Origin of the sequence: Aquibium carbonis (genome assembly GCF_003970795.1) — a bacterium.
In the GTDB taxonomy this organism is placed as follows: domain Bacteria; phylum Pseudomonadota; class Alphaproteobacteria; order Rhizobiales; family Rhizobiaceae; genus Aquibium; species Aquibium carbonis.
Window position 1 is genome coordinate 1 of record NZ_RWKW01000031.1, and the last position, 111,345, is coordinate 111,345.

111 protein-coding genes and 1 tRNA gene (1 of these 112 only partly in view) are annotated in these 111,345 nt (G+C 67.2%); 53 read left to right on the top strand and 59 right to left on the bottom strand.

The features are described 5' to 3' along the window. Positions 1 to 167 precede the first annotated feature (167 nt). Together EJC49_RS08470 and EJC49_RS08475 are read left to right on the top strand one after the other, a co-directional pair. Positions 168 to 458: a sulfurtransferase TusA family protein gene (locus EJC49_RS08470; RefSeq protein ID WP_126699236.1), complete on the top strand. Its 291-nt coding sequence runs from the start codon at positions 168 to 170 to the stop codon at positions 456 to 458. An 82-nt stretch (positions 459 to 540) separates the two neighbouring features. Continuing rightward, on the top strand, positions 541 to 1,998 hold the full coding sequence (locus tag EJC49_RS08475; protein WP_170314660.1) for a glycosyltransferase family 39 protein: 1,458 nt from the start codon (positions 541 to 543) through the stop codon (positions 1,996 to 1,998). Positions 1,999 to 2,055: 57 nt separating this feature from the next. On the opposite strand, the gene EJC49_RS08480 is transcribed toward EJC49_RS08475, so the two are convergent. After that, a complete protein-coding gene (locus tag EJC49_RS08480) occupies positions 2,056 to 3,168 on the bottom strand; it encodes a CobW family GTP-binding protein (RefSeq protein ID WP_126699240.1) in 1,113 nt (370 codons plus the stop codon). Positions 3,169 to 3,286: 118 nt separating this feature from the next. Beyond that, complete coding sequence (locus EJC49_RS08485) at positions 3,287 to 4,408, bottom strand: D-alanyl-D-alanine carboxypeptidase family protein (RefSeq protein WP_245453318.1); 1,122 nt, start codon at positions 4,406 to 4,408, stop codon at positions 3,287 to 3,289. A gap of 179 nt (positions 4,409 to 4,587) precedes the next feature. Here EJC49_RS08485 and EJC49_RS08490 point away from each other — a divergent pair, with 179 nt between their 5' ends. Continuing rightward, positions 4,588 to 5,751: a M20 aminoacylase family protein gene (locus EJC49_RS08490; RefSeq protein WP_126699242.1), complete on the top strand. Its 1,164-nt coding sequence runs from the start codon at positions 4,588 to 4,590 to the stop codon at positions 5,749 to 5,751. Positions 5,752 to 5,826: 75 nt separating this feature from the next. Beyond that, positions 5,827 to 5,903: transfer RNA gene (locus EJC49_RS08495), tRNA-Arg, on the top strand. A 284-nt stretch (positions 5,904 to 6,187) separates the two neighbouring features. On the opposite strand, the gene EJC49_RS08500 is transcribed toward EJC49_RS08495, so the two are convergent. The 10 genes from EJC49_RS08500 to EJC49_RS08545 are packed head-to-tail and all read right to left on the bottom strand — an operon-like array spanning position 6,188 to position 15,967. Continuing rightward, positions 6,188 to 7,642 (bottom strand): aldehyde dehydrogenase family protein, encoded by a 1,455-nt coding sequence (locus EJC49_RS08500; protein ID WP_126699244.1) that lies wholly within the window; start codon positions 7,640 to 7,642, stop codon positions 6,188 to 6,190. Positions 7,643 to 7,647: 5 nt separating this feature from the next. Further along, on the bottom strand, positions 7,648 to 8,415 hold the full coding sequence (locus EJC49_RS08505; RefSeq protein WP_126699246.1) for a sugar isomerase domain-containing protein: 768 nt from the start codon (positions 8,413 to 8,415) through the stop codon (positions 7,648 to 7,650). Between the two features lie 45 nt (positions 8,416 to 8,460). After that, complete coding sequence (locus tag EJC49_RS08510) at positions 8,461 to 9,219, bottom strand: nucleoside phosphorylase (protein WP_126699248.1); 759 nt, start codon at positions 9,217 to 9,219, stop codon at positions 8,461 to 8,463. A 3-nt stretch (positions 9,220 to 9,222) separates the two neighbouring features. Then, positions 9,223 to 10,101, bottom strand: coding sequence for a carbohydrate kinase family protein (locus EJC49_RS08515; RefSeq protein WP_126699250.1), 879 nt, complete (start codon positions 10,099 to 10,101; stop codon positions 9,223 to 9,225). Next, positions 10,098 to 10,658, bottom strand: a complete 561-nt coding sequence (locus EJC49_RS08520) for a cysteine hydrolase family protein (protein ID WP_126699252.1) — start codon at positions 10,656 to 10,658, stop codon at positions 10,098 to 10,100. Before EJC49_RS08520 ends, EJC49_RS08515 begins: the two co-directional genes overlap by 4 nt. 2 nt (positions 10,659 to 10,660) lie before the next feature. Continuing rightward, entirely contained in the window at positions 10,661 to 11,560 is a 900-nt protein-coding gene (locus EJC49_RS08525; protein WP_245453319.1) for an ABC transporter permease, read from the bottom strand. Next, positions 11,557 to 12,618 carry an ABC transporter permease gene (locus EJC49_RS08530; protein ID WP_126699254.1) on the bottom strand — a complete coding sequence of 354 codons (1,062 nt, stop codon included), beginning with the start codon at positions 12,616 to 12,618 and terminating at the stop codon, positions 11,557 to 11,559. The genes EJC49_RS08525 and EJC49_RS08530 overlap by 4 nt, the downstream gene beginning before the upstream one ends. Next, positions 12,615 to 14,153, bottom strand: a complete 1,539-nt coding sequence (locus tag EJC49_RS08535; RefSeq protein WP_126699256.1) for an ABC transporter ATP-binding protein — start codon at positions 14,151 to 14,153, stop codon at positions 12,615 to 12,617. The genes EJC49_RS08530 and EJC49_RS08535 overlap by 4 nt, the downstream gene beginning before the upstream one ends. 19 nt (positions 14,154 to 14,172) lie before the next feature. Then, positions 14,173 to 15,207 (bottom strand): BMP family lipoprotein, encoded by a 1,035-nt coding sequence (locus EJC49_RS08540; RefSeq protein ID WP_126699258.1) that lies wholly within the window; start codon positions 15,205 to 15,207, stop codon positions 14,173 to 14,175. Beyond that, positions 15,143 to 15,967, bottom strand: a complete 825-nt coding sequence (locus EJC49_RS08545) for a GntR family transcriptional regulator (protein WP_126699260.1) — start codon at positions 15,965 to 15,967, stop codon at positions 15,143 to 15,145. Before EJC49_RS08545 ends, EJC49_RS08540 begins: the two co-directional genes overlap by 65 nt. A 209-nt stretch (positions 15,968 to 16,176) precedes the next feature. Between EJC49_RS08545 and EJC49_RS08550 the strand changes: the two genes are divergently transcribed. Then, the gene (locus EJC49_RS08550) at positions 16,177 to 16,986 is read left to right on the top strand and encodes an IclR family transcriptional regulator (RefSeq protein WP_126699262.1); all 810 of its coding nucleotides are present in this window, start codon (positions 16,177 to 16,179) and stop codon (positions 16,984 to 16,986) included. Here EJC49_RS08550 and EJC49_RS08555 read toward each other — a convergent pair. Genes EJC49_RS08555 through EJC49_RS08565 form a run of 3 tightly spaced genes read right to left on the bottom strand, consistent with a single transcriptional unit; the run spans position 16,970 to position 20,353 of the window. Continuing rightward, positions 16,970 to 17,866, bottom strand: a complete 897-nt coding sequence (locus EJC49_RS08555; protein WP_126699264.1) for a DMT family transporter — start codon at positions 17,864 to 17,866, stop codon at positions 16,970 to 16,972. The two genes, EJC49_RS08550 and EJC49_RS08555, sit on opposite strands and share 17 nt — an antisense overlap. Beyond that, on the bottom strand, positions 17,863 to 19,563 hold the full coding sequence (locus EJC49_RS08560) for an FAD-dependent oxidoreductase (RefSeq protein WP_126699266.1): 1,701 nt from the start codon (positions 19,561 to 19,563) through the stop codon (positions 17,863 to 17,865). Before EJC49_RS08560 ends, EJC49_RS08555 begins: the two co-directional genes overlap by 4 nt. A gap of 37 nt (positions 19,564 to 19,600) precedes the next feature. Further along, positions 19,601 to 20,353, bottom strand: a complete 753-nt coding sequence (locus EJC49_RS08565; protein ID WP_126699268.1) for an SDR family NAD(P)-dependent oxidoreductase — start codon at positions 20,351 to 20,353, stop codon at positions 19,601 to 19,603. 175 nt (positions 20,354 to 20,528) lie between these two features. Here EJC49_RS08565 and EJC49_RS08570 point away from each other — a divergent pair, with 175 nt between their 5' ends. From EJC49_RS08570 to EJC49_RS08590, 5 genes are all read left to right on the top strand, one after another. Next, positions 20,529 to 21,560 (top strand): TRAP transporter substrate-binding protein, encoded by a 1,032-nt coding sequence (locus EJC49_RS08570; protein WP_126699270.1) that lies wholly within the window; start codon positions 20,529 to 20,531, stop codon positions 21,558 to 21,560. Between the two features lie 95 nt (positions 21,561 to 21,655). After that, complete coding sequence (locus EJC49_RS08575) at positions 21,656 to 22,228, top strand: TRAP transporter small permease subunit (RefSeq protein WP_126699272.1); 573 nt, start codon at positions 21,656 to 21,658, stop codon at positions 22,226 to 22,228. Beyond that, positions 22,225 to 23,550, top strand: coding sequence for a TRAP transporter large permease (locus EJC49_RS08580; protein WP_126699274.1), 1,326 nt, complete (start codon positions 22,225 to 22,227; stop codon positions 23,548 to 23,550). Before EJC49_RS08575 ends, EJC49_RS08580 begins: the two co-directional genes overlap by 4 nt. Before the next feature lie 301 nt (positions 23,551 to 23,851). After that, a complete protein-coding gene (locus EJC49_RS08585; RefSeq protein WP_245453320.1) occupies positions 23,852 to 25,183 on the top strand; it encodes an NAD(P)/FAD-dependent oxidoreductase in 1,332 nt (443 codons plus the stop codon). A gap of 10 nt (positions 25,184 to 25,193) precedes the next feature. Next, entirely contained in the window at positions 25,194 to 25,550 is a 357-nt protein-coding gene (locus EJC49_RS08590; RefSeq protein ID WP_126699278.1) for a DUF5368 domain-containing protein, read from the top strand. A gap of 21 nt (positions 25,551 to 25,571) precedes the next feature. On the opposite strand, the gene EJC49_RS08595 is transcribed toward EJC49_RS08590, so the two are convergent. Further along, a complete protein-coding gene (locus EJC49_RS08595; RefSeq protein ID WP_126699280.1) occupies positions 25,572 to 25,961 on the bottom strand; it encodes a hypothetical protein in 390 nt (129 codons plus the stop codon). A 209-nt stretch (positions 25,962 to 26,170) separates the two neighbouring features. Between EJC49_RS08595 and EJC49_RS08600 the strand changes: the two genes are divergently transcribed. Beyond that, positions 26,171 to 26,881, top strand: coding sequence for an SDR family NAD(P)-dependent oxidoreductase (locus EJC49_RS08600; RefSeq protein WP_245453321.1), 711 nt, complete (start codon positions 26,171 to 26,173; stop codon positions 26,879 to 26,881). Between the two features lie 94 nt (positions 26,882 to 26,975). Here EJC49_RS08600 and guaD read toward each other — a convergent pair whose 3' ends face one another. Genes guaD through add form a run of 8 tightly spaced genes read right to left on the bottom strand, consistent with a single transcriptional unit; the run spans position 26,976 to position 36,470 of the window. Further along, a complete protein-coding gene (guaD, locus tag EJC49_RS08605; protein ID WP_126699282.1) occupies positions 26,976 to 28,355 on the bottom strand; it encodes a guanine deaminase in 1,380 nt (459 codons plus the stop codon). 51 nt (positions 28,356 to 28,406) lie between these two features. Beyond that, positions 28,407 to 29,267 (bottom strand): aromatic ring-hydroxylating oxygenase subunit alpha, encoded by an 861-nt coding sequence (locus EJC49_RS08610; RefSeq protein WP_126699284.1) that lies wholly within the window; start codon positions 29,265 to 29,267, stop codon positions 28,407 to 28,409. Between the two features lie 16 nt (positions 29,268 to 29,283). Beyond that, complete coding sequence (locus EJC49_RS08615) at positions 29,284 to 30,684, bottom strand: 8-oxoguanine deaminase (RefSeq protein ID WP_126699286.1); 1,401 nt, start codon at positions 30,682 to 30,684, stop codon at positions 29,284 to 29,286. 9 nt (positions 30,685 to 30,693) lie between these two features. Continuing rightward, positions 30,694 to 31,629 carry an ABC transporter permease gene (locus EJC49_RS08620; RefSeq protein ID WP_126699288.1) on the bottom strand — a complete coding sequence of 312 codons (936 nt, stop codon included), beginning with the start codon at positions 31,627 to 31,629 and terminating at the stop codon, positions 30,694 to 30,696. Positions 31,630 to 31,634: 5 nt separating this feature from the next. Continuing rightward, complete coding sequence (locus EJC49_RS08625) at positions 31,635 to 32,672, bottom strand: ABC transporter permease (protein ID WP_126699290.1); 1,038 nt, start codon at positions 32,670 to 32,672, stop codon at positions 31,635 to 31,637. Positions 32,673 to 32,674: 2 nt separating this feature from the next. Next, on the bottom strand, positions 32,675 to 34,276 hold the full coding sequence (locus tag EJC49_RS08630; RefSeq protein WP_126699292.1) for an ABC transporter ATP-binding protein: 1,602 nt from the start codon (positions 34,274 to 34,276) through the stop codon (positions 32,675 to 32,677). Between the two features lie 13 nt (positions 34,277 to 34,289). Next, positions 34,290 to 35,405, bottom strand: a complete 1,116-nt coding sequence (locus tag EJC49_RS08635) for a BMP family ABC transporter substrate-binding protein (RefSeq protein WP_126699294.1) — start codon at positions 35,403 to 35,405, stop codon at positions 34,290 to 34,292. A 27-nt stretch (positions 35,406 to 35,432) separates the two neighbouring features. Next, positions 35,433 to 36,470 (bottom strand): adenosine deaminase, encoded by a 1,038-nt coding sequence (gene add, locus EJC49_RS08640; protein WP_170314661.1) that lies wholly within the window; start codon positions 36,468 to 36,470, stop codon positions 35,433 to 35,435. A gap of 258 nt (positions 36,471 to 36,728) precedes the next feature. Here add and EJC49_RS08645 point away from each other — a divergent pair, with 258 nt between their 5' ends. Genes EJC49_RS08645 through EJC49_RS08665 form a run of 5 tightly spaced genes read left to right on the top strand, consistent with a single transcriptional unit; the run spans position 36,729 to position 41,111 of the window. Continuing rightward, a complete protein-coding gene (locus EJC49_RS08645) occupies positions 36,729 to 36,995 on the top strand; it encodes a hypothetical protein (RefSeq protein ID WP_126699298.1) in 267 nt (88 codons plus the stop codon). Continuing rightward, on the top strand, positions 36,992 to 37,717 hold the full coding sequence (locus EJC49_RS08650; protein ID WP_126699300.1) for a Rieske (2Fe-2S) protein: 726 nt from the start codon (positions 36,992 to 36,994) through the stop codon (positions 37,715 to 37,717). The genes EJC49_RS08645 and EJC49_RS08650 overlap by 4 nt, the downstream gene beginning before the upstream one ends. Beyond that, positions 37,717 to 38,346, top strand: a complete 630-nt coding sequence (locus tag EJC49_RS08655; protein WP_126699302.1) for a glutathione S-transferase family protein — start codon at positions 37,717 to 37,719, stop codon at positions 38,344 to 38,346. Before EJC49_RS08650 ends, EJC49_RS08655 begins: the two co-directional genes overlap by 1 nt. A 42-nt stretch (positions 38,347 to 38,388) precedes the next feature. After that, positions 38,389 to 40,188, top strand: a complete 1,800-nt coding sequence (locus tag EJC49_RS08660) for an adenine deaminase C-terminal domain-containing protein (protein WP_126699304.1) — start codon at positions 38,389 to 38,391, stop codon at positions 40,186 to 40,188. Then, positions 40,188 to 41,111, top strand: coding sequence for a LysR family transcriptional regulator (locus tag EJC49_RS08665; protein WP_126699306.1), 924 nt, complete (start codon positions 40,188 to 40,190; stop codon positions 41,109 to 41,111). The genes EJC49_RS08660 and EJC49_RS08665 overlap by 1 nt, the downstream gene beginning before the upstream one ends. Before the next feature lie 15 nt (positions 41,112 to 41,126). On the opposite strand, the gene EJC49_RS08670 is transcribed toward EJC49_RS08665, so the two are convergent. Next, a complete protein-coding gene (locus EJC49_RS08670) occupies positions 41,127 to 41,351 on the bottom strand; it encodes a DUF2798 domain-containing protein (RefSeq protein WP_245453322.1) in 225 nt (74 codons plus the stop codon). A gap of 313 nt (positions 41,352 to 41,664) precedes the next feature. Here EJC49_RS08670 and EJC49_RS08675 point away from each other — a divergent pair, with 313 nt between their 5' ends. Genes EJC49_RS08675 through EJC49_RS08710 form a run of 8 tightly spaced genes read left to right on the top strand, consistent with a single transcriptional unit; the run spans position 41,665 to position 51,835 of the window. Further along, positions 41,665 to 42,165 carry a thiamine pyrophosphate-binding protein gene (locus EJC49_RS08675; RefSeq protein WP_126699310.1) on the top strand — a complete coding sequence of 167 codons (501 nt, stop codon included), beginning with the start codon at positions 41,665 to 41,667 and terminating at the stop codon, positions 42,163 to 42,165. Next, a complete protein-coding gene (locus EJC49_RS08680; RefSeq protein WP_126699312.1) occupies positions 42,162 to 42,770 on the top strand; it encodes a thiamine pyrophosphate-dependent enzyme in 609 nt (202 codons plus the stop codon). The genes EJC49_RS08675 and EJC49_RS08680 overlap by 4 nt, the downstream gene beginning before the upstream one ends. Before the next feature lie 15 nt (positions 42,771 to 42,785). Then, complete coding sequence (locus tag EJC49_RS08685) at positions 42,786 to 44,348, top strand: GMC family oxidoreductase (protein ID WP_126699314.1); 1,563 nt, start codon at positions 42,786 to 42,788, stop codon at positions 44,346 to 44,348. Between the two features lie 58 nt (positions 44,349 to 44,406). Further along, positions 44,407 to 45,786: an amidohydrolase family protein gene (locus EJC49_RS08690; protein WP_126699316.1), complete on the top strand. Its 1,380-nt coding sequence runs from the start codon at positions 44,407 to 44,409 to the stop codon at positions 45,784 to 45,786. A 16-nt stretch (positions 45,787 to 45,802) separates the two neighbouring features. Continuing rightward, positions 45,803 to 46,669, top strand: a complete 867-nt coding sequence (locus EJC49_RS08695) for an aromatic ring-hydroxylating oxygenase subunit alpha (protein ID WP_126699318.1) — start codon at positions 45,803 to 45,805, stop codon at positions 46,667 to 46,669. Continuing rightward, complete coding sequence (locus EJC49_RS08700) at positions 46,666 to 49,827, top strand: molybdopterin cofactor-binding domain-containing protein (RefSeq protein ID WP_126699320.1); 3,162 nt, start codon at positions 46,666 to 46,668, stop codon at positions 49,825 to 49,827. Before EJC49_RS08695 ends, EJC49_RS08700 begins: the two co-directional genes overlap by 4 nt. Further along, complete coding sequence (locus EJC49_RS08705) at positions 49,824 to 50,336, top strand: (2Fe-2S)-binding protein (RefSeq protein ID WP_126699322.1); 513 nt, start codon at positions 49,824 to 49,826, stop codon at positions 50,334 to 50,336. The genes EJC49_RS08700 and EJC49_RS08705 overlap by 4 nt, the downstream gene beginning before the upstream one ends. Beyond that, entirely contained in the window at positions 50,333 to 51,835 is a 1,503-nt protein-coding gene (locus EJC49_RS08710; RefSeq protein ID WP_126699324.1) for an aldehyde dehydrogenase family protein, read from the top strand. The genes EJC49_RS08705 and EJC49_RS08710 overlap by 4 nt, the downstream gene beginning before the upstream one ends. A gap of 31 nt (positions 51,836 to 51,866) precedes the next feature. Here EJC49_RS08710 and EJC49_RS08715 read toward each other — a convergent pair whose 3' ends face one another. Beyond that, positions 51,867 to 52,688: a universal stress protein gene (locus EJC49_RS08715; protein ID WP_126699326.1), complete on the bottom strand. Its 822-nt coding sequence runs from the start codon at positions 52,686 to 52,688 to the stop codon at positions 51,867 to 51,869. Between the two features lie 132 nt (positions 52,689 to 52,820). Between EJC49_RS08715 and EJC49_RS08720 the strand changes: the two genes are divergently transcribed. Continuing rightward, a complete protein-coding gene (locus tag EJC49_RS08720; RefSeq protein ID WP_126699328.1) occupies positions 52,821 to 53,555 on the top strand; it encodes a GntR family transcriptional regulator in 735 nt (244 codons plus the stop codon). A 13-nt stretch (positions 53,556 to 53,568) separates the two neighbouring features. Here the strand turns inward: EJC49_RS08720 and EJC49_RS08725 are convergent, their stop codons facing one another. The 3 genes from EJC49_RS08725 to EJC49_RS08735 form a co-directional block, all read right to left on the bottom strand. Continuing rightward, on the bottom strand, positions 53,569 to 55,158 hold the full coding sequence (locus tag EJC49_RS08725) for a peptide chain release factor 3 (RefSeq protein ID WP_126699330.1): 1,590 nt from the start codon (positions 55,156 to 55,158) through the stop codon (positions 53,569 to 53,571). Positions 55,159 to 55,270: 112 nt separating this feature from the next. Continuing rightward, positions 55,271 to 55,699, bottom strand: a complete 429-nt coding sequence (locus EJC49_RS08730; protein ID WP_126699332.1) for an SRPBCC family protein — start codon at positions 55,697 to 55,699, stop codon at positions 55,271 to 55,273. Continuing rightward, positions 55,696 to 56,028, bottom strand: a complete 333-nt coding sequence (locus tag EJC49_RS08735; RefSeq protein ID WP_126699335.1) for an ArsR/SmtB family transcription factor — start codon at positions 56,026 to 56,028, stop codon at positions 55,696 to 55,698. Before EJC49_RS08735 ends, EJC49_RS08730 begins: the two co-directional genes overlap by 4 nt. Before the next feature lie 214 nt (positions 56,029 to 56,242). Here EJC49_RS08735 and EJC49_RS08740 point away from each other — a divergent pair, with 214 nt between their 5' ends. Then, positions 56,243 to 57,121, top strand: a complete 879-nt coding sequence (locus EJC49_RS08740; protein WP_126699337.1) for an alpha/beta hydrolase family protein — start codon at positions 56,243 to 56,245, stop codon at positions 57,119 to 57,121. Positions 57,122 to 57,135: 14 nt separating this feature from the next. On the opposite strand, the gene EJC49_RS08745 is transcribed toward EJC49_RS08740, so the two are convergent. From EJC49_RS08745 to EJC49_RS08755, 3 genes are all read right to left on the bottom strand, one after another. Then, the gene (locus tag EJC49_RS08745) at positions 57,136 to 58,446 is read right to left on the bottom strand and encodes an adenylate/guanylate cyclase domain-containing protein (protein WP_126699339.1); all 1,311 of its coding nucleotides are present in this window, start codon (positions 58,444 to 58,446) and stop codon (positions 57,136 to 57,138) included. A 6-nt stretch (positions 58,447 to 58,452) separates the two neighbouring features. Next, positions 58,453 to 59,112, bottom strand: coding sequence for a pentapeptide repeat-containing protein (locus tag EJC49_RS08750; protein ID WP_245453325.1), 660 nt, complete (start codon positions 59,110 to 59,112; stop codon positions 58,453 to 58,455). Between the two features lie 155 nt (positions 59,113 to 59,267). After that, positions 59,268 to 60,086, bottom strand: a complete 819-nt coding sequence (locus EJC49_RS08755; protein ID WP_126699341.1) for a class II glutamine amidotransferase — start codon at positions 60,084 to 60,086, stop codon at positions 59,268 to 59,270. 161 nt (positions 60,087 to 60,247) lie between these two features. Between EJC49_RS08755 and dut the strand changes: the two genes are divergently transcribed. From dut to EJC49_RS08770, 3 genes are read left to right on the top strand one after another with little or no spacing between them, the layout of a single operon-like run. Next, on the top strand, positions 60,248 to 60,703 hold the full coding sequence (gene dut, locus EJC49_RS08760) for a dUTP diphosphatase (protein WP_126699343.1): 456 nt from the start codon (positions 60,248 to 60,250) through the stop codon (positions 60,701 to 60,703). A gap of 2 nt (positions 60,704 to 60,705) precedes the next feature. Further along, entirely contained in the window at positions 60,706 to 61,395 is a 690-nt protein-coding gene (locus EJC49_RS08765; protein WP_126699345.1) for an HAD family hydrolase, read from the top strand. Positions 61,396 to 61,429: 34 nt separating this feature from the next. After that, a complete protein-coding gene (locus EJC49_RS08770; RefSeq protein WP_126699347.1) occupies positions 61,430 to 62,239 on the top strand; it encodes an isocitrate lyase/PEP mutase family protein in 810 nt (269 codons plus the stop codon). A 16-nt stretch (positions 62,240 to 62,255) separates the two neighbouring features. Here the strand turns inward: EJC49_RS08770 and EJC49_RS08775 are convergent, their stop codons facing one another. Continuing rightward, positions 62,256 to 62,783: an META domain-containing protein gene (locus tag EJC49_RS08775; RefSeq protein WP_170314662.1), complete on the bottom strand. Its 528-nt coding sequence runs from the start codon at positions 62,781 to 62,783 to the stop codon at positions 62,256 to 62,258. A 158-nt stretch (positions 62,784 to 62,941) separates the two neighbouring features. Here EJC49_RS08775 and EJC49_RS08780 point away from each other — a divergent pair, with 158 nt between their 5' ends. The 3 genes from EJC49_RS08780 to cysK all read left to right on the top strand — a co-directional run bounded on the left by EJC49_RS08780 (position 62,942) and on the right by cysK (position 65,659). Then, positions 62,942 to 63,505 carry a type 1 glutamine amidotransferase domain-containing protein gene (locus EJC49_RS08780; RefSeq protein WP_126699352.1) on the top strand — a complete coding sequence of 188 codons (564 nt, stop codon included), beginning with the start codon at positions 62,942 to 62,944 and terminating at the stop codon, positions 63,503 to 63,505. A 103-nt stretch (positions 63,506 to 63,608) separates the two neighbouring features. Next, positions 63,609 to 64,610, top strand: a complete 1,002-nt coding sequence (locus EJC49_RS08785) for a proline racemase family protein (protein WP_126699354.1) — start codon at positions 63,609 to 63,611, stop codon at positions 64,608 to 64,610. An 86-nt stretch (positions 64,611 to 64,696) separates the two neighbouring features. Further along, positions 64,697 to 65,659 carry a cysteine synthase A gene (gene cysK, locus EJC49_RS08790; RefSeq protein ID WP_126699355.1) on the top strand — a complete coding sequence of 321 codons (963 nt, stop codon included), beginning with the start codon at positions 64,697 to 64,699 and terminating at the stop codon, positions 65,657 to 65,659. A 12-nt stretch (positions 65,660 to 65,671) separates the two neighbouring features. On the opposite strand, the gene EJC49_RS25595 is transcribed toward cysK, so the two are convergent. After that, the gene (locus EJC49_RS25595) at positions 65,672 to 65,830 is read right to left on the bottom strand and encodes a hypothetical protein (protein WP_170314663.1); all 159 of its coding nucleotides are present in this window, start codon (positions 65,828 to 65,830) and stop codon (positions 65,672 to 65,674) included. 231 nt (positions 65,831 to 66,061) lie between these two features. Here EJC49_RS25595 and EJC49_RS08795 point away from each other — a divergent pair, with 231 nt between their 5' ends. The 7 genes from EJC49_RS08795 to EJC49_RS08825 all read left to right on the top strand — a co-directional run bounded on the left by EJC49_RS08795 (position 66,062) and on the right by EJC49_RS08825 (position 72,649). After that, positions 66,062 to 66,529 (top strand): MaoC family dehydratase, encoded by a 468-nt coding sequence (locus EJC49_RS08795; RefSeq protein ID WP_126699357.1) that lies wholly within the window; start codon positions 66,062 to 66,064, stop codon positions 66,527 to 66,529. A 294-nt stretch (positions 66,530 to 66,823) separates the two neighbouring features. After that, a complete protein-coding gene (locus EJC49_RS08800) occupies positions 66,824 to 68,071 on the top strand; it encodes an imelysin family protein (protein ID WP_425358803.1) in 1,248 nt (415 codons plus the stop codon). A gap of 62 nt (positions 68,072 to 68,133) precedes the next feature. Continuing rightward, complete coding sequence (locus EJC49_RS08805) at positions 68,134 to 68,445, top strand: (2Fe-2S)-binding protein (protein WP_126699361.1); 312 nt, start codon at positions 68,134 to 68,136, stop codon at positions 68,443 to 68,445. Continuing rightward, the gene (bfr, locus tag EJC49_RS08810; RefSeq protein WP_126699364.1) at positions 68,411 to 68,896 is read left to right on the top strand and encodes a bacterioferritin; all 486 of its coding nucleotides are present in this window, start codon (positions 68,411 to 68,413) and stop codon (positions 68,894 to 68,896) included. The genes EJC49_RS08805 and bfr overlap by 35 nt, the downstream gene beginning before the upstream one ends. 6 nt (positions 68,897 to 68,902) lie before the next feature. Then, on the top strand, positions 68,903 to 70,456 hold the full coding sequence (locus tag EJC49_RS08815; protein ID WP_126699366.1) for a di-heme oxidoreductase family protein: 1,554 nt from the start codon (positions 68,903 to 68,905) through the stop codon (positions 70,454 to 70,456). Then, complete coding sequence (locus EJC49_RS08820) at positions 70,456 to 71,538, top strand: imelysin family protein (protein WP_126699368.1); 1,083 nt, start codon at positions 70,456 to 70,458, stop codon at positions 71,536 to 71,538. The genes EJC49_RS08815 and EJC49_RS08820 overlap by 1 nt, the downstream gene beginning before the upstream one ends. 1 nt (position 71,539) lies before the next feature. Continuing rightward, positions 71,540 to 72,649: a DUF1513 domain-containing protein gene (locus tag EJC49_RS08825; protein ID WP_126699370.1), complete on the top strand. Its 1,110-nt coding sequence runs from the start codon at positions 71,540 to 71,542 to the stop codon at positions 72,647 to 72,649. 24 nt (positions 72,650 to 72,673) lie between these two features. Here EJC49_RS08825 and phnN read toward each other — a convergent pair whose 3' ends face one another. The 11 genes from phnN to EJC49_RS08880 form a co-directional block, all read right to left on the bottom strand. Then, positions 72,674 to 73,306: a phosphonate metabolism protein/1,5-bisphosphokinase (PRPP-forming) PhnN gene (gene phnN, locus EJC49_RS08830; protein WP_126699372.1), complete on the bottom strand. Its 633-nt coding sequence runs from the start codon at positions 73,304 to 73,306 to the stop codon at positions 72,674 to 72,676. Continuing rightward, a complete protein-coding gene (locus EJC49_RS08835) occupies positions 73,306 to 74,445 on the bottom strand; it encodes an alpha-D-ribose 1-methylphosphonate 5-triphosphate diphosphatase (protein ID WP_126699374.1) in 1,140 nt (379 codons plus the stop codon). Before EJC49_RS08835 ends, phnN begins: the two co-directional genes overlap by 1 nt. Before the next feature lies 1 nt (position 74,446). Beyond that, complete coding sequence (locus EJC49_RS08840; protein ID WP_126699376.1) at positions 74,447 to 75,154, bottom strand: DUF1045 domain-containing protein; 708 nt, start codon at positions 75,152 to 75,154, stop codon at positions 74,447 to 74,449. A 163-nt stretch (positions 75,155 to 75,317) separates the two neighbouring features. Continuing rightward, complete coding sequence (gene phnE, locus EJC49_RS08845; protein ID WP_126699378.1) at positions 75,318 to 76,673, bottom strand: phosphonate ABC transporter, permease protein PhnE; 1,356 nt, start codon at positions 76,671 to 76,673, stop codon at positions 75,318 to 75,320. Further along, on the bottom strand, positions 76,673 to 77,533 hold the full coding sequence (gene phnE, locus EJC49_RS08850) for a phosphonate ABC transporter, permease protein PhnE (RefSeq protein ID WP_126699380.1): 861 nt from the start codon (positions 77,531 to 77,533) through the stop codon (positions 76,673 to 76,675). Before phnE (EJC49_RS08850) ends, phnE (EJC49_RS08845) begins: the two co-directional genes overlap by 1 nt. Positions 77,534 to 77,597: 64 nt before the next feature. After that, positions 77,598 to 78,503, bottom strand: coding sequence for a phosphonate ABC transporter substrate-binding protein (gene phnD / locus EJC49_RS08855; RefSeq protein WP_126699382.1), 906 nt, complete (start codon positions 78,501 to 78,503; stop codon positions 77,598 to 77,600). 55 nt (positions 78,504 to 78,558) lie between these two features. After that, entirely contained in the window at positions 78,559 to 79,377 is an 819-nt protein-coding gene (phnC, locus tag EJC49_RS08860) for a phosphonate ABC transporter ATP-binding protein (protein ID WP_126699384.1), read from the bottom strand. A gap of 179 nt (positions 79,378 to 79,556) precedes the next feature. Continuing rightward, complete coding sequence (locus tag EJC49_RS08865; RefSeq protein ID WP_126699385.1) at positions 79,557 to 80,171, bottom strand: DapH/DapD/GlmU-related protein; 615 nt, start codon at positions 80,169 to 80,171, stop codon at positions 79,557 to 79,559. Further along, positions 80,168 to 80,875 carry a phosphonate C-P lyase system protein PhnL gene (gene phnL / locus EJC49_RS08870; protein WP_126699468.1) on the bottom strand — a complete coding sequence of 236 codons (708 nt, stop codon included), beginning with the start codon at positions 80,873 to 80,875 and terminating at the stop codon, positions 80,168 to 80,170. Before phnL ends, EJC49_RS08865 begins: the two co-directional genes overlap by 4 nt. A 2-nt stretch (positions 80,876 to 80,877) precedes the next feature. Continuing rightward, entirely contained in the window at positions 80,878 to 81,678 is an 801-nt protein-coding gene (phnK, locus tag EJC49_RS08875; RefSeq protein WP_126699387.1) for a phosphonate C-P lyase system protein PhnK, read from the bottom strand. Then, complete coding sequence (locus EJC49_RS08880; protein ID WP_126699389.1) at positions 81,675 to 82,562, bottom strand: alpha-D-ribose 1-methylphosphonate 5-phosphate C-P-lyase PhnJ; 888 nt, start codon at positions 82,560 to 82,562, stop codon at positions 81,675 to 81,677. The genes phnK and EJC49_RS08880 overlap by 4 nt, the downstream gene beginning before the upstream one ends. 76 nt (positions 82,563 to 82,638) lie before the next feature. On the opposite strand from EJC49_RS08880, the gene EJC49_RS08885 reads away from it, so the two are divergent. Then, positions 82,639 to 82,836, top strand: a complete 198-nt coding sequence (locus EJC49_RS08885) for a hypothetical protein (RefSeq protein WP_126699391.1) — start codon at positions 82,639 to 82,641, stop codon at positions 82,834 to 82,836. A 2-nt stretch (positions 82,837 to 82,838) separates the two neighbouring features. On the opposite strand, the gene EJC49_RS08890 is transcribed toward EJC49_RS08885, so the two are convergent. From EJC49_RS08890 to phnG, 3 genes are read right to left on the bottom strand one after another with little or no spacing between them, the layout of a single operon-like run. Further along, positions 82,839 to 83,945 (bottom strand): carbon-phosphorus lyase complex subunit, encoded by a 1,107-nt coding sequence (locus EJC49_RS08890; RefSeq protein WP_126699393.1) that lies wholly within the window; start codon positions 83,943 to 83,945, stop codon positions 82,839 to 82,841. A gap of 3 nt (positions 83,946 to 83,948) precedes the next feature. After that, complete coding sequence (gene phnH, locus EJC49_RS08895) at positions 83,949 to 84,566, bottom strand: phosphonate C-P lyase system protein PhnH (RefSeq protein ID WP_126699395.1); 618 nt, start codon at positions 84,564 to 84,566, stop codon at positions 83,949 to 83,951. 1 nt (position 84,567) lies between these two features. Next, positions 84,568 to 85,047, bottom strand: coding sequence for a phosphonate C-P lyase system protein PhnG (gene phnG, locus EJC49_RS08900; RefSeq protein WP_126699397.1), 480 nt, complete (start codon positions 85,045 to 85,047; stop codon positions 84,568 to 84,570). 110 nt (positions 85,048 to 85,157) lie between these two features. On the opposite strand from phnG, the gene phnF reads away from it, so the two are divergent. Further along, positions 85,158 to 85,901: a phosphonate metabolism transcriptional regulator PhnF gene (phnF, locus tag EJC49_RS08905; protein WP_126699399.1), complete on the top strand. Its 744-nt coding sequence runs from the start codon at positions 85,158 to 85,160 to the stop codon at positions 85,899 to 85,901. A 4-nt stretch (positions 85,902 to 85,905) separates the two neighbouring features. Here the strand turns inward: phnF and EJC49_RS08910 are convergent, their stop codons facing one another. Further along, entirely contained in the window at positions 85,906 to 86,109 is a 204-nt protein-coding gene (locus EJC49_RS08910) for a DUF3329 domain-containing protein (RefSeq protein WP_126699401.1), read from the bottom strand. A 189-nt stretch (positions 86,110 to 86,298) separates the two neighbouring features. Here EJC49_RS08910 and EJC49_RS08915 point away from each other — a divergent pair, with 189 nt between their 5' ends. The 7 genes from EJC49_RS08915 (at position 86,299) to purD (ending at position 95,719) form a co-directional block, all read left to right on the top strand. Beyond that, positions 86,299 to 87,516 carry an ABC transporter substrate-binding protein gene (locus EJC49_RS08915; protein WP_126699403.1) on the top strand — a complete coding sequence of 406 codons (1,218 nt, stop codon included), beginning with the start codon at positions 86,299 to 86,301 and terminating at the stop codon, positions 87,514 to 87,516. A gap of 28 nt (positions 87,517 to 87,544) precedes the next feature. Continuing rightward, complete coding sequence (locus EJC49_RS08920) at positions 87,545 to 89,221, top strand: ABC transporter permease (RefSeq protein WP_126699405.1); 1,677 nt, start codon at positions 87,545 to 87,547, stop codon at positions 89,219 to 89,221. Positions 89,222 to 89,231: 10 nt separating this feature from the next. After that, positions 89,232 to 89,873 carry an ATP-binding cassette domain-containing protein gene (locus EJC49_RS08925; RefSeq protein ID WP_126699407.1) on the top strand — a complete coding sequence of 214 codons (642 nt, stop codon included), beginning with the start codon at positions 89,232 to 89,234 and terminating at the stop codon, positions 89,871 to 89,873. Next, complete coding sequence (gene hrpB, locus EJC49_RS08930) at positions 89,870 to 92,353, top strand: ATP-dependent helicase HrpB (RefSeq protein WP_126699409.1); 2,484 nt, start codon at positions 89,870 to 89,872, stop codon at positions 92,351 to 92,353. The genes EJC49_RS08925 and hrpB overlap by 4 nt, the downstream gene beginning before the upstream one ends. A 49-nt stretch (positions 92,354 to 92,402) precedes the next feature. Further along, positions 92,403 to 93,722, top strand: a complete 1,320-nt coding sequence (locus tag EJC49_RS08935) for an ActS/PrrB/RegB family redox-sensitive histidine kinase (protein WP_126699470.1) — start codon at positions 92,403 to 92,405, stop codon at positions 93,720 to 93,722. Positions 93,723 to 93,793: 71 nt separating this feature from the next. Next, positions 93,794 to 94,348, top strand: coding sequence for an ActR/PrrA/RegA family redox response regulator transcription factor (locus EJC49_RS08940; protein ID WP_126699411.1), 555 nt, complete (start codon positions 93,794 to 93,796; stop codon positions 94,346 to 94,348). A 93-nt stretch (positions 94,349 to 94,441) separates the two neighbouring features. Then, on the top strand, positions 94,442 to 95,719 hold the full coding sequence (purD, locus tag EJC49_RS08945; protein WP_126699413.1) for a phosphoribosylamine--glycine ligase: 1,278 nt from the start codon (positions 94,442 to 94,444) through the stop codon (positions 95,717 to 95,719). A gap of 261 nt (positions 95,720 to 95,980) precedes the next feature. On the opposite strand, the gene EJC49_RS08955 is transcribed toward purD, so the two are convergent. Beyond that, positions 95,981 to 97,492 carry a malonate--CoA ligase gene (locus tag EJC49_RS08955; RefSeq protein WP_126699416.1) on the bottom strand — a complete coding sequence of 504 codons (1,512 nt, stop codon included), beginning with the start codon at positions 97,490 to 97,492 and terminating at the stop codon, positions 95,981 to 95,983. A 228-nt stretch (positions 97,493 to 97,720) separates the two neighbouring features. On the opposite strand from EJC49_RS08955, the gene EJC49_RS08960 reads away from it, so the two are divergent. The 3 genes from EJC49_RS08960 (at position 97,721) to EJC49_RS08970 (ending at position 99,232) form a co-directional block, all read left to right on the top strand. Continuing rightward, positions 97,721 to 98,155, top strand: coding sequence for a curlin (locus tag EJC49_RS08960; RefSeq protein WP_126699418.1), 435 nt, complete (start codon positions 97,721 to 97,723; stop codon positions 98,153 to 98,155). A gap of 77 nt (positions 98,156 to 98,232) precedes the next feature. Then, positions 98,233 to 98,616 carry a curli-like amyloid fiber formation chaperone CsgH gene (gene csgH / locus EJC49_RS08965; protein WP_126699420.1) on the top strand — a complete coding sequence of 128 codons (384 nt, stop codon included), beginning with the start codon at positions 98,233 to 98,235 and terminating at the stop codon, positions 98,614 to 98,616. A gap of 208 nt (positions 98,617 to 98,824) precedes the next feature. Then, positions 98,825 to 99,232, top strand: coding sequence for a curlin (locus tag EJC49_RS08970; RefSeq protein WP_126699422.1), 408 nt, complete (start codon positions 98,825 to 98,827; stop codon positions 99,230 to 99,232). Between the two features lie 127 nt (positions 99,233 to 99,359). Here the strand turns inward: EJC49_RS08970 and EJC49_RS08975 are convergent, their stop codons facing one another. From EJC49_RS08975 to EJC49_RS09015, 9 genes are all read right to left on the bottom strand, one after another. Beyond that, positions 99,360 to 100,310 carry a 2-hydroxyacid dehydrogenase gene (locus tag EJC49_RS08975; protein ID WP_425358804.1) on the bottom strand — a complete coding sequence of 317 codons (951 nt, stop codon included), beginning with the start codon at positions 100,308 to 100,310 and terminating at the stop codon, positions 99,360 to 99,362. Between the two features lie 29 nt (positions 100,311 to 100,339). Continuing rightward, positions 100,340 to 101,971: an ABC transporter ATP-binding protein gene (locus EJC49_RS08980; protein ID WP_126699426.1), complete on the bottom strand. Its 1,632-nt coding sequence runs from the start codon at positions 101,969 to 101,971 to the stop codon at positions 100,340 to 100,342. Continuing rightward, the gene (locus EJC49_RS08985) at positions 101,964 to 102,470 is read right to left on the bottom strand and encodes a type II toxin-antitoxin system VapC family toxin (protein WP_126699428.1); all 507 of its coding nucleotides are present in this window, start codon (positions 102,468 to 102,470) and stop codon (positions 101,964 to 101,966) included. Before EJC49_RS08985 ends, EJC49_RS08980 begins: the two co-directional genes overlap by 8 nt. Then, positions 102,470 to 102,703 carry a hypothetical protein gene (locus EJC49_RS08990; protein WP_126699430.1) on the bottom strand — a complete coding sequence of 78 codons (234 nt, stop codon included), beginning with the start codon at positions 102,701 to 102,703 and terminating at the stop codon, positions 102,470 to 102,472. Before EJC49_RS08990 ends, EJC49_RS08985 begins: the two co-directional genes overlap by 1 nt. A gap of 70 nt (positions 102,704 to 102,773) precedes the next feature. Then, positions 102,774 to 103,925, bottom strand: a complete 1,152-nt coding sequence (locus tag EJC49_RS08995; protein WP_126699432.1) for an ABC transporter permease — start codon at positions 103,923 to 103,925, stop codon at positions 102,774 to 102,776. 1 nt (position 103,926) lies between these two features. After that, positions 103,927 to 105,027, bottom strand: a complete 1,101-nt coding sequence (locus tag EJC49_RS09000) for a microcin C ABC transporter permease YejB (protein ID WP_126699434.1) — start codon at positions 105,025 to 105,027, stop codon at positions 103,927 to 103,929. Between the two features lie 68 nt (positions 105,028 to 105,095). After that, positions 105,096 to 106,997, bottom strand: a complete 1,902-nt coding sequence (locus tag EJC49_RS09005; RefSeq protein WP_126699472.1) for an ABC transporter substrate-binding protein — start codon at positions 106,995 to 106,997, stop codon at positions 105,096 to 105,098. A 15-nt stretch (positions 106,998 to 107,012) separates the two neighbouring features. Further along, entirely contained in the window at positions 107,013 to 108,893 is a 1,881-nt protein-coding gene (locus EJC49_RS09010; RefSeq protein WP_126699436.1) for an extracellular solute-binding protein, read from the bottom strand. Between the two features lie 151 nt (positions 108,894 to 109,044). Beyond that, complete coding sequence (locus EJC49_RS09015) at positions 109,045 to 109,923, bottom strand: c-type cytochrome (protein ID WP_126699438.1); 879 nt, start codon at positions 109,921 to 109,923, stop codon at positions 109,045 to 109,047. 172 nt (positions 109,924 to 110,095) lie between these two features. Between EJC49_RS09015 and EJC49_RS09020 the strand changes: the two genes are divergently transcribed. Beyond that, positions 110,096 to 110,830, top strand: coding sequence for a 3-deoxy-manno-octulosonate cytidylyltransferase (locus EJC49_RS09020; RefSeq protein ID WP_126699440.1), 735 nt, complete (start codon positions 110,096 to 110,098; stop codon positions 110,828 to 110,830). Positions 110,831 to 110,832: 2 nt separating this feature from the next. Next, on the top strand, positions 110,833 to 111,345 hold the 5' portion of the coding sequence (locus EJC49_RS09025; RefSeq protein ID WP_126699442.1) for a prephenate dehydratase. It continues 363 nt past the right edge of the window; only the first 513 of its 876 coding nucleotides appear in the window; its start codon is at positions 110,833 to 110,835; the stop codon falls past the right edge of the window.

The following is a 111,345-nucleotide window of genomic DNA, read 5'->3' on the forward strand; positions in this document are numbered from 1 at the left end:
CGCGCCGAAAAGGAGGCCGAGCGGCTCGCCGCCGCGCAGGCTGCCGCCCAGCCGGTCGAAGCCGCGCCGACCGTCACCGTCGAGGAAGCGAAGTCGAGCGGCGGGCTGTTCGGCTCGGTGCGCAAGCGCGTCGGGCTCGGCAACCTGTTCGGCGGCTGACCGCCGCCGTGGACGCCGCCGATGCGTCCGGGACACAGGTCCCGGCCGAGACCTACGATCTCCGCGGCCTGAATTGCCCCTTGCCTGTGCTGAAGACGCGTCGTCGCATCGCCGGCCTGCCTGCGGGCGCCCGGCTCTGGGTCGAGACCACCGATCCGCTCGCCGTCATCGACATCCCAGCATTCTGCCACGATGACGGCCACCGGCTGGTGACCAGCGAGAGCATGGCCGGCGGGCATCGCTTCCTCATCGAGCGGGGCGGGACGACGGCCGGCCGCATCGTTCCGAAAAGCCCCTGACAACGCGACCCGGATCGGCTACCCACCCCTGCGGACGACGCCACGGCAGGGTGGGCGCCGCCGGACGGGACGGATGCCGGGGATGAACACGGACGACAGGGACGAGACGGGATCGTGGAACCGCTACACCGGGTTCCTGCTGCTGCTCTTCGTCGGACAGGCGATCGCGCTCAGCCTCGTGCGCTCGGGAACCAGCTACGACGGCGCCGAACAGCTCCTCTACACGCAGTATCTCGACTGGGGCTACGGCCGTTCGCAGCCGCCTCTCTACACCTGGATGCTGATCGCTTTGCACCGGGTCTTCGGCGTCGGCATGCTGGCCGAGAACCTGCTCAAGTTCGGCCTGCTGTTTCTCGGCTTCTGGTCCGTCGCCGAGATCACGCGGCGCCTCGGCTTTGGCCGGGCCGTCGCGGCGGCCGCCCTGGCCGCGCCGTTCCTCATCGTCGAGATCGGCTGGGAATCGCAGCGCAACTATGCGCACACCGTGCTCACCTTCGCGCTGACGGGTGGCCTGGGCGTCGCCTACCTCGCCGCGCGCGAGACGCCGGGCGCGACGCGGCATCTGGCGATCGGCGTCATGATGGGGCTTCTGGTCCTGAGCAAGTACAACGGCGCGCTGGTGATCGCCGCCCTCGTCGCGGCCGACCTCGCGGTCGGCAAGCCGCGCGTCTTCGCGCGGCCGTCGAGCGTGGTCGCCTGGCTCGCTGCCGCCGTCATCGCCATTCCGCATCTCGTGTGGGTGGCGGGCAACACCGGCCATGCCCTGGTGCTGGCCGACAATTTCCGCGCCGCGGAGGGGGCCGGCCTTCTCGCGACAGCCTTGAAGGGAATCGGCCAGTACCTGCTGGCGACGGCCGGCCTTCTGGCGCTGCTCGCCGTCGCGCTCGCCGTCTACACGATCCGGTCGCCGCGCGCATCGCCACCGCCGCGCCACGCGCCCGCGGTCTCGGTCATCGCGCTCTGGGGCCTGGCGTTCTGGCTGGTCGGCCTGGTGGTGACGCTCGCCACCGGCGCCACGGTGGTGCGCATGCGGTGGCTGGCGCCCGTCGTGGTGATGGCGGTTCCCGTCCTGGTGGGCTGGGCCTTCTCGCGCCGGCCCGGTCGCGAAACCTGGTTCGCGCTCGGCGGCATGGCGCTGGGTGTCGGCCTGGTCGCCGGCCAGTGGTACGAGAGCACGCGGATGAACGCCCGGACCGACTACGACTACCGTCGCCTGGCCGAAGAGCTGGCGCAGTCGGGACCGACCGACGCGATCGTGACGGCCGAATACGAGGTCTTCGCCAACCTGCGCCTGCACGACCATCCGATCCTGGCGCCGCAGATGCCGCGGGTCGACCGGGGTGCTGCCGAAGGCGCCACCGCGCTCTGGTTCGCCGACGGCCGCGCCGGGGACCGGGTGGAAGGCTTTGCGCGGTCGATCGGCCTGTGTCCCGTTCAGTCCGAGCCGGTGCGCGAGATCGCGCTGCACCGGCGCCATGGAGACGCCGCGCCGCGCCGCGTCTCCGCGATGGCGCTGTCGGCCGAGGCCTGCGGCGGGTAGGGAGAAACCCGGGCCGGGGATCGTCGACGGCCTTGCGGCCCGCCTGACGGCCGTTCCCTACACCTTCCACCCGCCGGCAATGGCCAGCGGGTTGTCTTCGAGCGCCGCGCGGTCGGGCATGTCGATGCGCGGCTGGCCGGCGAAGGCGGCGAACAGCCGCTCGACATAATCGGCCGGCATGTCGAAGGTGATCATGACGATGCGCACGCCGCGCGGGCCGGCCGGCCATTGCGCCAGCCGAATCGGCGGATGCAGCACCTTCTGCACGCCATGGATCACCAGCGGGCGCTCGCGGTCCTCCAGCGTCTCGACGATCCCCTTCATGCGCAGGAGTTGCTCGCCATGGGTGGAGCGCAGGAGGTCGAGGAAATTTTCGACCGTCGACAGCGGCAGCGGCCGGTCGAGCACCAGTGACACGCTGCGGATGCGCCCGTCATGGCCGTGGTGGTGGTGATGATGATGATGGTCATGGTCAGGACCATGGTCATGGTTGTGGTGGTCATGGCCGTGCGCCTCGTCACGCAGCCACCGGGCGACGTCGACGCTCTTGGTTGCCGGGTCGTACAGCCCGCAGTCGAGCAGAACGGGAGCCGACGCGGTGGCGGCGTCCAGCAGCGGCGCGCCGGGGTTCAGAGAGCCAAGCCGGGCCTCGATCGCACGCAGGTCCGCGTCCGAGGCGAGGTCGCGCTTGGCCAGCACCAGCCGGTCGGCCATGGCGACCTGCTTCACCGCTTCCTCGTGCGCGTCGAGCGTGGCCGAGCCGTTGACGGCATCGACCAGCGTCACCACGCCGTCGAGCCGGTAGGCGGCCACGATCGCCGGATGCGCCATCAGCGACTGCAGCACCGGCGCCGGATCTGCCAGGCCCGTCGTCTCCACCACGACTCGCTTCAGGGGCGGGATACGGCCGGTCTGCATGCGATCGGCCAGGTCGGCCAGCGTGTCGATCAGTTCGCCCCGCACCGTGCAGCACAGGCAGCCATCCGAGAGCTGGATGATCCCGTCCGACGATTGCTCGACCAGCAGGTGGTCGATCGCCACGTCGCCGAACTCGTTGATGATGACGGCGGTGTCGGTCAGCGCCGGATCCTTCAGGAGCCGGTTGAGCAGGGTGGTCTTGCCGGCGCCGAGAAAGCCGGTGAGGACCGTGACCGGAACGGGTGGCTGCATCGTCAGTTCTCTCGCTTGCGGAGCACGTCGGCCGGAACCCGTGTCCACTAGGGACACCGGGCCTGCGACGACCTAGTCCTACGGCGCGCGGCGCGGTATGGGAAGCGCGCGACGCGCCTTATCGCACCGCGCTCGCCTCGACCGGGCGATAGTCGGGCCGCGGCGTGGGGATCGGCACCCGGGCATACTCCACGTCGGCGGCCGCGTGCGGCGAACGGGGGCCTGTCGCGCCGCCGAGACCCACCGCCACGAGCACGCGCTCGCGCGACGGCTTGTCGGCCAGATGCGGCGAGCTGACGATCACCTTGCCGTTCTTGTCGATCTCGCCGGCATCGAGCCGCGCCTTGTAGGCGGCCGGGGTGCAGATGCGCGAGCGCATGTTCGGCGCCTGGTCGATTCCGGCGCGGGCGGGCGGCGTCATCGACGCGAGCGTCGGCGCGCCGGCCGCGCTCCTGCCGAAGCCGGCGGCCAGCAGGTCGGCAGCCTTGACTGCGCGCTCCTCCGACGATCGTTCGCCGATGACCACGGCCAGGAGCGTGCGCCCCTGCCGCGTGGCCGACGCGATCAGGTTGAAGCCGGATGGACAAGTATAGCCGGTCTTCATCCCATCGGCGCCCTCGAACCGTCCGATCAGATCATTGTGGTTGATCATCTTCGTCTGGCCGTCGGCAAGGCCTTCCATCCTGAAATAGTCGGCATATTGCGGAAAATCGCGGCGTATGGCGGTCGCCAGGACCGCCAGGTCGTGGGCGGTCGTGTACTGGCCGTCATGGTGCAGGCCGTGCGCGTTCATCCATCGCGAACCGGTCATGCCGAGCCGGATCGATTCGGCGTTCATGCGTGCAGCGAAGGCCGATTCGGAGCCGGCGATGCTCTCGCCGATCGCCGTGGCGACGTCGTTGGCCGATTTCACCATGATGATCTTGAGCGCGTTGTCGAGCGCCAGGACCGATCCGGCTGGATAGCCCATCTTGCTGGGCGGCTCCTTGGCGGCGTTCTTGGAGATGCGGACCGGCGATTTCAGCGTCACCTCGCCCGCGGCCACGGCGCGGAAGGCGACATAGGCGGTAAGAAGCTTGGTGAGCGAGGCTGGGTACCAACGCTGCATCGCGTCTTCCTGGGACAGCACCCGTCCGCCGTCGAGATCGACGACGAGCGAAGGGCCGGCTGCGGCCGGGTTGGCGGACAGGACCAGCGCGCCGAGGGCGCAAGCGGCCAGCATCCGGAAGGGACGTCTCAAATTCACTTTCGCCTCACGCGGTAATTGCGCTACGGTTGCGGGGAAGGCCTTTCGGCCCGTTCCCTGTTCCTGATCGCTGCTACTTACCGCATGTGGCGCGGGGATGGCAAAACCGCGCCGATCACGATCGCGCGGGGTGGGACGGGTCAGGCCGCCGAACAGGAGCAGGGTTCCCCCACATGCCGATCCTCAATCGTGCCGCCGAGATGCAGCCGGAAGTCGCCGCCTGGCGCCGTCACCTCCACACCGTGCCGGAAATCGGCTTCGATCTCCACGAGACCTCGGCCTTCGTGGCCGAGAGGCTGCGGGCATTCGGCGTCGACGAGGTCGTGACCGGCATCGCCCGGACGGGCGTCGTGGGCATCATTGCCGGCCGGCTGGGCGACGGTCCGACCATCGGCCTTCGGGCCGACATGGACGCCTTGCCGATCACCGAGGCGACGGGGGTGGCGCATGCTTCCGTAAATCCCGGCAAAATGCACGCCTGCGGCCATGACGGGCACACTTCGATGCTGCTGGGTGCGGCGAAATACCTCGCCGAGACGCGCAACTTCGCGGGCCGCGTCGCGGTGATCTTCCAGCCCGCCGAGGAGGGCGGCGGCGGCGGCCACGTCATGGTCAAGGAGGGCATGATGGAGCGCTTCGGCATCAGCCGCGTCTTCGGCATGCATAATGCGCCCGGCCTGCCGGTCGGCCAGTTCGCCACCCGTCCGGGTCCGATCATGGCGGCGACGGCCGAATTCACCATCACGATCCGGGGCAAGGGCGGGCATGCGGCGTTCCCGCACCAGAACGTCGACCCCATCGTCATCGCCAGCCAGATCGTCGGCGCGCTGCAGACCATCGTGTCGCGCAATGCCGATCCGCTGGAGGCGCTGGTCGTCTCCGTCACCAAGTTCCATGCCGGCGAGGCCTACAACATCATCCCCGAGACCGCGCAGATCGCCGGCACCGTGCGCACGCTGCGCAAGGAGGTGGCCGCGCTCGCCGAAACGCGCATGAAGGCGATCGTGCAGGGCATCGCCGAGGCGGGTGGCGCGACGGCCGTGATCGACTACGATGCGAACTATCCGGTGACGTTCAACCACCCGGAGGAAACAGAGTTCGCCGTGCAGGTGGCGACCGAGGTGGCCGGGTCCCAGAACGTGGAGCCGAACATTCCGGCCATGATGGGTGGCGAGGATTTTTCCTACATGCTAGAGGCGCGGCCGGGCTCGTTCGTGTTCATCGGCAATGGCGACACCGCCAGCCTCCACCATCCGGGCTACGACTTCAACGACGAGGCGATCCCGCACGGCATTTCCTACTGGGTGCGGCTGACGGAAAAGGCGCTTGCCGCCTGACCGATCGCCTTCGGTCGTTCCGCGACGCTGAAACCCTTGGCCTCGGCGCCCGAACCCGTTATATCGTGCGCGCGTGGTCCCGTAGCTCAGTAGGATAGAGCATCAGATTCCTAATCTGAGGGTCACTGGTTCGAATCCAGTCGGGATCACCATGAAATCAAAGTCTTAGACAGAATGACGGGCTGCCTTAGCGCTCGGGGGTAACGGGCGATGCGGACTGGAGAGACCCGGACCTCGCCCGGAGATCGCCGCCGCGGGAAGAGCCGCAGGACGTGCGACGAGCCGTCTGCAGTCCTTCCTGTGCGGCGGGAGGCCGAACCCACGCCACGGAGACCGCTAAGCACAGGTTCGTGCCCCGTCTGGATCGTCATGACGGGCAGGACTTTTCAACGGTCTCCAGTCTTGTCTGCCGGATGCCGGGCGACGGACGGCGGGTTCAGGCGCCGAGCCGATCGCGGACGCGCATCTTGATGTGCTTGGACTCGCGAAACGCCTCGATGCCTTCCCGGCCCAGTTCACGACCGATGCCGCTCATCTTCCAGCCGCCGAAGGGCGCGTGCAGTTCGCTCGTGTCGTTGACGTTCACGCCGACCGCGCCCGCCTCGATCCGTTCCGCGAGGCTCCAGGCGCGCTCGAGGTCGCCAGAATAGACGTAGGCGGCAAGGCCGAACGGCAGCGCGTTGGCCACCGCCAGGGCTTCCCGGTCGTTTTCCACCGGGCGGATGGCCGCCAGCGGTCCGAAGGTCTCCTCGGTCAAGGCCAGCGCGCCGTCGGGGACGTCGTCGACGACGGTGGGTTCGAAGAAGAAGCCCCGGTCATACGTATCGCCGCCGGGCCGCTTGCCACCGGCAATCAGCCTTGCTCCGCGTTGCAAGGCGTCTTCCAGGTGACGGCCGGTCCGCGTTCGCACGCTCTCGTTCAGCACGGGCCCGTAGAGAACGCCCGGTTCGATGCCATGGCCGAGCCGGATCTTGCGCGTCTCGGCCGCCAGCGCCTCGACGAAGCGGGCATGGATGCCGCGCGACACCAGGATGCGGTTCACGGAGATGCAGATCTGGCCCATGTTGGAGAAGGACCGCCGCGCGGCGGCGGCGGCCGCTTCTTCCGGATCGGCGTCGTCGAGCACGATGAAGGGACACTGGCCGCCGAGTTCGAGCGAGAGCCGCTTCAGCGTGCCTGCGGCGGCGCGCATGATCGACTGGCCAGCCGGAACCGAGGCCGTCGCGGTCACCATGGCGATGCCGGGATGCTCGGCCAGCGCCGCGCCGACCTCCGGTCCGGTGCCCGGAACGTCATTGAGCACGCCGGCCGGCAAGCCGGCTTCCACGAAGCATTCGACCACCTGGCCGATGGCGAGCGGCGTTTCGTGCGGCGGCTTCACCACCAGCGTGCAGCCGGCGGCGAGCACCGGCGCGACCTTCCAGGCATAGAGGTCGACGGGATAGTTCCACGGCACGATGCCGCCGACGACGCCCACGGGGGAGGTGGTGACGAGGCTGCGGATGTCGGCCCGCGAGGAGGGACGGATCGAGCCGCCGAGGCGGCGTCCCTCCTCGGCGTAGAAGCGGATCACCTCGACGCCGAACAGGATCTCCTTGAGCGAGTCCGGCACCGGCTTGCCCTGTTCGCGCGTCAGCGTGTCGGCGATCGCGGGCGCGCGTGCGGCGATCAGGTCGGCCGCTTGATGCAGCACCCGGGCGCGCTGGTCGGCATGCGTCGCGGCCCATCCCGGCAACGCTGTGGCCGCGGCCTCGACCGCGTGGTCGACGTCGGCACGGGTCGCGATGGCGCTGGTGCCGACGAGATCGCCGGTCGCCGGGTCGCGGATGTCGGCGCGGGTGCCCTCCGCGCCCTCGCTCCAGGCGCCGTCGATGAAGAGTTTCCTGTCCATGGCGGTCACCGCGCCTTCAGCCGGCGCCAGAGTTCCTCGTAATTCTCGTCGTTCTGCCGGTTGGCCGCCTCCTTGCTCGTCGTGTTGGGGCTGACCATGACATGCGGTGTGATGCCCTCGGCGACGAGCTTTTCGGCCGTCAGCGCCACGATGGCGTGGGCGATGGCGATGGTGACACTGGTCGAGGATGCGCCGACGGGCGAATTCAGCCCGTCGATGTAGAGGGCGGCGTCCGCCTTCGGGATGCCGGTGTCGATGACCACGTCTGCCACCTCGTAGAGCCGCTTGCCGCAGGAATGGCGGGAGGGCGTCGAGGAGGAGTGCGGGATGGAGGTGACGCCCACGAGCTTGATCCCGCGCTCCTTGCACTCCATGGCGATGTCCATGATCACGGCATTGATGCCGGAATGCGAGAACAGGATCATCGTGTCCTGGGGGTCGATCTGGTGCGAGCGCAGGATCGCCTTGCCGTAGCCCTCCTGGGCATGGATGAACCGGTATTGCCGCGCGCCCATGTCGCCCCAGACATGGTGGAAGGAGATCATGGTGCTCTCGACGATCGGGCGGAAGCCGACGATCGTGCCGGTGCGCGGGAAGCTTTCCAGGGCCGGCAGCGCGCCGTGGCCGGTGCCGAAAGTGAAGGCGAGCTTGCCGGCGCCGATGCTGGCCGCGCACAGGCCGGCGGCTTCCTCGATGGCGGCGGCCTGCGTGGTCCGTACCGTCTCCAGCCGTTCGGCGAGCGACCCGAAATAGCGGTCTAGAAGCGTGCTCATGGCGGATGTCCTTCCTGTGTCAGTCGTCGTCAGGGCGGCCTGCGGTCAGGCCGGCAGCGCGGTGATGGCGTCGAGCGCGGTCTCGAAAAGCTCCACCTCGGCCCTGGCCATCGCGTCCTCGGAGATCTTCTCCTGCGTGTGCGCATCGACGGTGGCGACGCAGAGCGTCGAGGCCCTGGCGCCGAGAATGCGGGCGGCGACGAGCAGCGCCGACGTCTCCATGTCGGTGCCGATGAGCCCCATGCGCTCGATGTCCTGCTTCAGGCTGCCGATCATCTCGCGGCGGGCGCCCGACAGGCCGAACATCTCGGTGTAGAAGCCGTCCCAGGTGCCGAAGATGCCGGCGTGCCAGGTCCGGCTTCCGGCCGCGAGACGCTGGCGCAGCGCGGCATTCAGGTCGAAGTCGGCGATGGCGGGGTAGCCCAGCGGAGCATAGCTGTTCGAGGTGCCGTCGGCACGCAGGGCGCCGTCTGCCAGCACGAAATCGCCGATCCTGGCCGGGGGGATCGCCATCGCGGTGCCGATGCGCAGGAAGGTGCGGATGCCTAGCGCGTAGAGTTCGTGCAGCACGATGCTGGCGATGGGCGCGCCCATCCCGAAGGCGGCGGCGGTGATGCGGTGTCCGGCGCGCACGCCGGTCACGGTGCGCAGGCCACGGCTGACAGGCGGGAACACCGGGTCGTCGAGATGCTCGGCAATCCGGTCGATCCGCGCCGGATCGCCGATCAGGATCGCGGCGTCGCCGACCTCCTGGCGCGACACGCCGATGTACCAGGCGCGGTCGGAGCGTTCTTCTTGGGTCATGGGTCAGGCACTTTCGTCAGTTGAAACAAGGCGGCTGCGCAACAGGGCGGCGGCGGCATGATGCCCGGCCTCGACCACCGCTTGCAGATCGGTTTCGCCGGCCGCGAGAGCGGCGATGACGCCGCCTGCGAAGGTGTCGCCGGCCCCGGTCGGGTCGGGCGTCTCGAAGGGAATGGTCACGACCGAAAGCGATGTGCCGCCCCGCGAGACGGTCGCGCCTTCGCCGCCCAGCGTTTCGATGACGATACGCTCCGGGCGCGACGCGGGGGCGGCCCTGAATGCCGCCTCGACGAAGCCGCGCTCGGCCCGGCTGTGGCAGATCAGGTCCGCGCGCCCGGCGAGCTTTGCTGCGAGGTCGGGCGTCAAGGCCCGCGGATCATCCTTTACCACCCAGGCAAGGCGAGCCGTCGGGCTCAGCGCTTCGAGAGCGTCCAGCGTGGCGCGTGTGGGTCCGATCGTGACGCAGAGCCAGTCAGCATCGGCGATCACGGCGCGCTGCTGCGGGGTCAGCGCGAGATGCTTCGGCATGCCGGGATCGTAGAGGCAGCAGCAGCCGCCGTCCGGATCATAGGCCAGCACCGCCATTGGCGTTCGTGCGTCCGGCACGCGGGCCATGGCGTCCACCAGAACGCCCTTGTCGCGAAGCTGGGCGAGATAGGCGTCGCCCGCCTCGTCGGCGCCGATCCAGCTCACCGGCCGGGCATCGGTCACGCCCGCCGCCGCCAGCGCGCCCGCCACGTAGGCCGGACTGCCTCCCAGCCGCGGCCAGGCATTGGCCGGTCGGGCGAGGATGGTCGAAGTTCGGCCCGGACGGGGTACGCTGTCCAGCATGGCCGCGTGATCGAGGCTCGCATAGCCGATGATGGCGATGCCGCCGCTCATGACAGCATGTCCACGGCTTCGGCCAGGGGAACCACCCGGCCCATGTAGCGATGAATGTCCTCGAGCGATGCTTCGGCCAGGTGCGGGCGGTTCGAGTTCGTCGCCTCGCGCGGCACCACCGGCTCGAAGCCGTTGGCGAAGGCGTCCTGCGCGGTGGCGCGGATGCAGACATTGGTCTTAACGCCGGCGATCACGAGGCGGGAGACGCCCTGTTCGGTCAGGAAAAGCGCGAGATCGGTGGCAAAGAAGGCGCTGAAGCGACGCTTCCAGACGACGGTCTCGTTTCGGCCCTGCGGCGCGAAGTCGGCGAAGAAGGCTGCATCGTTGGCGCCGTCGATGTGATGCACCGGCAGCTTGCGCCATTCGAAATCGTCGAAGTCCGGGCGGTGCCGCTCGGCGGCATGGACGACGATCGCGCCTGACCGTCTCGCTGCCTCCCGCAAGGCGCGCATCGGTTCGAGGACATCCTCCACCCCGGGGTAATGGTTGGGCTGTCCGGGTTCGAAGAACGAGTTGATCACGTCGACCAGGATGAGGGCGGTGCGCGGGTTCTGCATCGTCAGGGTCTCCTCGCCCTTGCGCGACGCCCGGCCACGGCGACCGCCGTCAGGACGACGATCACCATGACGTAGGGCAGTGTCTGGACCAGTTCGGCGGGTATGCCGCGGCCTTGCATGCGAATCTGGAAGGCGTCGAAGAAGCCGAACAGCAGGGCGCAGGTGGCGGTTGCCCAGGGTCGGTTGCGACCGAAATAGAACGCCGCGAGCGCGATGAAGCCGCGACCGGCGGTGATTCCCTCGTTGAAGATGCCGACGACGCCGATCGACAGATAGGCGCCGGCAAGCCCCGACATGACGCCGGCATAGACCGTCGAAAGGTCACGCAAAGCCAGCGGGTTCAGCCCGAGCGCCCGTGCGGCCTGTGGCGCTGCGCCGACGGCCCGCAACCGCAGGCCGAGCCGGGTGCGGGCCAGGAACCAGACGGTGATCGGCACCATCGCCCACGCCGCCCAGGTCAGCGGGTCGTGGCCCGACAGGATCGCGCCCAGGATGGGAACGTCGGCGACGAACGGGATGTCGATGCGCGGCAGGCGGGCAACGTCGGGCAGGCTCAGCGTTCCCGAACTGCCATAGGCCGAGCTGAGAAAGAAGCGGACGAGCCCCGCCACGGCAACCAGGAAGCCGAGCCCGACGATGATCTCGTTGGCCTGCAGCCGTGTCACTGCCAGCGACATGGCCAGGCCGACGACGCCGCCCGCTGCGGCTGCAGCCAGGAGCGCGACCGGCCAGCTGCCGGTCATGGAGGCCACGATCAGCCCAAACAGCGCCCCGGCCAGCATCATGGAATCGAGGCCGATGTTGACGAGGCCGCCGACCCGGTTGATCAGTCCGCCGAGTGCGGCCAGCAGCACCGGCGTGGTCATCACCACCGCGGCATGGATGACGTTGTCGATCATCATGCCGATGCCCTCCGGCGCACGAAGATCCAGCCGAGCTGCGCCACGGCGAAGACCATGACCGTGCCCTGCAGGATGTCGACGATCTCGATCGGCACGTCGCTGAAGAACTGGATGGTGGCGCCGGCATTGGCGAGCGCGCCGAACAGCAGCGCCGCCAGAAAGATGCCGAGCGCCGATCCGCGTCCCAGCAGAGCGACCGCGATGCCGGTGAAGCCATAGCCGGGCGAAAAGCCGGCGACGAAGCGGCCGACATTGCCAAGCGCATGGATGCCGCCCGCCAGGCCGCCGATGGCCCCCGACAACAGCATCATCTTGATGACCAGCATCGGCACGTTGATGCCGGATGCCGCCGCGAAGCGCGCGTTCATGCCGGCCAGCCGCGTCTCGAAGCCGAGCGCGGTCCGATTGCCCCACAGCGCGTAGAGCCCGAGCAGCGCGATGGCGATGAGGAATCCCGCGTTCAGCGTCGAGGGCGGCATGAGCTTGGGCAGCCGGGCCGCGTCGGCGATCATCGGCGTGGCCGAGTTGGCCGAGCCGGGCGCCAGCAGCGGTCCATTGACGAGCCAGGCCGTCAGGCTGATGGCGATGAAGTTCAACATCAGGGTCGTCACCACCTCGTCGACGTCGAGGCGCGCCTTCAGCAGGCCCGGTACCAGCATCCACAGCGAGCCGACAAGCACGGCGGCGACCAGCGCCAGCGGTAGCAGGAGCGCGGCGGGCAAGCCGACGAATGTGAATCCGACAGTGGCGGCCGCCAGGCCGCCGACGAAGATGCAGCCCTCGACGCCGACATTGAAGGCGCCCGCGCGGAAGGCCACGGCGGTGGCGAGTCCTGTCAGGATCAGCGGCGTAGCGGCCGACAGCGTCGCGGCGATGCGGCGCGAACTGCCGAACGCTTCCACGGCGAGGAGCGTGTAGACGTCGATCGGGTTGTGACCGGCCGCAAAAAGCACCAGCGCGGCCAAGGCAAAGGCCGCAGCCAGCGGACCGAGCGGTTCCAGGATCCGCAGCCAACGAGGGCGTTCGAAGGACGTGCTGCCGAGGACCTGTGCGCTCATCCCTGCCTGCCTCCCAGCATGAGCCGGCCGATCTCCTCCAGGCCGGCCGAACCGCGCATGACCTCGCCGGTGATCCGGCCGCCGTAGACGACGACGATCCGATCCGACAGCGCGACGAGTTCCTCCAGCTCCTCGGAAACGAGAAGCACGGCTCCGCCCTTGTCGCGGTATTCGAGCAGGCAGCGATGGATGAAGTCGATTCCGCGGATGTCGACGCCGCGCGTGGGCTGGCAGGCGACGAGCAGCTTCGGATCGCCGTCGAGTTCGCGCGCGACGACCACGCGCTGCTGATTGCCGCCCGACAGGCTGCCCGCCGGCTGGCGGTCGGAGGCGCGCTTCACCGAATAACGATCGAGGAGATCGCCGACATGGCGCGCGATGGCCTTGCGGCGGAGAACGCCGCGCGAGCAAAGGTCCGGCCGCCGATGATGGCCGGCTATGGCGTTTTCGGCGATCGGCGCGGCGAGGCAGAGCCCTTCGGCAGCCCGGTCAGGGCTGAGATAGGCGAGGCCGGCCGAGCGGCGCTGCGCCAGCGTCTGGCCGGCGATGTCGGCGCCAGCGAGCCGGATGGTGCCGGCATCGATCCGGCACAGCCCGGTCACGGAAGCGGCGATCTCGTCCTGGCCGTTGCCGGCCACGCCAGCGATGCCGACGATTTCGCCAGCCCTGACGGTGAGGTCGAAGCCCGACAGCGCCGCATGGCCGCGCAGGTCGCGAGCGGAGAGCCCGGCGACCTCGAGCACCGGCGTGCCGGCCGTGGCGGCGCGCGGCTCCGGTCGCGCCAGCACTTCACCGATCATCATCTCGGCCAGACCCTCTCGGCTGGCGGAGGAGCGCGGCAGGCTGTCCACGACCCGGCCGTTGCGGATGACCGTGATCTCGTCGGCCACCGCCAGCACCTCGTCCAGCTTGTGGCTGATGAAGAGGATGGTGCGGCCCTCGTCGCGCAGCTTGCGCAGCAGCGCGATCAGTTCACGCACCTGTGCCGGCGCCAGCACCGCCGTCGGCTCGTCGAGGATCAGCACGTCGGCGCCGCGGTAGAGCAGGCGCAGGATCTCGACGATCTGGCGCACATGCACCGGTGCATCCTCCACCGGAGTGTCCCAGTCGAGCGAGACCCCCGCCAGCGCTTCCAGTTCGCGTGCCTTGGCCAGGGCCGCGGCGCGGTCGATGCGGCCGAACCCGTCGGCGGGTTCGCTGGCGAGGATCAGGTTCTCGATGAGGGTCAGGCCCGGCGCCAGCATGAACTCCTGGTGCACCATGCCGACGCCGCGGGCGAAGGCCTCTGCCGGACCGGCGAAACTCGCCGGTGCGCCATCGAGGAGAATGACGCCGGAGTCCGGCCGGTCCACGCCCTGCAGGATCCGCATCAGCGTCGACTTGCCGGCGCCGTTGCCCCCGACGATGGCATGAACGGTTCCACGCCGCGCGCGGAAGTCGATCGCGTCATTGGCCAGCACCGGGCCGAACCGTCTCGTGACGCCGCGCGCCCCGAGACGGATCGACGGGTCCGGCTTTTCTTCCGCCGCTTGCATCGAAAACCTGACCCAGCGCTTACTTCAGGTAGTCGGGATAGCCCTGCTCGACCACGTTCCAGACCTTGATCTTGCCGGACAGGATGTCCTGTTTCGCGGCTTCGACCTTTTCCAGATACTCGGCCGGGATGAGGTCCTTCGTATGCAGCATCTCCGACAGCCCGACGCCATCCTCGGCGAGGCCGAAGGTCGTCGTTTCGCCCCGGGGGAAATTGCCGGCGGCATAGTCCTTGATGAGGGTCTCGACCGCGACGTCGGTGCGCTTGATCATGCTGGTGAGCACGTTGCCCGGCGCGAGGCCGTCCTGGTCGGTGTCGACGCCGATCGCATAGCGCCCGGCTTCCTTGGCGGCCTGGATCACGCCCATGCCGGTCCCGCCGGCAACCTGGTAGACGATGTCGACGCCTTCCTCGAACATGGCCTTGGTCATCTGGAGGCCGATCGCCGGGTCGGCGAAGTTGTTGGAGTAGGCGACCTTGACCACGACGTCCGGATTGGCGGCCTTCGCGCCTTCCACGTAGCCGGCGATGAACTTGTCGATGCCGGCCGACTTGGTGCCGCCGATGACGCCGATGATCGGCTCGGGCGTGATGCCCTTGATCGAGGTGTCTGTCGTGACCAGTGCCGCGAGCATGCCGGCGAGGTATGAGCCTTCCTGTTCCTGGAACAGGACGGAGGCAACGTTCGGCGCCTCACGCACCTGGTTCAGGATGACGTAATTGGTGTCGGGATAGTCCTTCGCCACTTCGAGCATCGGCTCGCCATGCGAATACTCCAGATCGATCACCAGGCCGAAATCGGCGTCCGACGCGCGGCGCAGGATTTCCGCGGCCTGCGCGACGACGTCGCGCGATTCGACCGGCCGGCCTTCGAGGCCGGTCGCTTCCAGGCCGCGCTTGAAGCCTTCGTAGGCCAGGTCGTTGTAGGACTGGTCGCCCAGGCCGCTCTGCGAAATGATGAGTGCGACCGGCTTGTCTTGCGCGAGCGCGCTAGTTGTCCCAAGGGCCGAGACGAGGGCCGATGTGGCCGCGGTGATCGCCAATGACTTGATCATGCTGGTTCTCCTTGTCTTTTTTCATGTTCCCCACATGATGCTGCCGCACGAGCACTGCCTCGTATGAATAGCGGCGGGCATCATAGATCGCGCTGACGGCATCGAGCGGCGTGCCGTCGGCGGCGAACGAGTGTCGGGTCACGGCGACGACGACCGCGTCGCCCTCGAGACCCAGAAGCGCACGATCCCGCTCGGAGGCGGGACAGGCCACGAGCCTCTCGCTCGCGGTCGCGACGAACAGGCCATGCGCTTCGAAATGGCGGTAGAGCGAAAAGCCGGGCTCCGACGCGAGGGCTCGCGTCAGCCGGGTTTCCGCGACGATCTCCGTCGACAGGATCGAGCGGTGGCGCGCGACGCCCTTCCCGTCGACCAGGCGCAGGCGGTCGAGCAGCATGACGGGCGTGTCCGGCGCATAGGGCAGGCCATCCTCCCAGTCCGCCGCCTCGAAGGCGAGCAGCTGATGCGAGGCGATGTGGCCGGCCGCCTCGACGGCCTCGGTGAAGGAAAGCAGGTAGCCCGGCGCGCGGCGCAGCGGCGCTTCGGCCACGAACGATCCGCTGCCCTGGCGGCGCGTCACGAGCCCTTCCTCGACCAGCTGCTCGACGGCCTTCGCGACGGTGAAGCGACTGACGCCCCAGCGTTTCGCCAGTTCCGGCTCGCTCGGGATCCGCGCGCCGGGACCCATGCCGCCGATCTGGGCCTTCAGCCCGTCGGCGATCTGCAGGTAGAGCGGTCCGAGGCGGGGGCTGGGCTTGATCATGTCTGTCCGCGCAATCTTGTCCAGTCAACTGATCAGATCACGACTTCCGTTGCAAGCTTTTTTCGATAGCCGTCGAACGTCGCACCGACGCGGCCGCGACGGCGCCAGCCGACCGGCGGGATGAAGGGCCTCCGGACCTGGCCAGGCGCGATCGCCGCATTGAGATTCGCGGCCGTGTGGGCTACCTCGATCCAAACGGATCAGCATCCATGGCGGTGATGGAAAAGAAGAACGGATCGCGCGGCGTCCAGTCGATCGACACCGGCGGCGTCGTCCTCGGCGCCCTGGCCATGGCGAAGGGACCGCTGAAGCTGCGCGATCTCGCCGAGCAGACGGGAATGGCGGCGGCGCAGCTTCATCCCTACCTGGTCTCCTTTCGCAAGATGGGCATGGTCGAGCAGACCGAGGCCGGCCACTACCAGCTGGGATCCTTCGCCCTGCATCTCGGCTTGACCCGGCTGCGCAACCAGAACGCCTATCGCGAAACGGTGCGGCGCGTCGGCGCGCTGGCCGACGAGCTGCAGCTGATGATCGCCGTCACCGTGTGGGGACTGCATGGACCAACCATCGTCTACATCCAGGAATCGTCGGCCCGCATCCATGCCAACGTCCAGGTCGGCAACATCTTCCTGATGACGGCCACCGCCACCGGCAAGGTCTTCGCCGCCTGGCTGCCGCGCGCCGTGACCCAGCCGATGATCCGCCAGGAGCGCTCCGACCGGACCCTTCTGGAGCGCGGTCCCTTCGAGTTCGACGAGGAACGCTACTGGCAAGAGGTGCGCGATGTGGCGGCGAAGGGCCATGCCGTGACGCGCGATCTGCCGATTCCCGGCGTCAGCGCCGTGGCGGCGCCGGTGTTCGACCACACCGGGCAGATGCAGCTTGCCCTCACGGCGATCGGCCCGACCGGCATGATCGACCTTGCCGATGACGGGCCGGCCGTCGGCGGGTTGCTGAGCTTCACCCGCAAGCTGTCGAACGAACTCGGCTACCGTGAGGACGTCACCGTCGGCGCATGATGTCGAGCGACACCAGCAGGCCGCCGGACGCCAGCACCACCCCAAGCCACTGAAGCGAACCCGGCGCCTGGCTGGCGAGCGGGATGGCAAGCATGACGGCGGCCGGCGGCAGCAGGGCGGGAAACAGCGCCGCCGTTCCCGCCCCGAGGCGACGAACGCAGCCGGCAAAGGCGATGATCGCCAGAGCGCCGCCCAGCACGCCCTGGTACAGCGCTTGCACCGCCCAGGCCTTGGGCGGATGGTCGGGAACGCCGAACACGGCGAGATAGACCGGCAGCAGGCAGAGCGCGGCGCTGAGTGAAACCACCGCCGTCGTCTCGATGGCCGGCAGCCTCCAGCGCCCCACGAGCCAGGTGAACAGGCCCCACAGCGATCCCGAGGCCACGAAGCAGAGATCACCCACCCAGGCCGGCGTTCCGGACGGAGGGGTGGCCGGCTGGTCGGCCGCGATGGCGATCAACCCGGCGACGAGCAGCACGATGCCGATGCGGCGCTGCCGGGGCACCGCCCTGCCGTCGACGAAGGCCGACAGCGCATTTGCCGTCAGCATGGTGACGCCAGGCGAAATCACCACGGCATGTGCCAGGGGGGCGATGCCGTATCCGGTGTTGATGAGGAAGGCGAAGGGCGGCCCGATGAGCACCGTCAGGGCGAGGATCCGCTTCAACGGCAACGCCTCGCGCCAACCGTGCCGCAGCAGGAGCAGCGGCGCCAGCAGGACGGCCGCGATGCCGAAGCGAAGCATGGCGAGATCGGCGCTGGAGAAACCGTCGGCACGGCCGATCGCCGTGCCGACATTGTAGAAGGCCCAGAAGATGGTTGCCGCGAAGCCGAGCGCGATGCCCGCTCCCTGGCCCCGCCGCTCCGCCGGCGCCGTCAATCGTTGGCGCCCGACATGTGCCGCGCCGCGATGTAGCCGAAGGTCACGGCGGGGCCGAGCGTGATTCCTCCGCCCGGATAATTGCCGCCCATGATGCTCGCCGCGTCGTTCCCGACCGAGTAGAGCCCGCCGATCGGCCGGCCGTCCTCGTCGAGCACCTGTGCATTCTCGTTGCAGCGCAGGCCGGCGAAGGTGCCGAGGTCGCCGACGACCAGCTTGATGGCATAGAAGGGGCCCTTCCGGATCGGTGCGACGCAAGGGTTTGGCTTGTGTTCGGGATCGCCGAGCGAGCGGTTGTAGGAGGTGGAACCCTTGCCGAATTCGGGGTCCTCGCCACGTACGGCATGGGTGTTGAAGGCCTCGATCGTCCGCCGGAGCGTGGCGGGATCGACGCCGATGCGCCCGGCCAGTTCCTCGATCGTCGCGCCTTCGTGGAGATAGCCGGACTTGACATGCTGGCGAAACGGCACCGGCGCCGGCTTGACGTAGCCGAGGCCATATTTGCGCAGAACGTGGTGGTCGGCGATGAAGAAGGCGCAGATCTCGCTCTCCTCCTCGCGGCAGCGCGCGACCATCGCCTGGCAGAAATCATGATAGGAATCCGCCTCGTTGACGAAGCGGCGGCCGGATCGCGTCACCGCGATGACGCCAGGCTTGGAGCGGTCGACGAAATGGGGGAAGGTGCCCAGCGTTCCGTCCGGTTTCACGGGCCGCGAGATCGGCACCCAGGCGGCGGCATTCGGAAGCGTATCGTCGACGGTGGCGCCGACGGACTCACCCAGCCTCAGGCCGTCCCCGGTGTTTCCGGGAGGGGCCGGCGAGGCATGCTCGTAGCCGCTCGGCGCATGCGGGAACAGTGCCTTGCGGCGCACCGGATCCTGCGGAAAGCCGCCAGCAGCCAGCACGACGCCCTTGCGGGCGACGATCTCGACGGGCCCTTCCGCCGTGTCGACGATGGCGCCAGTGACCTTGCCGCGGTCGTCCTTCACGAGTTGCCTGACCGGCGAACGAGTCCAGACCGGCACGCCCTTGTCGAAGCAGGACTTCGCCAGTCGCGCCACCAGCGCGTTGCCGTTCATCAGCCGCATCGGCCGGCCATGGAAGGCCATGTCGCGCAGGAACTTCAGGAACAGCTTGCCCACATAGAAGGCCGACACCGGCGAGCGCATGACGTTGAAGAAATGCAGGAGCTCCTTGCCGGACCCGATCATCATGCCAAGGAAGGTGATCTCGGCCAGGGGCGGACGAAGGCGCTTGATCTCGGGGCCGAGCTCGCGCCCGTCGAAGGGGCGCGCGACAAGCGAGCGTCCGGCATCCATGCCGCCTGGCGCGGTCGGATGATAATCGGCGAAGGTGGGGCCTAGATCGAACTGAAGCGTTGTGTTCTGCTCGTAGAACTCGACCGCCTTCGGCCCGGCCTCGAGAAAGGCTTCCACACGCCGCTCGTCAAAATGCTCGCCGGTCTCGTGGCGCATGTAGGCGCGCGCCTTGTCGATGGAATCGTCGATACCCGCCCGCTTTGCGGGCGCGTTGCACGGAATCCACATCCAGCCGCCCGAACGGGCGGTCGTGCCGCCGAAGACGGGTTCCTTTTCCACCACGAGCACGTTCAGCCGCCGGTGCGCGGCCGACACGGCGGTGGCAAGCCCGCCAGCACCCGATCCGACCACCAGCACGTCGCATTCGTGTTTCTTCATCGCCATTTTCGTCAGGTCCATCTGTTCGGTCGTGCGGTCAGGCGGCGAGGTAGCCGCCATCGACCGGCAGCAGCACGCCGGTCACGTAGGTCGAGAGATCGGACGCCAGGAAGAGAACCGGTCCGACGAGCTCCTCCGGCTCGCCCACCCGTCGCATCGGCGTGTGCGCCAGAAACCGCCCGATCGCGTCGGGGGTCTCGCGCGTGACCTTGGTCATCGGCGTGGCGATGACGCCGGGTGCGATGGCATTGACGCGGATGCCGTCGGGCGCCAGGTCGTGGGCGAGCGCACGGGTCAGCTGCAGCACCGCGCCCTTGCTTGCCGCATAGGCTCCCAGGCCGGGGCCGGCCGAAACCGACATGATCGAACCCAGGTTGACGATCCTGCCGCGCGTCTCCCGCAACTGGGGCAGGAACGCGCGAACCATGTTCTTCACCCCGTCGACGTTGATGCGGAAGACGTCGGCCCAATCGGCGTCGAAACGGGGATCGTCGACCGGCGTGCGCCGGATGATGCCGGCATTGTTGACCAGGATCGCCACGGGGCCGAAGGCTTCGCTCGTGGCGGAAGCGAACCGGTCGATCGAAACGCGATCCGCGACATCGACTACGAACGCTCGCGATTCGCCGCCCTCGGCACGGATTTCCGCTGCCGCCGCCTCGACCGAGGCGCCGTTGATGTCGCACATGGCGACGCGGGCACCGGCTTTCGCCAGGCCGCGCGCGATCGCGAGACCGTTGCCCTGCGCGGCGCCGGTGACGACCGCGACCTGTCCCTCTATGCCCTGCAATCCGTCCTCCCGACGTTCGTTATCTGCAAATGCGTTTGACTATAGCGAATTTTCTTGTTGAGCCAAGACGTGGAATTTGCAAGATTGCGATTGCTCCGGGAGGACGTCGGCGGGCACGCTGCTCGTTCCCGGCAGGCAAAGTACGCCGCGCGAGAGCGGCAAAAGGGAGGAAGAGATGAAACGTCATGTCGTTGCCGCCGCTCTGGCGGCTTCCGTTGCATTCACCGGGTCGGCCATGGCCCAGAGCTTCGATCTTCAGAGCGTGTTCGGTCTCAACGTTCCGTCGATCGGCCCGAGCCCCGTCAATTGGGCCGACAAGGTGCGGCTGATGACGGCCGGCGAGATCGACATCAAGGTGCACGGCGCCGGCGATTTCGTCCCGCCGTTCGAGGTGTTCGGCGCGGTTTCCACCGGTGCCATCCCGATGGGCTTCGACTGGATCGGCTACTGGGCCGGAACCATCCCGGTCGCCAACCTGATCGGCTCCATGCCGTTCGGCCCGACGCCGGAGATCGCCCTGGGATGGATGTTCAACGGCGGCGGCCTCGAGATCATCCAGAAGGCCTACGACCCGCACGGCGTGAAGATCATCCCCTGCCACCTGGTGGTGCCGGAGGCCGGCGGCTGGTTCAACAAGGAGATCAACACCGCCGAGGACCTGAAGGGCCTCAACATGCGCATCGCCGGCCTGGGCGGAAAGGCCCTGGCCAAGCTCGGCGCGAACACGCAGCTCGTGCCGGCCGGCGAGATCTACGTATCGCTGGAGACCGGACGCATCGACGCGGCCGAATTCTCCGCGCCGCAGCTCGACAAGGGCTTCGGCTTCCAGAAGATCGTCAAGAACTACTACTTCCCCGGCTGGCACCAGCCGTCGAGCTGGGACTCCATCATCGTCAACATGGACGTCTGGAACGGCTTCTCCGAAGACCAGCAGAGGATCATGGTCGAGGCCTGCAAGGCCAACATCACCGAAAACATGGCCGACCAGCTGAACGCACAGGTTTCGGCCATCGAGGAGATCGAGGCGGCCGGCGCGACGGTGAAGCGCTTCCCCGACGAGGTGCTGGCGGCCATGCGCACGGCGGCTGCCGAGGTGATGCAGGAAGAAGCGGCGAACGATCCGATCTTCAAGGAGGCCTACGAATCGCTGACCGCCTATATCGATCGCACCGCGCGCTGGGCTGAACTGCAGGCTCTTCCGCGCTGAGGAAGCAAGCGGGCCCGGCAGGTCGCCGGGCCCGCATCGCGCTGGTAAGGTGGCGTTGCCCGCGACCCGTCCGGGCGCCAAACTGGGAGGTCGCTTTGAAGCGGTTCGCCAATGCAGTGCTCCGCGTGCTCGTGGTTCCGGGCGAACTCGTCGGCTGGCTGATCCTGCCCCTGATCGTCTCGGTCCTGATGACCGTTCTCGCGGCAAAGATGGGCTGGAACGCCTTTCTGCGATGGGACACGCCGCTGCCGGTGCTGGGCAACGCCCTGACCGTCAACTCGATGGCGGACCTGCAATGGTACATCTTCGCCATCATCGCGATCTTCGGCGGCGTCTATGCATTCCGCGACAACCAGCATGTCAGCGTCGACGTCTTCTCGTCCGCGCTTCCGCGCCGCGTCCGGCTCGGCCTCTCCGTGTTCGGCGACCTCGTGTTCCTGCTGCCCTTCTGCGCGATCATCGTCTGGTATGGCTGGAGCTTCACGCTGACGGCCTACAATGCGGGTGAGGGATCGAGCTATGGCGGCCTGATGGATCGCTGGCTCATCAAGGCGATCATTCCGGTCGGCTTCGCACTGCTGGGCCTCGCCGCCCTCGTGCGTGCGCTCTCGACGATCCATTCCATCCTGCTCCCGACGTCCGGGACGCAAACTGGCGACGACCGATGATCGAGTATTTCTGGCCGATGGCGATGCTGGTCGCCCTGATGCTCGGCATCTTCTCCGGCTACCCGGTCGGCTTCGTCCTTTCCGGCATCGGTATCGTCTTCGCCGTCGTGGCCGGCGTGCCGATGATCTTTCTCTCCACCGGCGTGTCGCGCATCTATTCCGGCATCCTGACCAACTGGCTGCTGATCGCCATCCCGCTGTTCGTCTTCATGGGCCTGATGCTGGAGCGATCCGGCGTGGCCGAACGCCTGCTGCGTTCGCTCGCCGCGCTGTTCGGCCGGTTGCCGGGCGGTTACGCCTTCGCGGTCGCCATCATCGGCGTCGTCATGGCCGCCTCGACGGGCATCATCGGCGCCTCGGTCGTCCTGATGGGCATGATGGCTCTGCCGGCGATGACGCAGGCCCGCTACGATCCGAAGATTTCGACGGGCCTCATCGCCGCCTCCGGCACGCTCGGGATCCTGATCCCGCCATCGATCATGCTGATCATTCTCGGCGACCAGTTGCGCATCTCCGTCGGCGACCTCTTCGTCGGCGCCATCGGGCCGGGCCTGCTCCTTGCGGGGCTCTATTTTCTCTATCTGATCGCCGTCGCGTTCTTCCAGCCGCATCGCATGCCGCCGGCCGAACACGTGCAGGCCGAAAGCCGCGCCGCGGTCTTGATCGGCCTCGCCCGCGACCTGCTGGCCCCCGTCCTGCTGATCGCCTCCGTGCTCGGCACCATCATCACAGGCATCGCCACGCCCACGGAAGCGGCGGCCATCGGCGCGGCCGGCGCGATGCTGCTGGCGCTCCTGTCGGGCAAGCTGAATTTCGGGACGCTGGGCGCCGCGCTTCGGGACACGACCAAGACCACGGCGATGATCATCTTCGTGATGATCGGCGCGACCATCTTCTCGGTCATCTTCCGCCGACTCGGCGGTGATCAGATGGTCATCCATGCCTTCGACGCGCTGGGCACCGGCCCCTATTTCGTGCTCTTCGCCATCATGGCGCTGGTCTTTCTGCTCGGTTTCTTCCTGGACTGGGTGGAGATCGCGCTGGTCGTCGTGCCGCTGGTGGCCCCGGTCGTGGCGAGCCTCGACTTCGGCATGTCGCAGAGCCAGACGCTGACCTGGTTCGCCATCGCGCTCGCCGTCAACATGCAGACGTCGTTCCTGACGCCGCCGTTCGGATACGCCTTGTTCTATCTGCGCGGGGTGGCCAAGGACATATCGATCGGAACGATCTATCGCGGCATCATTCCCTTCGTCCTGCTGCAAATCCTTGCCCTGATCCTGCTCATCATGTTCCCGCAGATCAGCCTCTGGATGATCGGCTGAGGCCGCCGTGCCTCGCCTGCCGGGCGTGACCGCGGAACGCTTGTCCCGGACGCACGGGTGACAGGACCGCGGCCTGCCCGGGTTCGCACCTGACGACCTTGCTCGGTCATGAGACGGGCGTCGACCCCTCCATGCGGTGGACACACGCTGCGTCGTGATGCGCCGCTTGCGCGATCTTGACCCAGATCAATGCGCTTCGTGAAACACTCCTATACATCCTCATATGAGCAATTATAACCGTCATCGCGGCGCAAGCGATTTTTCGGTCGCATGCGTCGTGCTGAGCGTGGGAGGAACCGACTTGCTAGACGATCTTGACGTGCAGGCGACGCGCCGGGCGTTCCTTGGACTGGCTGCAGCGGGGGTGGCAGCCGCCTCCGTGACCTCGCAGGCGCGGGCCGCAAAGGTTTCGACCAGGGCGAAGATCGTCGTGATTGGTGCAGGCGCGGCCGGCACGGCCATGGCCAATCGCCTCGTGCAGCGCCTGGACGGAGCCGAGATCACCCTTGTCGACGGCCGCGCGGACCATCTCTACCAGCCCGGCCTGTCGCTGGTGGCGACGGGCCTGAAGCCGCCGTCCTACACCGTCTCGAAAACCACCGACTGGTTGCCTCGCGAAGTCAAGCTTGTCGCCGAAGCCGCGGCCGCGATCGATCCCATCGCAAAGACCGTCACCACGGCGGGCGGGACGACGCTCGCCTATGATTTCCTGATCGTCGCGCCGGGCCTCGTGCTCGACCACGCGGCCATCGAAGGCTTTTCGCTCAACCAGGTCGGCAAGAATGGTATCGGCGCGCTCTATGCGGGTCCCGCCTACGCGGCGCTCACCTGGCAGGCGGCCTCCAAATTCACGGCCGAAGGCGGTGTCGGCCTGTTCACCCGTCCGGAAACCGAGATGAAATGCGCCGGGGCGCCGCTCAAGCATGCCTTCCTGATCGAGGACATCGCCAGCCGCGGCGTCGGCAAGGGCAAGTACGAGATGCACTATGCCGCGCCGCAGGGTGCACTGTTCGGCGTGCCCATCGTCAGCGAGAAGGTGCGCATGCTGTTTGGCCAGCGCGGCATCGCAACGCACCTGAACCACACGCTCAAGGCGATCGACGCCGACCGCAAGCGCGCGACGTTCTCCAGGGCGGAGAAGGACGGCACCACCTCCATGGTCGAGATGGGCTACGACTACATTCACGTGATCCCGCCGCAGCGCGCGCCGGACGTCATCCGCCAGTCCGGTCTCTCCTGGGCCGACAAATGGACCGATCAGGGCTGGGTCGAGGTCGACCAGAAGACGCTGCGCCATCTGCGCTTTCCCGACGTCTTCGCCATCGGCGACGTGGCGGGCGTGCCGAAGGGCAAGACGGCGGCGTCGGTGAAGTGGCAGGTTCCGGTGGTCGAGGACCATCTGATTGCAGCGATCGAGGGCCGCGACGGCACGGAGGTCTATGACGGCTACACGTCGTGCCCGCTCATCACCCGGGTCGGCCGGGCGATGCTCGTCGAGTTCGACTACAACAACAATCTGGTTCCGTCCTTCCCCGGCGTGATCGCGCCGCTGGAGGAATTGTGGATCAGCTGGCTGATGAAGGAAGTGGCGCTGAAGGCCACCTACAACGCCATGCTGCGCGGCAAGGCCTGAGTAGAGATCCATGAAGGAACTGACGCTCGAAACCATGTTCGCCGTGTTCGAGGAGATCTTCGGCGGCGGCCTGTTCTGGACGATGGTGGCGGTCGCCGCCATCGTCACGATCCTCTATCTCTACGTCCTCATCCGAGACCGATCGATGTCGATGCGCAAGTTTCTCCTTGCGCAGCTGTCCATGCCCTTTGGCGCGCTGGCGGCCGTTCTGTTCGTGCAGCAGGTCACGGATTCCCACCTGCGCGACATCGGGGGGCCGATCGACGTCGTCGTGCTTCTCGGCGTGGCGGCCCTTGGCGCGGCCGGTACCGCGATCCTCGTCTACACGGCACAGTCGCTGGTGCGCCGCACGCCGCGAACCCCATAGACCCGGCGCACAAGCGTCGCGTCAGCCCTCGATTCGCGCGCGGCCGGAGGAGCCGTCGTCGCGCGTCCAGCTGATGCGGCCGGGGCCGGTCGGTGTGATCGTGAAGCACGACGTCTGCCCCTTGTACCAGGTTGGCCATTTCTGGCACAGCCGTTCGCCGTCCACCCACCAGCGCCCGGTCTCCTTCGGTGCGAAGAAGCGTCCGAGGCCAACCCGCGTTCCGTCGCCGGTGACGAGCCCGCCCGGCTTGTAATGCAGCGGAAACTCTCCGCCGAAAGGCACGGCGAGATAGACGCGCTTGCCGCTGACGAGTTCGACGAGCTTCGGTCCCGAAACCGGTTCGGATGCCGCCGCGCCGGCGGTCGCAAGCAAGGCCAGTGTCATGCCGGCCGCAATGGTCTGAGCAATCATGTCTGCCTCCGATGAAAGACGGTCGTCCTACGTCGAAGGTCGGCGAGCGGATCACCATCGTGTGGACGTTGCTGGACCCGCGAGCTTGTCGGTCTATGTGATTGACCGTCCGCTCGATGCTGGCAGCGAGAAGAGAGGTGACGCATGTCGAGACGCCTGGACGTGTTTGGCCCGGACCGCCCCTTGCGCGGGCTGCGGGTAATCTCGCCGTGACCGGCGGCGCAGGCTTTCCACGCGGCGGCGTCGCCATGGTCGTGGGCGCCGATGGCGGCATCGGGAGCGCACTCACGCGCGCCATCCAGGCGTCCGGCGGTTTCGACCGCGTGCTTGGCTTGTCGCGCCGCAGCCAGCCGTCGCTCGACCTCGAGGACGAGCGCTCGATCGAAGCGGCGGCCCGTCTTGCGGCATCGCTCGGCGACATTCGCCTGTGCATCGTCGCCACCGGTGTGCTGCATTCCGAGGCGATGCGGCCGGAAAAGGCGCTCCGCGAAATCGACCCCGCAGCGCTTGCGAAATCCTTTGCCGTCAACGCGACCGGCCCGGCGCTGGTAATGAAGCATGTCTTGCCAATGCTGCCACGCGAGGGGCGCAGTGTCTTTGCCGTCCTGTCTGCCAAGGTGGGCAGCATCGGCGACAATCGCCTTGGCGGCTGGTACGCCTACCGGGCGTCCAAGGCTGCACTGAACCAGTTCGTCCGGACGGCTGCCATCGAGCTCGCCCGTCGCAAGCCCGAGGCGCTGTGCGTCGCGATCCATCCCGGGACGGTCGACACGGGGCTCTCGTCGCCCTTCGCGAGGTCGGGCCTTGCGATCGCCGGCCCGGATACCGCCGCCACGGCGATCCTCGCCTGTCTCGAAGGCCTGTCGCCTGGCGAAAGCGGCGGCTTCTTCGACCGTTCCGGCGAGAGGCTGCCGTGGTGACGGTTCGGCTGGCCTGTTCGCGGGGCTTCGTCAGGTCCGGCAAGACGCGCGATCGAAGCGCCTTGTGTGATGCGGGGATGCGAGCAGCGGCGTTTCACCCCACCTGCGCGCCGCCCACCCAGATGCGGGCGAGATTGGGACGAGACGCCGTGTACAGGATCGTCTGAAGCAGGTCGTCGCCCGCTTCAGTGCCCCAAAGGCGAATGCCCCCTTGCGGTGCCTCGCAATCGATTGCAAGGGCGTCGAAATGACAGCCCGGTTCGAAGCGTCCCACGGGCAGCTCCAGCGCGTCGCCTCCACCGGCGGTTGCGAGGTGGAAGGCGTCGCGAAAATCGATCCGCGCGCCTGCACGGCTGCTGCGTTGCTCCGGCGGCAGGTCCGGATCGACGCCCGACTCCAGCATGCGCGAGGCCATGACCGCGCCGCGCATGGCGTCGAGCATGGTCGCGATCGGCCCGCCGGAAATGTCGGTGCCAAGGCCGACGCGCACGCCCTTCTCCAGCGCAGCCTTGAGCGGGAAGACGGAACCGGCGAAATAGGCGTTCGACACCGGGCAGTGCGCCACCGCCGCCTTGCGGGCGACGAGCAGGTCCATATCGTCTGCCGTCAAGAAGTTCGAATGAGCCAGAACGCCGCCCGCGGTTAGCAGGCCGAACCGGTCGAGGCTCGCCGCATCCGTCATCCCGTGGCGGGCCAGCACATGACCGTGCGCCCAGTCGCTTTCCGAGCAATGCGTCTGCACACGGCAGCCGCAGTCGCGGGCGAGGTCGCCGAGCCCCTGGAGGGCCGCGTCCGTGCAGGCCGGAATGAATCGCGGCGTGACCACCGGCAGGACGCGTCCCTTCGCATTGCCCGGCATGGCGCGGATGTGACCGATGACCGCCCGCGTGCTTTCCACCGATGCTTCCGGCGAGGCGTCGCGGTAATAGTCGGGACAACCGGCGGGATCGTCCATCGCCACCTTGCCGACCAGCGCGCGCTGGCCGCGCTCCAGGCAGATGTCGGCAAGGAGGTTGCTTGCCTCGACATGCGCGGTCGCGAAGTAGAGCGCCGTGGTGGTGCCGTTGGCCAGCAGATCATCGACCAACCGCCGGTAGACCCGACCGGCGAAGGCCGTGTCGGCATACCGGGCCTCGAGCGGAAATGTGTATCTGTGCAGCCAGACTTCCAGCGGCACGTCCAGCCCACGCCCGAGCTGGGCATATTGCGGCGCATGGATGTGGAGGTCGACGAAGCCCGGCAGGAGGATGGTACCGGCCGGCAGCGTCGCGAGCCTCCCCGCGCGACCGGCCTCGCGTTTCGCCATCTCGTATTCGGCCTCTCCAGGTCGCGTCACCGAAACGATCAGGCCGTCCTCGTCGATGGCGATCAGCGCGTCCTCGAGCCAGTCGATCGTTCCGCGCACCGGCGCATGAAAGCCCGAGGCGACGAGGGTTTGTCCACGAAGGTCGAGGCGTCGGACGTTGTCGGTCATCGATGGGTTCTTGCAGATGGCGCTTCGGAACTGGAGCGCGCGGTTTGAAGCCTACGCAGCTTGCGCCGTCGTGCCGTAGACGATGCCCTTTTCCTTCAGCCATCGACGATAGGCGACCGAGGAAGCGTCCGCGCGGGTCGGGATTTCGGATCGGGGCTCGAGCGGCAGAAGCAGCGGCCGCTGGTTCTCCAGGATGATGCGGTCCTGCAGGAAGATCACCTGCTGGAAGGCGACGAGCTCCGTGACCGTCGATACGTCGTCGATCAGGAACATCACTGGGTGGGCGCGGCAGAATTCCGGGTCGACCGGCTGGACGAAGAGGCAGATGACGTCCCAGCGGTTGGCCGCGTTCGGGCAGGTCTTGTAGAGCAGCACCGCGAAGGGGTCGGCGACCCGGTACTGATACTGCGTCATGATCCCTTCCTTGGCCGACAGCGCCGCCTGAGGCTGGAAGAACTCGCAGTTCGTTGCCCACACCTCGTCGATGTCGCGGCGGATTTCGGTCGTGTAGTGCCGCACCTCGGTGTGTGGCTCGGCGCCGAGGATGTCGGTGTGGACGAAGGGAAAATGCGCCATGTCGAGGAAGTTCTCGACCACACGCGGCGCGGACGACTTGACCGAAATCGCGCCGCAGACCACCAGTCGGCGGTCGTCTTCCTCGGCTTCCGGGATCGGCAGGACGTCGCGCGCCGGCTGGCCTAGCGTGATCCAGAGATAGCCGTAGCGCAGCCGTGTGCCCAGCGTCTCGCCGGTGTCGGCGCGTCGTACCATGAAGGTATCATCGGTCGTTCGCAGAACGCTGACGTCGTAGCCGAGCAGCCGATTGACGCTCATCCCGGACGGAATGTCTGTGACCGCGTCGATGCAGTACCACTGGTCGAGGGCGGCTTTCTCTGCGGGCTTCAAGGGCATGGCGTCGCTCCGGTGCTCAGGCGTCGTAGATACGATCCATCGTCGCGGCGTGTTCGGCAAGGGCCGCCTCGACGTCGAAGCCGACGAACGCGCCGCCGGATATGATCTGCCGACCATTGATGAAGGAGTGGTCCACCTTGAACGGCCCGCACAGCACGAGCGCCGCCAGCGGATCGCGCTGCGTGCCCGACAGGCCGAGCTGGCTGCGCTTGATCGCGATGAAGTCGGCGCTCATGCCCGGCGCCAGATAGCCGATGTCGTCGCGCCCGAGCAGCGCTGCGCCGCCGCGCGTGGCCATCGTCAGCGCCTCGCGCGCGGACAGCGCCGATGGCGTGCCGCCGAAGCCGCCGCGTCCGCCCGGCGTCTCCGAAAGATACTGGTGCGGCGCCACGCGCTGCAGCATCAGCGCCAGACGTGCTTCCATGAACATGTTCGACGTGTCGTTGGACGCCGAGCCGTCGACGCCGAGCCCGACGTTCACGCCCTTGTCGAGCATCTCGCGGATCTTGGCGATGCCCTGGCCGCAGCGCATGTTGGCCGAGGGGCAGTGCGCCACCCCGGTGCCGGTTGCTGCGAAGCGGTCGATCTCCGCGCTGGTCATGAAGATCGAATGGGCGAACCAGACGTCGTCGCCAAGCCACCCGACGGATTCCGCGAACTCGACCGGTCGCATGCCGTAAATGTCATGGCAGTAGGTCTCCTCGAACAGGTCCTCGGCCAGATGCGAGTGCAGCCGCACGCCAGGATGGCTGCGCGCCAGCGCCGCGGCGTTGCGCATCAGGTCGGGCGTCACCGAGAAGGGCGAGCAGGGCGCCAGGATGATGCGGCTCATCGAATGGCGCGAGGCGTCGTGGTGGCGGCCGATCAGCCTCTCGGCGTCCGCAAGGATCGCGTCCTCGTTCTCCACGCAGCTGTCCGGCGGCAATCCACCGAGGCTTTCGCCGCGCGACATGGCGCCCCGCGCCGCATGAAAGCGCAGCCCCATCTCCTCCGCCGCCTCGATGGTGGAGTCCAGCGTGCAGTTGTTGGGCAGGATGTAGAGATGGTCGGAACTGGTCGTGCATCCCGAGTGGATCAGCTCCGCCATAGCGACCTTGGCCGAGACGCGGATCGCATCGTCGTCCAGCCGCGCCCAGATCGGATAAAGCGTCTTCAGCCAGACGAGCAGCTCGTCGTCCTGCACCATGACGCGAGTCAGGTTCTGGTACATGTGGTGATGCGTGTTGACCATGCCGGGCATGACGACATGGCCGGACAGGTCCAGCACCTCGTCGGCCTCGATCCCGGCAAGCTCGGCCGTGGTGCCGACGGCGACGATGGCGTTGCCGTCGACGAGCATCGCGCCGTCGGCGATCTCGCGGCGCGCATCGTCGAAGGTGGCGAGCAGGTCGACGTTCCTGATCAGGAGCCGGGCCATCTCGGTCTCCTAGCGGACGTCGCGATAGTAGGGCTCGCCGAGCGCAGCGGGTGCAGCCATCAGGCGGCGCATCCTCTGCCAGGCGAGCACCGGAACGATGATCATGGCGATGGTGCCGAGATAGGGCAGCATCGACAGGACCGGCGAGGGGATCGGCCAGTTGCGCGCCTGGCCGACGAAGCCGAGCGAGGTGATCAGGCCGAAGAGCAGCGCGGCCGCCACCGCGTTGATTGGCCGGTAGCCGGCGAAGATCACCAGCGCGACGGCGATCCAGCCGCGCCCGGCCACCACCCCCTCCGACCAGGAGGGCACGAAGGCGAGCGTGAGGTAGGCGCCCGCGCCGGCCGCGAGCGCGGCGCCCGCCGAAACGTACCAGAAGCGCATCGCCTGCACGGGAATGCCGGCCGCGTCGGCTGCCGCCGGGTTTTCGCCCACCGCCCGCATGTCCAGCCCGTGCCGGGTGCGGAACATCAGCCAGTGCAGCGCGATCGGCAGGATGATGTAGATCAGGTAGACGAGGATGTTCTGCGTGAACAGGGCGCGCCCGAGCAGCGGAATATCGCTGAGATAGGGGATCGCGATCGGCGGGAAGGTTGCCGGCGCCGGGGTGCCGGAATAGGCCCGCCCGATGGTCGCCGCCATGCCCGTGCCCATCAGCGTCAGGGCCAGGCCGCACAGCACCTGGTTGGCGCGCAGATAGACGGTGGTGGCGGCGAACACCATGCCGAAGAAGAAGCCGACGACCAGAGCGAGCGCGAAGCCGAGCATCGGGCTGGGCGTGGTGATGACGGTGGCGATGCCGGTGACGGCGCCGAGCGCCATCAGACCTTCCACGCCGAGATTGACCACGCCGACGCGTTCGGCGAGCACTTCGCCGAGTGCAGCCAGCGCAAGCACGCCTCCCGCCAGGATCGAGGTCTGGATGATGCCGGCGATGATGTCCATCAGGATCAGGCCCTCACGATTCGGTAGCGGGCGAGCTCGTCGCCGATGGCGGTGTAGAACAGGATCAGGCCGGTGATCGCGAGCACGGTCGACACCGTGATGCCCTGCGTCTGCAGCACGATGCCGGAATTGAGGATGATGGCCATCAGGGCCGCCGCCGGCAGCACGCCGATCGGCGACGCGCGCGCCAGCACCGCCACCATGATGCCGAGATAGCCGAAATTGTTGGAAATGCCGCCTTGCAGGCGATGCACGGTTCCGGCCACCTCGAACATGCCGGCAAGGCCCGCGATCGCGCCCGACAGGAGCATCACCATGATCAGGTGGCGACGGAACGGCATGCCGGCATAGCGCGCGGCCTGCGGGTTGGAGCCGGCGATGCGCACCTCGTAGCCCCAGCGGGTGAAGGCGAACAGCGCCCCGACGAGAAGCACCACGACCACCGCCACGGGAAGGCCCCAATGGACGATGCCCCAGAACTCGGGCACCTCGTGCGGCAGGCGGGCGGTGGTGGCGAGCGCCCGGCCGCTCGGGTCGAGCCAAGGCCCGGTCGCCACCCAATAGACCAGCAGCGTGGCGACGAAGTTGAGCAGCAGGGTCGTGATCAGCTCGTTGACGTCGGCATAGGCGCGCGCCAGCGTCGGAATGAGGATCCAGATCGCCCCGCCGATGGCGCCTGCCACGAACATCAGCGGCAGGATCACCGCCATCGGTCCCGGCACGAAGAGCGCCACGCCCGTTGCGGCGAAGGCGCCGGCATAGAACTGGCCTTCGGCCCCGATGTTCTGGGCGCCGATCTTCTGGCCGACGGCGACCGCCAGGCCGGTGAAGATCAGCGGGATGACCAGCAGCCCGACATCCTCCAGCCCGTAACTGGAGCCGAAGGTGGTGCGCAGCACCTGCCAGCCGAGCGCCAGCGGATTGAAGCCGAGCGCGGCAAGCACGATGCCGGCCGTGACCAAGGCGAGAACGATGGCGAGGCCGCGCGCGGCAAGGGCGACGGATGGCGGCGCGGAGGGAATACGTTGGATGCGGTAGGCCATCGTCAGTGCCCCCGGCCTTTGGCGTCGTCCGTCAAACGCTTGCCGCCCATCATCAGGCCGATCGTGTCGATGTCGGCCTCGGCGGTGTCGACGACGCCCATGACCCGACCGTGGAACATGACCGCGATGCGGTCGGAGAGGTTGAGGAGTTCCTCCAGTTCCTCCGAGATGAAGAGGACGGCCACGCCCTTGTCGCGCAGCTCGACCAGATATCGCATCATCATGTTGATGGCGCCGACGTCGAGGCCGCGGCTCGGATAGGCGGCGACGAGCACGCGCGACGCGATGCGCATTTCGCGGCGGGCAACGAGCCGCTGCTGGTTGCCGCCCGAAAGGTTGCGCACCGGCATGCCGAAGTCCGGCACGGTCACCGATGCTGCCTCGGCGATGTCCTTCGCCAGTGCGGTTGCGGCGCGGCCGTTGAAGCCGAAGCCGCCCGACAGCGGCGGCCGGTCGTACTCGCGCAGGACGGCGTTGTCGGTGATCGACAGCGACGGCGCGAGCCCGCTGTGGAGCCTGTCTTCGGGAATGTGGCCGACGCCGAAATCGGCGAATTCGGCCGCCCCGGCGCGGCTGAAATCCGCGCCATCGACCAGGATGCGCCCGGACGCGGCTTGGCGCATTCCGGTGATGACCTGTGTCAGCTCCTTCTGACCATTGCCGGCAACGCCCGCGATGCCGAGGATTTCGCCGGCCCGCAGCACCAGCGACAGTCCGTCGAGGACGACATGCCCCTGCCCGTCGTCGGCGCGGATGTCTTCGAGCGTCATCACCGGTGCGCCGATGGGCGCGGCCCCAGCGCTCCGCCCGCGCATGTCGGAGAGAACGATCTCGCGCCCGACCATCAGCCGCGCCAGCGATGTCTCGGTGCAACCGGCGGTCTGTTCGGTCGCCACCTTGCGGCCGCCGCGCAGAACGGTCACGCGGTCGGAGATTTCCAGCACCTCGTCCAGCTTGTGGCTGATGAAGATGACGGCGTTGCCGCGCGCGACGAAGTCCTTCAGCGCCCGGAAGAGCTCGTGCGCTTCCGCGGGCGTCAGCACCGCCGTCGGCTCGTCGAGGATCAGCACGCGCGCCTTGCGCGTCAGCACGCGCAGGATTTCCACCCGTTGCTGCTCGCCCGTCGACAGTTCGCCGATGCGGGCGGCGGGGTCGACCGTCAGATTGAGCGCTTGCGCCAACTCGGCGGTCCGCCTTTCGAGCACGGCGGCGCTCACCGCCCTCGGCGTGTCGCTCCAGCCGAGATGGATGTTCTCGGCCACCGTGAAGGCCTTCACCAGCTTGAAGTGCTGATGCACCATGCCGATGCCCGCCGCGATCGCTTCCACGGGCGAGGCGAAGCTTTGCGGATAGCCGTCGATGACGATCTCGCCCGCATCCGGCTGGTAGATGCCGGTGAGGATGTTCATCAGGGTAGACTTGCCGGCGCCATTCTCGCCCAGGAGGGCGTGGATCTCTCCCGGCATCACGTCGAGGTCCACGTCCTCGTTGGCGATGACGCCGGGAAAGTATTTGGCGATGCCCCTGAGCTGCACGATCGGCGCGGTTCCGGGCGGAGGCACGAAACGGGTCGGCACGGGTACGGGCGGCTCGGGCGCGATCATGGTCGTCGTTCGATCAGAGGCCGGTGACGCCTTCGATCGACCAGTCCCAGTTGTACAGTTCGACCTCGGTCATGCGGTGGCCGGCCGCGACCTTGACGTTGCCGTTGGCATCCTTGATCTCGCCCTCGAACGGGCTCCAGCCGCCCATGATCTTGTCGCGGATCGCGTCGGCCTGCGCCGCCGTTTCGGCGGGCACCGTCTCGCCCCAGGCGTCGCGGTCGACGCCGCTGCCGATCGGCAGAATGTCCTCGGTCGGCGTCCACTCGCCGGCGATGCGGCGGCGCACCTGCTCGACATACCAGGCGTTGAAGTCCACCACGATCGACGAGATGTAGGCCTGCGGGCCATAGCGGCGGATGTCGGTGTTCCACATCACCGCCTTGGCGCCGCGCTGTTCCGCCACCTGGAGATAGGCGGCCTCGTCCATGATGCCGAACAGAACGTCGGCGCCGTTGTCGATCAGCGCCGTGCCGGCCTGGGCCGCCGCCTGCGGGTCGAACCAGGAGTTGATGACGATCGCCTGCAGCGTCGCTTCCGGCTTCACCGAACGCGCGCCCATCAGGAAGGCGTTGGTGCCGGAATAGACCGACGGCACCGGGAAGGAGGCGACGTAGCCGAGCTTGCCGGACGCCGACATGAGGCCAGCCGCCACGCCCGCGATGTAGGACGGATACCAGTGCGCGACGTAGTAGGTGCCGAGATTGTCGAGCGGGTTGCGGCCGTCGCATTCGTAGAAGGCCACGTCCGGCGTGCGCTTGGCGACGTCGTAGATGAAGTCGCCGTAGTTGGAGTTGGCGATGATCATGTTGGCGCCTTCGGCGGCGAACTGGCGGAAGATGCGGCTGGCGTCCGCCGAATAGGGCACGTTTTCGACGAACAGGGTCTTGGCCTTCGGAAAGGCCGCGGCGACGGCCTGGCGGCCGAGGTCGTGGGCATAGGTCCAGCCCTCGTCCGAGGTGGGTCCGACGTAGCCCCAGGCGATCACGGCGTCTTCCTCGGCCACGGCCGGCAGCGGCGCCGCGGCGCGGGCGGACGAAATCAGCCCGGTCTTGGGCAGGAGAAGCGATGCACCGGCGGCGGCGCCGATGTTGAGGAAGCCTCGGCGGGTCAGGTCTGAGATATTGATCATGGTGCGTCCTTTACGGTTGCGGCGGGTTCAGGCTTGGGAGGCGTAGTCGGCGACGAGCCGGTCGATCTCGGCTGTCCACTCGGGCAGCCAGCGCCGTTTCGTTTCGGGGTCGAGCCAGGAGGCGTGGAGCCCCTGGAGTGCGATCCCGCCGAGGCTTTCCGGGGAAAGGCCGAAATTGCGGGCGATCAGCGCGTATTCACGATCGAGCGTGGTGCCGAACATCGGCGGGTCGTCGGAGTGGATCGTCACGTTCAGTCCGGCCTCGATCATACGGCGGATCGCATGGTCCGGCGACGCGAGGTCGCGCCAGACCGTCGTCGCAAGCGTGGTGCTCGGGCAGCAGGTGAAGGGGATCCGGCTCTCGCGACAGCGTTGGACGAGGTCTGCGTCGTCGACCACGTGATAGCCGTGGTCGATGCGGGAGACTCCGAGCAGGTCGATGGAGTCCCGGACGAACGCGGCCGGGCCGGACTCGCCGGCATGGGCGGTCACGTTCAGTCCGGCCGACCGGGCGCGGTCCCAGAGCGCGGCGAAGGGAGCTGGCGGATAAGGCGCCTCGTTGTAGTCGAGCCCTATGCCGATCACCTCCGGCACGCGCTCTGTCAGCACCATGTCGAGAAACCGCTCGCCCTGCTCCGGCCCCAGTTCGCGGCTGTGCGCCGGGATCAGCCGTGCGGCGAGCCCGTGGGCGTCCTTTGCGCGGCGGACGCCGTCGAGAATGCCCTCGAGCATGGTCGAATAGGCGACGCCGTGCGCCAGATGGGCGTGCGGGCTGAAAAACAGCTCGACGTATCGGGCGCCCGCCAGCGCACAGCGTTCCAGCGCCTCGAAGGTCACGCGGGAAAAATCCCCGCTGTCGCGGATCGAAGCGCAGACGAGGTCGTAGATGCGCAGGAAGTCGGGCAGGTTTCCGTAGTTGTAGAGGTCGGTGGGCTGTTTGTCGTCCGGCAGCGCCACGCCATTCCTGGCGGCCAGGTCCGCGAAGGTCGATGCCGACACCGCGCCCTCGAGGTGCAGATGCAACTCCACCTTCGGCAATGATCGGACGAAGCCCTCGATCGACACGGGAGCTATCCGCGACGCGCCGCCGGAGGCAGGCGCCACCGGCGCGCCGCCGCATCGTTCAGCAAGTCTGAGTTGTTCGACATTTTGCCCCTTTGTCGATCACGATTGATGCTTCAGCGCAACAATATGCAGTCTGGCAGGGCTTGCACAAGCCCCAAAATGATGTCTAATTAGTCAGAAAGCATGAATGCATAAAAAATAGACATAAAGGCCGAAAAGAAGGCTGATGGTGATCATGAAAGCGGCGTCGACATGCCGATGACCCGAACCGCCCGCCTCTGCTTCGAGGGACGCTTCGTCGTGTCGAGCTTTGCCGAATTCGTCGAGCGGCGCGCGGCGCGGCTGGACGTCGACGTGGTGGTGAGGAAGGCCGGCGATCGCCTGTTCCTGATCGAGGTGACGGGTCAGCCTGACCTCATCGACGCCTTCGAGATGGCCTGCAGCCTGGGGCCGCTCGACTGCCTGGTTCTGGATTGCAGGAGCGTGGCGCTCGCCGCGATGGAGATGGAGAGAAGCGACCGATGAGTTTGGCACCTGGATGGCACCCCGTCGCCCTTTCGGGCTCCATCGATCCCGGCACGTCGGCTGGAACGCACCTCGATGGCCGGGAGTATGTGGTCTGGCGCGACAACTCCGGTGTCGCGCATGTGTGGGAGGATCGCTGCCCTCACCGCGGCATGAAGCTGTCCTTCGGCTTCGTGCGTGGCGACCACATCGCCTGCCTCTATCATGGCTGGCAATACGACACGGCCGGCCGCTGCCGCTACATCCCGGCCCATCCGGACCTGGACGTGCCGGCGACGATCACCGTCCCGGTCTTCGCCACCGTGGAAACGTGCGGTATGATCTGGACGACCACCGATGCCGCGCCCAACCGCGCCGCGCCGCCGGCCGATCCCGGCGAAGCCATGGCGGTGACGACCCTATACGCCGATATCGGTCCGCTGGCATTTCTCGACGCCGTCCGCGCCCTGCCGCCTCAGCCTTTCATTCCGGGTGATCCGGAACCACAACTGTCGCAGATCGACGGTGCGCTTTGGCGGCTCACCGCAGGAGGCGATGTTCTGTTGCTCGGCATGCAACGGCTGAACGATGTGCGCTCGGCACTGCATGTCGTGATCGCCGGTTCCGCCTCGACCTACGCCGGCGCCGGCCAGTCGCATGTCTTTGCCTGGACCCGCGCCTTGCGTCACCGGTTGGCGACGGTGCCGGCGAAGTCCGAAGCGACACATGCGGAGGCCGTCTGATGGCGCTGGTGCTCTACAACTACGATCTCGACGAGAATTGCTACAAGGTGCGCCTGGCGCTCTCCATGCTGAAGCTCGAGCACGAGACCATCGCGGTCAACGCCTTCCCAGGTCGGGAGCAGGAGACGCCGCCCTTCCTCGCCCTGAACCCCATGGGAACGCTCCCGATCCTGAAAGACGGCGAACAAACGCTGTTCGGTGCGGAGGCGGTTCTTGCGCATCTCGCCCGGACCCACGACCCTGCGGGCACGTGGCTCCCGGTGGAGGGCGAGGCTTTCGCAGCCGTGATGCAGTGGCTGTTCTTCGCCAGTGGCGATCTCTCCGCGGCGGGCCGCGCCCGCGCGAATGCGCTATTTGGACCACCGGGAGACGAGACTGCCTTGCGCGCTGCCGCCCGCCGCGCGATCATGGCGATGGAAGACGTGATGGTTGCGAACGGCTTCCGGGCCCGCGAATGGTTTGCCGACGAAAGACATACGATTGCGGACGTCGCGCTGTTTCCCGCCTTCGCTCTCAGCCGCGATTTCGGCGTCGATCATGACGAGTTCCCCGCGCTTCGGAAATGGGCGCGGCGCTTCCGCGCAATCCCGGGCTTCCTCACCATGCCCGGGATTCCGGACTACCATTGAAACCCGCAGCTCCTGCCGCGCAACGCTTACGAGGCAAATGCCATGGCCCCGCTCACCCGCTTCTCCGTCGCACCGCTTTACACGCTGACGCGTCATCTGGCCGCCGTGGCCTCCGGCCGCGCCGATCCCGATCTCGTCATCACCGGCGCGCGCGTGCTATCGACCTATTCGGAGCGCATCCTGCCCGATCGCGAGATCTGGATCGTCGGCGGCCGCCTCGCCGCCGTCAAGCCGGCGGGCACGTACAAGGGCGGCGCGAAGCGCCATGACGCAAAGGGCGGCATCATCGCGCCCGGCCTCGTCGATCCGCACATCCACATCGAATCCTCGATGGTCACGGCCTGCGCCTATGCCGAGGCCGCACTGCTCAACGGCACGACCACCATCTTCTGCGACAGCCACGAGATCGGCAACGTCATGGACGTGGCCGGTGTCGAGGCCATGCTGGAAGACGCGCGCCAGGCGCCGCTGTCGATCTTCCTCACCGTACCGTCCACCGTGCCCGCAACCTCCGCAGCGCTGGAGACGGCTGGCGGCGATCTGACCGCCGACAAGATCGGCGCCCTGTTCGACAAATGGCCGGAGGCGCTGGCGCTCGGCGAAAAGATGGACTTCGTGCAGGTGGCCATGGGCGACGAACGCAGCCACGCCATCCTCGCCGCGGCGCTCCAGCGCGGCCGCCCTGTCTCGGGTCATGTCTATGGACGCGAATTCGTGTCCGCCTATGCAGCGTCGGGCGTCACCGATACGCACGAGGCGATCGACCGCGAGATCGCCGACGACATGCTGGAAGCCGGCATCTGGCTCTTCTTGCGCGGTGGCCCGCCCACGACGCCCTGGCACTCGCTGCCGCAGGCAATCCGCACCGTTACCGAGCTTGGCGCGTCCCACAAGCGCATCGCCGTCTGCACCGACGACCGCGATGCCGACGATCTTCTGCTGTTCGGACAGGATTGGGTGGTTCGCGAGGCGATCAAGGCCGGCATGAGCCCCGAGCAGGCCTGGAGCATGGGCTCGCTGCATGGCGCCACCCGCTTCGGCGTCGAAGGCGAGGTGGGTGGCATGGGCGGCGGGCGCCGCGCCGACCTCGTGCTGCTCGATGACGGCATGCAGCCGGTCAACACCTGGTACGGCGGGGAACTGGTGGTGGAGAACCGCAAGATCACGCCCGCCCTCGATGCGGCTCTCTCCGCGCGCTATCGCTATCCGGAGGCCGCCTACCACACGGTCAAGCTGCCCTCAGCGATCAAGCTGGTGCCCGATCTGCCGACGGGCGCGGTCACCGTCAACGCCATCCGCACCGAACTGCCCGGCATCACGCTCGGCCACGAGAAGATCGCGCTCGAACCCGCCAACGACTGGCAGGCGCATTTCGAGCGTCATGGCCTGTGTTTCGTCACCGTGGTCGAACGCCACGGCAAGTCGGCCGGCAACGTCGCGCATGGCCTGTTGTCCAATTTCGGCCTGACGCGCGGCGCGGTCGCCTCCTCGGTCGGCCACGACAGCCACAACATCATCCTGGCCGGCGTCAGCGAGGCCGACATGCAGGTGGCGTTGCGCGCGCTGGAGAAGACGCAGGGCGGCGTTTGCGTGGTGGTCGATGGCAAGGTGACCGCGATGGTGGAGCTTCCGATCGCCGGCCTCCTGTCCGAAAAGCGCGTGACGGAGGTGGCCGAGGAGGTCAAGCTGATGAAGACGCAGTGGGACGCCGCCGGCTGCACCATTCCCTACATGGGCTTCAACCTGATCCCGCTCTCGGTCATCCCCGAGATCCGCATCACCGACAAGGGACTGGTGCTCGTGCCGCAGATGGAGATCGTGCCCCTGGTGGAACCGGCCTGATGGATCTCTTCCGCTCCGGTCTCGTCTCGCCCCGCCTGCACTATTTCCAGCTCGTGGCGAGGCTCGGGTCGGTGCGCCAGACCGCCCAGGTGCTCAACGTCGCGCCGTCCTCGATCAGCCGCGTCATCAAGGGGCTGGAGGACGAGATCGGCACGCCGCTCTTCGAGCGCGTGCGCCAGCGCCTGAAGCTCACCAGCGCGGGAGAACTGCTGCTCTACCACGCCCGCCAGAGCACGTCGGAACTGTCCCGCGCCTGGTCGGAAATCAACGATCTGCGCGGCCTCAACCGCGGCGCCCTCTCGGTCGCCGTGGTCGAAAGCGCAGCGCGCGGCCTCATCCCCGACGCACTCGACGCCTTCTGGACAAAGCACCCGCTGATCACGGTTGACGTGCGGGTGGCGAGTTCGCAGCAAGCCTGCGACGCCGTCGCCGACGGCGAATGCGATGTCGGCATCGCCTTCGACATCCGCGTGCCGCGCACCGTGCGTCGCCTCGCCACGGCGTCGCTGCCGGTCGGCGTCGTGGCGCATCCGCAAAGCCGCTTCGCGGGCCGCACGGAACTGAAGCTGTTCGACCTCTCTGGCGAACAGGTCATCCTGTCGGATGCGAGCCTGGCGCTCGGCCTGTCCGTCAACGAGGCCATCAACCGGTCGATCATCGATCTCACCCGCCGCACCCGCACCAACTCGATCGCGCTGATGGGCGATCTGGCCCGGCGCAATCTGGGCACCGCGCTTCAAACGCGGCTCGGCGTCGAGCGCGAACTGGCCGACGGCAGCCTCGTCTTCGTGCCGTTGCGCGATCCCAAGGTGCCGCCGCGCCGGCTGATGCTTCTCACCCGCGGCGAGCGCGAGATGTCGGAGGCTGCGTCTGCCTTCGCCGCGGTGCTGGCGCGTGCGGTCGAGGATCTGGCCGACCGGTGAGCCATGCCGGCCGGCTCAGCCGCGCGTCAGACGCACCGACAGCGCGAAGGCGAGCCGGCTGACCACGAGAGACAGGCAGAAGGCGATTGGCCAGGCGAGCAGGAACTGTTGCGGCCACACCCGCAGCCACAGATGCGTGGGCCCGAGCGCGATCATGCTCATGATGCCCGACATGAGGAAGGCCATCATCAAGGAAATGAAGACCTGGGCGAGGATGACTGTTTTCTTGCTGTTCGTCACGTTCGTCTCCTGCAGGGGACGGCGGTGACGGATACCCATCGCGCACCGCCCCGATAAACGGGTTGGCGCCGTGGGTTCGCGCGGGTGCGCGACTAAATCCCGCTGGTCGCGGGGGCCGGAATAACCGTACCGGCCTCAATCTTTTCGACCGGGAACCCTTAACCAGGATGACGCCCGGGCGTCAAGTTCCAGCGTGGGGGAAGCGGTGCCAGAACTGAAACTTGTTGCGTATGGCGCACCGTCTCATTCGAAAAATATCGCCTGTTCACAACACGCCGGCTTTGCGACTGTCGGGCTTCACGGAGTGCACGAAATGAAGCAAAGCGCCGTCGACGCGGTGATCAGGGGGCTGAAGAAGGCGGGCGTTTCGATCGTCTGCTACCTGCCCGATTCCCTGTTCAAGGAACTCTATCCGGCGCTCGACGCCGATCCGGACATCCGCACCATCCGCGTCACCAACGAGGGTGAGGGCGCCGCCATCTGCGGCGGTGTCTTCCTGTCGGGCCAGCGCGCCGCGCTGGTGATGGAGAACTCCGGCCTGCGGGCATCGGTCGAGCCGCTCGCGCGCATGGGGCTAGGCGCCGGAATCCCGGTCGTCATGCTGATGAGCTATCGCGGCGAGCTCGGCGAGAACAACTGGTGGGCCATTCCCCACGGCATCACCATGGAGCCGGTGCTCGATGCGTTGCGCATTCCCTACCGCATCGTTCGCGAGGAAGAGGCCATCGAGCGCGCGATCGTCGATGCCTATGCCTGGTCCTACGCCTCCTATTATCATTCGGCGATCGCGCTCGGCGGGGAGGTGGTGCGATGAAGCGCTATGACTGCATGACGGCGCTGGGCGCGCGCCTGAAGGACGAGCTGGTGATCCTGTCGCTCGGGGGTTCGGTCGACGAGTGGTACAACGCAGCCCCGCATATGCGCGCGGCGAGCCTGTTCCAGCAGCAGCTCGGCTGCGTCACGCCGCAGGCCTTCGGGCTGGCGGCCGGCCTGCCGCACCGGCGCATCGTCTCGCTCGACACGGACGGCGGCCTGCTGTTCAACCTCGGCATTCTCGCCACGCTCGGCAACGAGCAGCCGAAGAACCTCTTCGTCGTCGTCTGGGACAACGAGCGCTACCAGTCGATCGGTGGCCCGCCGACCCACACCGCTTTCGGCCGCGTCGACCTCGCCGCCATCGCACGCGGCGCGGGCGTCGAGCACGCCTACACAGCGCGCACCGTCGAGGAATTCGACGCCCATTGCGAGGCGGGCCTGAAGGCCGACGCGCCCTACATCATCGTCGCCAAGGTCGACGGCATCCTCCAGCCCGGCATCAAGCGCAAGCACTCGGACGGGCGCGAGGACAAGTACATCTTCGTGCGGCACGTCGAAACGACCGAGGGCATCATCATCATGGGCCCGAGCGAACACAACTGAGCGGCGCGGAATGACATGATCGCCTTTCCCATCCTCCCACGCAGGCCGCTCGAACGAGGCTACGACGTGATTGTCGTCGGCTCCGGCTCCGGCGGCGCGGCGGTGACGCGGCGGCTGGTCGATGCGGGCGTCGAGGTGCTGCTCATCGAAGCGGGGCCGGCGGGCATCGGCGTTCCCGAGCTCGAGGATCCCGCGCAGTGGGTGCCGCTGATGCGCAGCCGTTGGGACTGGGGCTACGACTATGCGGCCGCGCCGCATGTCGACGGCCGCGTGATCGGCATCCCGCGCGGCAAGGTTCTGGGCGGATCGACGGCGATCAACGCGATGATGTGGTATCGCGGCCACCCGATGGACTACGACGCCTGGGCGGACGCCGGCGCCGTCGGCTGGAGATTTGCCGACTGCCTGCCCTATTTCAGGCGGTGCGAGGACTGGGAGGATGGCGAAACGGACCTTCGCGGCGAAGGCGGGCCGCTCCGGATCGAACGTGCGACCGAGATACACCCTGTCGCGCAGGCGCTGATCGACGGCGCGGAGGCCATCCGGCTCCCGGTGATCGACGACCCCAATGGCCCCGGCAACGAAGGGGCGACGCGCTCCAATTTCAACATGTCCGGTGGGAAACGCTGGAGTTCTGCAAGGGGATATCTCTGGCCGGTTCTCGATCGTCCGAACCTGACGGTCGTCACGGAATCGCTGGCCCTCTCGCTGGTGGTCGAGAACGGCCGATGCGCTGCGGTTCGCCATCTTGTCGACGGCCAACCCGTCGAAACCAGGGCGCGCGAACGCGTCGTGCTGGCGGCTGGCGCCATCGACACGCCACGGCTGCTGATGTTGTCGGGTATCGGCGATCCCGCCGAACTGACACGCCTCGGCCTGCCCGTCGTGCATGCCCTGCATGGTGTCGGCCGCAATCTCCAGGACCACCCGCTCGCCCAGGCCTGCGTGTTCCGGTCGAGGCAGCCGCTCGGACCCGTCACCGGCAATGGCGGCGGCTCGATGGTCAACTGGAAATCCAGCCCCGACCTGATCCAGGCCGACGTTCATGCCTTTCCCGTTCAGGGCAACAGCGCCGAGCTACCGCTGCGGGCCCGCTACGACCTGTCGGGCGACCTCTTCTCGTTCGGCTTCGGGCTTATGCGCTCGAAAAGCGTCGGCCATCTGCGCCTGCTCGAAGGTCGGCCCGGCGGGGCGCTGGACATCCAGCCGAATTTTCTGGCCGAGCCAGAGGATCGCGAGGCGATGCTGCTCGCCTTCGAGCAGGTTATGGAGATGGCCGCCGCACCGGCCAACGCGCATCTCTTCGATGGCTTCGCGGCGCCTGACCGACGGCTGTCCCGAGCCGAGGCCGAGGTTTTCCTGCGCGAGGCCTGCTCGACCTTCTTCCACACCTGCGGCACCTGCCGCATGGGCGCGGACGACCTGGCTGTCGTCGACAGCAGGCTGGCGCTGCGCGGCCTCGATGGCCTGATCGTGGCGGACGCCTCGGTCATCCCGATCATCCCCACCTGCAACACCCACGCGCCGACGACCATGATCGGCGAACGGGCGGCGGATTTCCTGCTGGGGATGGCATGAGCCTTGCATTTCAGTTCAACGGCCGGCGCTCCGCCGGTCTGTCCGAGGACCGACGACCATGACGCAGGCACTCATCTTCACGGCTGACGCGGTTCTCACCATGGACGACGCCAATTCGGTCATCTGCGGCGGCGCTGTGCTCGTCGAGGACGGCCGCATCGGCGCGGTGGGACCGCTCGATGCGCTGAAGGCAGCCCATCCGCATATTGCCGTGAAGGCTCTGCCGAACACGGTGCTGATGCCTGGCCTCGTCAACGCCCATGCCCATTCCGGCTTCCTGCGCGGCACGGCCGAGCACCTGCCGGTGTGGGACTGGCTGACGCTCCACATCAATCCCATGCACCGGGTGCTTCAGCCGCACGAGGCCGAGACCGCGTCCTGGCTCTGCTATGCCGAATCCGTGCTCGGCGGCACCACGACCGTCGTCGACATGTGGCGCTACATGGACGGCAGCGCCAGGGCCGCGGAGGCCATCGGCAACCGGCTGGTCGCCGTGCCCTATGTCGGCGAGCACCCGGACTACGATTATTTCGACACGCTCGACATGAATGAGGCGCTGATCGAAAGCTGGCATCGCAAGGCTGGCGGGCGCGTCAACGTCTGGGTCGGGCTGGAGCATCTCTTCTACGCCGACGAACCGGCGCAGCGCCGCGCCGTCGAGATGGCCAAACGCCATGGCACCGGCTTTCACACCCATTGCAGCGAGGCCGAGATCGAACTGGCGGAGTTCCAGAAACGCTACGGCAAGCGGCCGATGTTCGTGCTCGACGATCTCGGCTTTTTCGAAACCCCCCGCGCCATGATCGCCCATGCGGTCTGGCTCGACCAGGCCGAGGTCGACCTGATCGCGAAACGCCCCGTCTCGGTCGCCCACAACCCTGTCTCCAACATGAAGCTCGCCAGCGGCATCGCGCCGATCGCCGAGATGCTGGCAGCCGGCGTGCCGGTCGGCATCGGCACGGACGGCGAGAAAGAGAACAACAATTTCGACATGTTCGAGGAGATGAAGGTCGCCTCCTTGCTCGGCAAGCTGAAGCATCTCGACGCCGCGGCGATGGATAGCTGGCAGGTGCTGCGCATGGCCACCATCCTCGGCGCGAAGGCCATCGGCCTTGACCACGAGATCGGTTCGATCGAGGTCGGCAAGCGCGCCGACATGATCGCGGTGCGCAACGACACGCCGCGCATGACGCCGTTCTTCCCCGAGGGGCCGTACTTCAACCTGCAGCACAACCTCGTCCACGCCGTGCGTGGCGGCGATGTCTCGATGACCATGGTCGACGGCAGGATCCTCGTCGAAGGCGGACTGCTCAAGACCGCGAATCTGACCGACATCATTGCCGAGATCCATGCTGTCGCGCCCGGCCTCTTCGCCCGGCGGGCGGCCTATCTGGCGGAGCACGAGACCGGCACCAAGCAATGGACGGCGGAGAGTTGAGGACGGGAGACCGACCATGAAGACGACCGACAGGGCGGCGCTCGACGACTGGTATGCCGTCGAGACGGCCGCCGACCTGACCGAAGCGCCGATGCGGACGCGTCTGCTCGGGCAGGAGATCGAGCTGTTTCGTGATGCCGACGGCGCGCCGGTGGTCCGCGAGGTGCTGGACGATGGGGGGTGCGGTCCGGCTCTCCCGGCGAAAGAGCGCTATGGCTGCGTCTTCACCACGCTCGGCCATCCGAACCGCGACATCGTCGAGATCGCCGAAGCGGCCGAAACAGATCGCCGCTACGTGCCCTGCGGCTGGGTCACCATGCGGGCGTCGGGCCTGCGCGTCGTCGAGAATTTTCTCGACATGGCGCATTTCCCCTTCGTCCACACCGACATTCTCGGCTCCGAGCCGCACACCGAGGTGCCGCATTATCTCAGCGAGATCCGCCGCGACGTCGACGAGGTCTGGGCAACGAACTGCACCTTCTTCCAGCCGCGCATCGCGGCCACCGAGGACAGAGGCGATTTCGTGCACTTGACCTACCGCGTGCCCAGCCCTTTCGTGGTGATGCTCTACCGCGTCTGCCCCACCGCGCCGGATCGTCTCGATGCGATCGCGCTCTTCATCCAGCCGCTCGAGGAAGACCTCTGCCGCGCCCAGCCGGTCATGTATCTCGTCGATTCCGTCTCCACCCACACGGCGCTGCTGCGCTTCGAGCAGGTGATCTTCCTGCAGGACCGGATCATCGTGGAGAACCAGCGCCCATTGCTCCTGCCGCTCGAGCCGCGTGCCGAAATTCCGACCCGCGCGGACTCTTCCTCGGTCGCCTATCGGCGCTGGCTGAAGGAGAAGGGCATCCGCTTCGGCACCACGGCAGGCGCCGCATGACGGCGGCCGTCTGCACCGGTCTGCGGCGTCCGCGCACCGCGCAAGAGGCGCTGGTGATGGCGGCCGAACCGGATGCTCGCTACGTCGCCGGTGGCACGGCGCTTCAGCTCGAATGGGCGCGGGGAGAACCGATGCCGACGCGCCTGATCGATCTCGGCGGGCTGCCGGGCATGCGGGGCGTGTCTAAGGATGGTGCAATGCTGCGGATCGGCGCGCTGACGCCGCTGGCCGACCTCCTGCGTCACGCTGGGGTCCGCGAAAGCCTGCCGCTGCTCGCAGCCGCGGTTCGCACGACGGCCGGGCCCGCGGTGCGGACGCTCGCCACCATCGGCGGCAACGTTTCCGGCGGTACGGGCTGCCTCATCCCGGCCCTGCTCGCGCTCGATGCGCAGGCGCGGGTGGTCTCCGAGGCAGGGCGTTCGACGATGCCGCTCGCATCCTTCCTCGGCCGCGCGCCCCGCGAACAGGCACTTCTGGAAGCGCTGCTGGTGCCGATAACGCAGCCAGGCGCCCGCTGGACCTGGCGCAAGATCGGCCTGCGCGCCGCCTTCACGCCGGGCGTCATATCCGTTGCCGGACTGCTGTCCTTCCATGACGGTCGCGTCGTCGCGGCGCGGCTCGCCGTCGGCAGCGGTGTCGTCGTCCCCACGCGGCTTCCCGAAACCGAGGCGATGATGGCTGGCGCTCGCGCCGACGCGATCGACTGGGCAGCACTGCATCGCCTGCTCGTCGGCACCATCGATGCGCCGGCCGATGTCTTCCGCTCGGCGCGCTACAGGAAGATCTCGGCCGCCAATGCTTTCGTGCATGGGCTTGGCGGCGAACTCGCAGGTGGCGTGCAGGCAGTGATGCGTCAGCATTCGCTTACTGATGTGCGTCCGCCGGCTGGCGAAATCCGTCTCGCTCGCGACATGGCCGGCGATCGCTGGCACGTCCGCCCCGATGGCCCTCCGAAAATCGCCGGCCGCCTCGAATATCTCACCGATCGCCGAGAGCCCGGCATGCTCGTCGCGCGCATCAAGCGCGCCGGCGTGCCGCATGCTCGCATCGTGTCGATCGATACCGCCGCCGCCGAAGCCCTGCCAGGCGTCGCGGCGGTTGTGACCCACAACGACATCCCTGGCCTCAACGCCTTCGGCATCGTCATGCAGGACCAGCCGGCACTGTGCTTCGACAAGGTGCGGCATGTCGGCGATCCGGTCGCGGCGGTGGCCGCGATCGACGCCGAGACGGCCGCTCGCGCGCTCGACCTGATCGAGGTCGTCTACGAGCCGCTGCCGCTGGTCGACGAACCGGCGGCCGCGCTGGCGCCAGGCGCGCCTCTGGTGCACGCGACCGGCAACCTGCGCACCGATCTCGGCCTGACGCGGGGCGATGTCGATGCGGGTTTTCGCGCGGCGGCCCACGTCGTCGAGGACGTCTACGTCACGCCGCGCCAGATGCATGGCTTCATGGAAACCGAGGGTGGCTACGCGAAGGTCGAGCAGGACGGCACGCTCTTCGTCGCCGTTGGCGGCCAGCATGGCGGCCGCGACCGCATGCAGCTCGCCCGCATCCTGGCGCGGCCGGAGGAGACGATCCGCGTCGTCACCTCGCCCACCGGTGGCGCCTTTGGCGGCAAGGACGAGCTTTCGGTCCAGCCGGCGCTGGCGCTGCTTGCGCTGAAAACCGGCAAGCCGGTGCGCATTCACCTCGACCGCGCCGAGAGCGTCGTCGTCGGGCAGAAGCGTAATCCGATGACGATCCGCATGCGCACGGGCTGCGACGCGGACGGACGACTGGTGGCGCAGGAGGTCGAGGTGCTGGCCGATGCCGGGGCCTACGCTTCCCTTGGACCCGGCGTGCTCGAAACCGCGCTCGAACATGCCTGCGGTCCCTATCTGGTGGACAACGTCCGCACCCGCGGGCGGCTCGCCTATACTAACAACGGCGTCTGCGGCGCCTTTCGCGGCTTCGGCGCCAACCAGATGACCTTTGCCGTCGAATGCCAGATGGATCGGCTCGCTGCCGCCTGCGGTCTCGATGCCTTCGCCATCCGTGCCCGCAACATGCGCCGCCCCGGGATGAAGGGCTATCTCGGCCAGACCGTTTCCGGCTCCGAGCGGCTCGACGAAATGCTGGCCGCCGCCATGGCCGATCCGCTCTGGGGCGAGCCGCGCGGGCTCTCCGCCGATGGGTCCGAATGCCTCGGCACCGGCTTTGCGCTCGCCTATCAGGGCAACGGTCTCGGAACCCTGCCGGCGGACCTGGCCGGCGGTGCGCTCAGGCTCGCGCCCGATGGCGCGATCGAGGCGCTTTACGGGCTGGACGAGATGGGCCAGGGCCTGCTGACATCCATCCGGGGCGCGGTTGCGCAGGCACTGGGCTGCGCGCGCGAAGACGTGCGGCCTGTGACCGGCGACACGGGTGCGGCGCCCGATTCCGGCTCCACCACGGCGAGCCGCGGCACCTATGTCGCCTGGCGGGTGGCCGAGTTGACAGCCGGGCCGCTGGCGGAGGCACTTTGTGCAGCGGCCGGCGAAAGCCTCGGTCGTGATCCGGCATCGCTGCTGGTCGTGGCCGGCGGCATCGCCGAGCGCGGCTCCAACAGCGGTGATGTGCTGATCTCCTTTGCCGATCTGGCCCGGGCCCTTCCGCCGGACGAACTACCCTTCGCAGCCACCAGCTTCGAGTTCCCGAAGTCCGACGTCTTCACCGGCAATGCGCGGCTGATCTTCGCTTTCGGCGCCGTCGTCGCCCGCGTCGCCGTCAGCCGGATCACCGGGCAGGTTCGCGTCCTAGATCTGAACCAGCATACGGCTGCGGGTCCGATGCTCGACCTCGCCGCCTATCTCGGCCAGATCGAAGGTGGCGGCATCCAGGCGCTGGGCTTCACCCTCACCGAGGACGCTCCGATGCAGGATGGCCGCCACCTGACATCCAATCTCGACACCTATCTCATGCCCGGCATCGCCGACGTGCCGGAAGCCATGGCGAGTTTCGCGCTCGAAGACCTCGATCCGGGCGATCCCCATGGCCCGCGCGGCACGGGCGAACTCGGCCTGGCCGCGGTGTCCCCAGCCATCGCCAACGCGGTTGCCGACGCCACGGGCCATTGGCCGGCGGTCGCCCCCTTCGATCCCGAGTGGATGCTGGACCGGTTGGGAGAGGCGCCATGAGCGGGCTTGACGACATCGCCGTAAACTTCCGGCTGAACGGTGAGCCGCGCAGCCTGATGGCGCCGGCCGACCGGCGCCTGATCGACTTCATGCGGGAAGACCTGTCGCTGGTCGGCGCCAAGAAGGCCTGCTCCGTCGGCCGTTGCGGCGCCTGTACGGTGCTTCTCGACGGCCAGCCGGCCAATGCCTGCCTCCTGATGCTGTGGCAACTCGAAGGTCGCGACGTCGTCTCGCCGGAAGGTCTGGACGAGAACGCGGATGTCGCCATCCTGCGTGCTGCACTCGCGTCGGAAAACGCCTTCCAGTGCGGCTACTGTGCGCCGGGCTTCGTGACGGCGCTCATCGCCCTGCTGCGCGAGAGGCCCGACGCGGACGATGCCGCCATGAGGGCAGCCCTCGAAGGCAACATCTGTCGCTGCACCGGCTATCATTCCATCCTGCGCGGCGCTCGCGCCGCCGCCGAGGCGCTTCGCGTCGCACGGGCCGCAACGGCCGGAGAACCAGCATGAACATCCATGTCCAGCCCGCCGAGCCCGGCGCCGCCGCACGCGCCTTCCTCGCTCGTAAGGACAGGCAGCTCCTGATCGGCGGCGTTTGGCGCGATGCGTCGGATGGCGCCGTCTTCGAGACCCATGATCCGGCCAGCGGCGCCCTGTTGGCGCGGCTGGCGAGAGGAAACGTGGTGGATGTGAACGACGCCGTCGCCGCCGCGCGCGCTGCATTCGAGAACGACGCATGGCACGGCATGACGCCTTCCGCCCGTGGCAAGCTGCTGTGGCGGATCGGCGATCTGATCGACCGCCATGCCGACGAACTCGCCGAACTCGAGGTTCTCGACCAGGGCAAGCCATTGAAGACCGCGCGCTTCGGCGAGATACCGGCATCCGCCGAGCAGTTCAGGTATTTTGCCGGCTATGCAACGAAAATTCTCGGTACGACGATCCCCACGTCGATCTCTCACCAGCCGCCCGGCCGTCGCATCTTCGCCTACACCAGCCGAGAGCCGATCGGGGTCGTTGCGGCCATCACGCCATGGAACTCGCCGCTGTTGATGGCGGCGATGAAGCTTGCACCCGCACTGGCGGCCGGCTGCACCGTCGTGCTCAAGCCCGCCGAGGAAACGTCCCTCACGGCGCTTCGCCTGGGCGAACTCCTGATTGAGGCCGGACTGCCGGCCGGTGTCGTCAACATCGTCACCGGCCTGGGAGAAACCGTCGGTGCCGCGCTGACGGCTCATACCGGCGTCGACAAGGTCGCCTTCACCGGCTCGACCGAGGTCGGCAAGCTGATCGTCGGCGCCGCGCGCGGCAATCTGAAGAAGCTGACGCTTGAACTGGGTGGCAAGTCGCCCGCCATCCTGCTGTCCGACGCCGAGATGGAACTCGCGGTACCGGGCATCGCGCGCGGCATCTTCGCCAATGCCGGCCAGGTCTGCGTAGCGGGTTCCCGCGTCTATGCGCATCGGTCGGTCTTCGACCGGCTGGTCGAGGGGTTGGCGAAGGAGGCTGCCGCGCTGCGCCTCGGCCACGGCCTGCATGCCGACACCGACCTGGGGCCACTGGTCAGCACGGGCCAGGCCACTCGCGTTGCTGCCTATGTCGAGGAAGGCTCGGCGGAAGGCGCCGAGATCGTGGCGGGCGGCGTCCGGGATGGTGCCTTCTTCACGCCGACGGTCATCACCGGCGCGTCCCCTGGAATGCGCATGATGCGCGAGGAGATTTTCGGACCGGTCGTCGCGGTCACACCCTTCGACACCGTCGAGGAAGCGTTGAGCCTCGCCAACGATACGCCCTACGGGCTGGCCGCCAGTGTCTGGACGCGCGATCTCTCCGCCGCCCACCGCACGGCCTCCGCCATCCGCGCCGGCACGGTCTGGATCAACTGCCATTCCTACTTCTCGCCGGAACTGCCCAAGGGCGGACACAAGGAATCCGGCTGGGGCTACGAGAACGGCGCGCAGGGCCTGGAAAACTATCTCGAGACCAAGACCGTCTGTGCCTTGATCTGAAACGGAGCGGCGCGCGAGTGATTCTTCCGCCTCAGTTCGAGAACAGGCGGTTGGTCGAACTCGCCTCGATCAGGCGCCGGGTGACGCCCCCGAAGGCCCATTCGCGCAACCGGCTGTGGCCATAGCCGCCGGACACCACGAGGTCGGCGCCCATTTCGAAAGCGGCGGTCGAGAGCGTGTCCCCAAACTCTTCGTCGGCGGGAACCAGGCACTGCGAACGCGCGGTCACGCCATGCCGGGCAAGAAAGGCCACCACGTCGGCAAGGCTTTCGCGTGCATGCGCCCGGTCGTCTTCCTCCACGGTCGCGACAAGCACCTCGTGCGCCGTCTTAAGGAAGGGCAGAGCATCCACGACGGCGCGCCTTGCTTCGCGCGTGTCCTTCCAGGCCACCAGCACGCGGTCTCCCTTCAACGCCGCGTGGCTTCGCGTCGCCATGAGGATCGGCCGGCCGGCGGACAGAATGAGCGAGCCGAGGTCGACAGCCCGATTGTAGTCCCGCCCGAGATGTTCGTCGCGTGGACCGGTAACGATCAGGTCTGCCTGTCGGGCGAGTTCGGTCAGGCAGCGCGTCGGGTCGCCGACCTGGCCGATGAAGGTCGCTCCTTCGCCGGCCAGATCCGAAAAGCCGCGCGCGATCTCGTCCAGGCTCGCCTGGATCTCATCGGTTTCGCGCCGGATCATCTCGCCGGAAATGATGGCTCCGTGCATCGGCGCAACCGGCGTGTGGGGCTGGGCGGCGCAAAGGCCGATCAGCGCGGCGTCGAAACGGCGCGCGATCTCTCTTGCGAAGCGGAGACGCGGTTCGAGGGCTCCATCGATGTCGATCTGAACCAGGACGCTGCGGTAGCTCATGGGTGTTCCTCCTGTTTGCACAATGGGAACATGGACGGGTCGGTTTCACATTGATGCCGGTCAAAGGCCCACTCGAAATGGCGTCCAGTCGTCGCGTGGTGTATACATCACTCGACTGCACGAGGGGACATCATGGACCAGACGGCCAACACCCACGCCACGCGGGCGCTGATCGAGCTGCGCAAGAAAATCATTTCCGGCGACCTGCCGGGCGGCATGCGCCTGTTCGAGGTGCCTCTGGCGGAGGATCTGAAGATTTCGCGCACCCCGGTTCGCGAGGCAATGTCGAGGCTTGCGGAGGAGGGGCTGCTCGATCGGGTGCGTGGCGGCGGCTTCATCGTTCGCTCGTTTGCCATGTCCGACGTGATCGACGCGATCGAGCTACGCGGCGTCATGGAAGGCACCGCGGCGCGGCTTGCGGCCGAACGCGGCGTCGAACCGGACGCGCTCGCCAGCATCACCGATTGCGTCCGGCTGCTCGACGCCTGTTTCGGAGTCGGTCCGGGCGAGGTGGATTTCGACACTTACGAAATGCTCAATGCCCGTTTCCACCGCGAACTCGCCGCGCTCTGCGGCAGCGAGACGGTGCGTCGCGAGGTGGAACGCGCATCGCGCCTGCCCTTTGCCTCGCCCTCGGCCTTCCTGCCCAATCGCGCCGACATCGACGCCTTCCGCCGCTCGCTGACTGGCGCGCAGGAACAGCATCGGGCCATCGTCTCGGCGATCGCGGCGCGCGAAGGGTGCCGGGCCGAGGCGCTGGCGCGCGAGCATGCCCGCACCGCCCGCCACAATCTCGAATACATCCTGGTCAAGGACCGCAGCCTGATCAAGCGGGTGCCGGGGCTGGCGCTGGTGGTCGCCGGCTGAACCGGCCGCGGCCTCACGCCGCGTCGCGCACCTGGTAGTCCTTGATCGCGGCGAAGCGGATCTGTTTCCAGCGGTCGGCCTCGTAGTTGAGACCGAACTCGTGCGGGGCGAGGAAGACCGGATCGTTGTCGAGATCGCGGGCGATGTCGCCGCGATGGCTTTCCACGAAACGCTCCAGTTCGGCCTTGGTGTCCGCCGAGATCCAGCGGCAGACCGAGAAACGCGCCATTTCGAACTCCACCGGCAGGCCGTACTCGATGTTCAGGCGCTCCCTGAGCACGTCGATCTGCAGCGCGCCGACGACGCCGACGATGGCCGGCGAGCCGTCCTCTGGCGAAAACAGCTGCACCACCCCCTCCTCGGCCATCTGCTGCAGCGCGTCCTTCAGCTTCTTGGCCTTCATCGGGTCGCCGAGCCGCACGCGGCGCAGGATCTCGGGCGCGAAGTTCGGCACGCCGCGAAACAGGAACTCCTCGCCTTCCGTGAGCGTGTCGCCGATCCGCAGCGTGCCATGATTGGGGATGCCCACCACATCGCCCGCATAGGCCTCGTCGGCGGTGATGCGCGACCGCGCGAAGAAGAACTGCGGCGCGGACAAGGACATCGGCTTGCCCGTGCGCACCAGCTTGGCCTTCATGCCGCGCTTCAGTTCGCCCGAGCAGACGCGCACGAAGGCGATGCGGTCGCGGTGGTTGGGGTCCATGTTGGCCTGGATCTTGAAGACGAAGGCGCTCATGGCCGGCTCGGTCGCCTCGACCGTGCGGCTGTCCGCTTCCTGCGCGCGCGGCGGCGGAGCCCAGTCGCCCAAGGCCTCGATGAGGTCGCGCACACCGAAATTGCGTAGCGCCGAGCCGAAGAACACCGGCGTCAGATGACCCTCGCGGAAGGCATCGAGGTCGAACGGCCGGCACGCCTCGCGCGCCAGTTCCATCTCCTCGATGAAAGTCTCGCGCTCGTTTTCCGGCAGGAGCCCGGCGACGCGGTTGGAGTCCGGCCCGTTCACCTTCGTCCGCTCCGTCTCCGCATCGCCGTGGCGGATGGCGTTCTGGGCCAGATGGTAGGTGCCGGAGAAGGTCTTGCCCTGGCCGATCGGCCAGGTGATCGGCGCGGTGTCGAGCGCCAGCTTCTCCTCGATCTCGTCGAGGATCTCGAAGGTGTTGCGTGCCTCGCGGTCCATCTTGTTGACGAAGGTGACGATCGGGATGTCGCGCAGGCGGCAGACCTCGAACAGCTTCAGCGTCCGTGGTTCGATGCCCTTGGCCGCGTCGATGACCATGACCGCCGAGTCCACGGCCGAAAGTGTGCGATAGGTGTCGTCGGCGAAATCCTCGTGACCCGGTGTGTCGAGCAGGTTGAAGACGTTGTCGCCATACTCGAAGGTCATCACCGAGGTGACGACCGAGATGCCACGCTCGCGCTCGATCTTCATCCAGTCCGAGCGGGTCTGGATCTTGTCCTTCTTGGCCTTCACCTCGCCGGCAAGCTGGATCGCGCCGCCGAAGAGCAGCAGCTTTTCGGTCAGCGTGGTCTTGCCGGCGTCCGGGTGCGCAATGATCGCGAAGGTGCGGCGGCGCGCGACCGCCTGTTCGATGCTGTCTGCCATGGATGACGATGTCCGTTGATGCGCGGGCTTATAGCGGTGCATCACGGGGGTGTCGAACGGGAATTTTTCGCCCGGGGACTGGTCACGGCCCGCCCCCGGGCGATTTCGAGGATCAGTCGAGGCTGTGCCCGATGAGGTCGAGAATGGCCGACCAGCCTTCCTCGTGGCCGCGGCGCGCCGCCTCGCTGTGGAACTTCACCTGGTGCAGCGTGATCTCGGTCGTGCCCGGCGACGGCTCGGTCAGATCGATCGTCACCACGCTGTCGTCAGGCGAATGCGGCGATCCCCAGGTGAAGGCGATGCGCGAAGGCGGGTCGATGTCGAGATAGCGGCCGGAGTGGGGAACCTCCCGGTCGACCGTGGCCATCACGATCAGGAACGTTCCGCCCTTCACGGCATCGGTCTCCACCCTTGGCGCCACGATCCCGTCTTTGGCCGTACGCATGAAAAGCGCCAGCTTGGCCGGCGTCAGCCAGGCATCGAAGACCTTCTCACGCGGCGCGTTGATCGTCCGCTTCACCGTCAGTTCAAGCTCGTTCATTGGTCGTCCTCCGACAGGATCATGGTTTCCAGCGCCGAAAGACGCAGGTCCCAGATGGATTTCAGCTCCGCGAACCAGGCTTCGGTCCGCTTCAGCGGCTCGAGTTCGGCGGCCATGAAGTGCTCGCGGCCAAGGGTTCGGCGTGTCACCAACCCCGCCTCTTCCAGCACCTTGATGTGCTTGGAGACGGAGTTCAGCGACATCTCGAAATGGCTCGCGAGGGACGTCACCCGCAGGGCGCCTTCCTGAACGAGAAGCGTCAGGATCTTGCGCCGCGTGGTGTCTCCGGCGGCCTTGAGGATCCGTGAGAGGCGTTCGTCGTCGTTCATTCATTCACCCATAAGGTTGAATATTCTGGTTCGGCTGATAAGTCAACCATATGGGTGAATATTGATTCGACCCGCGCCGTGCAAGCCGGCCGCGACCACTGACCCCGGATCCGGGACGGAGCACGATTTGCATCTTTACGCCTTGGCCCGAACGGCACACACTCGGCTGTCGCCAACGTTCCGGCCCCCTGTCGATCCTTCGGAGAACCCGCCCATGATCACCCGTCTCGCCCTGACCGCCGCCCTCCTCTCGGCACCCGCATCGGCCATGGCCGCCGAGGAACGCGTGACGTTTTCGGTCGAGGGCATGACCGTCGTCGGCACGCTGAACCTGCCGGACGGTGTCGAAAACCCGCCGGCCATCCTTCTGTTGCACGGCTTCACCGGCAGCCGCGACGAGCTGGAAATTCCGGCCGCCAACGAAGGCATCTATGCCCGCGCTGCCCGTATGTGGGCGGACGAGGGCATCGCCAGCCTGCGCATCGACTACCGCTTCAACGGCGACAGCGACGGCGACTTCGCCGATTCGACCCTCAAGGCCCATGTCGCCGACGGTCTTGCCGCGCTCGACTGGCTCGCTCGCAGCGGCCGCGTCGATTCGAGCCGGTTGGCACTCGTCGGCTGGAGCATGGGCGGCGCGGTGGGGGCCGCGGTCGCCGCGCGCGCCACCCATAGCCTGGATGCCGTCGCGCTCTGGGCGCCGGGCACCAACATGGCATCGGCGATCGCGCTGATGTTCGGCGCCGAGACCTTCAAGCAAGGCCTCGCCTCCGGGGGCGAGCCGGTCAAGGTGACGCTGCCCTGGGGCGCGGAGATCGAACTGAAATCCGGGTTCTTCGAAAGCCTCTACGCCATCGATCCCGTGGCCGAGATCACCCGCTATGCCGGTCCCCTCTTCGTCGCCGTCGGCACCAAGGACGACGTCGTCTATCCGCAGCCGATCTCGGGACAGATCCTGCTCGACTATCACACGGGCACCGAGGAACTCTTCGTGCGCGACATGGATCACGTCTTCAATGCCTTCGCCGGCGTCGAACAGGTCGACGAACTGATCACAGCCACCGGCGGTTTCATCAGGAAGCACATGGACTGAGGACGCCTGGCGGTTCAGTCCGAACCGTTCCGCCTTGGCGCCATGAGGCGCACCGGTTCCGTTCGTCCGGGCAGGCGCTCGACGCCCACTTCGCGCCAGTCGACGCCTGCCGCGGCCACCGCTTCGGCGGTGGCGAGGATCGGCGTCCCGTGTTCCTTCGTCGCCTTTTCCAGCCGGGCGGCGACGTTGACCGGATCGCCGAGCACCGTGAACTCCAGCCGCTCGAGATCGCCGACGAGGCCGCAGAAAACCTCGCCTACCTGAACGCCGATACCGACGGCCACAGGCGGCTGGACGTCGTGTTTGTCGTTCCAGCGCGCCATGAGGTCGACCAGCATGTCGGCGCAGGCAAACGCGCGCGCCGCGTCGTCCGGCGCGGGTTCGGGCACGCCGAAGACGATCAGCGCGCCATCGCCGATGAATTTGTCCACCATGCCGCCATGCGCCCGGGCAGCGTTCATCACCCGCCGCCTGAAGGAACTCATGAACACGGCGAATCGCTCCGGATCCGTATGTTCGGCGCGCGCCGTTGAGCCCCGCATGTCGACGAAAACGATGGCTACGGTCTGGCGCCTGCCGGCGATGAGGTTCGCCATGCCGGGCTGCGCCAGCAGCGGCGCCAGCTCTCGCGGTACGAAACGCGTCAGGCTGAGCCGTGAGGTGGTCTCATGAACGGCTTGCTCGAGCAGCCGCCGCCCACGCCGCGCCACCAGCACCAACACGAAAGCGGCGCTGGCGATCATGATGATGCGCACGACGTTGGGCGGTACGCCGAACCCGAACGAATAGTCCGGAAGGATAGCCCGTCGGGTCTCGATCGGCACGAAGCCGCCGACCATGGCCAGCAGGGTCAACCCGACGACGAAGAGCCCTGAAACATAGACCTGGAGACCGGGACTGTAGCGGAGCGCGGCGGCCGCCATCGTCACCGGGATCAGCCACACCGCGGGAAAGATCGAAAAGAATGCACCCGGCGCATGGCCGCCCACGATCGTGTGACCGATATTGGCGAGCACGATCAGAACGTCGGCCGTGGAGCTGAGAAAGGCGATCCGCCCGGTTGGGCGCGCGCGCCTGAGAGCCGCCAGCGCCGCCAGCCCGACGAGTGTCACCAATATCGCCGTGACAGTCGCGGCGATCAACTGTTCCACGAGGCCGCGGTCGTCGATCGGCGCCACCAGCCAGACCGTTCCGACGAACAGAAACATCAGGCAGCCAAGCCCGACCCGGACGATCGCCACCTGGCGCTCCGCCCGGCTCGCCGCCTCGGCTAGCAGTCGTCTTGCAGTATTTTCTGCGCCCGCGGCCAGGGCCGTCGGTTCCATGTCCGTTCAGTCGAAGGTGCAGGGCCATGATGGCGAAGCAGCAAGATCGCCGGGAAGCCGGGTGTTCGCGTCGCCGCAGGCAAGATCGATCTGCGCCTGAGCAAGGCCGGTTGCTGCGGAAAGATCGACGCCCTCGATCCGTGTCAGGAACATGAAGGCGCCGGTGAAGTCGATCGGCGCGTTGAGGACCGCCCCGGTGAACTGCGCGCGTGACAGGTTGGCATAGTCGAACTTCGCCCCACCGATCGATGCGCCGTTGAAGTTCGCTCGTCCGAGTTCGGCCTTTTCGAAGATGGCGTTCGTCAGCTCGGCACCCGTGAAGTCGGCTCGCTGCAACTCGGCGCTGGAGAATGCACTTCCCGGTGCGATGATGCCCGAAAAACTCGTCCGGTAGGCCTCGACGCGGGAGAAATCGGCGCCGGCCGCGTTCGCCCCCGCCAGCGACGATCGCACCAGCGTTGCTTTTTGCAGCTTCGCCCCGGTCAGTGTCGTCGAGCGGAGATCGGTCATCGTCAGGTCGGTGCCGGTCAGGTTGGCGTTTGCCAGGTTGGCGCCGCGAATGACGATATTGCTCTTGGTGCAGTCCTGCCAGTCGACTCCCGGCGCAGCCTGGCTGCGGCAATCCGCGGCCAGCGCCGCAACGCCCGACAGGGCGGAGACGGCCATGGCCAAGCCAGACGCGAGCGCCGCCAGGCCGAGGTGTTTTCGCACGTCGCATGCGCCGGGCAGGCGACCACTGGTGCGAGCGTCCGGTGTCGGCATGGTCATGGCTCCGGTTCCAGCATGCGTCGGTGGCGGGGTGGCCAGCTTTCGCAAGGTTATTACACCGAACGAAGCCGTTGCGGAAGCAGATCCGGCGTCGCGGGGGCCGCGTCGAAGCGTTGCACGATCATGCTGGAGCGGGTCGCCGTGATGAAGCTGCCCGGCGGGATCGCCTGCCAGTCGGCGCAGGCCCGGTCGAAAGGTTCCGAGACCAGGCAGCGTCCGATACCGCCTCCAAACGGCGCAGTGTAGAGCGTCGGCGCCTGGTCGTCGGTCGCATATCGCACCGCATGCAGCCGCTCGCCGTCGGAGAAGGCCGCCGTGAGGCGGATCATCGGGTCGATGCCCGCCTTCGCCGCCGCGTCCTTGACGGCCGCCACTGCGCGGCGTGTCGCGCCAAGCGGGTCGCCGTCGAGCCCGGCCTCCACCATCAGCAGGAAAAACAGCTCCGAATCGGTCGTTCCTTGCAGCGCTTCGTAGCCGGCGTCGGAGAGGCCGCTTTCGAGGTGCCGCCGCAGCCGGTCGAACTCGCCAATCTGGCCATTGTGCATGAACGACCATGGCCCCTGCACGAAGGGATGGCAGTTGGCGCGGCTGGTGGCGCCGTCGGTCGCCGCGCGCACATGGGCCAGGAACAGGCCCGAGCGGATCTGCCGGCACAGGCTCTTCAGGTTCGGGTCCGACCAGGCCGGCAGAATGTCGCGGTAGAGACCGGGTTCCCGGCGCTCGCCATACCAGGCCAGGCCGAACCCATCGCCATTGGTGGATGTCTTGGCTTCCTGCGCGCTGTGGCTTTGGGCAATCAGCGAGTGGCAGGGCGCGGTCACGATCTCTTCGAGATAGACCTCGTCACCCAGATAGGCGGCCCAGCGGCACATGATGCGTCTGCGTCCTCTTCTTGCTCCGCCGTCACGCGATTCGGCGAATCATAGTCTCCGACAGGCCGGCTAAGGAAGACTGAATGGCGGGCCAGGCGAGAACGTCAGCAAGGGTGATCACCGCGTCTTGACGGAGGTCCCGCCACCCGCCAAAGGAGCGCATGTCCATCATCCTTCCCATCGTTCGCCTGCCGCATGCGCAGGACCTCGACCTGCCAGCCTACGAGACCGCCGGCTCGGCCGGGCTCGACCTTCGAGCCGCGATCCCCGAGGACCGCAAGCTGATCCTCTTGCCTGGCAGGCGCGTCCTGGTGCCCACCGGCCTCGTCCTCGAATTGCCCGAAGGCTACGAAGGTCAGGTCCGACCGCGCTCCGGCCTCGCCCTGAAGCACGGCATCACCTGTCTCAACACGCCCGGCACCATCGATTCGGACTATCGTGGCGAGGTGCAGGTGCTGCTCGTCAATCTCGGCGACGAGGACTTCGCCATCACGCGAGGCATGCGCGTCGCCCAGCTCGTCATCGCCGCCGTGGCGCGCGCCATCGTCGAGGAGCGCAGCCTGGCTGGCGAGACGTCGCGCGGCAGAGGCGGCTTCGGCTCCACCGGAACCGCCTGACCATGCGGCCCGCCCTCGTCATCTTCGATTGCGACGGGATTCTGGTCGACACGGAGACGCTCTCCAACCGCCGCCTTGCCGAATGGCTCTGCGCGGCGGGCTACGACACGACCTACGAACACTGCCGTCGCCAGTTCGTCGGCCGCTCCATGAGCGCCGTGAAGGCCGAGGTCGAGGCGGCGGGTGTTTCGCTTGGCGCCGACTTCGTCGATCGCTGGAACGATGGCTTGGCCGCGCTTTTCGCCGACCATGTGCAGGCTGTCCCGCATGTTCGCGGGCAGATCGAGGCGATCCGGGCCTCGGGACTGCCCTACTGCGTCGCCTCATCCGCGCGCGTCACAAAGATGCATCTGACGCTCGGCGCGACCGGGCTGCTGCCCTTCTTCGAGGACGTGCTGTTCAGCGCCTCGATGGTCGAGCGCGGCAAGCCTTTCCCGGACCTCTTCCTCCACGCCGCCTCGACCATGGGCTTTTCGCCCGCCGACTGCGTGGTGATCGAGGACAGCGTGCCTGGAACGAGCGCCGGCATCGCGGCCGGCATGCGCGTGCTGTCCTATTGCGGCGACCCGCATGGCGACCGCGACGGACTGGCGGCCGCCGGCGGCGAACTGTTCGACGACATGCGGGAGCTGGCGGGAATGATCGGGCTGGACCAAACCGGCCCCTTTGCGGACGCCCTCGATCGCGCATAATCTGCCGTCGTCAGGCTTTCGACGGAGGCAGATCATGCGAGACGACAGGGGCGCGGTCTTCCGCGCGTTGCACACGCGGCCGGGCGCCTTCCTCATTCCCAACCCATGGGATGTCGGAACGGCGAAGTTTCTCGAAGCACTCGGCTTCGAGGCGTTGGCCACCACCAGCGCCGGCCATGCCTTCTCGCGCGGCCTGCCGGATGGCGGCGTACCGTTCGAGCAGATGATGGCCCATTGCAGGGAGATGGTCGCGGCGGTCGGCCTGCCGGTTTCCGCCGACCTGGAAAAGGGCAAAGGCGACACGCCCGATTCGGCCGCCGAAACGGTGTTCGCCGCCGAGGCGGCTGGGCTCGCCGGCTGCTCCATCGAGGATTTCTCCGGCGACGAGGCCGATCCGATCTATGATTTCGGGTTGGCGGTGGAGCGTATCGCGGCGGCGGCGGATGCCGCGCGCGCGCTGAAGCGCGACTTCGTTCTCACCGCGCGGGCGGAAAACTTCATCCACGACCGCCCGGACCTCGACGACACGATCCGTCGCCTGCAGGCTTTTGAAAAGGCGGGCGCCGACGTGCTCTTCGCTCCCGGCCTGTCGACGATGGACCAGGTCGAGGCGGTCTGCGCGGCCGTCACGAAACCCGTCAACGTGCTGGCGATTCCGGGCTTCACCGTTGCCGGCCTCGCGGAGGCCGGCGTCAGCCGCATCTCGCTCGGCTCCAAGCTCTCGACCGCCGCCTTCGGCGCCGTGGAAGCCGCCGCCCGCGAGATGCTCGACCAGGGCACCTTCGACTATGCGCGCAAAGGCTATTCCTTCGCGAAGCTTCAGACGATGTTTTCGGCGGGGTGAGGGGCCCGCGCCGGCCTCACTCCCGCTCCAGCACCATCATCGTCGCGCCGGCCGCGTCGCCCAGCGTCGCGCGACGTCCGTCCAGTTCGATCATCACGGCTTCCGAAAGCGCCCGGGCAATCGACTGCTCGGCCGCCATCACTGCCGGGTCGGGGCAGGCCATGCGGGTCATCGCCGCCGGCCCTGCATGCCAGGCGTCGCCGGTCTGCGTGATGCCGGCGGCGATCGCGTTGCATCCGGCCGTCGCCCGCGCCTGTCCGTCGGCGGCGATGTCGACCCGCGCGGCAGCCGCAAGCGCGGCCGTGAACGGCGTGTAGCCGCCGCTGTGCGCGTCGGCGACGCCGAGAATGCGCCAGCCTCCCACGATGGCGCTGTCCACGCTCCTTGTGCGCTGGTCGTCGGCCGAGATCAGGTGCGCCAGCGCCTTTGCGCTGGAAGGCCCGGCGATCACCCGCGCGCGCTCGGCGGAAGCCTCCACCGCCATCACGCCGGCAATGCCGACGCCCAGGCTCAGAAAGACGGCGGCGAGCTGCGGAAGTTTCATGGTGGATCCCCTCGATCGATTTCGCTGATGACGATACTCTTGCCGCAACCCGGCTGAACCGCGCCTGAATGGACGGACCGCCGCACCGGTGTCGGGGCAGGCGAACCAATTCCGGCGGAAGGCGTTGCACTGGCTCATCCCCCAACACGGAGTCCATCATGCCCGCCATCGCAACGTCTCGCATCGCCATCCTCGCCACCCACGGCTTCGAGCAGTCCGAACTGGAAGTGCCCCTCAACGACCTGCGCGCGAAGGGGGCCACCGTCGACATCGTTTCGCTCGAGGCCGGCGAGATCAAGGGCTGGGACGAGAAGGACTGGGGCGCCGCCGTTCCGGTCGACCGCACGCTGGCCGAAGCGAACGTGGCCGACTATGACGCCCTCGTCCTTCCGGGCGGCCAGATCAACCCCGACGTGCTGCGCGTCGAAAAGGCTGCGATCGACTTCATCAGGGCCTTTGACGGTGCCGGCAAGCCGATCGCCGCGATCTGCCACGCGCCTTGGCTGCTCATCGAGGCCGGGCTCCTGAAAGGCCGCCGCGCAACGTCCTATTCCTCCATCAGGACCGACATGATCAATGCCGGCGCCGTGTGGGAGGACCGTGCCGTGGTCCTCGACGGGATGATCGCCACGTCGCGCAACCCCGGCGATCTCGACGCCTTCGTGGCGACGATCGTCGAGATGGTCGAGCAGGGGCGCGAAAAGCGCCAGGCGGCCGAGTAGCCTCGACCGCCGGTCGCCGTCTCCATCGGCGGCGACCGGCTGACCGACCCCTGTTGACACCGCCCGTCCAGCCCGCTCCATTCGTCGCAGCGCGGGAGGGGCCATGGACACGCTCGAGGTGATCGACATGCACACGGGCGGCGAGCCGGTCAGGATCGTCGTGTCCGGCTATCCGCCCTTGCCGAAGGGCACGATTCTCGAAAAGCGCGCCTTCGTACGCGCCAATCTCGATCATCTGCGGAAGATCCTGATGTTCGAGCCGCGCGGCCATGCGGACATGTACGGTGCGCTGCTGGTCGAGCCCGATCTGCCGGGCGCCGACATGGCGGTGCTCTTCATGCACAACGAGGGCTATTCCACCATGTGCGGCCATGCCGTCATCGCGCTCGGGCGCTATGCGGTCGACCAGGGCTTCGTCGCGCCGGTCGAGCCGGTCACGGTCGTCAACATCGAGTGCCCTTGCGGCATGGTCGTCGCAGAGGTGGCGGTGAACGGCGGCAAGGGAGGCGCGGTGTCCTTCGAAAGCGTGCCGTCCTTCCTGTTTGCGCCCGAGCGCACGGTCGACCTGCCGGGCTTCGGGCAGATCCGTTACGACATTGCCTACGGCGGCGCGTTCTACGCGCTCGCCGACGCAGGACAGTTCGGCCTCGCCTTCGGAGACAGCCCCGCCCGTGCCTTCGCCGATGCCGCTACTGCGCTGACGAAGGCGGTGAAGCAGGCCGGCCCGCTCGCGCATCCCGACAGTCCGGACCTCGCCTACCTCTACGGCTCGATCCTGACCGACGGCGGCGATGGGTCGAACGGCATCGCCACGAAGAATGTCTGCGTGTTCGCCGACGCGCAGGTGGACCGGTCGCCGACGGGGTCCGGCGTCACGGCGCGGCTTGCCGCGATGCATGCGCTGGGCGGGGTCGCGGTCGGCGAGGCCCGCCTGTTCGAATCGATCGTCGGCTCGCGCTTCACCGGCATGGTTGCGCGCGAAACGCGAACCGGCCAACATGAGGCCATCGTCGCGCGGGTCTCCGGCCAGGCGCATTATTGCGGCAGGGCAAGCTTCACCGTCGAGGCCGACGACGAACTGGGCCGGGGCTTTCTCGTCGTCTGACGCATCGCACCGGAAGAGCCGGGCAACTATATCCGTCTGCCAGCAACCGACAACCCGCCTGCGGCGGACCCGAAGGGAGAAGACTGATGAGCGAGAAGAAGCCCGGCCGCGGCCGCGTCTACAGGTCCATCACCGAAACGATCGGCGACACGCCGATCGTCAGGCTCGACAAGTTCGCCAGCGAAAAGGGTGTCGTCGCGCATCTGCTGGCCAAGCTCGAATTCTTCAATCCGATCGCCAGCGTCAAGGACCGCATCGGTGTCGCCATGATCGAGGCGATGGAAGCCGATGGGCGGATCCGCCCTGGCGAAACGACGCTGGTCGAGCCGACATCGGGCAACACCGGCATCGCGCTCGCCTTCGCCGCCTCCGCCAAAGGCTATCGCCTCATTCTCACCATGCCCGAGACGATGTCGATCGAGCGTCGCAAGATGCTGGCCCTGCTCGGCGCCGAGCTGGTGCTGACAGAAGGCCCCAAGGGTATGAAGGGCGCGATCGCCAAGGCAGAGGAACTCGTGGCCACCATCCCGGGGGCCGTGATCCCGCAGCAGTTCGAGAACCCCGCCAATCCGGACATTCACCGCCGGACGACGGCCGAGGAGATCTGGAACGACACCGCCGGCGATGTCGACATCTTCGTTTCTGGCATCGGTACGGGCGGCACCATCACCGGCGTCGGGCAGGTTCTCAAGCAGCGCAAGCCGGGCTTGCAGGTTGTCGCGGTCGAGCCGGAAGCCTCTCCGGTCCTGTCGGGAGGCGAACCCGGCCCGCACAAGATCCAGGGCATCGGCGCCGGTTTCGCGCCGAAGATCCTCGACACGTCCGTCTATGACGAGGTGGTGCGGGTCTCCAACGAGGATGCCTTCGCCAACGCCCGCCTGCTGGCGAAGCTCGAGGGCGTGCCGGTCGGCATTTCGTCGGGAGCCGCCCTCCAGGCGGCGGCGATCGTCGGGTCGCGCAGCGAAAACGCCGGCAAGACGATGGTGGTCATCATCCCGTCCTTCGCCGAGCGATATCTCTCGACGGCGCTGTTCGACGGCCTCGGCTGAGGCGAACCGCGCTTACTGGAAGGTGATGCGTGCGCCGGTCGGTCTGACGCCGCTTTGGCGCGCGCATGCCGGCCCCGGGCCGCGCATGTAGTGCCGCTCCGGCCTGTAGCGCGGTGCGATGAAGTCGCGGATTGCTGCAGCGCAACCCATGAAGCTGCTCCAGAACGCCATGATACCAATTCCCGTCCGTCGGACTGTCCCTTCCGATTGGAACGAAACAGTATCAGAAGAAGATGAATGCTCCGTGAATTTCCGCACTTTCCGGCCCGTCTGCACGGGATGGTTAACGGTAGGTAAACGATGGTCCATGGAGAATTCGGCGCTCGCTTCCGGCCTGCGCCTACCGTCACACGGGCGCTTGTTGCAGTGCAGCATGCCTCGCACCGGAAGAAAGGCAACAAGATGGCCGAACGATCCCACCCTCTGGAAAAACTCGCAGGCCAGGTCGGCACGGAGCTAGGCGTCTCCTCCTGGGTCACCGTGGATCAGGCAATGATCGACCAGTTTGCCGCGACCACGGGCGACCACCAGTGGATCCACGTCGACACCGCGCGTGCGCAGCGGGAGAGCCCCTTCGGTTCGACGGTGGCGCATGGCTACCTGACGCTGTCGCTGGTCGCGGTCATGAGCTACGAGATCGGCGCCGTCCCCGACAATGTCGGCACGACGTTGAATTACGGGCTCGACAAGGTTCGCTTTCTCGCGCCGGTGAAATCGGGAAGCCGGGTGCGCATGCGCAGCCATCTCACCTCGCTGGATGAGAAGGCGCCCGGACAGTATCTGATGAAATGCGTTGCCACGATCGAGATCGAGGGCGAAGCGCGACCCGCGCTGATCGCCGAGACACTGGCGCTTCTCATCGTCGGTTGACAGGTCGTCGCGTAAGGCCCCGCTACGGGGCGTCAGGATGTCGCGGTGGACGTGAATCCCCGATAAAACATGACCTTCAATATCAAGTCCACTTTAGAATTGTTCTAAAACATTGATTTGAAAGGGCTTTTGCCGCACTCCGGATTGACAGGGCTCGCAAGTGGAGTCTTTATGCATCGGATCGGGGCTTGCGGGCCGCACGGGGCGCGGATGCGCGTGTGCGGATTGTCTCCGCAAACCGACTGCCTGAAGGATCAAGCCGTGCCGAGAACGACCGTTCGGACTGCCGCCGCGCTGCTTCTGCTGGGTGTGTCCCTCGCGGCGACGACCGCGCGGGCCGACACGGACCCGGTGGCGGTCCTCGCGACGTATTCCGACATCGCCCTTGCCAAGTACGAGGATTCGCTAACGACCGCGAAGGCCCTAGACACGGCCGTGGACGCGTTTCTGGCGGCGCCTTCCGAGGCGACGCTCGCCACGGCGCGGGCGGCCTGGCGCGCTGCGCGCATTCCCTATCAGCAGACCGAGGCCTATCGCTTCGGCAATCCCATCGTCGACGAGTGGGAGGGCCGGGTGAACGCCTGGCCACTCGACGAAGGGCTGATCGACTACGTCGACGCCAGCTACGGTTCGGAATCGGACGACAACGCGCTCTATACGGCAAACGTCATCGCCAATCCGACGCTCGAAATCAACGGCCGCCCCGTCGACGCGAGCGAGATCACGCCCGCTTTCCTGTCGGAAACGCTGCAGGAGGCCGGCGGCATCGAGGCGAACGTTGCCACCGGCTACCACGCGATCGAGTTTCTGCTCTGGGGACAGGATCTCAATGGCACCGGCCCGGGCGCCGGCGATCGGCCGTTCTCCGACTACGACGCGGCCAATTGCTCCGGCGGCAATTGCGAGCGCCGCGCGCAGTACCTCGATGCGGCGACCGACCTGCTCGTGTCGGACCTGGAAGAAATGGTAGCGACCTGGCAGCCGGATGGTGCCGCCCGCGCGCATCTCCTCGATGGCGATCCGCGCGCCGGCCTGTCGGCCATCCTCACCGGCCTCGGCTCGCTGTCCTATGGCGAACTCGCAGGCGAGCGCATGAAGCTAGGCCTGCTGCTGCACGATCCGGAGGAAGAGCACGACTGCTTTTCCGACAACACCCACATATCGCACCTCTACGACGTGGTCGGCATCCGCAACGTTTACCGCGGCAGCTATACCCGCATTGATGGGGCGGTGGTGGAAGGCCCGTCGATGGCCGATCTCGTCAGACAGGCCGACCCCGCTCTCGATGCGGAGCTTTCCGCCAAGCTCGACACCACCGTCGCCGCAATGGAGGCGATCGCTGCGCGCGCCGAGGCGGGCGAGGCCTACGACCAGATGATCGGCGAGGGCAATGCCGAGGGGAATGCGCTGGTGCAGGCAGGGATCGACAGCCTCGTGGACCAGACCCGCTCGATCGAACGCGTGGTCACGACGCTGAAGCTCGACGCCATTGCCTTCGAGGGATCCGACAGCCTCGACAATCCGGACGCGGTCTTCCAGTGAGCGACGTCCAACCCCATCTCAAGCCAATGGCCTGACGGCCACCAGCCGGGACGAAGTGTGAAATGCTTGTCTGCCAGTGCAACATGATCAAGCAGAGCGAAATCGAGCAGACGATCATCGGACTGCTGGATGCCGATCCCTGGCAGCTCATCGTGCCTGCGAAGGTTTACCACGCCCTTTCGAAGCGTGGTCGCTGTTGCGGCTGTTTCCCAAATGTGGTGGAAACGATCATTCGGGTCACCGAAGAGTACCACGCGCGCTCGGAGGCGAACGCCGTGGAAATCGTTTCACACCTGGACCGCGTGCGCAGTCTGCGCGGTCAATATGGGAGCAGGCGCCATGAAAGGCGAACCACAAGTCATCGAGCGGCTTAACGAGGCTCTGTTTCTGGAGCTCGGCGCGGTCAACCAGTACTGGCTCCACTACCGTCTCCTCGACGACTGGGGCTACGCGAAGCTGGCCAAGAAGGAGCGTGAGGAGTCCATCGAGGAAATGCATCACGCCGACAAGATCATCGAGCGCATCATCTTCCTGGAGGGCCACCCGAACCTCCAGTCGATCGGTGCACTGCGGATCGGCGAGAATGTCAAGGAAGTGCTCGAGGCCGATCTCGCCGGCGAGTACGACGCCCGCACCTCCTACAAGAAGTCGCGTGAGATCTGCCATCAGCTTGGCGACTACGTCACCATGCAGCTCTTCGAGGAACTGCTGAAGGACGAGGAAGGGCACATCGATTTCCTCGAGACCCAACTCGACCTCATGAAGTCGCTCGGCGAGGAAAAGTACGGTCTGCTGAACGCCGCTTCGGCGGACGGCGACGACTGAGGCGCCATGGTCATGCGGCCATCGCGCATCCTCGCGTGCCGCATGCGCTCCATGCTGTTGGTGACGGCGGTGCTCGGCGCGGGCGCCGCCGCTTTCGCGTCCGATCCCGGAACGATCCCGACCACGCGTGAAGATCTGTCGCCCTCCGATCGCGACCGCGTCGCGGCGGTCACGGCGCCGACCACCGATTTTTCCAGACCGGAGAAATCCGAGAACATGCAAGGCGGCGCGGCCACGTCGCGCAAGCTGGTCAACCAGGATGCCTTTTCCCACTTCTCCGCCAATCTGGGCTTTGCGGAGGAGGAGACCTTCAAGCTCGGAAACGCGCTGTTCCGAAAACTCTGGGTCTCTTCTCCGTCGTCGACACAGGCATCCGATGGTCTCGGGCCGCTGTTCAATGCGCGCGCCTGCCAGAGTTGCCATCTCAAGGACGGTCGCGGCCATCCGCCCGAAGGTGCGGCAGACGCCACCTCCATGTTCCTGCGCCTGTCGCGCGCGCCGCGCACGCCGCAGGAACAGCAACTCATCAAGTCGAAGTCGATCCTCAACCTGCCAGACCCGGTCTATGGCGGTCAGCTTCAGGATCTGGCCGTGCCGGGGCTGAAGGCCGAGGGCCGCGTGGTCATCGACTACGAGGACTTCACCGTCGCGCTGGACGACGGCACCGAAGTTCCGATGCGCCGGCCGACCTACTCCGTCACGGACCTTGCCTATGGCCCGATGGACGTCACGACCACGCTCTCGCCGCGCGTCACCCCGGCGATGATCGGTCTCGGGCTCGTCGAGCAGATCCACCCTGCCGACATCCTGGCGCTGGCCGATCCCGACGATGCCGATGGCGACGGAATATCCGGCCGCGCCAACATCGTCCGCGATCGGGCGACCGGTGCTCTGGCGCTCGGCCGATTCGGCTGGAAGGCGCAGAACCCGACCATCCGCGCGCAGGTCGCGAGTGCCTTTTCCGGCGACATCGGCATTTCGACCCCGGATCATCCGGATCCCTGGGGCGATTGCACCGAAGCCCAGGCCGATTGCCGCGCCGCGCCGCACGGCGTTCAGTCGAGGCTCGGGGACACGGAAGCGCCGGACCCGGTGCTCGATCTCGTGACCTTCTATTCGCAGCATCTGGCCGTGCCGGCGCGCCGCGACGTGGACGACCCCGAGGTCCTCCGCGGCAAGGAGATGTTCCACGTCCTTGGTTGTGCCGGCTGCCACACACCGAAATTCGTCACCCGCAAGGACGCGCCCAACAAGGCGCTCGCCTTCCAGCTGATCTGGCCCTATTCGGATTTCCTGCTGCACGATCTCGGTCCTGCCATGGCCGACTGGCAGCCGGTGGGCGATGCGCGCGGCGGTGAATGGCGCACCCAGCCGCTTTGGGGCATCGGCCTGACGCAGACGGTCAGCGGTCACACCTTCTTCCTGCATGACGGCCGCGCCCGCAGCCTGACTGAGGCCATCCTGTGGCACGGCGGCGAGGCCGAAGCCGTGACCGACGGCTTCAAGGCGCTGCCGAAGTCCGACCGCGACGCGCTCCTCAGGTTCCTGGAATCGCTGTGATGTTCCTTCGACGCCTGCTCTTCGTCGCCTGCCTCGTGCCGGTTTCCTGCGCTTCGGCCATGTCCGCCGAACCCCCGGGCGCAACCGCCATGGTGCAAGGCGTGATCGAGCGCTACGTCGCGCCCGCCTATGGGACGTTTGCGTTGACGTCACGCGAATTGGGTGATGCCGTCGACGCGCTATGCGCGGAGCCGTCGCCGCAGCGGCTCGCGGGTGCGCGCGCCGCCTTCGCCGAAACCGTCGATGCCTGGTCGCGGGTCGAACTGGTTCGCTTCGGCCCGGTCACGGACGGAAACCGCCTTGAACGCGTACTCTACTGGCCCGACCGGCGCTCGACCGGCCTCAAGCAGGTGCAGTCGCTCCTGGCGGAGGAAAACGCCGCCGCGCTCGACGTCGCGGCCCTCGCCTCCAAGAGTGTCGCCGTGCAGGGGCTCGGCGCGCTGGAATTCGCCCTCTTCGGCACCGGCGCCGACGACATGACCCGCCTGGCCGGCTACCGTTGCGCCTACGCTGCGGCGATTGCCGCCAACGTCGAGACGATTGCCGAAGCGCTTGAAACCGCCTGGTCTGCGGGCGAGGGCGCGGCCGGCCTCTGGGCGGCGCCCGGCCCCGACAATCCGCTCTACCGCGACGGCGGCGAGGCGCTGGGCGAACTGCTGGACATCATGATCCATGGCCTGGAACTCGTCCGTGACGTCCGCATCAACGGCTTCCTCGGCGCCGCCGCGTCCGGCGACAGGCCCAGGCAGGCGCTGCTCTGGCGGTCTGGTCAGACGGTCGCGACGCTGCGCGGCAATCTCGCCTCGATCGAGGGTCTGCTCGAGGCCGCCGACATGGAAGCCCATCTCCCCGAGGATCGCCGCTGGGTTGTCCGCTCGGCCCTGTTCGAGCTCGCCAATGCGCAGCGAGCGCTGGCCGGGATCGAGGTCGAACCGGTGGAGGACCTCCTCGCCGATCCCGAAAGCCGGGCCACGCTCGAATACGTCCGTCTCGTCACCGCGAGCCTGTCGGACGTCATCGGCCGCCAGCTCAGCGGCGAGTTCGGCCTGACCGCCGGCTTTTCCTCGCTCGACGGCGACTGACATGCGCCACCGTCCGCGCGCGCCTCTGGTCGACCGCCGCGCTTTCCTGAAGGCGGCAGGCAGCGTCTTCCTCGCCGGGCTGGCACCCGGAGCCGCCAGGGCCATGCTCGCGACAGACGCGGTGTTCGCCACGGCCTATGCCGACCGCCAGGGCCGCTATGGAATTGCGCTGCTTTCCGAGACGGGCCGTCTGCTCCACGCGCTGCCTTTGCCCGACCGAGGCCACGACATCGCCTTCGATCGCACCTTTGGCCGCTCCGCGGCCTTCGCCCGGCGTCCGGGCACCTTCGCTCTCGTCTTCGACCATGCCGGCCGCGGCGAGCCGCTGGCCATCGCCGCCGCCCCAGGCCGCCATTTCTTCGGCCACGGCGTGTTTTCGCCAGACGGTCGGCTGCTATATGCCACCGAAAATGATGTCGACGCCGCCGCGGGCCGGATCGGCGTCTACGATGCGACCGACGGATTTGCCCGCATCGGCGAGTTTCCGACCCATGGCATGGACCCGCACGAGCTTCTTTTGATGTCCGACGGCCGCACGATCGCGGTCGCCAATGGCGGTATCGAAACTCATCCGGATTACGGCCGTGCCAAGCTCAATCTCGCCACCATGAAGCCGTCGCTCGCCTTCCTCGACCGTGAGACCGGCGCCCTCGTCGAGCGCCACGAACTGTCGCCCGACCTGCACAAGCTGTCGATCCGCCACATGGATCTCGACGCCCGTGGGCGTGTCTGGTTCGGCTGCCAGTACGAAGGGCCTGCCCTCGACCGCCCTCCTCTCGTCGGAACCGTGCGGCCCGGCGAGGCGATGGCTCTTCTCGACATGCCGCCGGACATTCTGTCGGGCTTGCGCAACTACATTGGGTCCGTCGCAGCGAACCCGGCCGCCGGCACGGTGGCCGTCTCCTCGCCGCAGGGGAACCGCATGGCGGTGATCGACGCCACGACCGGCACTGTTCTGGCGGTTCGTTCGCTCACCGAGGTCTGTGGCCTTGCGGCCGACCGCGACGGCTTCCTCGCCACGACGGGCGAGGGGCGCATCGTGCCGGTTTCGGGCGGCGAGGCGACGCTGCCCGACCATGTCTGGGACAACCATATCCTCAGGATCGGCTGACGCGACCCGGGTGCGCGACACGCCTTACAGATCGACCGGCGCCGCGGCCATCTCGCCGGCAGAGCGGATTGCCGCGACCAGAGCTTCGCCGGCCTGTTCGATCGGTCCGTCATTGACGATCGACGTGACCGCGCCGCTGACACCGTCCGCACCGGCGGCCGCGCGGGCAAGCCTTGCCGACACCTCGTCCGCGCTTTCGCGGCCGCGCGCCATCAGCCGCTTTGCCAGCGTTTCGGGGCTTGCGGTGATGGCCACCACGAGGACATGGCGATAGCGCACCTTGAGCGCCGGAAGAGCCGCCCGCGACAGGTTGGCGACGACGGTGTGACCGGCTGCGATCTGTCGATCGACGCTCGCCGGCAATCCATAGTGCAGACCGTGCGCGTCCCATGACAGGGAAAAGGCCCCGCCCGCCCGCGCATGTTCGAAAGCCTCGGGCGACAGCGAATCATGATCCTCCGTCGAACCGTCGGCCGCGCGCGTGATCACCCGGCGCACGAAATGCACCGGCGCGCGCTCGTCGGCGCCCAGCCGCGCCTTGGCATAGGCGATCAGCGTGTCCTTGCCGACCCCGCTCGGGCCGACGATCGCCACGAACGCGCCCTGGCGTTCCCGCTGGTCGCGGCTTCTCGGCTTCACCTCCAGCTGCGTTTCCATCAGGCCACGCGGCGGCCTTCGCGCCAAACGGAGCGGACCACCGGAATGTGCTCGTCCACGCGCACGCGCACGAGATCGGCCCGTTTGCCCACGGCGATCTCGCCGCGATCGGTCAGCCCGGTCGCCGCCGCCGGGTTCTTCGAAACCATCGCCACGGCCTGCGGCAGCGAGACTGAATCCACCACGTCGCCCAGGAAGAAAGCCGACTGGATGAGGCTGTAGGGGATGTAGTCCGATGACAGGATGTCGAGGCAGCCATGTTCGGCCAGTTCGCGCGCCGAGACGTTGCCCGAATGCGATCCGCCGCGCACGACGTTCGGCGCGCCCATCAGAACGCCCATGCCGGCACGCTTGGAGGCGGACGCCGCCGCCAGCGTGGTCGGGAACTCGGCCACCTTGATCCCTTGCTCGATCGCCTCGTCGACATGCGCTGTCGTTGCGTCGTCATGGCTGGCGAGCACGATGCCGCGCTCCTGGCAGGCTTGCGAGATCGCCATGCGATTGCGGCGCGAGTTGCGATCCGACTGGGCGATGCGCGTTTCGCAGAAGCGGATGAATTCCTCATCCGTCAGTTTCAGCTTACGCTGATAATAGTGGGAATAGGTCTCCAGATTGACGAACTGCCGTTGTCCCGGCGCGTGGTCCATCAGCGAGGCGAGCCTGACGCGGGCATCGCCATCGAAATGGGCGAAGCCGTCCAGGCAATCATCGGCCGAGACCTCGCAGCGAAGGTGAATGAAGTGGTCGGCGCGCAGCCGGTCCTTGGCGACGCCGTCCTCGATCGCGTCTGCGAGCTTGCGCATGTCCTGCGCCGTGATCTCCGGATCTTCGTCCATGCCGACGCGCAGGGCGTCGAAGACGGTGGTGATACCCGACGTCGCCACCTGCGCGTCATGGGCCAGCACGGCGGCGAGCGGGTTCCAGCGCACTTTCGGCCGAGGGGCATAGTGGCCTTCCAGATGGTCGGTGTGCAGTTCCACCAGCCCGGGGATCAGGTAGTCGCCGCCGAGATCCTCGCCATGGCGCGTGGCACCCGGTGAGACGTCGGAGATCAGCCCGTCGCGGATGGCGACCGAGCCCTCGACGATCTCGTCGGCGAGCACGATGCGGGCGTTGGTGAAGATGAGGTCGGTCGACATGTCATGCGATCTTTCGTTGCGGCATCCGCCCGAGCGCGCGGTGCGCAAGGACGGTGAAGGGTGCGCCGGGCTCGGGCTCGACGAACAGCGCGATCGAGCCGACGACCAGAGGCTCGTCGAGCAGCGATCCGAAGTGGCTCTCGATCGCGCCGCGCAGCCGGTCCGCGTCCGCTGCCGGCACCTGGCCGGACAGGGTCATGTGAAAGCGGAAAGCCTCGAACACGTATGGATAGCCCCATTGCTGCAGATATTTGAGCTCGGCGGGCTTCAGTTTGCCGGGGTTGCGCCGCGCGAGATCAGACTCCGACATCGGGGCGCGAAAGCGGTCGAACGCAACCACGATGTCGCTTGCCAGCCGGTCGAGGGGCTCGCTGCGCTGTGCTGGCGTGAGAGCGAAGAAGCGGTCGATCTGCGACAGCCGAACCTGTGGCAGCACCACCGGCTCGACGGCTTCGGCGAAGGTATCGAAAGCCGTGAGCAGGCTGTTCTCCGTCTCGATTCCTGCCAGTTCGAAAGGCGCCTTCAAGGTGGCGTGAAAGCCGTATCGGCGGGCGGAGGCGGTGAAGTAGGCCAGTTCCTCGCGCGACAGGTCGGCCATGTCTGGCCGCTCGACCGCCAACCCCGTGAAAACGTCGCGGCCGAGCCACCGTGCCGCGGCGGACGTCATCGGGTCACCCTTCGGGGGCGTGAAATAAATGGCGTATCGCATGGGAACATCCTCGCCGGAGGCGATGGCATAGGTGATTTTCGTGACAGAATGACGAAGCGGGACCCGCTTGCGTATAGCAGATGCGCCGCCCCCCGTCATGGCGCCGAAACCAAACGGTTGCCGTCGGGACGTATCCCTTCCGTGCCCGCTGTCGTCGCCGCCCTCAGAGGGCGGCCGGGTTCGTCGTGCGGCCAATCAGCTTCTGTCGCAGCCAGCCCGAAACGATGTCCATGGTGCTGACCATCAGCAGCGTCAGGATGATGTAGTAGCTGACCTCCTCCCAATCCTTCTGCGTCTGGATCGCCTGGGTCAACAGCAGGCCGATGCCGCCGCCAACGATGGCGCCGATGATCGTCGCGCTGCGGGTATTGGATTCCAGGTAATAGAGCACCTGGCTCAGGATCACCGGCGCAACCTGCGGGATGACGCCGAAGCGGTTGCGCTGGATCGCATTGGCGCCTGTCGAGCGCAGGCCGTCGATCTGCTTGTTGTCGACGTTTTCCAGCGCTTCCGAAAACAGCTTGCCGAAGGAGCCGGTGTCGGTGAGCAGGATCGCCAGCGATCCCGTCAACGGGCCCGGGCCGAAGGCGCGCGACAGGATGATCGTCCAGATCAGCCCGTCCACGCCGCGCAGGAAGTCGAACAGCCGGCGGATGCCGAAACGCACCAGAAAGCTCGGCGAAAAGTTGATGGCCGCCGCGAAGGCGAGGGGAAAGGCGACCAGCATGGCGCCCATCGTGCCGAGAAACGCCATCAGCACGGTTTCGAAGATCGCCCAGACGACATCCTTGTGTCGCCACATCTCGTTGTTCCAGAAATCGGATGCCATGGCGCCGATGTTGGACTGGCCGGGCCGGACCTGGTCGCCGCTGACTGCGAGGCTGGCGAGTTCGCCCCAGGACTTGCCGGCGAACGGGCTGTCGAGCGTGAAGAAGAACAGTTCCCACCCGGCGAAGTATCGCAACGCCTCGGTGCGGTTGCGGGTGACAGAGACGCGTCCTGCGGCCCGGTTGATCGAGACGCGTGTGTTCGAGGCATTGATCCAGTCGGGCAGCGGGCCTTGCGGCGTGTCGAGCACGATGCCGTCGTCGGTCCGGCGGATCGACACGAGCCCGTAGCCCGGAACGTCGTAACGCACCGCGCCCGGGTCGAAGCGGACGATCTCGCCGCCGCCGAGTTCGACCACCACCGACTGGCCGTCCCGCTGAACCCAGTCGGGCCACGCGTCGTCGGCATACTTGCCCTTGTTCTCGCCCTCGATAGCCACGCTCGTCTCGCCCGAGCGGTTGTCCTGCGACACGTGGACCTTGTGGCTGTAGGTGTCGGCGAGCAGGATTCTGGCGTTGTCCATCCGCGCCCGCTCGGCGAGGCCCGGAATGTCGAAGGCGAAGAACACGTAGACGAAGTAGGCGAGGATGATGGCGGGCACGCCGAAGGCGACAAGCCGCTTGCGGCGGAAGAGGCCCACGGCCGTCGCGCGGGTCCGTGCTGGATCATAGCCGATGTCGGCGACAGCCATCAGAACCCCCTCACGAGCTTGTTGCGGAAGTGGCTCGATGTCTGGTCGATCACCACGATTGTCAGGAAGAGCAGGATAAAGATTGCAGCCGCCGCGTCGTAGCGGCCGGTCCCCCAGGAGATGGCGATGCGCAGTTCCGATCCGATGCCGCCCGCGCCGACGAAGCCCAGGATGGCCGAGGCACGCACATTGATCTCGAACCGCAGCAGCGCATAGGATAGATAGTTGGGCGCGACCTGCGGCATCACGCCGAGCCACATGCGCTGCAGCCAGGAGGCGCCGACAGACGTCAGGCCCTCGACCGGCTTCAGGTCGGCGTTTTCGTTGACTTCGGAAAACAGTTTGCCCAGCGCGCCCGCCGTGTGGAAGGTGATGGCGATCATGGCCGGCACCGGTCCACCGCCGAGAATGAAGATCAGCACCAGCGCGATCACCACCTCGGGCAGGGCGCGCATGACGTCCATCGCGCGGCGGAAGACGCCGATCAGGCGGGGCCAGCGCGCCAGCCCGCGCGTGGAAAGAAGAGACAGCAGGATGGCGAAAATCGCACCGATGAGCGTCGAGACGGCGGCGATGTTGATGGTTTCGACCAACGCAGGGAAATACATGGCCAGATTGCCGGGAAGCGCCGCCGACTTCTCGAACGCCTCCTTGATCAGTTCGGCCGGGAAATCGAAGATGCGGCTGAGGCCGGACCAGAAGCCGCCTGCGTTGCGGCTGTCGGCGAGATCGAACCCGGCCGCGAGCATGGCGACGAAGACGATGAGGACGATGCCGGAGTAAATGCGCTTGCGCTGCACCATGGCCATATAGCCGGCCTTGATGTTGTCGACCGGTGCGCCGATCGTCAGATTCGCCATGCCCGTCCCCTTGAAAATGCGAACGGACGGGCTCGCGAGAGCCCGTCCGTCGATGTCAGCCTGATCAGTTGGTCTGTGCTTTGCGCAGGTCGATCATGGTCTGGTAAGCGTCGTGCGCGATCGGCATGAAGCCTGCTGTCTCGCCAGCGGCCATCTTGTAGGCGCAGTCCTTGTCCTTGGCGTGCAGGCCCTTCAGGAAGTCGACCATTTGGGTCTTCACGTCCGCAGGCAGCGCCTTGCGCAGCACGATCGGGCCCTCCGGGATCGGCTTCGACTTCCAGATCTCGACGATGTCGTTCATGTCGACGATGCCGGAGTCGACGGCCTTGCGCAGCGCGCCCGAATTGTATCCGTCTTCCCAGTCACCCTGGCCATCGGCCCAGGTCACGCCGGCATCCACGTCGCCATTGACGACCGCGACGATGGTCTGCTCATGGCCGCCGGTGAAGACGACCTCGCCGAAGTAGGCGCCGTTTTCCATGGTCGCGCCGGTTTCCTGCGGGATCTCGACGGCGGGAATCAGATAGCCCGAGGTCGAGTTCGGGTCGCCGAAACCGAACTTCTTGCCCTTCATGTCGGCCAGCGAGGTGATGCCGCTGTCCGTGCGGGCAAAGCCGATCGAATGATAGGCGAAGGAACCGTCGAGGTTGGTCTTGACCAGCACGACGTCGACCGCTTCCGGGTCCGTCAGGTAGGTCTTGGCGTAGGCCGATGCGCCGAGCCAGGCCATGTCGATCGTGCCGCCGAGAAGGCCCTGAATCACGCCGTCATAATCGGCCGGGGTGAAGATCTTGGTCGGTACGCCGAGCAGTTCCTCGGTATAGGCGCGAACGCACTCGTTCGAGGTCATGCGGTCCTGGGCGTTCTCGCCGCCGAGGATGCCGATGCGGAATTCGCTGATCTTGTCCTGGGCCAGGGCCGGGGCGGCCAGGGCGGCAGTCGCGAGCAGCGCTGCGAGCAGTTTCTTCATGAAGTCTCTCCTTTGGACGATGGTCCGCGACCGTCGGTCGTCGGATGGGGCAAACTCAAAGCGCGTAGGCGGGCTCGAGCGAGGGGGTCGGGCGCGACAGGCTTTCGATGGACGTGGACGTGGCTTCCTCGGAGAAGCTCTCGTCGGCGCCGTAAATCTCGCGCGCGGCCGACGTGGTCAGGTCCTCGGGCAGGCCGTCGAACACGATCTCGCCGCCGCGCATCCCGATGACCCGGTCGCAATAGCGGCGCGCGGTGTCGAGCGTATGCAGGTTGCACACGATCATGCGGCCGTCCTCGTCGTGGATCTTGCGCAGCGCGTCCATCACCACCTGCGCGTTCATCGGGTCGAGCGAGGCGATGGGTTCGTCGGCGAGGATGATCTTGGGGTCCTGCATCAGCGCGCGCGCGATCGCCACGCGCTGCTGCTGGCCGCCCGACAGCGCCTCCACGCGCTTCTGCGCATGATCGGCGATCCCCAGCCGCTCCAGGATGTCGATCGCCTGGTGGATATCGTCGCGAGGAAAGAGGTTGAGCACGGTGCTCATGGTCGAGCGACGGTTCAGCGTCCCATGAAGCACATTCGAAACAACATCGAGGCGTGGCACGAGGTTGAACTGCTGGAAGATCATGGCGCAGTCGCGTTGCCAGGAGCGCAGTGCCGAGCCGTTCAGTGCAGAGACTTCGGTGCCGCCGAAGATGATCTTGCCTTCGGACGGATCGATCAACCGGTTGATCATACGCAGCAGCGTGGACTTTCCGGCGCCGGACCGGCCAATGATCCCCACCATCTGGCCTTCGGGAATGCGGACCTGGACGTTCTTCACGGCGACGTTGGCGCCGAAGCGGCGTGTCACCTTCTGGATCTCGAGCATGGAACTCCCTGTCGCGCTTTTGTCTCGCGTCGGGAGAACCGGGTATCGGAGTTCAGTGAAGGGTGAATGTCAGGGATATGACAGTTGTGTTACGGTTCACAGTTGCTCCGAAGGTTCGTCGGATAATCTGGTGATCGTTCGACTTTTCAGTCCATGGCCGTGTCTTTCCGGGGCGGCATCTACCCTTCGTGTTTCTCCAGAAACGCCTCCGCCGATAGCGTCCTGAAATCGTCGAGCGCGGCTCCCAGGCGGTCGTGACTCCAGTCCCACCAGCCGAGCGCCTGGTAACGTTCGGCCGTGCACTTGTCGAAGCGCTGGCGGATCGGCCGCGCCGGCACGCCTCCGACGATGGTATAGGGCGCGACATCCCTGGACACGACCGCGCCGGCGCCGATCACCGCCCCGTCTCCCACGGTGACGCCGGGCAGAATCGTCGCGCCATGTCCGAGCCAGGTATCGTGGCCGATCGTCACCTTGTGGTCCCGTCGCCAGCCGAAGAAGGCGTCGTCATTCTCTGCGGCGGGCCAATAATCAGCCGAGCGGTAGGTGAAATGGTGCAGTGTCGGTCGCCAGGTCGGATGGTTGGTGGCGTTGATGCGGCAGGCGGCGGCGATGTTGGCGAATTTGCCGATCTGCGCGCACCACGCCGAGCCGTCCCGCATGATGTAGGAGTAATCGCCGAAGGTGGTGTCGGTGATCTGGCAGCGCTCGGCGATCTCGGTATACCGCCCCAGCGTCGAGTTAGAGACCTCCGCTGTCGGGTGGATGAGCGGCTCGGGAGACAGCCTGGTCATGCCGCCACCTTCTTCGGTGCGAAGCGGGTGACGTCGATGACCGCGTCGGCCACCGCCTCGCGTACGTCCTGATCGTGAAAGATGCCGAGCAGGGCGACGCCGGCCTGCTTCTTCTCGGCGATCAGATCGATGACGACCTGGCGATTCACCGCATCGAGCGACGCCGTCGGCTCGTCGAGCAGCAGGATCGGGTGACTGGTGATGAAGCCGCGCGCGATGTTGACGCGCTGCTGTTCGCCGCCCGAGAAGGTCGCGGGTGGCAGGGACCACAAGGTCTTCGGCAGGTTCAGCCGGGCAAGAAGGGCGGCTGCGCTGTCGCGTGCCGCCTCGCGGTCCGCACCCGCCGTGGTCAGCGGTTCGGCCACGACGTCGAGGGCCGACACGCGCGGCACCGTGCGCAGGAACTGGCTGACATAGCCGATCGTTTCGCGCCGCACCGACAGCACTACGCGCGGCGCTGCGCGGGCGATGTCGACGAGCATGCCGCGATGCTGCACGATGATCTGGCCGGTGTCGACGCTGTAGTTGCCGTAGAGCATCTTCAGGATGGAGCTCTTGCCGGCGCCCGACGGGCCGCCGAGCACGGCACATTCGCCGGCTCTCAGCGAGAAGGAAACGTCGTCGACGACCGGCAGCTTCAGCCCACCGCGCAGATGCATTGTGAAGCCCTTGGCGACTTCGGATACGACGAGGGGAGTGGCCATCATCACACCTGCAGGATCGAGGAAACGAGCAATTGCGTATAGGCTTCGCGCGGATCGTCGAGCACGCGGTCGGTCAGGCCGGTCTCGATCACGCGGCCGTCCTTCATCACCATCATGCGGTGCGATAGAAGCCGCGCGACGGCCAAGTCGTGCGTGACCACGATCGCCGCCAGCCCGAGATCGGCCACCAGCCCGCGCAGGAGGTCGAGCAGCCGCGCCTGCACCGAGACGTCCAGCCCGCCGGTCGGCTCGTCCATGAACACCAGCCTGGGCGACGTGACGAGGTTGCGGGCGATCTGCAAACGCTGGCGCATGCCGCCCGAAAAGGCGCGGGGCTCGTCGTCGATGCGGTCGGCGCCGATTTCGACCCGACCGAGCCAGTCGATCGCGGTCGAGCGGATGTTGCCGTAGTGACGGTCGCCCACCGCCATCAGCCGTTCGCCGACGTTCGCGCCGGCCGAGACGGTCATCCGCAGGCCGTCGGCCGGGTTCTGGTGCACGAAGCCCCAGTCCGTGCGCATCAGGAATCGCCGCTCGGCCTCGCTCATGCGGTAGAGTTCGCGCCACGTATGGTCGCGCATGCGGTAGGACACCGTGCCCGACGTCGGCATCAGCCGCGACGAGATGCAGTTGAGCAGCGTCGTCTTGCCGGAGCCGGATTCGCCAACCACCGCCAGTACTTCGCCGGGCCACAGCTCGAAGGAAACGTCCTCGCAGCCGGTGCGCGCGCCGTAGGACTTGGAGACGGAGGAGACGCGCAGCAGGGGCGTGTCGTCCGCCGGTGAAGAAACCGTAACGCTCATCGCACCGCCTCCAGGCCGTCCACCGCCATGCCGAGTTCGCCGACATGTCCCGCCTCGCGCCGCTTCTCGCAGAAGTCGGTGTCGGAGCAGACGAACATCCGCCCGCCGCGATCGTCGAGGATCACCTCGTCGAGATAGACCTGCTCGGCGCCGCACAGCGCGCAGGGCTTTTCGAACCTCTGCACCTCGAACGGATGGTCCTCGAAGTCGAGGCTCACGACGCTGGTGTGAGGCGGGATGGCGTAGATCCGCTGCTCGCGGCCGGCCCCGAAAAGCTGCAAGGCCGCCGACATGTGCATCTTCGGATTGTCGAACTTCGGCGTCGGCGACGGGTCCATCACGTAGCGCCCTTCCACCTTCACCGGATAGGCATAGGTCGTGGCGATGTGGCCGTTGCGGGCGATGTCCTCGTAGAGCTTCACGTGCATCAGCCCGTACTCCTCCAGCGCGTGCATCTTGCGCGTCTCGGTCTCGCGCGGTTCCAGGAAGCGCAGCGGCTCGGGAATCGGCACCTGGTAGACGAGCGTCTGGCCCTCGCTGAGCGGATGCTCGGGGATGCGGTGGCGGGTCTGGATGATCGTCGCCCGGGCCGTGTCCGTGGTGGTTTCCACGTCCGCCACCTTGCGGAAGAAGGCGCGGATCGACACTGCGTTGGTGGTGTCGTCGGCGCCCTGGTCGATGACCTTGAGCACGTCGTCGGGACCGATGATCGAGGCCGTTACCTGCACGCCGCCCGTGCCCCAGCCATAGGGCATCGGCATTTCGCGACTGGCGAAGGGCACCTGATAGCCCGGGATCGCGATACCCTTGAGAATCGCGCGCCGGATCATGCGCTTCGTCTGCTCGTCCAGATAGGCGAAGTTGTATGTGGCGATATCGCTCATTTTATCGATCCGCTTCGGCTGGTTTCAACGTTTCGCCAGTATTGTTTGCTATCAAATGGGTGGACGGGGAAACGATATGGACATCCTGACTCACGTGCTTCCGCTGAAGTCGGCAATTCTGGCGATCGGCTGCGTTTCGGCCGTCGGGGTGCTGTTTGCGCTCGGCCGTTCGAGTGCGCGCAACTGGGACCATTCCTGCATCAGCCCCTTCGGAAAGCATGACGGCGACGGCTGGTCGGAACGCCGCGAGGCGACCGTGAGGGGCGACGACTGACGTCATTCGGCCGCTTCCTTGCGCTCGGCGGAGGCCCCCCGCCGCTCGTCGAATTCCGTGCGCATCTGGCGCACCAATCCAAGCTCGGCCTGGAAGTCGACATAGTGCGGCAGCTTCAGGTGCTCCACGAAGCCCGTTGCCTGCACGTTGTCGGAATGGGCGATGACGAATTCCTGGTCCTGCGCCGGCGCGACGATGTCCTCGCCGAACTCGGCGGCCCTCAAGGCCCGGTCGCATAGCGACATCGCCATCGCCTTGCGCTCGGACTGGCCCATCACCAGCCCGTAACCCCGGGTGAACTGCGGCGGCGCCTTCATCGATCCCTTGAACTGGTTGACCATCTGGCACTCGGTCACGCGGATCCGGCCCAGGGGGACGGCGAAAGGCAGTTCGGGCACGTCGAGCTCGACGTCGACTTCGCCGATGCGGATCTCGCCGACGAAGGGATGCGTGCGGCCGAAGCCGCGCTGCGTCGAATAGGCGAGCGCCAGCAGGAAACCTTCGTCGCCGCGCGACAGCGCCTGCAGCCGTACATCGCGATCCATCGGGTACTCGGCCGGCTGGCGCGTGATATCGCCGGGCTCCGTGCCGGCCCCCGCAGCGCCGTCGGGCTCGATCAGACCTTCCTGCGCCAGGATCTCGGTCACGCGCGGCATCGGCTCGGGCGCCTCCGGTCGGACGGCCGGTGCCTCGACCGGTGCGTCGCCGGCCAGTTCCGGATCGAGGAGCCGGTGGGTGTAGTCGAAGGTCGGGCCAAGCAGCTGTCCGCCCGGCAGGTCCTTGTAGGTTGCCGATACGCGCCGCTCCACTAGCATCGCGCCGGTCTCCACCGGGCGCGAATAGCCGAAGCGCGGCAAGGTGGTGCGGTAGGCGCGGGTTAGGAAAATCGCCTCGATCATGTCCCCGCGGGCCTGGCGTATCGCGAGGGCCGCCAGTTCACGGTCGTAAAGCGAACCTTCCGCCATGACGCGGTCGACGGCGAGCGCCAGCTGTTCGACGATCTGGTCGAGCCTCAGCGCCGGAACGTCGCGGTCGCCACGGCGGCGGTCGGCGAGCAGGCGATGCGCGTTGTCGATGGCGACCTCGCCGCCCTTTACGGCAACATACATGGCTCAAGCCTCCGTTTCGAAGATGCGCGTGGTGCGCGGCAGACAGGAGATCGCGTCGGGCGCGGCCAGGATCAGGTCGACGCCCCGCGGGAACCGGGCCCGGTTCTGCTTCCACTGGGCAGCGAAATGGCGCGGCAGCGGAAACGGCGAAAGCGCCGCAGACGTCTCGATCCCAGGCCCTTCGAGATGGAGTTCGCGCCCCTTGGTGAGCGTGTCGACCTGCAGGATCAGCGTCGTCGACCGGTCGGGATATTCCTGCGATCCCTGAGCGAAGTTCTCCAGCGCCATCAGTTCGCCGGGGCTGCTTGCAAGAACGAAATGCGCGTCGGCCGGAATGGTCGTCAGCGGCGCACCGCAGTGAAAGCCGAGCCAGCCGCGGACGTCGGTCGATACGTCGAGCCGGGCGTCCAGCCAGAGCGGCGTGTCGTGGTCGCACAAGGTGAGAGCCACGGAAGCGGCGGTCGACGTCAGCGGTGCCGGTGGCAGGGCCAAGGCCGCGACGGGGTGCACGGTCCCGGGGCGCGCCATGGCGTCCATCAACGCACGAAACACGGCCTGCGCGGCCAGGGGCGGATTCTGGAAGCCGCCCTCGATGGGCGTCGTGGTCAGGAAGCCGTTCATCTCAATCCTCTCCGCGCACCATGGTGAAGAAGTCGACCCGGGTCGCCGCGGTTTCGGCGCGCTGCTGCGCCTCGGCCTGCGCCGCCCTGGCGGCCAGAGGCAGGATGATCCGTTCCTCGACGGTCGCGCGCATGTCGGCGCGCTGCCACAGCGCGTCGATCGTTGCCGACAAGGTCGCCTTCTCGCGGTCGCGACCGAGGGCATAGGCATGCCCGATCTCGCCGGTCGCGAGTCGAACCGTAGCGCGCGTCACCGTCGCTTCGCCGAAGTTGAACGGTGCACCGCCGCCGCCCATGCGCCCGCGCAGCGTCACCAGGCCGGTTTCGGGGCCGCGCAAGGTCCTGGCCTCCACACATATCCCGGCCTCTCGCCAGAGGGCCCGGAGGTCTTCGGCCGGCGCGGCGGAAAGGGCCGCCATCGCAGCCTTGCGTCGGGCGTTTTCTTCCTGATCGCGCGAGCGATCCCTCGGGGCGCTGGCCATGCTGCGGGTCTCCGCTTGTTCTTTCAATTCGTCTATTGATATAGACAACTATACAAACTATACGTTTTCCTATTCCCTGTCCATGACGGACAGATGACAGGAGACGTCCCATGGCCGTGAAGGCCGCGACGACCATGGACCGAAGGACGGGTGTCGCCCTGTGGCGGCAGATCGCCGACCGAATCCGCCAGGGCATCGCAGCGGGCGAGTTCGGCGAAGGCGGGCGGCTGCCGCCGGAAACGGCGCTGGCCGAACGTTTCGGCGTCAACCGCCACACCGTGCGCGGCGCCATTGCCGCGCTCGTGCAGGAGGGCGTGCTGCGGGCCGAGCAGGGCCGCGGCACCTTCGTCGAGCGTCGCAAGCGGCTGTCCTATCCGATTGCCCGGCGCACGCGCTTTTCAGAAGGATTGCGCGACCAGGCGCAGGATCGCCGGGGGCATCTGCTTGGCGAGACCCGCGAGGATGCGGATACCCGCGTGGCCGAGGCGCTCGGGCTCCAGCCCGGCGCGCCCGTCTTGCGCGTCGAAACGATGAGCGAGGCCGACGGCCGTCCGGTTTCGTGCGCAACGAGCTGGTTCGACGCGGCGCGCTTTGCCGGCATGGGCGAGGCCATCGCCGAGACCGGCTCGGTCACGCTCGCCTATCGCCGCCATGGCGTGGAGGATTATTTCCGTCAGTCGACCACCGTTTCGGCCCGGCACGCCGACGTCGGCGACCTGGCCGCGCTGAAGCTGGCGCCTGGCGCAATCGTCCTCGTTGCGCTGGCGGTGAACGTCGACGTCGAGGGCCGGCCGATCCAGTTTTCCGAGACGCGCTTCGCCGCCGATCGCGTCGAACTGGCGGTGGCCGAATAGCTGCTCAGCCGTTCGGGTCGTCCCCGTCCGGCGGCACCTTGTAGGCGTAGAGCAGGCTCCAGGCGCCATAGGCCGTCACCGCCGCCGCGATCAGGGTCCAGGTCTGGTCGCCATAGGCCCATTCGACGACGGCCCAGCCGGCGCAGACGACAACGATGGCGACCCGCCGCCCGAGCGGCCGAAAGAATGTATCGCCTGCTTTCGCCATTCGCTGATCCTCGTTCCGTCCTAGCAGCGACGTCTCTCGAGGCCGCAAGATGCGATGCCTCGCATGTTTCGCCGCGTCACGAAAGTCTCACGCCTAAGTGAGGCGATTGTGTCGCCGCGTTCGGTTGACCGCCCTCCGTCGCCCATGCTCAATCCAGGGCCGATACGCCTGCCGCCCTGGAGACTTCCGATGAAGACACTCGCCCTGTCCATGTTCGCGCTGGCCGCGACGACACTTGGCGCCGTAGCCGATCCGGACCCGAAGGACTGGGACGCCGTGCTGGCCGCCGCGAAGGGCGAGACCGTCTACTGGAACGCGTGGGGCGGCTCGGAAAACATCAACGCCTACATCGAGTGGGCGGGCGCGGAGCTCAAGGCGCGTCATGGCGTCAGCCTCGTCCACGTCAAGCTCGACGACACCGCCAACGCGGTCGCCAAGGTGGTGGCCGAAAAGGCGGCGGGCAAGGACAGCGGCGGATCGGTCGACCTCATCTGGATCAATGGCGAGAATTTCGCGTCGATGAAGCGCCAGGGGCTGCTGCTGTCGCCGGGCTGGGCCGAGGATCTGCCGAACTGGACCTATGTCGACGTCGACAACAAACCGACCATCCGCACCGATTTCACCATTCCGGTCGAGGGTCTGGAAAGCCCTTGGGGCATGGCCAAGCTGGTCTTCTTCCATGATCAGGCGCGCACGGACGCCAAGGCCATGCCGACCGACGCGCGGTCGCTTCTCGACTGGGCCAAGGCCCACCCCGGCCGCTTCTCTTATCCGCAGCCGCCGGACTTCATCGGCTCGTCCTTCCTGAAGCAGGTGCTGTCGGAACTGGTCGAGGACCGCTCGGTCCTGCTCGAACCCGTGGACGACGCCAGCTTCGAGGCCATCGTCGCGCCGCTCTATTCCTATCTCGACGCGTTGCACCCGCTGATGTGGCGCTCCGGCCGCGCCTACCCGGCAAACTATCCGGCCATGAAGCAGCTGCTCGCCGACGGCGAGCTCGACATCATCTTCGCCTTCAATCCCTCGGAAGCCTCCAGCGCCATCGCCAACGGCGAACTGCCCGACACGGTGCGCTCCTTCACCTTCCCGGGCGGCACGCTGTCCAACACCCATTTCGTCGCGATTCCCTACAATGCCGCTTCCGCGGCCGGTGCGCTGGTCGTCGCCAATTTCCTGATCTCGCCGGAGGCGCAGGCGCGCAAGCAGGATCCGAAGGTGTGGGGCGACCCGACCGTGCTGGCCATGGACAGGCTGGAACCCGACGACCGCGCCCGCTTCGAGGCGCTCGAACTCGGCGTCGCCACCCTGAAACCGGACGAACTGGGACCCGCGCTCGACGAGCCGCACCCCTCGTGGATGGATCGTCTCGAAGGCGAGTGGAAGCGTCGCTACGGCGTGGCCAACTGATGCGGCCGGATCGGCCCTAGCGCGAACCATGCTCACCCGCCTGGGGCCGCCGGCCGCCATCCTGCTGTTGTCGGGACCCATCCTGGCGGGGCTTGCCGGTACGATGCTGCCGGCTTTCGGCTATCTGCCGGCGCTGGGCGGCGAGGCCTTTTCACTCGATCCGTTGCGCCAGCTCGCCGCCGTGCCCGGCATCGCCGGTTCGGCGCTGCTCAGCCTGCAGGCCGGTCTCGCTTCGGCGGCTCTGTCGCTCGGCGTCGTCATGCTGTTCGTCGCCGCCTGGGCCGGAACCTCGGCCTTTTCCCGCGTCCAGCACCTGATCTCGCCGCTCCTGTCGGTGCCGCATGCGGCGGCGGCCTTCGGCTTCGCCTTCCTGATCGCCCCGAGCGGGCTCGTCGCGCGCTTCCTTTCGCCAGAGCTCACCGGCTGGGAGCGCCCCCCTGACCTGCTCATCGTCAACGATCCGATGGGGTTTTCACTCATCGCCGGACTGGTGGCGAAGGAGATTCCCTTTTTGTTGCTGGTGACGCTCGCCGCCCTGCCGCAGGTGCCGCTCGCCCGCACGCGGCAGCTCGCCGCCTCGCTCGGCTACGGCCGTATCGCCGGCTTCCTCTATTGCCTGTGGCCGCTGATCTACCGGCAGATCCGCCTGCCGGTCTTCGCCGTCATCGCCTTCGCCTCCTCGGTGGTCGACGTGGCCGTCATCCTCGGTCCGTCGACGCCGCCGACGCTGGCCGTGCGGCTGGTCGGCTGGATGAACGATCCGGAACTCTCCATGCGCTTCCTCGCCTCGGCGGGCGCTCTGCTCCAGCTCGGCGTCAGCGCTGCCGCGATCCTCGCCTGGCTCGTCGTCGAACGGATCGGCGCAGGCATGCTGCGCGTCTTCTGCGAAGAGGGCCGCCGCTTCAGCCGCGATGCCGCCTTGCGCTGGCTGTCTTTCGCGCTGATGCTCGCCTCCGCGCTTTCGGTTTTTGCCGGCCTCGGGGCGCTCGCCATCTGGTCGGTGGCCGGTCTCTGGCAATTTCCCGACGCGCTGCCGCGCTCCGTTTCGCTCAAGACCTGGATCGCCACCGCGCCGCGCGTGGTGGAGCCGCTCGCCACGACGCTCGCCGCCGGGCTGATCTCGACGGTTCTGGCGCTGGTGCTGGCGCTGCTCTGCCTCATGCGCGAGGACGAGACCGGCAGGCGCGGCCGCCGCGCCGCGGCGCTGATCTACCTGCCGCTGATCGTGCCGCAGGCGGCCTTCCTGTTCGGGCTGCATCTCCTGTTCCTGCTCGGCGGGGTCGGCGCCAGCCTGTGGGCGCTGGTCTTCGTCCACCTGGTGTTCGTCCTGCCCTACGTCTTCCTGTCGCTGTCCGATCCCTGGCGCGCCTTCGACCGCCGCTACGAGGCGATTGCCGCCGGCCTCGGCAGGTCGCGGGCGGAGACGCTCTGGCGCGTGCGCCTGCCGATGCTGGCGCGGCCGGTGCTGACGGCCTGCGCGGTCGGCTTCGCCGTCTCGGTCGGGCTCTACCTGCCGACGGTGCTGATCGGCGCCGGGCGCCTGACGACGATCACCACCGAGGCCGTCGCGCTGGCCTCTGGCGGCAACCGCCGCGTCATCGGCGTCTACGCCTTCCTGCAGATGCTTTTGCCGCTCGCCGGCTTTGCCGTTGCAACCCTCGTCCCGGCGCTGTTATTCCGGCGCTTCCGCGCCATGCGGGTGTGACGGGCAGGCCATGGACCATCAGGGGCTGAGACTGGACGGCGTGACGATCGCGCTCGGGCCGCGCGCGCTGATCGCGATCAGCCACACGGTCGCGCCGGGCGAGGTGCTGACGATCATGGGGCCGTCCGGCTCCGGCAAGTCGACGCTGCTCGCCTATGTCGGCGGCTTTCTCGACAAGGCGTTCACCGCGTCGGGCCGCGTGCTGGCCGGCGAACTCGACCTGACCGCCCTGCCGCCGCAGGAGCGGCATGTCGGCATCCTGTTCCAGGATCCGCTGCTGTTTCCGCACATGAGCGTCGCCGGCAACCTCCTGTTCGCGATCCCGCAGGCGGTCCAGGGCCGCGCCGCGCGGGAAAGCCTCGCGGAGTCCGCACTGGCCGGCGTCGACCTCGCCGGCCTGGGTGCGCGCGACCCCGACACGCTGTCGGGCGGCCAGAAGGCGCGCGTCGCGCTCGCCCGCGTGCTGGTCTCGGCGCCGCGCGCGCTCTTGCTCGACGAACCCTTTTCCAAGCTCGACGCCGACCTGCGCCACCAGATGCGCGAGCTGGTCTTCGCCAAGGCCCGCGCCAGCGGCCTGCCGGTCATCCTCGTCACCCATGACGAGGCCGATGCGGCGGCCGCCGGCGGAACCATCGTGCGGATCGGCGCATGACGAGGCCCGCTTTGCCGCCGCTTCCGGTGACGGAGGCGTTGCCCGCGCTGCTGGATGCGCTCGCGAAGGGCAGGTCGGCCGTGCTCGTCGCGCCGCCCGGCGCGGGCAAGACCACGCTGGTCCCGATCGCGCTGATGGACGAAGCCTGGCGCGGCGGCGGCACGATCCTGCTGCTCGAGCCGCGCCGCCTCGCTGCCCGCGCCGCGGCCCGGCGCATGGCGTCGCTGCTCGGGGAGGAGGTCGGCGGCACCGTCGGCTATGCCATGCGCATGGAGAACCGGACCTCGGCCAAGACCCGCATCCTCGTCGTCACCGAGGGCGTGCTCGCCCGCATGATCCTCGACGATCCCGAACTGACCGGCATCACCGCCATCCTTTTCGACGAGTTTCACGAACGTTCGCTCGACGGCGATTTCGGCCTCGCCCTGGCGCTCGACGTGCAAGGCGCGCTGCGGCCTGACCTTCGCCTCCTCGTAATGTCCGCCACGCTCGACGGCGCACGGGTGGCGCGCCTTCTTCGTGATGCGCCGGTGATCGAAAGCGCCGGCCGCAGCTTCCCGATCGAGATCCGCCACGAGGACCGAACGGCCGAGACCGCCATCGAGGACGCGATGGCGCGCGCGATCCGCTCGGCGCTCGCGTCGGAGACGGGCAGCGTGCTCGCCTTCCTGCCCGGCCAGCGTGAGATCGAGCGAACCGCCGAGCGGCTGACAGGCGCCGTCGCCGCCAATGTCGACATCATCCCCCTCTTCGGCGCGATGGACGGAAAGGCGCAGGATGCCGCGATCCGCCCGCCCGCGCCCGGCCGTCGCAAGGTCGTGCTCGCCACGTCGATCGCCGAGACCTCGATCACCATCGACGGCGTGCGGGTGGTGGTGGACTCCGGCCTGTCGCGCCAGCCGCGCTACGAGCCGGCGACCGGCTTGACCCGGCTGGAAACCGTGCGCGTCTCCCGTGCCTCCGCCGACCAGCGCGCCGGCCGCGCCGGGCGCACCGAGCCGGGCATCGCGATCCGCCTCTGGCGCGCCGAGCAGACGGCGGCGCTGCCGGCCTTCTCGCCGCCGGAGATCCTCGAGGCCGACCTCTCCGGCCTGCTGCTCGACTGCGCAGCCTTCGGCGTCGCCGATCCGACGATGCTGTCCTTCCTCGATCCGCCTCCGGTCCCCGCATTGGCGGAGGCACGCGCGCTGCTTTCCGATCTCGGCGCGATCGGCGCCGACGGGCGACTGACCCCGGACGGCGAGGCCATGCGGCGCCTCGCGCTCCCCGTGCGCTTTGCCCACATGGTCGCGAAGGCAGCCTTCACCGGCAATGAACTCGCCGCCGCCGAACTCGCCGTCCTGATGACCGAGCGTGGCCTCGGCGGCACCAGCGCCGATCTCGAAGCCCGCCTGTCCCGCTTCCGCTCCGAGCGCGGGGTTCGTGCCGATGCCGCGCGCGGACTGGCACGGCGGCTTGCCGCAACCGCCGTTTCCGTGGCGAAGGCCGACCGCGAGCGCATCGATATCGAGCCTGAAACGGCCGGTTCGCTTCTCGTCGATGCCTGGCCCGACCGGGTCGCCAGGGCGCGTGGCGCGCCGGGTCGCTTCGTCCTGGCCAATGGCCGCGGCGCCATGGTGGAGGAGGCCGATCCGCTTGCCCGGCACGCCTTCCTCGTCGTTGCCGACCTGCAGGGCAAGGCGCAGAACCCGCGCATCATCTCAGCGGCGCCCGTTTCGGAGGACGAGATCCGAGCAAAGCTGGCGCATCGCATCGAAACCACGACAGAGGTCCGGTTCGATGCCGAGCGGCGATCCGTGCGGGTGCGCGAGACGACCCGGCTCGGCGCCATCACCCTCTCGGAACGCGCGCTGCCAGCGCCGCGCGGCGAGGCGGCCGATCGCGCCATCCTCGAGGCCCTGCGCCAGCATGGCGTCGCCATCCTGCCCTGGGGCAAGGCCTCGACCACCCTGCGCAACCGCCTTGCCTGGTTGCGCACCGGCCTCGGCGACCCCTGGCCCGACGTCTCCGACGCCGCCCTGGCGGCCAGGCTCGACGACTGGCTTGCGCCGTTCCTGCGCGGCGACGCCTCGCTCGCGTCCCTGCCCGAACAGGCGCTTGTCGATGGGTTACGGTCGCTGGTGCCCTACGATCTGCATCGGCGGATCGACGAGCTGGCGCCGACCCATTTCAACGCGCCGTCCGGCAGTCACGTCCCCATCGATTACGAGGGCGAGCAGCCGGTGCTGGCGATCCGCGTCCAGGAGCTCTTCGGCCTCGCCACCCATCCGTCGATCGCCGGCGGCGCCGTTGCGCTGACGCTGGAGTTGCTGTCGCCCGCCCATCGGCCGATCCAGACGACGCGCGACCTGCCCGGCTTCTGGCGCGGCTCCTGGACCGACGTCCGCTCCGACATGCGCGGGCGATATCCGAGACACGTCTGGCCCGAGAACCCGCTGGAGGCGCAGGCGACCGCGCGCGCCAAGCCGCGGGGAACCTGAACCGGACGGGCTGCTTCAAAGCCGCACTGAAAGGGTTTAAGCCTTGGCCATGCAGACCGATTTTCGTACGCTCGACTATCAGGAAAGCCGCCAGCTCCGGCTCAACACGCTGATCCGCCTGCGGTGGCTCGCCATCGTCGGCCAGAGCGCGGCCATCATCATCGTCGACTACTGGTTCGATTTCGCAACGCCGGTCGGCTTGTGCTTCGCGCTCATCGCCTGCTCGGCCTGGATCAACCTGTTCCTGGCCTTCCGGTTTCCCGCAACCCATCGTCTCGAGCCGCCGGCCGCCCTGGCGATCCTGGTCGTCGATGCCATGCAGATGGCGGGCCTGCTTTTCCTCACCGGCGGGCTCACCAATCCCTTCGCCATCCTGATGGCCGTCCCGGTGGTCATTTCGGCCACGGCGCTGCCCCTTCAGTTCACAGCGGTGCTCGGGCTCCTGGTCACCGTGGCCGTCACCATCCTCGCCATCTATCATTTCCCCTTGCCCTGGTTCGACGAGGCCGGGCTGGCGGTGCCCTTCCTCTATGTCGCCGGCATCTGGATGGCGGTGGTCTCCACGATGGCGTTTACCGCCGTCTATGTCTGGCGGGTTGCGGAGGAGGCGCGTCAACTCGCCGCCGCCCTGACGGCGACCGAACTCGTGCTGCAGCGCGAACAGCACCTGTCCGCGCTCGATGGTCTGGCCGCCGCCGCCGCGCACGAACTGGGCACCCCGCTCGCCACCATCGCGCTGGTTGCCAAGGAAATGCAGCGTGCGATCGGAGACGATCCGAAGCTCAAGGACGATCTGGTGCTGCTGCGCTCCCAGAGCGAGCGCTGCAAGGAAATCCTCAAGCGGCTGACGAGTCTCTCCTCGCAGAGCGAGGAACATTTCGCACGCCTGCCGCTGACCTCTCTGATCGAGGACGTGATCGCGCCCCACCGCGATTTCGGCATCGCGATCAGCCTCGAGCCCGGGCAGGCGGCCGGACCGGAGCCGGTCGGGCAGCGCAATCCCGGCGTCATCTACGGCCTTGGCAATCTGGTCGAGAACGCCGTCGACTTCGCCCGCGAGAAGGTCTCGATACGCTGGACCTGGGACACCGATCGCGTCACCATCGGCGTGACAGACGACGGGCCCGGCTATCCGCCCGAGATCATCGATCGCATCGGCGAGCCCTACATGACGACGCGCGGCTCGGGCCAGTCGAGCGGCGGCGGGCTCGGGCTCGGCCTGTTCATCGCCAAGACGCTGCTCGAACGATCCGGCGCCGTGGTTTCCTTCCGCAACGCCGGCGCGCCGGGGCAGGGCGCCGAAGTGGTGGTCACCTGGCCGCGCGATGTGTTTTTGCGCCAGAACGCCGTGCTGGAAGCGGCCGGTTGACGCAGGTCGAATGGACATGGCCGGTTTTTTGAATACATAAGGGCCACAAAGCGCCCGAAAGAAGAAAAAACATGGATCCAGACCCGCACGACGCCCTCGGAGACGATCGCACGCTCCTGATCGTCGATGACGACAAGCCTTTTCTCACCCGCCTGGCCCGAGCGATGGAGACGCGCGGCTTCGCGGTCGACACCGCCGAGAGCGTCGAGGAGGCTCTGGCAAAGGCGAAGTCCGCCGCACCGGCCTACGCGGTGGTGGACATGCGGCTCGGCGACGGCAATGGCCTGGACGTGGTGTCCGCCATTCACGAGAAGCGGGCCGACTGCCGCGCCATCATCCTCACCGGCTACGGCAACATCGCCACCGCGGTAACCGCCGTGAAGCTCGGGGCGATCGACTATCTGGCCAAGCCGGCCGATGCCGACGACATCTATGCCGCCCTGACCCGCACGCGGGCCGACCGCATCGACCCGCCGGAGAACCCGATGTCGGCCGACCGGGTCCGCTGGGAGCATATCCAGCGCGTCTACGAGATGTGCGAGCGCAACGTCTCCGAAACGGCGCGCCGGCTGAACATGCACCGCCGCACGCTGCAGCGCATCCTGGCCAAGCGCGCCCCGCGATAGCGCGCGTCGCACCCGTTCCGGCTGGACTGCTTGACCGGACGGGCTTCACGTCCTAGGCGAGCCGCTGGATACGCGGCGACGGAAGGATAAGGCATGCGGGTTCTGTTGATCGGCTCGGGCGGCCGCGAACACGCGCTGGCGTGGAAACTCGCCGCATCGCCCCTGCTGACGAAGCTGTGGGCCGCACCCGGCAACCCGGGCATCGCCCGGGAGGCGACCTGCATCTCCCTCGACATCGATGATCATTCCTCGATCGTCGCTTTTTGCGCCGAAAACACCGTCGATCTCGTCGTCGTCGGGCCGGAGGCGCCGCTCGTCGCCGGCCTCGCCGACACGCTTCGTGCCGCAGGCATCGCCGTCTTCGGCCCCTCGGCCCTCGCCGCGCAGCTCGAAGGGTCGAAGGGCTTCACCAAGGATCTCTGCGCCCGAATGAGCATTCCGACCGCTGCCTATGGCCGCTTCAACAATGCGCCGAAGGCCAAGGCCTACCTGCGCCAGGTCGGCGCACCCGTGGTGGTCAAGGCCGACGGTCTGGCCGCCGGCAAGGGCGTGACCGTCGCCATGACGCTCGACGAGGCGCTCGACGCCGTCGATGCCTGCTTCGAAGGCGCTTTTGGCGGCGCCGGGGCCGAGGTCGTCGTCGAAGCCTTCCTCGAAGGCGAGGAGGTCAGCTTCTTCTGCCTCTGCGATGGGACGGTGGCGCTGCCCTTCGGTACCGCGCAGGACCACAAGCGCGTCGGCGACGGCGACACGGGACCGAACACCGGCGGCATGGGCGCCTATTCGCCGGCCGCCGTGATGACGCCCGGGCTCGTCGAGCGCACCATGCGCGAGATCATCGAGCCCACCATGCGCGGCATGGCCGAGGCCGGCGCACCGTTCTCCGGCGTGCTCTTCGCCGGGCTGATGCTGACGAAGGACGGCCCGCAGCTGATCGAATACAATGTCCGCTTCGGCGACCCGGAATGCCAGGTGCTGATGATGCGCCTGAAGGACGACCTTCTCGTGCTGCTCAAGGCAGCGGCCGACGGCCAGCTCGGCCACGTTTCGGTGCGCTGGCGCGACGAGGCGGCACTGACGGTGGTGATGGCCGCGAAGGGCTATCCGGGCGCGCCGCAAAAAGGCGGCGTGATTTCCGGGCTCGACGAGGCGGCGACCGGCGGCGTCGAGATCTTCCACGCTGGCACCGCCGAGGCCGAGGGGCGTCTGGTCGCCAATGGCGGCCGCGTCCTCAACGTCACCGCCACCGGCAGGACGGTCGCGCAGGCCCAGGCCAGCGTCTATGCCGCCATCGACCGGATCGACTGGCCGGACGGCTTTTGCCGCCGCGACATCGGCTGGCGCGAAATCGGGCGCGAGAAGGCTGGCTGAGCCGAGGGCGCCTTCAAGACTCCATCGTGGGCTTGTCCGGCCGCGTTCCTTCCGCAATTCGCCTCTTCGTGTGCGCGAGCGAGCATTCCGGTGTGCACAGGGCGCCGCGGTCGCAGTAATAGGCCGGGCCGTTCTCCACGCGCCCGTAATGGAAGCGGAAAAGGGGATCGGTCGAGGACCGGCCGCATTCGATGCAGCGATAGGTCGTGGGCGGTGCGAGCATGTCGATGTCCGTTTTTCGTGGTTCGTGGAGGCGGGCGCTCAGCCATACAGGCCCTTGTAGCTGTCGCGCAGAACGTTCTTCTGCACCTTGCCCATGGTGTTGCGCGGCAGTTCGTCGACGAAGATCACGCGCTTCGGCTGCTTGAATCGGGCCAGCCGTTCGCCCAGCCCCGCCATGATGCCCGCCTCGTCGATCGTCGAGCCCTTCTCGCGCACCACCACCGCCGTCACGCCCTCGCCGAAGTCGGGATGGGCGATGCCGATGACGGCGCTTTCGACGACGCCCGGCAACTGGTCGATCTCGGTCTCTACCTCCTTGGGATAGATGTTGAAGCCGCCGGAGATGACCAAGTCCTTGCCACGCCCGACGATCTGGACGTAGCCGCGATCGTCCAACAGGCCGAGGTCGCCGGTGATGAAGAAGCCGTCCGGCCTGAACTCCGATGCCGTCTTCTCGGGCATGCGCCAGTAGCCGGAAAACACGTTCGGTCCGCGCACCTCGATCATGCCGGTCTCGCCGGTCGCCAGCGTCGCGCCGCTCTCGGGGTCGACGATCCGCACGTCCACGCCCGGCAAGGCCTGCCCCACGGTGCCGGCGATCCGGTCGCCGTCATAGGGGTTCGACGTGTTCATGTTGGTCTCGGTCATGCCGTAGCGTTCGAGGATCGCGTGCCCCGTCCGCTCGACGAACTGTCGGTGGGTGTCGGCCAGCAGCGGCGCCGAGCCCGACGTGAACAGCCGCATGCCGGCCGCCGCCTCGCGTGTCAGCCCGGGATGCTGCAGGAGCCGCGTGTAGAAGGTCGGCACGCCCATCATCGTCGTGCAGGCGGGCATCAGCCGCAGGATCGCGTCGGGGTCGAACTTCGACAGGAACACCATCGACCCGCCCGACAGGAGCACCACGTTCGACGCCACGAACAGCCCGTGCGTGTGGAAGATCGGCAGCGCGTGGATCAGCCGGTCGGCGGCGGTGAAGCGCCAGACGTTCACCAGCGTCAGCGCGTTGGACAGGAGGTTGTCATGCGTCAGCATGGCGCCCTTCGAGCGCCCGGTGGTGCCCGACGTGTAGAGGATGGCGGCGAGATCGTCCGGCCCGCGCGCCACGTCGTCGAAGTCCGGCGCCAGCGCGTCCAGCCCGTCCATCAGGCTGCCGCCGCCGGTCTCGTCCAGCGTCTCGATCCGAGCGCCGTGGCGAGCCGCCACGTCCCGTGCCGCTTCGGCGCGCTGCGGCGCGACGACGAGCAGCCGCGGCTCGGCGTCGCCCACGAAATAGTCGAGTTCGGCCAGCGTGTAGGCGGTGTTGAGCGGCAGATAGACCGCGCCGGCCCGCAGGCAGGCGAGATAGAGCATCAGCGCCTCGGCGCTCTTCTCCACCTGGACGGCCACCCGGTCACCCGGCTCCACCCCGCGCTCGACCAGCCGTCGCGCCAGCCGGCCCGAAAGGTCGAGCATGTCGCGGTAGCTCCAGCGCCGGCCGTCGAGCGTCTCGATGAAGGGCTGGTCGCCCGCGCCCGCCGCCGCGCGGATCGCGTCGAACATGTGGTTGGCCATGGTCCCTCCTGCGTCGCTGCCATCGACCGGTGCCGGTCGATCCGGTCGTCCTATAGCACGAAGCAGGGTCTGGATTTGAAGCCGGGATTCGTCGGGCGGGATGAATTCGTGCGGCTGAACGCCGGCTGAATGCCCGGTTCAGCCCCGGTTCCGGACGGCGTCCCTACAACCGGAACCGTCAGCACGCGGCGCCCCCGAGCCGCCGGATCCAAGAGAGGAAGACCCCCCATGTTCCGCAAGATCGTCGCCACCGCCCTCGTCGCCGCTTCGCTCGGCATCGTCTCCGCCCCCGCCATGGCCAACCAGGTCAAGATCCAGCAGTGGGGCCTCGGCCACACCGCCGGCGGCGCGCAGACCGGCAAGTTCAACAAGATCGGCACCTACCAGACGGGCAAGTGGAACCAGGCCGTCGCCAACCAGACGGGCCGCCGCAACCAGTCCGCCATCGGCCAGGAGGGCGTCAACAACTTCGCCGATACCTGGCAGAACGGCCGCGGCAACGCCGCCGGCGTGGGTCAGTTCGGATCCAACCACACGGCCATCCTGACCCAGGACGGCAACCGCAACGTCGCCGCCGGCGTCCAGGTCGGCCACGGCTGCGACGCCAACGTCACGCAGGCCGGCCGCGGCAACGTCGCTGCTTTCGTCCAGACCTGCAACTGACGGACAAGTCCGCACAGCCCCGGGCCGGGACACCGCAACGCTTCCCGGCCCCGCCCCCAAATTCAGAGGAGCAAGCCATGCCCCACGTCAGCAAGCGTTTCGTCGCCGCCGCCGCGATCCTCGTGATCGGAGCGGGAGCAGCGGTCGCCACGGCCGGCCCTTCGCCCGATCCCAACCGCTGCGAGATCGTGGCGGAAAAGCACGGCGCAGCAGTCACGCTCATCGGCCTCTACTACGCCGCCAAGGCGCTGGATGGTGAATACACTTTCCGCGTGCGGGGCGCCGGCCGGTCGGGCACAACGGACATCGCCCAGGGCGGCGAATTCTCCGTCGATCCGAGTCAGCCGGCCGAAATCGGCCAGGTCATGCTCGGTGGTGGGGGCACGTCGTATGACGCGACCCTCGTCGTGAAGGCCGCCGGCAAGACGTGGCGCTGCAGCGAGCGCATCGGCGGGCGTTGAATCACGCCAATCCGGTCATCCGTTCAGAAAAGGGCTCCGGCGCGTCCGGGGCCCTTTCACGTTCGCGGACCGGCGGATCCCGGCAGCCGCTGAACGCCTTCTGAACAAGCGGTTCCGGTTCGGTTCAGCGGCCCTGTTCCAATCTCTCCTCATCGCCGGATGAGTACCGCCGGCCAGGCCACCGAACCGCAGAACCTGGGAGAAGACCATGAAGACCGCAAACGCCCTGATCGCCAGCCTCGTCGTCCTTTCCATCGGCACCGCGGGCATGGCAGGGCCCGCTTCCGCCAGCGGATCGGTGTCCATCTCGCTCGCGCCCGCCAATGCCAAGCAGGAGCAGGCCATGCGCGCCGGGCTGGGCATCTACGCCCTCTACAACGGCATCAAGAACGGCGGAATCACGCAGAAGGGCGTCAACAACAGCGCCGGGCTGGCGCAGAACGGTTCCGGGAATCTCGGTGTCGTCCACCAGAAGGGCAACGGTCACAATGGCACCCTGCAGCAGAACGGCAATGGCAACAGCCACGGCCTTTTCCAGTTCGGCAGAAACACCAACGGCCATGTCGTCCAGACCGGCAATGGCGGCACCGGTGCGATCTTCCAGTTCGGCTGGTGAGAACGGCTTATCGTAGCCGCTCCGGTAGGCGGGGCGAACTGATCGGCGAGCCCGCCCACCCGGCCCCGCTCTCGCGCCACTACGAGGCGTCCGCCCGTCGTCGATTTCGGGGAAGCAGGACGTCCCGTCAGTACCCGGCGGAGCGGTCCACCAGATTTTCCAGGGTCTCGCCGCGATCGCAGGCGTCCATCTGGTCGAGCATCGGCCCGGCCAGGTGAGTCGGATCCGACGTCGCGGCAGCGTGGGGCGTCACGAAGACCTTTTCGTGTGTCCAGAGCGGGCTCGTCTTCGGCAGCGGCTCGGTCTCGAAAACGTCGAGGCTGGCTTCCTTGAGGACGCCCTCGTCCAGCGCGCGAGCGATGTCGGCGTCCTTTTGAAGACGGCCGCGGCCGGCATTGATCAGCACCGCCCCGCCGAGCGCGTTGTCGCGACGAAGCTTCGACAACAGTTCGAAATTGACCACGCCGGTCGTTGCCGGCGTCAAGGGCAGCAGCACCACGAGCATGTCGGTCGCGCGCAGGAACGGTTCGAGACCTTCCTTGCCGCCGAAGCAGGCAACGCCCTCCATCGTCGTTCCCGTGCGGCTCCAGCCATTCACCCTGAAGCCGAGCATGAGCAGCGCGCGCGCCGCCGCGCGGCCGAGGTTGCCCAGTCCCATGATGCCGACCGACACGGCGTCCGCCGCCGGTTGCGCAGGCTCACGCCAGATCCGACGCTTCTGCTGCTGTCGATGGAGCAAGCCCTGGCGATGATGGTCGAGAACGCGCCAGCAGACGTATTCCGTCATGTGCTGGGCCAGATTTTCGGCCACGACGCGCACGATCGGCACGTCGGGCAGGCCGGGATCGGAGAAGAGGTGGTCGACGCCGGCGCCGATCGAAAACACCGCCCTCAGGTTCGGAAGGTTCGAGAGCGCGTGCGGCTTCTGCTTCCACACCACGGCGTAGTGGATCGACGGATCGCTCGGGGTCTGCGGCTCGAGCACCACCTCGCGACGAACCGACAGCAGCTCGTGCCAGCGTTGCGGATTGAAACCGGTCACGGAAAGGAGAATCCGTCCCTTGGCTGCTTCGGTCATCATGTCCCCGTCGATCTCGATCCTGCGCGCTACTCGCTGACCACGCCCTGCGGCGCGGTGGCGATGTCGAAGGCCGCCGCGATCAGCGCCTTCGTATAATCGGTCTTCGGCCGGTCGAAAATCTCGTCAGACGAGCCGGCCTCGACCACCTTGCCATTGCGCATGACGATCACCTCGTTGGCCAGCGCCCGGACCACCCGCAAATCGTGGCTGATGAACAGGTAGGCGAGATCGTGCTTCTTCTGGAGATCGCGCAGGAGATCGACGACCTGCGCCTGCACGCTCATGTCGAGCGCCGACGTCGGCTCGTCGAGCATGACGAATTTCGGCTTCAGCACCATGGCGCGGGCAATCGCGATGCGCTGGCGCTGTCCACCGGAGAATTCGTGCGGATATCGGAAGCGCGTCTGCGGATCGAGGCCGACCTCGTTCAGGACCCCGACCACGAGATCGTCGCGGTCGTCGGCCGAGAGCTTCGGCTGGTGGATGCGAAGGCCTTCCTCGATGATCTCGGAGACCGACATGCGCGGGCTGAGAGAACCGAACGGATCCTGGAAGACGATCTGCACTTCGCTGCGCAGCGGACGCATGTCGTTGAAGGAGAGGGTGTCGATCTGGCGGTCGCCGAAGCCGATCTTGCCGCGTGACGAGATCATCCGGCAAAGCGCCAGGCCCAGCGTCGTCTTGCCAGAGCCGGATTCGCCGACCACGCCCACCGTCTGTCCGGCGCGAACGGTCACGTCGATACCATCGACCGCCTTCACATGGTCGACCGTGCGGCGCAGGAATCCCTTCTTGATCGGGAACCAGACCTTCATGTCCTCGCCCGTCATGACCGCGCGTGCGGAGGGATCGCTTTTCGGCGGCTGGCCCTTCGGTTCGGCCGCCAGCAGATGCCGGGTGTATTCGTGCTGCGGGTCTGCGAAGATGCGCTCGGTCGGGCCGGCTTCGACGATCCGGCCCTTGCTCATGACGCAGACGCGATCGGCGATCCGGCGCACGATGCCGAGGTCATGGGTGATGAACAGCATGGACATGCCGTTCCTGGCCTTGAGCCCATCGAGAAGTTCGAGGATCTGCGCCTGCACGGTCACGTCGAGCGCCGTGGTCGGTTCGTCGGCAATCAGCAGCTTCGGCTCGTTGGCGAGCGCCATGGCAATCATGACGCGCTGGCGCTGACCGCCGGAAAGCTGGTGCGGATAGGCATCGAGCCGCTTCTCGGGCTCGCGGATGCCGACTTCCAGGAGAAGCGCGATCGCGCGGTCGCGGGCCTGACGGTCGCTCATGCCCTGATGCAGCTTCAGGACCTCGCCGATCTGCCGCTCGATGGTGTGAAGCGGGTTGAGCGAGGTCATCGGCTCCTGGAAGATCATGGTGATGTCGCGACCGCGGACCTTGCGCAGGTCCGCGTCGTCCTTCGCCAGCAGGTCCTGGCCATTGAACAGGATCGACCCCGACGGATGGCTGGCAGACGGATAGGGCAGCAGCTTCAGGACCGACAATGCCGACACCGATTTGCCCGAACCGGATTCGCCGACGAGCGCGATCGTCTCGCCGGGAGCAATGTCGAAGGAAATGTGGTCGACGGCGATCTGCTCGCGCCCCCCTTGCGTGAACGCGACGGACAGATCCCGGACGGACAGGAGGGGGAATCTAGTCAATTTGGGGCTCGCTCCGGGTGATAGTGCGAAGTACGTCCGGGTCTGGCCGAAGCACATCCAAGATGGAAGGCCCTCGAGTGAGCCCCCAACGCGTATGAAAGAGCTCGATCCGATCGGGAATACGCGTATCGCCACTGAGGAAATGACTGCAGCCGAAGCCTATTGCCGTCGACAGGTGAATCGCGTCGGGGAGCTTGATGGACCCGTACTGGGAGCGAAGAACGGCTGCGTATCGCAACGCAGAACTGTGAACTGGGCCGATCTCCATGAACCCGCCGGGGGTCATCCAACTTTCGTACTGCTGGATGAGACGGTCATCCTGCTCGCGGTAGGGTTTCACTAAAAGTTCGGCCAGGGTCAATTCGCTCGTGCACAGAAAAGGCGTGGAAGACGTCTCCTGTCCGACGGCCAACTCTGTAAGGAGAGACGCCCGCTCATCCTTTCCCTCACCGAGCAGAATCAGGATGTTGGCGTCGAGATAGAGACGCTTGATCTCCATCAACGCTCCCACTCGTCGCGCAACTCGCGAATGCGGGCAACGGCTTCATCCATGGTGACACCGGGTGCGTTTTCGCGGGCTGCCCGTAGGCTCTTCAACAACGCCTCGCGACCGAGCGGTATCCGCTCTTCCTCTTCGATCGTAACGCGCACTGACGCGCCAATGGCAATCCCCTCCCGCAACTCGGCAGGCAGTTTCGACGCAGGATAGTTTTCACGCACGACCTTGTTCATGTCTGGGCAGCCATCTTGACGCGGACATCGTAGTGGTCACGGTGCTTTCGATCAAACCAACTTTCCATCATCACCGGAACGTCTTCCTCGGGTCGAAGGCGTCGCGGGTCGCCTCGCCGATGAAGATCAGCAGCGACAGCATCAGCGAGATCACGAAGAATCCCGACATCGCGAGCCAGGGGGCGTTGAGATTGTTCTGCCCCTGCTTGAGGAGTTCGCCAAGCGAGGCCGAGCCGGGCGGCAGGCCGAAGCCGAGGAAATCCAGAGAGGTGAGAGTCGTGATCGAGCCGTTCAGGATGAAGGGCAGAAAGGTCAGCGTCGCCACCATCGCGTTCGGCAAGAGGTGCCGGAACATGATGGTGCGGTTGGGCACGCCGAGCGCCCGCGCGGCGTTGACATATTCGAAGTTGCGCGCCCGCAGGAACTCCGCGCGCACGATGCCGACGAAGCCGACCCAAGAAAACAGCAGCATGATGCCGAGCAGGATGAAGAAGCCCGGCGGCAACACGGCCGCGATGATCAGGAGCAGGTAGAGCACGGGGATCGACGACCAGATCTCGATGAAGCGCTGGAAGATCAGGTCGGTCCAGCCGCCGAAATAGCCCTGGATGGCGCCGGCCGAGACGCCGATGACGGCCGAGCAGAGCGTCAGGGCCAGGCCGAACAGCACAGAGATGCGGAAGCCGTAGATGACGCGGGCGAGCACGTCGCGGGTCTGGTCGTCGGTTCCGAGCCAGTTCCAGTTGCCGATCGTGCAGGCCGGATCCTCGGCGCCCAGCGGGTAGCGCTGGCAGCGCGTCTCCCGGTCGTACATCCAGGACGGTTTGGCGGGGGCGGCTTCGGGAATCTCGTTGTTGACCGTGCGGTAGGAATAGCGGACCGGCGGCCAGAGGATCCAGCCATTGGCCTCGATTTCCTCGTAGATCACCGGGTCACGATAGTCGGTCACCGCGAGGAAGCCGCCGAACTTCTCCTCGGGATAGTCGACGACGACCGGGAACAGCAGTTCGCCCTGATAGGAAACGAGGATCGGCTTGTCGTTGGCGATGACGTTGGCCAGCATCGACAGCACGAAGAGCACGATGAAGATCCACAGCGACCAGTAGCCGCGACGGTTGGCCTTGAAATTCTGCCAGCGCCGCTGGTTGAGCGGCGACAGGAATGGCCGGATGCGGCGCGAACGGATGCGCTCGACCTCGCCCTTCAGGATGACGTCCGACACCTCAGACCTCCCTGCGCTCGAAATCGATCCGCGGATCGATCCAGGTGTAGGTGAGGTCGGAGATCAGCGCGACGAAGAGGCCGATCAGCGAGAAGATGTAGAGATTGGCGAAGACGACGGGATAATCGCGGTCGAGCACCGAGCGGAAGCCGAGCAGCCCGAGACCGTCGAGCGAGAAGATGTTCTCGATCAGGAGCGAGCCGGTGAAGAATGCCGAGATGAACGCTCCGGGGAAGCCGGCGATGATGATCAGCATGGCGTTGCGGAAGACGTGCCGGTAGAGCACCTGGCGCTCGGACAGGCCCTTCGCCCGCGCGGTGATCACGTATTGCTTGCGGATTTCCTCCAGGAAGGAGTTCTTGGTCAGCAGCGTGGTGGTGGCGAAGGCCGACAGGACCATGGCCGTCAGCGGCAGTGTCAGGTGCCAGAAATAGTCGACGATCTTGCCCCAGAGCGACAGCTGGTCCCAGTTGTCGGATGTCAGGCCGCGGAGCGGGAAGAAGTCCCAGAACGACCCGCCGGCGAAGAGCACCAGCAAAAGGATGGCGAACAGGAAGCTCGGGATCGCATAGGCGACGATGATCACCCCGCTCGTCCAGACGTCGAAGGTCGAGCCGTCCTTCACGGCCTTGCGGATGCCGAGCGGGATCGAGATCGCATAGGAGATCAGCGTCAGCCAGAGCCCCAGCGAGATCGACACGGGCATCTTTTCGAGGATCAGGTCGAGAACCGAGATGTCGCGGAAGAAGCTCTCGCCGAAATCGAAGCGGGCATAGTCCCACAGCATGCCGAAGAAGCGCTCGAGCGGCGGCTTGTCGAAGCCGAACTGTATCTCCAGCTGCTTGATGAATTCCGGGTCCAGCCCCTGGGCGCCGCGATACCGGGAGGACATCTCGCCGCTGGCGTCGAAGTTCTGGCCGACCGAATCGCCGCCGCCGCCCGAAATGCGGTCGGTCGCGTCGCCCGCCTGGCCGGAAATGCGGGCGATCACCTGCTCGACCGGTCCACCCGGTGCGAACTGAATGACGGTGAAGGATATCGCCATGATGCCGAAAAGCGTCGGGATCATCAGCAGAAGGCGTCGAAGGATGTAGGCGCCCATCAGGTGGATCCGGATTTCGATTCGCGGCGGGGTCGAGAATGGCTCATCTGTGTCATGCGAAGCTTGCGTCAGCCGGACATGCCGGTTGCCTGGATGCGATCGGGCCGCGTCCACCAGGTGTCGAGTACGCCGAGACCGAACCGTTGCGCAACCTCGGGCCTGTCATAATGATCCCAGTAGGCCAGCCAGCGCGTCGGCTTGTACCATTGGAAGATGTAGTAGTGCTGCGCGCGCAGGATCCGGTCCAGCGCCCGGTTGGCGGTCCTGAACGCCTCCCAGCTCTCTGCCCCGATGGCCTTGTCGAGCATGGCGTCGACGGCCGGGTGGGCCACGCCCGCCATGTTCATCGAGCCGGGCGCGTTGGCGCTCTCGGACCCGAAGGACTGCCGGATGCCGCGGCTTGGATAGGGCGACATGGAATGGCGAGAGACGATCATGTCGAAATCGAACTGCCGCGTGCGCAAGGAATATTGAGACGCGTCCACCAGCCGGTAGGTCGCGTCGATGCCAACCTGCCGGAGATTGCGGATGAAGGCATTGTGGTGCGGTTCGAAGGTCTGGCTGTTGTTGAGGAACTCGATCGTCAGCCGCTCGCCCGACGGGAGAACGATGCGCCCGCCCTGCCGCGTGCATCCGGCCGCCTCCAGCAGCGCGATCGCGTCGCGCTGGCGCTCGCGAATGCGGCCCGAGGCGTCGCTGACCGGTGGAACGAACGGCTCGGCGAAGACGGAATCCGGCAGTTCGGCCCGGAACGGCTCCAGCAACGCCAGCTCGGCGTCGTCGGGGCGTCCGACGGCCTTGTGCTCGGTCATTTCGTAGAAGGACATCGAACGCTCGTAGGAGTTGAACATGATGTTCTTGTTCGTCCATTCGAAGTCGAACAGAAGCGCGATGGCCTCGCGGACCTTCGGATCGGCGAATTTCTCCCGGCGCGTGTTGAAGAACCAGGCCTGGCCGGCCGACGGCGTCTCGTCGGGCACTTCGGCGGTCTTGACCCGGCCGTCGGCGATGGCCGGAAAAGTGTAGTCGCTCGCCCAGTTGCGCGAGGTGAACTCCTCACGAAAGAGGATGACACCCGCCTTGAACGCCTCGAAGGAGGCGTTTCGGTCGCGAAAGTAATCGAAGCGGATGCGATCGAAATTGAAGCGTCCGCGCATGACCGGCAGGTCGGCCGCCCAGTCGTCCTCGACCCTGTCGAACTCGATGAAGGTGCCGAAATTGTAGCGACCCACCCGGTAGGGGCCCGAGCCCAGCGGTCCTTCCGAGAGCGTGGCGTCGAAGGTACGCCCCTCCCACCAGGCACGCGACATGATGGGGCAGCCCGCCGCGACGGTGAACACGGTCGAAATGCCGGCCAGCGGATGCAGCCGCACGGAAACGGTGCGGGCGTCCGGCGCCTCGATCGCCTCGATCTGCCGCAGCGTGCTCGCCAGGTTCTCGTGCCCTTCGTCTCGCAGCTTCTCCAGCGAGAAGACCACGTCGTCGGCCGTGATGGGGGTGCCGTCGTGGAAGGCCGCCTGGGGGCGCAGCGTGAAACGCCAGGTCGAGCGGTCCTCGCCGAGCGTGATCGATTCGGCCGCATAGGCATAGTAGGCGCCCATTTCGTCGGCCGAGCCGGCCAGAAGGGTGGCGAATGTCAGCCCCATGCCGGCGGCGCCGTTTCCGCGCAGCACATAGGCATTGAGCGTGTCGAACGTGTCGGGTGCCTGGTTGAGCGACCACTGGGACAGTTGCGTGACGATGCGTCCGCCCTTGGGCGCCGCCGGGTCGACATAGTCGAAATGCTCGAAATCCGGACCGTATTTCAGTTCACCGAACGGCGAGATGCCGTGCAGCGTCGTGCCGGTTTCGATCTGGGCAAAGGCATCGCGCGCCAGCAGCGGCACGCCGGCCAGTGCCGAGAGGAACGGCGCCAGCGCGCCAGCACCCGACGCCTTGAGGAAGTCGCGACGAGACGATCCGCCCATCATGGTCATGCTCCGCGCTCAGTTCTGGCTTCGGTACTTGGCGGCGAGGGCTGCTTCCTTCTCGGTGTCGACCCACCAGGAATCGATGTCCACGCCGGCATAGGCGGGCTGCGTGTCCGGCATGCCGAACTTGTTCCAGTAGGCGAGCCAGACCTCCGGCCGGTGCCATTGCGGCACGACGTAGAAGTTCCACAGAAGGACCCGATCCAGCGCGTGGGTCGCCGCCACCAGTTCATCGCGATCCTTCGCGAAGATGACCTTGTCGACCAGCGCGTCGACCACGGGATCCTTGATGCCGACGAGATTGCGCGATCCCGGCTGGTCGGCGGCCTCCGATCCCCAGAATTCGCGCTGCTCGTTGCCGGGCGAGAGCGATTGGGCGAACTGGCCCGTGAGCGAATCGAAATCGAACGCGCGATAGCGGTTCACGTATTGCGCCGGATCGATGATGCGGAGCGATGCGTCGATGCCGAGCTTGCGCAGGTTGGCGATGAAGGAACCGGCGATGATCTCGTCGGTCGGGCCGCGTCCGAGGAACTCGATCCGGAACTGCTCGCCGCGTTCGTTCACGAGCCTCCCGCCCTTGACCGTCCAGCCGGCCTCGGCAAACAGACGCACCGCCTCGCGGAGGTTCTGGCGCTCGGACTGCGGCGTGTCGTAGACCGGCAGCTTGAACTCCTTGTCGAAGACCTCCGGCGGAAGCCTGTCGCGGAACTCCTCCAGGATCTCCAGTTCGCGCCCTTGCGGCAGGCCCGAGGATGCGAGTTCGCCGCCTTCGAAATAGGACGTCGTCCGGGTGTTGGAATTGTAGAACAGGTTGCGGTTCATGCTTTCGAAGTCGAGCGCCCATGTCAGCGCCTCCCGCACGCGGCGATCCTGGAACTGCGGCCGCCGCAGATTGAGCACGAAGGCCTGCATGGCCTCCCCATGCTCGGTCGGGAACTCGGCCTTGACCACGTCGCCTGCCTGCAGGGCCGGGAAATTATACTCGGTGTGCCAGCGCCGCGAACTGTTCTCGAACCGCATGTCGTCCAGCCCGCCCTTGATGAAGGCCTGCCATCCGGCATTCTCGTCCTGGATGTAGACATAGCGGCGGCGATCGAAGTTCTTGCGGCCGACATTGACGGGCAGGTCTCTTGCCCAATGATCTTCCACACGGGTCCAGATGATCTCGGCGCCGGGCCGGAAGCTCGCGATGCGGTAGGCGCCGGAGCCGAGCGGCGGTTCAAGCGTCGGCCGGGTAATGTCGCGGGTGCCGCCCCGATCGTCCGTGCCCTCCCACCAGTGCCGCGGCAGAACCGGCATATCGCCGAGAATGAGCGGAAGCTCGCGGTTTCCGGTCTGGTCGAAGGTGAACAGCACGTCGCGCTCGCCGACGGCTTCGGCGCCGGTCACGTTGGCGAAGTAGCGATTGAAGAAGGGGCTGATCTCCTTCAGCTTGTCGAAGGTCCAGACCACGTCGTCCGCCGTGATCTGTTCACCGTCGTGCCAGCGCGCCGCCGGGTTCAGCCGATAGGTGGCCGATGAATAGTCTTCGGGATAGCGGAAGGCTTCGGCGACCAGAGGATGGCTGGTGCCGGGTTCGTCGATCGACTGCTCCATCAGCGTGTCCCACAGCACCCCGCCCACCTGCGAGAAGCCGGCGGCAGGCGTTCCACGCACGACGAAGGGATTGAACGAATCGAACGTCCCGGACGTGACCGTGTTCAGGGTTCCGCCTTTCGGGGCGTCGGGGTTCACATGCTCGTAGCGTTCGAAGCTCCCGGCATATTTCGATTCGCCGATCAGCGAAGCCGTGGTGCGCCATTCGCCTTCGGTCGACTGAGCCTGGATGGTGGTGGGCATGCCCGCCAGAACGATGGACAGGAGGGCGGCGGCGAAGGGTTTCGTCAGCTGCATTCCGTTTCTCACGTTGGTGGGTTTCCTTCGTCGAAAGGTCATTTCCTGAACATGAACGAGCGTCTCGTCCGCGCGATACGGGTCGACGTTAACAAAAAAAGCCGGGCGGAACCCGGCTTTTTCATGGTGATGGGATTACGTTTTCGTCAGGTCACTGCGCTGCGGGTGCCGTTCCGTCGGCGGGCTGCTCGAGCACCGGCGTTTCGGTGGCGGGCTCGACCGGCGTCGCCGGTTCGGTCGCCGGAGTCTCCGTAGCGGGAGTCTCGGTGGCAGGCGTTTCCGTTGTCGGAGCGGCAGGTGCGGTCTCCGTCGGAGCCGGTGCGGCTTCCTCGGCGGCGGGAGCCGTGTTCTCGGTCGCCGGCTCTTCGGCGGCAGGCTCTTCCACGGCCGGCTCTTCGGTCGCCGGCGCCTCGGCAGCCGGCGCCTCGGGCGCGGCCTCCTCGGCAGCGGGCTCTTCCGGCGCTTCGGCAGCATCGGCCTCGACCTCCGGCAGGGGTGCCGGATTGTCGGACAGCGTGTGCAGGTAGGCGATGATGTCGGCGCGATCCTGCGGGTTCCTCAGGCCGGCGAAGCCCATCGCGGTGCCGCGGATCAGGCCGCGGGGGGATGCGATGAAATGATCCAGGTGATCATAGTCCCAGACCACCGTGCCACCTTCGGAGAACTCGCGCATGGCGCCGGAATAGGCGAAGCCTTCATGGGTGGCGACCGGGCGGTTGACGATGTCCCAGAGGTTGGGGCCGACCTTGTTGGCGCCGCCGTTCTCGGCGGTGTGGCAGGCCACGCACCGTCCATAGAGGGATTCGCCCTTGGCGACATCGACCGATGCGAGGCGCACGGCGATGGACTCGACCTCGGGCTCTGCCGGGCCGGATGCGCCTTCTTCCGGCTCGGCCACCGCGATGGCGTAGCCGGGGGTCTCCGGCGCCGGGCTCGCGAAGATCGCGTCCGAGGCGAGCGAGACGGAGAACATGACGAAGACAGCGCCGAGAAGGCCGCCCAGCAGTTTGTTGAGTTCGAAGGAATCCATAGACCAGAAGCTCCCGAGGGCGGTGGCAGGCGCCGGCCACGCGCCATATTTCCGACCGGGCGGAGCCGGTCAAATTCGCGCGGAAACTAGGTCTTTTGCTCCTGCGATGCAACTCCTATAAGGGCCGCTCCACGTGAGACCTTTTGACACTTATCCCCCGTCCAGACCGAGCATGTCCGTCCTCATTCTCATCCCCGCGCGGCTGGCCGCGACGCGCCTTCCCGGCAAGCCGCTGGCCGACATCCACGGCCGGCCGATGATCGTGCACGTGGCGGAGCGCGCCGCCGCGAGCGGCCTTGGGCGCACGGCGGTGGCAACCGACAGCGACGAGGTGTTGCGGGCCGTTCGCGCGCATGGATTCGAAGCCGTGATGACCAGTCCCGACCATCAATCCGGCTCCGACCGCATCCACGAGGCGCTGACCGCGCTTGACCCGGCCGGCAAGGTCGAGTTCGTGGTGAACGTCCAGGGCGACCTCCCGACCATCGACCCCGCCATCATCGGCGCGGCTCTCGAGCCGCTCGCCGCCCCGGAGGTGCAGATCGCCACGCTCGGTGTCGAGATCGTCCGCGAGGAAGAAAAGACGAACCCCAACGTGGTGAAGATCGTCGGCTCGCCGCTGGGCGACGGCCGGCTGCGCGCGCTGTACTTCACGCGGGCGACGGCCCCCTGGGGCGACGGGCCGCTCTACCATCATGTCGGGCTCTACGCCTATCGCCGCGAGGCGCTCGAACGCTTCGTGGCGCTGCCGCCCTCGCCTCTGGAACGGCGCGAGAAGCTGGAGCAGCTGCGGGCGCTGGAAGCCGGGATGCGGATCGACGCCAGGATCGTGGATACGGTGCCGCTCGGCGTCGACACGCCGGATGAACTCGAGCGGGCGCGCCGCCTGCTCGCGCAAGGACAATGAGCATGCCGAACACCGCCAAGACGAACAAGATCTCCTTCCAGGGCGAGCCGGGCGCCAATTCCGACACCGCCTGCCGCAACATGTTTCCAAACATGGAGCCGCTGCCCTGCGCCACGTTCGAGGACGCCTTCGCCGCCGTGGAGACGGGCAAGGCCGACCTGGCGATGATCCCGATCGAAAACACCATCGCCGGCCGCGTCGCCGACATCCACCACCTGCTGCCGGACTCCAAGCTGCACATCGTCGGCGAGTACTTCCTGCCGATCCATTTCCAGCTGATGGTCCTGCCGGGCGTCGGGATCGAGGAGATCAAGGCAGTCTACAGCCACATCCACGCGCTCGGCCAATGCCGCAAGGTGATCCGCAAGCACAAATGGAAGCCGGTCGTGGCCGGGGACACGGCCGGTGCGGCGCGGCTCGTGGCCCAGGAAGGCGAGCGGGCCAATGCCGCGCTGGCGCCGCGGCTGGCCTCGCAGCTCTACGGGCTCGACATCGTGGCGGAGGATGTCGAGGAT

Coding starts and splice junctions, on each gene's coding strand:
- EJC49_RS08475 (WP_170314660.1), top strand. CDS start 541: ATGAACACGGACGACAGGGACGAGACGGGATCGTGGAACCGCTACACC.
- EJC49_RS08480 (WP_126699240.1), bottom strand. CDS start 3,168: ATGCAGCCACCCGTTCCGGTCACGGTCCTCACCGGCTTTCTCGGCGCC.
- EJC49_RS08490 (WP_126699242.1), top strand. CDS start 4,588: ATGCCGATCCTCAATCGTGCCGCCGAGATGCAGCCGGAAGTCGCCGCC.
- EJC49_RS08500 (WP_126699244.1), bottom strand. CDS start 7,642: ATGGACAGGAAACTCTTCATCGACGGCGCCTGGAGCGAGGGCGCGGAG.
- EJC49_RS08505 (WP_126699246.1), bottom strand. CDS start 8,415: ATGAGCACGCTTCTAGACCGCTATTTCGGGTCGCTCGCCGAACGGCTG.
- EJC49_RS08510 (WP_126699248.1), bottom strand. CDS start 9,219: ATGACCCAAGAAGAACGCTCCGACCGCGCCTGGTACATCGGCGTGTCG.
- EJC49_RS08515 (WP_126699250.1), bottom strand. CDS start 10,101: ATGAGCGGCGGCATCGCCATCATCGGCTATGCGAGCCTCGATCACGCG.
- EJC49_RS08520 (WP_126699252.1), bottom strand. CDS start 10,658: ATGCAGAACCCGCGCACCGCCCTCATCCTGGTCGACGTGATCAACTCG.
- EJC49_RS08525 (WP_245453319.1), bottom strand. CDS start 11,560: ATGATGATCGACAACGTCATCCATGCCGCGGTGGTGATGACCACGCCG.
- EJC49_RS08530 (WP_126699254.1), bottom strand. CDS start 12,618: ATGAGCGCACAGGTCCTCGGCAGCACGTCCTTCGAACGCCCTCGTTGG.
- EJC49_RS08535 (WP_126699256.1), bottom strand. CDS start 14,153: ATGCAAGCGGCGGAAGAAAAGCCGGACCCGTCGATCCGTCTCGGGGCG.
- EJC49_RS08540 (WP_126699258.1), bottom strand. CDS start 15,207: ATGATCAAGTCATTGGCGATCACCGCGGCCACATCGGCCCTCGTCTCG.
- EJC49_RS08545 (WP_126699260.1), bottom strand. CDS start 15,967: ATGATCAAGCCCAGCCCCCGCCTCGGACCGCTCTACCTGCAGATCGCC.
- EJC49_RS08550 (WP_126699262.1), top strand. CDS start 16,177: ATGGCGGTGATGGAAAAGAAGAACGGATCGCGCGGCGTCCAGTCGATC.
- EJC49_RS08560 (WP_126699266.1), bottom strand. CDS start 19,563: ATGAAGAAACACGAATGCGACGTGCTGGTGGTCGGATCGGGTGCTGGC.
- EJC49_RS08570 (WP_126699270.1), top strand. CDS start 20,529: ATGAAACGTCATGTCGTTGCCGCCGCTCTGGCGGCTTCCGTTGCATTC.
- EJC49_RS08580 (WP_126699274.1), top strand. CDS start 22,225: ATGATCGAGTATTTCTGGCCGATGGCGATGCTGGTCGCCCTGATGCTC.
- EJC49_RS08590 (WP_126699278.1), top strand. CDS start 25,194: ATGAAGGAACTGACGCTCGAAACCATGTTCGCCGTGTTCGAGGAGATC.
- EJC49_RS08595 (WP_126699280.1), bottom strand. CDS start 25,961: ATGATTGCTCAGACCATTGCGGCCGGCATGACACTGGCCTTGCTTGCG.
- guaD (WP_126699282.1), bottom strand. CDS start 28,355: ATGACCGACAACGTCCGACGCCTCGACCTTCGTGGACAAACCCTCGTC.
- EJC49_RS08610 (WP_126699284.1), bottom strand. CDS start 29,267: ATGCCCTTGAAGCCCGCAGAGAAAGCCGCCCTCGACCAGTGGTACTGC.
- EJC49_RS08615 (WP_126699286.1), bottom strand. CDS start 30,684: ATGGCCCGGCTCCTGATCAGGAACGTCGACCTGCTCGCCACCTTCGAC.
- EJC49_RS08620 (WP_126699288.1), bottom strand. CDS start 31,629: ATGGACATCATCGCCGGCATCATCCAGACCTCGATCCTGGCGGGAGGC.
- EJC49_RS08625 (WP_126699290.1), bottom strand. CDS start 32,672: ATGGCCTACCGCATCCAACGTATTCCCTCCGCGCCGCCATCCGTCGCC.
- EJC49_RS08630 (WP_126699292.1), bottom strand. CDS start 34,276: ATGATCGCGCCCGAGCCGCCCGTACCCGTGCCGACCCGTTTCGTGCCT.
- EJC49_RS08635 (WP_126699294.1), bottom strand. CDS start 35,405: ATGATCAATATCTCAGACCTGACCCGCCGAGGCTTCCTCAACATCGGC.
- EJC49_RS08645 (WP_126699298.1), top strand. CDS start 36,729: ATGACCCGAACCGCCCGCCTCTGCTTCGAGGGACGCTTCGTCGTGTCG.
- EJC49_RS08650 (WP_126699300.1), top strand. CDS start 36,992: ATGAGTTTGGCACCTGGATGGCACCCCGTCGCCCTTTCGGGCTCCATC.
- EJC49_RS08655 (WP_126699302.1), top strand. CDS start 37,717: ATGGCGCTGGTGCTCTACAACTACGATCTCGACGAGAATTGCTACAAG.
- EJC49_RS08660 (WP_126699304.1), top strand. CDS start 38,389: ATGGCCCCGCTCACCCGCTTCTCCGTCGCACCGCTTTACACGCTGACG.
- EJC49_RS08665 (WP_126699306.1), top strand. CDS start 40,188: ATGGATCTCTTCCGCTCCGGTCTCGTCTCGCCCCGCCTGCACTATTTC.
- EJC49_RS08675 (WP_126699310.1), top strand. CDS start 41,665: ATGAAGCAAAGCGCCGTCGACGCGGTGATCAGGGGGCTGAAGAAGGCG.
- EJC49_RS08680 (WP_126699312.1), top strand. CDS start 42,162: ATGAAGCGCTATGACTGCATGACGGCGCTGGGCGCGCGCCTGAAGGAC.
- EJC49_RS08685 (WP_126699314.1), top strand. CDS start 42,786: ATGATCGCCTTTCCCATCCTCCCACGCAGGCCGCTCGAACGAGGCTAC.
- EJC49_RS08690 (WP_126699316.1), top strand. CDS start 44,407: ATGACGCAGGCACTCATCTTCACGGCTGACGCGGTTCTCACCATGGAC.
- EJC49_RS08695 (WP_126699318.1), top strand. CDS start 45,803: ATGAAGACGACCGACAGGGCGGCGCTCGACGACTGGTATGCCGTCGAG.
- EJC49_RS08700 (WP_126699320.1), top strand. CDS start 46,666: ATGACGGCGGCCGTCTGCACCGGTCTGCGGCGTCCGCGCACCGCGCAA.
- EJC49_RS08705 (WP_126699322.1), top strand. CDS start 49,824: ATGAGCGGGCTTGACGACATCGCCGTAAACTTCCGGCTGAACGGTGAG.
- EJC49_RS08710 (WP_126699324.1), top strand. CDS start 50,333: ATGAACATCCATGTCCAGCCCGCCGAGCCCGGCGCCGCCGCACGCGCC.
- EJC49_RS08715 (WP_126699326.1), bottom strand. CDS start 52,688: ATGAGCTACCGCAGCGTCCTGGTTCAGATCGACATCGATGGAGCCCTC.
- EJC49_RS08720 (WP_126699328.1), top strand. CDS start 52,821: ATGGACCAGACGGCCAACACCCACGCCACGCGGGCGCTGATCGAGCTG.
- EJC49_RS08725 (WP_126699330.1), bottom strand. CDS start 55,158: ATGGCAGACAGCATCGAACAGGCGGTCGCGCGCCGCCGCACCTTCGCG.
- EJC49_RS08730 (WP_126699332.1), bottom strand. CDS start 55,699: ATGAACGAGCTTGAACTGACGGTGAAGCGGACGATCAACGCGCCGCGT.
- EJC49_RS08735 (WP_126699335.1), bottom strand. CDS start 56,028: ATGAACGACGACGAACGCCTCTCACGGATCCTCAAGGCCGCCGGAGAC.
- EJC49_RS08740 (WP_126699337.1), top strand. CDS start 56,243: ATGATCACCCGTCTCGCCCTGACCGCCGCCCTCCTCTCGGCACCCGCA.
- EJC49_RS08745 (WP_126699339.1), bottom strand. CDS start 58,446: ATGGAACCGACGGCCCTGGCCGCGGGCGCAGAAAATACTGCAAGACGA.
- EJC49_RS08750 (WP_245453325.1), bottom strand. CDS start 59,112: ATGGCCGTCTCCGCCCTGTCGGGCGTTGCGGCGCTGGCCGCGGATTGC.
- EJC49_RS08755 (WP_126699341.1), bottom strand. CDS start 60,086: ATGTGCCGCTGGGCCGCCTATCTGGGTGACGAGGTCTATCTCGAAGAG.
- dut (WP_126699343.1), top strand. CDS start 60,248: ATGTCCATCATCCTTCCCATCGTTCGCCTGCCGCATGCGCAGGACCTC.
- EJC49_RS08765 (WP_126699345.1), top strand. CDS start 60,706: ATGCGGCCCGCCCTCGTCATCTTCGATTGCGACGGGATTCTGGTCGAC.
- EJC49_RS08770 (WP_126699347.1), top strand. CDS start 61,430: ATGCGAGACGACAGGGGCGCGGTCTTCCGCGCGTTGCACACGCGGCCG.
- EJC49_RS08775 (WP_170314662.1), bottom strand. CDS start 62,783: ATGAAACTTCCGCAGCTCGCCGCCGTCTTTCTGAGCCTGGGCGTCGGC.
- EJC49_RS08780 (WP_126699352.1), top strand. CDS start 62,942: ATGCCCGCCATCGCAACGTCTCGCATCGCCATCCTCGCCACCCACGGC.
- EJC49_RS08785 (WP_126699354.1), top strand. CDS start 63,609: ATGGACACGCTCGAGGTGATCGACATGCACACGGGCGGCGAGCCGGTC.
- cysK (WP_126699355.1), top strand. CDS start 64,697: ATGAGCGAGAAGAAGCCCGGCCGCGGCCGCGTCTACAGGTCCATCACC.
- EJC49_RS25595 (WP_170314663.1), bottom strand. CDS start 65,830: ATGGCGTTCTGGAGCAGCTTCATGGGTTGCGCTGCAGCAATCCGCGAC.
- EJC49_RS08795 (WP_126699357.1), top strand. CDS start 66,062: ATGGCCGAACGATCCCACCCTCTGGAAAAACTCGCAGGCCAGGTCGGC.
- EJC49_RS08805 (WP_126699361.1), top strand. CDS start 68,134: ATGCTTGTCTGCCAGTGCAACATGATCAAGCAGAGCGAAATCGAGCAG.
- bfr (WP_126699364.1), top strand. CDS start 68,411: ATGAAAGGCGAACCACAAGTCATCGAGCGGCTTAACGAGGCTCTGTTT.
- EJC49_RS08815 (WP_126699366.1), top strand. CDS start 68,903: ATGGTCATGCGGCCATCGCGCATCCTCGCGTGCCGCATGCGCTCCATG.
- EJC49_RS08820 (WP_126699368.1), top strand. CDS start 70,456: ATGTTCCTTCGACGCCTGCTCTTCGTCGCCTGCCTCGTGCCGGTTTCC.
- EJC49_RS08825 (WP_126699370.1), top strand. CDS start 71,540: ATGCGCCACCGTCCGCGCGCGCCTCTGGTCGACCGCCGCGCTTTCCTG.
- phnN (WP_126699372.1), bottom strand. CDS start 73,306: ATGGAAACGCAGCTGGAGGTGAAGCCGAGAAGCCGCGACCAGCGGGAA.
- EJC49_RS08835 (WP_126699374.1), bottom strand. CDS start 74,445: ATGTCGACCGACCTCATCTTCACCAACGCCCGCATCGTGCTCGCCGAC.
- EJC49_RS08840 (WP_126699376.1), bottom strand. CDS start 75,154: ATGCGATACGCCATTTATTTCACGCCCCCGAAGGGTGACCCGATGACG.
- phnE (WP_126699378.1), bottom strand. CDS start 76,673: ATGGCTGTCGCCGACATCGGCTATGATCCAGCACGGACCCGCGCGACG.
- phnE (WP_126699380.1), bottom strand. CDS start 77,533: ATGGCGAATCTGACGATCGGCGCACCGGTCGACAACATCAAGGCCGGC.
- phnD (WP_126699382.1), bottom strand. CDS start 78,503: ATGAAGAAACTGCTCGCAGCGCTGCTCGCGACTGCCGCCCTGGCCGCC.
- phnC (WP_126699384.1), bottom strand. CDS start 79,377: ATGCTCGAGATCCAGAAGGTGACACGCCGCTTCGGCGCCAACGTCGCC.
- EJC49_RS08865 (WP_126699385.1), bottom strand. CDS start 80,171: ATGACCAGGCTGTCTCCCGAGCCGCTCATCCACCCGACAGCGGAGGTC.
- phnL (WP_126699468.1), bottom strand. CDS start 80,875: ATGGCCACTCCCCTCGTCGTATCCGAAGTCGCCAAGGGCTTCACAATG.
- phnK (WP_126699387.1), bottom strand. CDS start 81,678: ATGAGCGTTACGGTTTCTTCACCGGCGGACGACACGCCCCTGCTGCGC.
- EJC49_RS08880 (WP_126699389.1), bottom strand. CDS start 82,562: ATGAGCGATATCGCCACATACAACTTCGCCTATCTGGACGAGCAGACG.
- EJC49_RS08885 (WP_126699391.1), top strand. CDS start 82,639: ATGGACATCCTGACTCACGTGCTTCCGCTGAAGTCGGCAATTCTGGCG.
- EJC49_RS08890 (WP_126699393.1), bottom strand. CDS start 83,945: ATGTATGTTGCCGTAAAGGGCGGCGAGGTCGCCATCGACAACGCGCAT.
- phnH (WP_126699395.1), bottom strand. CDS start 84,566: ATGAACGGCTTCCTGACCACGACGCCCATCGAGGGCGGCTTCCAGAAT.
- phnG (WP_126699397.1), bottom strand. CDS start 85,047: ATGGCCAGCGCCCCGAGGGATCGCTCGCGCGATCAGGAAGAAAACGCC.
- phnF (WP_126699399.1), top strand. CDS start 85,158: ATGGCCGTGAAGGCCGCGACGACCATGGACCGAAGGACGGGTGTCGCC.
- EJC49_RS08910 (WP_126699401.1), bottom strand. CDS start 86,109: ATGGCGAAAGCAGGCGATACATTCTTTCGGCCGCTCGGGCGGCGGGTC.
- EJC49_RS08915 (WP_126699403.1), top strand. CDS start 86,299: ATGAAGACACTCGCCCTGTCCATGTTCGCGCTGGCCGCGACGACACTT.
- EJC49_RS08920 (WP_126699405.1), top strand. CDS start 87,545: ATGCTCACCCGCCTGGGGCCGCCGGCCGCCATCCTGCTGTTGTCGGGA.
- EJC49_RS08925 (WP_126699407.1), top strand. CDS start 89,232: ATGGACCATCAGGGGCTGAGACTGGACGGCGTGACGATCGCGCTCGGG.
- hrpB (WP_126699409.1), top strand. CDS start 89,870: ATGACGAGGCCCGCTTTGCCGCCGCTTCCGGTGACGGAGGCGTTGCCC.
- EJC49_RS08935 (WP_126699470.1), top strand. CDS start 92,403: ATGCAGACCGATTTTCGTACGCTCGACTATCAGGAAAGCCGCCAGCTC.
- EJC49_RS08940 (WP_126699411.1), top strand. CDS start 93,794: ATGGATCCAGACCCGCACGACGCCCTCGGAGACGATCGCACGCTCCTG.
- purD (WP_126699413.1), top strand. CDS start 94,442: ATGCGGGTTCTGTTGATCGGCTCGGGCGGCCGCGAACACGCGCTGGCG.
- EJC49_RS08955 (WP_126699416.1), bottom strand. CDS start 97,492: ATGGCCAACCACATGTTCGACGCGATCCGCGCGGCGGCGGGCGCGGGC.
- EJC49_RS08960 (WP_126699418.1), top strand. CDS start 97,721: ATGTTCCGCAAGATCGTCGCCACCGCCCTCGTCGCCGCTTCGCTCGGC.
- csgH (WP_126699420.1), top strand. CDS start 98,233: ATGCCCCACGTCAGCAAGCGTTTCGTCGCCGCCGCCGCGATCCTCGTG.
- EJC49_RS08970 (WP_126699422.1), top strand. CDS start 98,825: ATGAAGACCGCAAACGCCCTGATCGCCAGCCTCGTCGTCCTTTCCATC.
- EJC49_RS08975 (WP_425358804.1), bottom strand. CDS start 100,310: ATGACCGAAGCAGCCAAGGGACGGATTCTCCTTTCCGTGACCGGTTTC.
- EJC49_RS08985 (WP_126699428.1), bottom strand. CDS start 102,470: ATGGAGATCAAGCGTCTCTATCTCGACGCCAACATCCTGATTCTGCTC.
- EJC49_RS08990 (WP_126699430.1), bottom strand. CDS start 102,703: ATGAACAAGGTCGTGCGTGAAAACTATCCTGCGTCGAAACTGCCTGCC.
- EJC49_RS09000 (WP_126699434.1), bottom strand. CDS start 105,027: ATGGGCGCCTACATCCTTCGACGCCTTCTGCTGATGATCCCGACGCTT.
- EJC49_RS09005 (WP_126699472.1), bottom strand. CDS start 106,997: ATGATGGGCGGATCGTCTCGTCGCGACTTCCTCAAGGCGTCGGGTGCT.
- EJC49_RS09010 (WP_126699436.1), bottom strand. CDS start 108,893: ATGCAGCTGACGAAACCCTTCGCCGCCGCCCTCCTGTCCATCGTTCTG.
- EJC49_RS09015 (WP_126699438.1), bottom strand. CDS start 109,923: ATGGATTCCTTCGAACTCAACAAACTGCTGGGCGGCCTTCTCGGCGCT.
- EJC49_RS09020 (WP_126699440.1), top strand. CDS start 110,096: ATGTCCGTCCTCATTCTCATCCCCGCGCGGCTGGCCGCGACGCGCCTT.